General features: G+C 58.7%; 106 protein-coding genes, 4 tRNA genes and 3 pseudogenes (1 of these 113 running past the window's edge). 49 read left to right on the forward strand and 64 right to left on the reverse strand.

The genetic code is table 11. From position 1 onward, the window contains the following. Positions 1-199: 199 nt before the first annotated feature. From msrQ to E3W21_RS25365, 6 genes are all read right to left on the reverse strand, one after another. Positions 200-820 (reverse strand): protein-methionine-sulfoxide reductase heme-binding subunit MsrQ, encoded by a 621-nt coding sequence (gene msrQ, locus E3W21_RS25340; protein WP_134422249.1) that lies wholly within the window; start codon positions 818-820, stop codon positions 200-202. Continuing rightward, positions 820-1,833: a protein-methionine-sulfoxide reductase catalytic subunit MsrP gene (msrP, locus tag E3W21_RS25345; protein ID WP_134422250.1), complete on the reverse strand. Its 1,014-nt coding sequence runs from the start codon at positions 1,831-1,833 to the stop codon at positions 820-822. The genes msrQ and msrP overlap by 1 nt, the downstream gene beginning before the upstream one ends. A 63-nt stretch (positions 1,834-1,896) precedes the next feature. Next, positions 1,897-2,754: a CDP-diacylglycerol--serine O-phosphatidyltransferase gene (pssA, locus tag E3W21_RS25350; RefSeq protein ID WP_056746100.1), complete on the reverse strand. Its 858-nt coding sequence runs from the start codon at positions 2,752-2,754 to the stop codon at positions 1,897-1,899. Positions 2,755-2,898: 144 nt separating this feature from the next. Further along, a complete protein-coding gene (ilvC, locus tag E3W21_RS25355) occupies positions 2,899-3,915 on the reverse strand; it encodes a ketol-acid reductoisomerase (RefSeq protein ID WP_007948647.1) in 1,017 nt (338 codons plus the stop codon). 48 nt (positions 3,916-3,963) lie between these two features. Then, positions 3,964-4,455, reverse strand: a complete 492-nt coding sequence (ilvN, locus tag E3W21_RS25360; RefSeq protein ID WP_003176102.1) for an acetolactate synthase small subunit — start codon at positions 4,453-4,455, stop codon at positions 3,964-3,966. 2 nt (positions 4,456-4,457) lie between these two features. Next, positions 4,458-6,182, reverse strand: a complete 1,725-nt coding sequence (locus E3W21_RS25365) for an acetolactate synthase 3 large subunit (protein WP_134422251.1) — start codon at positions 6,180-6,182, stop codon at positions 4,458-4,460. 400 nt (positions 6,183-6,582) lie between these two features. Between E3W21_RS25365 and E3W21_RS25370 the strand changes: the two genes are divergently transcribed. Beyond that, positions 6,583-7,005: a DUF4124 domain-containing protein gene (locus E3W21_RS25370; protein ID WP_134422252.1), complete on the forward strand. Its 423-nt coding sequence runs from the start codon at positions 6,583-6,585 to the stop codon at positions 7,003-7,005. A gap of 105 nt (positions 7,006-7,110) precedes the next feature. Here E3W21_RS25370 and E3W21_RS25375 read toward each other — a convergent pair whose 3' ends face one another. From E3W21_RS25375 to mrcB, 3 genes are read right to left on the reverse strand one after another with little or no spacing between them, the layout of a single operon-like run. After that, positions 7,111-7,446, reverse strand: a complete 336-nt coding sequence (locus tag E3W21_RS25375; protein WP_033054374.1) for a YqcC family protein — start codon at positions 7,444-7,446, stop codon at positions 7,111-7,113. Beyond that, positions 7,446-8,180 (reverse strand): tetratricopeptide repeat protein, encoded by a 735-nt coding sequence (locus E3W21_RS25380; RefSeq protein ID WP_134422253.1) that lies wholly within the window; start codon positions 8,178-8,180, stop codon positions 7,446-7,448. Before E3W21_RS25380 ends, E3W21_RS25375 begins: the two co-directional genes overlap by 1 nt. 16 nt (positions 8,181-8,196) lie before the next feature. Beyond that, a complete protein-coding gene (mrcB, locus tag E3W21_RS25385) occupies positions 8,197-10,521 on the reverse strand; it encodes a penicillin-binding protein 1B (protein WP_134422254.1) in 2,325 nt (774 codons plus the stop codon). Positions 10,522-10,639: 118 nt separating this feature from the next. Between mrcB and E3W21_RS25390 the strand changes: the two genes are divergently transcribed. The 4 genes from E3W21_RS25390 to E3W21_RS25405 all read left to right on the forward strand — a co-directional run bounded on the left by E3W21_RS25390 (position 10,640) and on the right by E3W21_RS25405 (position 14,015). Beyond that, complete coding sequence (locus E3W21_RS25390) at positions 10,640-12,196, forward strand: bifunctional aminoglycoside phosphotransferase/ATP-binding protein (protein WP_134422255.1); 1,557 nt, start codon at positions 10,640-10,642, stop codon at positions 12,194-12,196. Positions 12,197-12,287: 91 nt separating this feature from the next. Then, a complete protein-coding gene (locus E3W21_RS25395) occupies positions 12,288-12,632 on the forward strand; it encodes a pentapeptide repeat-containing protein (RefSeq protein ID WP_008015079.1) in 345 nt (114 codons plus the stop codon). Positions 12,633-12,926: 294 nt separating this feature from the next. Further along, complete coding sequence (locus E3W21_RS25400; RefSeq protein WP_003228231.1) at positions 12,927-13,199, forward strand: TfoX/Sxy family protein; 273 nt, start codon at positions 12,927-12,929, stop codon at positions 13,197-13,199. Positions 13,200-13,214: 15 nt separating this feature from the next. Then, positions 13,215-14,015 (forward strand): Crp/Fnr family transcriptional regulator, encoded by an 801-nt coding sequence (locus tag E3W21_RS25405; protein WP_134422256.1) that lies wholly within the window; start codon positions 13,215-13,217, stop codon positions 14,013-14,015. Between the two features lie 233 nt (positions 14,016-14,248). Here the strand turns inward: E3W21_RS25405 and E3W21_RS25410 are convergent, their stop codons facing one another. The 4 genes from E3W21_RS25410 to E3W21_RS25425 are packed head-to-tail and all read right to left on the reverse strand — an operon-like array spanning position 14,249 to position 17,794. Next, a complete protein-coding gene (locus tag E3W21_RS25410; protein ID WP_134422257.1) occupies positions 14,249-15,100 on the reverse strand; it encodes a ChaN family lipoprotein in 852 nt (283 codons plus the stop codon). A gap of 20 nt (positions 15,101-15,120) precedes the next feature. Then, entirely contained in the window at positions 15,121-15,888 is a 768-nt protein-coding gene (locus E3W21_RS25415) for a heme ABC transporter ATP-binding protein (protein WP_134422258.1), read from the reverse strand. Further along, positions 15,888-16,871: an iron ABC transporter permease gene (locus E3W21_RS25420; RefSeq protein ID WP_178084153.1), complete on the reverse strand. Its 984-nt coding sequence runs from the start codon at positions 16,869-16,871 to the stop codon at positions 15,888-15,890. Before E3W21_RS25420 ends, E3W21_RS25415 begins: the two co-directional genes overlap by 1 nt. Before the next feature lie 50 nt (positions 16,872-16,921). Next, positions 16,922-17,794, reverse strand: a complete 873-nt coding sequence (locus tag E3W21_RS25425; RefSeq protein WP_134422260.1) for a hemin ABC transporter substrate-binding protein — start codon at positions 17,792-17,794, stop codon at positions 16,922-16,924. Positions 17,795-17,959: 165 nt separating this feature from the next. On the opposite strand from E3W21_RS25425, the gene E3W21_RS25430 reads away from it, so the two are divergent. Beyond that, positions 17,960-18,277 (forward strand): Rieske (2Fe-2S) protein, encoded by a 318-nt coding sequence (locus tag E3W21_RS25430; RefSeq protein WP_134422261.1) that lies wholly within the window; start codon positions 17,960-17,962, stop codon positions 18,275-18,277. On the opposite strand, the gene sfsA is transcribed toward E3W21_RS25430, so the two are convergent. Both sfsA and E3W21_RS25440 read right to left on the reverse strand, forming a co-directional pair. Further along, positions 18,274-18,987: a DNA/RNA nuclease SfsA gene (sfsA, locus tag E3W21_RS25435; RefSeq protein ID WP_134422262.1), complete on the reverse strand. Its 714-nt coding sequence runs from the start codon at positions 18,985-18,987 to the stop codon at positions 18,274-18,276. The genes E3W21_RS25430 and sfsA overlap by 4 nt on opposite strands. Continuing rightward, entirely contained in the window at positions 18,987-20,159 is a 1,173-nt protein-coding gene (locus E3W21_RS25440) for a pyridoxal phosphate-dependent aminotransferase (RefSeq protein WP_129441181.1), read from the reverse strand. Before E3W21_RS25440 ends, sfsA begins: the two co-directional genes overlap by 1 nt. 332 nt (positions 20,160-20,491) lie before the next feature. On the opposite strand from E3W21_RS25440, the gene dksA reads away from it, so the two are divergent. From dksA to E3W21_RS25525, 16 genes are all read left to right on the forward strand, one after another. Continuing rightward, a complete protein-coding gene (gene dksA, locus E3W21_RS25445) occupies positions 20,492-20,932 on the forward strand; it encodes an RNA polymerase-binding protein DksA (protein WP_134422264.1) in 441 nt (146 codons plus the stop codon). 201 nt (positions 20,933-21,133) lie between these two features. After that, positions 21,134-22,021 (forward strand): tRNA glutamyl-Q(34) synthetase GluQRS, encoded by an 888-nt coding sequence (gluQRS, locus tag E3W21_RS25450; protein WP_134422266.1) that lies wholly within the window; start codon positions 21,134-21,136, stop codon positions 22,019-22,021. Between the two features lie 77 nt (positions 22,022-22,098). Then, positions 22,099-22,275, forward strand: coding sequence for a hypothetical protein (locus tag E3W21_RS25455; RefSeq protein WP_003176118.1), 177 nt, complete (start codon positions 22,099-22,101; stop codon positions 22,273-22,275). After that, positions 22,259-25,213 carry a sensor histidine kinase gene (locus E3W21_RS25460; protein WP_162247459.1) on the forward strand — a complete coding sequence of 985 codons (2,955 nt, stop codon included), beginning with the start codon at positions 22,259-22,261 and terminating at the stop codon, positions 25,211-25,213. The genes E3W21_RS25455 and E3W21_RS25460 overlap by 17 nt, the downstream gene beginning before the upstream one ends. Positions 25,214-25,235: 22 nt before the next feature. After that, entirely contained in the window at positions 25,236-26,672 is a 1,437-nt protein-coding gene (locus tag E3W21_RS25465) for a sigma-54 dependent transcriptional regulator (RefSeq protein ID WP_129441175.1), read from the forward strand. A 912-nt stretch (positions 26,673-27,584) separates the two neighbouring features. Further along, positions 27,585-28,985, forward strand: a complete 1,401-nt coding sequence (locus E3W21_RS25475) for a polynucleotide adenylyltransferase PcnB (RefSeq protein ID WP_008153304.1) — start codon at positions 27,585-27,587, stop codon at positions 28,983-28,985. Positions 28,986-28,988: 3 nt separating this feature from the next. Beyond that, positions 28,989-29,474, forward strand: coding sequence for a 2-amino-4-hydroxy-6-hydroxymethyldihydropteridine diphosphokinase (gene folK / locus E3W21_RS25480; RefSeq protein WP_134422268.1), 486 nt, complete (start codon positions 28,989-28,991; stop codon positions 29,472-29,474). A gap of 380 nt (positions 29,475-29,854) precedes the next feature. Further along, positions 29,855-30,655, forward strand: a complete 801-nt coding sequence (gene panB / locus E3W21_RS25485; RefSeq protein ID WP_134422270.1) for a 3-methyl-2-oxobutanoate hydroxymethyltransferase — start codon at positions 29,855-29,857, stop codon at positions 30,653-30,655. Beyond that, positions 30,652-31,512, forward strand: a complete 861-nt coding sequence (gene panC / locus E3W21_RS25490; RefSeq protein ID WP_134422272.1) for a pantoate--beta-alanine ligase — start codon at positions 30,652-30,654, stop codon at positions 31,510-31,512. Before panB ends, panC begins: the two co-directional genes overlap by 4 nt. Before the next feature lie 129 nt (positions 31,513-31,641). After that, positions 31,642-32,022, forward strand: a complete 381-nt coding sequence (gene panD, locus E3W21_RS25495) for an aspartate 1-decarboxylase (protein WP_003228271.1) — start codon at positions 31,642-31,644, stop codon at positions 32,020-32,022. Between the two features lie 229 nt (positions 32,023-32,251). Then, the gene (gene pgi / locus E3W21_RS25500) at positions 32,252-33,916 is read left to right on the forward strand and encodes a glucose-6-phosphate isomerase (protein WP_134422274.1); all 1,665 of its coding nucleotides are present in this window, start codon (positions 32,252-32,254) and stop codon (positions 33,914-33,916) included. 174 nt (positions 33,917-34,090) lie between these two features. Then, positions 34,091-36,028 carry an acetate--CoA ligase gene (acs, locus tag E3W21_RS25505; protein WP_134422276.1) on the forward strand — a complete coding sequence of 646 codons (1,938 nt, stop codon included), beginning with the start codon at positions 34,091-34,093 and terminating at the stop codon, positions 36,026-36,028. Positions 36,029-36,093: 65 nt separating this feature from the next. Further along, the gene (locus E3W21_RS25510) at positions 36,094-36,966 is read left to right on the forward strand and encodes an oxygenase MpaB family protein (protein ID WP_134422278.1); all 873 of its coding nucleotides are present in this window, start codon (positions 36,094-36,096) and stop codon (positions 36,964-36,966) included. 173 nt (positions 36,967-37,139) lie between these two features. Beyond that, a complete protein-coding gene (locus E3W21_RS25515) occupies positions 37,140-38,156 on the forward strand; it encodes a class I SAM-dependent rRNA methyltransferase (protein ID WP_134422280.1) in 1,017 nt (338 codons plus the stop codon). A 105-nt stretch (positions 38,157-38,261) separates the two neighbouring features. Further along, positions 38,262-41,201 (forward strand): DUF748 domain-containing protein, encoded by a 2,940-nt coding sequence (locus E3W21_RS25520; protein WP_134422282.1) that lies wholly within the window; start codon positions 38,262-38,264, stop codon positions 41,199-41,201. Continuing rightward, the gene (locus E3W21_RS25525) at positions 41,201-41,497 is read left to right on the forward strand and encodes a DUF2845 domain-containing protein (RefSeq protein ID WP_129441159.1); all 297 of its coding nucleotides are present in this window, start codon (positions 41,201-41,203) and stop codon (positions 41,495-41,497) included. The genes E3W21_RS25520 and E3W21_RS25525 overlap by 1 nt, the downstream gene beginning before the upstream one ends. Positions 41,498-41,780: 283 nt before the next feature. Here E3W21_RS25525 and E3W21_RS25535 read toward each other — a convergent pair whose 3' ends face one another. Both E3W21_RS25535 and E3W21_RS25540 read right to left on the reverse strand, forming a co-directional pair. Next, positions 41,781-42,134 (reverse strand): BON domain-containing protein, encoded by a 354-nt coding sequence (locus E3W21_RS25535; RefSeq protein WP_129441155.1) that lies wholly within the window; start codon positions 42,132-42,134, stop codon positions 41,781-41,783. A 318-nt stretch (positions 42,135-42,452) separates the two neighbouring features. Then, positions 42,453-42,863, reverse strand: coding sequence for a pilin (locus E3W21_RS25540; protein ID WP_134422286.1), 411 nt, complete (start codon positions 42,861-42,863; stop codon positions 42,453-42,455). Between the two features lie 225 nt (positions 42,864-43,088). Here E3W21_RS25540 and pilB point away from each other — a divergent pair, with 225 nt between their 5' ends. The 5 genes from pilB to yacG are packed head-to-tail and all read left to right on the forward strand — an operon-like array spanning position 43,089 to position 47,700. Beyond that, a complete protein-coding gene (pilB, locus tag E3W21_RS25545; RefSeq protein ID WP_134422288.1) occupies positions 43,089-44,789 on the forward strand; it encodes a type IV-A pilus assembly ATPase PilB in 1,701 nt (566 codons plus the stop codon). A gap of 2 nt (positions 44,790-44,791) precedes the next feature. Further along, positions 44,792-46,009 (forward strand): type II secretion system F family protein, encoded by a 1,218-nt coding sequence (locus E3W21_RS25550; protein WP_134422290.1) that lies wholly within the window; start codon positions 44,792-44,794, stop codon positions 46,007-46,009. A gap of 1 nt (position 46,010) precedes the next feature. Continuing rightward, complete coding sequence (locus E3W21_RS25555) at positions 46,011-46,883, forward strand: A24 family peptidase (RefSeq protein WP_134422292.1); 873 nt, start codon at positions 46,011-46,013, stop codon at positions 46,881-46,883. Beyond that, positions 46,880-47,503: a dephospho-CoA kinase gene (gene coaE / locus E3W21_RS25560; protein WP_134422294.1), complete on the forward strand. Its 624-nt coding sequence runs from the start codon at positions 46,880-46,882 to the stop codon at positions 47,501-47,503. Before E3W21_RS25555 ends, coaE begins: the two co-directional genes overlap by 4 nt. Continuing rightward, on the forward strand, positions 47,500-47,700 hold the full coding sequence (gene yacG / locus E3W21_RS25565) for a DNA gyrase inhibitor YacG (RefSeq protein WP_134422296.1): 201 nt from the start codon (positions 47,500-47,502) through the stop codon (positions 47,698-47,700). Before coaE ends, yacG begins: the two co-directional genes overlap by 4 nt. A 3-nt stretch (positions 47,701-47,703) precedes the next feature. Here the strand turns inward: yacG and E3W21_RS25570 are convergent, their stop codons facing one another. From E3W21_RS25570 to E3W21_RS25580, 3 genes are all read right to left on the reverse strand, one after another. Further along, complete coding sequence (locus E3W21_RS25570; protein ID WP_033054332.1) at positions 47,704-47,919, reverse strand: hypothetical protein; 216 nt, start codon at positions 47,917-47,919, stop codon at positions 47,704-47,706. A gap of 63 nt (positions 47,920-47,982) precedes the next feature. Beyond that, positions 47,983-48,672 (reverse strand): energy-coupling factor ABC transporter permease, encoded by a 690-nt coding sequence (locus tag E3W21_RS25575; RefSeq protein ID WP_134422298.1) that lies wholly within the window; start codon positions 48,670-48,672, stop codon positions 47,983-47,985. Between the two features lie 76 nt (positions 48,673-48,748). After that, entirely contained in the window at positions 48,749-49,681 is a 933-nt protein-coding gene (locus E3W21_RS25580) for a LysR family transcriptional regulator (protein ID WP_134422300.1), read from the reverse strand. Positions 49,682-49,802: 121 nt separating this feature from the next. Here E3W21_RS25580 and E3W21_RS25585 point away from each other — a divergent pair, with 121 nt between their 5' ends. After that, positions 49,803-50,045, forward strand: a complete 243-nt coding sequence (locus tag E3W21_RS25585; protein ID WP_134422302.1) for a DUF2790 domain-containing protein — start codon at positions 49,803-49,805, stop codon at positions 50,043-50,045. Between the two features lie 18 nt (positions 50,046-50,063). On the opposite strand, the gene E3W21_RS25590 is transcribed toward E3W21_RS25585, so the two are convergent. The 6 genes and pseudogenes from E3W21_RS25590 to E3W21_RS25615 form a co-directional block, all read right to left on the reverse strand. Then, positions 50,064-50,723, reverse strand: coding sequence for a methyl-accepting chemotaxis protein (locus E3W21_RS25590; RefSeq protein ID WP_371927159.1), 660 nt, complete (start codon positions 50,721-50,723; stop codon positions 50,064-50,066). Continuing rightward, positions 50,708-51,976, reverse strand: a complete 1,269-nt coding sequence (locus tag E3W21_RS25595; RefSeq protein ID WP_134422306.1) for an OprD family porin — start codon at positions 51,974-51,976, stop codon at positions 50,708-50,710. The genes E3W21_RS25590 and E3W21_RS25595 overlap by 16 nt, the downstream gene beginning before the upstream one ends. Before the next feature lie 17 nt (positions 51,977-51,993). Continuing rightward, positions 51,994-53,214, reverse strand: coding sequence for a benzoate/H(+) symporter BenE family transporter (locus E3W21_RS25600; protein ID WP_134422308.1), 1,221 nt, complete (start codon positions 53,212-53,214; stop codon positions 51,994-51,996). Next, positions 53,211-54,578: an aromatic acid/H+ symport family MFS transporter gene (locus E3W21_RS25605; protein WP_134422310.1), complete on the reverse strand. Its 1,368-nt coding sequence runs from the start codon at positions 54,576-54,578 to the stop codon at positions 53,211-53,213. The genes E3W21_RS25600 and E3W21_RS25605 overlap by 4 nt, the downstream gene beginning before the upstream one ends. Before the next feature lie 298 nt (positions 54,579-54,876). Further along, positions 54,877-55,089, reverse strand: a pseudogene (locus E3W21_RS25610) (FAD/FMN-containing dehydrogenase); the annotation flags it as partial. Positions 55,090-55,130: 41 nt separating this feature from the next. Then, the gene (locus E3W21_RS25615) at positions 55,131-55,952 is read right to left on the reverse strand and encodes a carbon-nitrogen hydrolase family protein (protein ID WP_166793871.1); all 822 of its coding nucleotides are present in this window, start codon (positions 55,950-55,952) and stop codon (positions 55,131-55,133) included. A gap of 193 nt (positions 55,953-56,145) precedes the next feature. On the opposite strand from E3W21_RS25615, the gene E3W21_RS25620 reads away from it, so the two are divergent. Beyond that, positions 56,146-56,772: a DUF1780 domain-containing protein gene (locus E3W21_RS25620; protein ID WP_008154887.1), complete on the forward strand. Its 627-nt coding sequence runs from the start codon at positions 56,146-56,148 to the stop codon at positions 56,770-56,772. Between the two features lie 120 nt (positions 56,773-56,892). Here E3W21_RS25620 and E3W21_RS25625 read toward each other — a convergent pair whose 3' ends face one another. From E3W21_RS25625 to E3W21_RS25645, 5 genes are all read right to left on the reverse strand, one after another. Further along, positions 56,893-58,086, reverse strand: coding sequence for an MFS transporter (locus tag E3W21_RS25625; protein WP_256661653.1), 1,194 nt, complete (start codon positions 58,084-58,086; stop codon positions 56,893-56,895). Between the two features lie 113 nt (positions 58,087-58,199). Continuing rightward, positions 58,200-59,537 (reverse strand): aminotransferase class V-fold PLP-dependent enzyme, encoded by a 1,338-nt coding sequence (locus E3W21_RS25630; protein ID WP_256661654.1) that lies wholly within the window; start codon positions 59,535-59,537, stop codon positions 58,200-58,202. Positions 59,538-59,554: 17 nt separating this feature from the next. Continuing rightward, positions 59,555-60,451 (reverse strand): EamA family transporter, encoded by an 897-nt coding sequence (locus E3W21_RS25635; protein WP_134422314.1) that lies wholly within the window; start codon positions 60,449-60,451, stop codon positions 59,555-59,557. Between the two features lie 31 nt (positions 60,452-60,482). Then, the gene (locus tag E3W21_RS25640; RefSeq protein ID WP_256661655.1) at positions 60,483-61,178 is read right to left on the reverse strand and encodes a hypothetical protein; all 696 of its coding nucleotides are present in this window, start codon (positions 61,176-61,178) and stop codon (positions 60,483-60,485) included. A 9-nt stretch (positions 61,179-61,187) separates the two neighbouring features. Then, a complete protein-coding gene (locus E3W21_RS25645) occupies positions 61,188-62,447 on the reverse strand; it encodes an MFS transporter (protein WP_134422316.1) in 1,260 nt (419 codons plus the stop codon). A 154-nt stretch (positions 62,448-62,601) separates the two neighbouring features. Here E3W21_RS25645 and E3W21_RS25650 point away from each other — a divergent pair, with 154 nt between their 5' ends. The 5 genes and pseudogenes from E3W21_RS25650 to E3W21_RS25670 all read left to right on the forward strand — a co-directional run bounded on the left by E3W21_RS25650 (position 62,602) and on the right by E3W21_RS25670 (position 65,837). After that, complete coding sequence (locus E3W21_RS25650) at positions 62,602-63,057, forward strand: helix-turn-helix domain-containing protein (RefSeq protein ID WP_134422318.1); 456 nt, start codon at positions 62,602-62,604, stop codon at positions 63,055-63,057. 369 nt (positions 63,058-63,426) lie between these two features. Next, positions 63,427-63,516: pseudogene (locus E3W21_RS25655) on the forward strand (MOSC domain-containing protein); the annotation flags it as partial. Positions 63,517-63,585: 69 nt separating this feature from the next. Then, a complete protein-coding gene (locus tag E3W21_RS25660; protein ID WP_003185543.1) occupies positions 63,586-63,759 on the forward strand; it encodes a DUF3094 domain-containing protein in 174 nt (57 codons plus the stop codon). 60 nt (positions 63,760-63,819) lie between these two features. After that, positions 63,820-65,118, forward strand: a complete 1,299-nt coding sequence (locus E3W21_RS25665; protein ID WP_129441120.1) for an NAD(P)/FAD-dependent oxidoreductase — start codon at positions 63,820-63,822, stop codon at positions 65,116-65,118. A gap of 320 nt (positions 65,119-65,438) precedes the next feature. After that, positions 65,439-65,837: an EF-hand domain-containing protein gene (locus E3W21_RS25670; RefSeq protein ID WP_134422320.1), complete on the forward strand. Its 399-nt coding sequence runs from the start codon at positions 65,439-65,441 to the stop codon at positions 65,835-65,837. 62 nt (positions 65,838-65,899) lie between these two features. Here the strand turns inward: E3W21_RS25670 and E3W21_RS32445 are convergent, their stop codons facing one another. From E3W21_RS32445 to rluD, 9 genes and pseudogenes are all read right to left on the reverse strand, one after another. Further along, entirely contained in the window at positions 65,900-66,763 is an 864-nt protein-coding gene (locus E3W21_RS32445; protein ID WP_371927163.1) for a methyl-accepting chemotaxis protein, read from the reverse strand. After that, a pseudogene (locus tag E3W21_RS32450) lies at positions 66,755-67,525 on the reverse strand (MCP four helix bundle domain-containing protein); the annotation flags it as partial. The pseudogene E3W21_RS32450 and the gene E3W21_RS32445, both read right to left, overlap by 9 nt. A 167-nt stretch (positions 67,526-67,692) precedes the next feature. Next, positions 67,693-67,769, reverse strand: a tRNA-Pro gene (locus tag E3W21_RS25680). A 98-nt stretch (positions 67,770-67,867) separates the two neighbouring features. Next, positions 67,868-67,943: transfer RNA gene (locus E3W21_RS25685), tRNA-Lys, on the reverse strand. A 5-nt stretch (positions 67,944-67,948) separates the two neighbouring features. Continuing rightward, positions 67,949-68,025 (reverse strand) — tRNA-Pro (locus E3W21_RS25690). A 9-nt stretch (positions 68,026-68,034) separates the two neighbouring features. Continuing rightward, a tRNA-Asn gene (locus E3W21_RS25695) sits at positions 68,035-68,114 on the reverse strand. Between the two features lie 316 nt (positions 68,115-68,430). After that, positions 68,431-70,995 carry an ATP-dependent chaperone ClpB gene (clpB, locus tag E3W21_RS25700; RefSeq protein ID WP_095130594.1) on the reverse strand — a complete coding sequence of 855 codons (2,565 nt, stop codon included), beginning with the start codon at positions 70,993-70,995 and terminating at the stop codon, positions 68,431-68,433. 130 nt (positions 70,996-71,125) lie between these two features. Further along, positions 71,126-71,851, reverse strand: a complete 726-nt coding sequence (gene pgeF / locus E3W21_RS25705) for a peptidoglycan editing factor PgeF (protein ID WP_134422324.1) — start codon at positions 71,849-71,851, stop codon at positions 71,126-71,128. Beyond that, positions 71,848-72,810, reverse strand: a complete 963-nt coding sequence (gene rluD / locus E3W21_RS25710; RefSeq protein WP_046048807.1) for a 23S rRNA pseudouridine(1911/1915/1917) synthase RluD — start codon at positions 72,808-72,810, stop codon at positions 71,848-71,850. The genes pgeF and rluD overlap by 4 nt, the downstream gene beginning before the upstream one ends. 151 nt (positions 72,811-72,961) lie before the next feature. On the opposite strand from rluD, the gene E3W21_RS25715 reads away from it, so the two are divergent. The 4 genes from E3W21_RS25715 to E3W21_RS25730 all read left to right on the forward strand — a co-directional run bounded on the left by E3W21_RS25715 (position 72,962) and on the right by E3W21_RS25730 (position 77,262). Beyond that, positions 72,962-73,984: an outer membrane protein assembly factor BamD gene (locus tag E3W21_RS25715; RefSeq protein ID WP_129441114.1), complete on the forward strand. Its 1,023-nt coding sequence runs from the start codon at positions 72,962-72,964 to the stop codon at positions 73,982-73,984. Positions 73,985-74,106: 122 nt separating this feature from the next. Beyond that, complete coding sequence (locus E3W21_RS25720) at positions 74,107-74,340, forward strand: PP0621 family protein (protein WP_008037883.1); 234 nt, start codon at positions 74,107-74,109, stop codon at positions 74,338-74,340. Continuing rightward, entirely contained in the window at positions 74,330-75,919 is a 1,590-nt protein-coding gene (locus tag E3W21_RS25725; protein WP_134422326.1) for a PAS domain-containing sensor histidine kinase, read from the forward strand. Before E3W21_RS25720 ends, E3W21_RS25725 begins: the two co-directional genes overlap by 11 nt. Positions 75,920-75,921: 2 nt before the next feature. After that, a complete protein-coding gene (locus E3W21_RS25730) occupies positions 75,922-77,262 on the forward strand; it encodes a sigma-54 dependent transcriptional regulator (RefSeq protein WP_134422328.1) in 1,341 nt (446 codons plus the stop codon). A gap of 156 nt (positions 77,263-77,418) precedes the next feature. On the opposite strand, the gene thiO is transcribed toward E3W21_RS25730, so the two are convergent. Genes thiO through E3W21_RS25765 form a run of 7 tightly spaced genes read right to left on the reverse strand, consistent with a single transcriptional unit; the run spans position 77,419 to position 84,218 of the window. Next, entirely contained in the window at positions 77,419-78,519 is a 1,101-nt protein-coding gene (gene thiO / locus E3W21_RS25735; RefSeq protein WP_134422330.1) for a glycine oxidase ThiO, read from the reverse strand. 56 nt (positions 78,520-78,575) lie between these two features. After that, the gene (locus tag E3W21_RS25740) at positions 78,576-78,977 is read right to left on the reverse strand and encodes a type IV pilin protein (RefSeq protein WP_129441104.1); all 402 of its coding nucleotides are present in this window, start codon (positions 78,975-78,977) and stop codon (positions 78,576-78,578) included. 14 nt (positions 78,978-78,991) lie between these two features. Then, complete coding sequence (locus tag E3W21_RS25745) at positions 78,992-82,111, reverse strand: pilus assembly protein (protein WP_134422332.1); 3,120 nt, start codon at positions 82,109-82,111, stop codon at positions 78,992-78,994. Next, entirely contained in the window at positions 82,098-82,577 is a 480-nt protein-coding gene (locus E3W21_RS25750; protein ID WP_134422334.1) for a PilX N-terminal domain-containing pilus assembly protein, read from the reverse strand. Before E3W21_RS25750 ends, E3W21_RS25745 begins: the two co-directional genes overlap by 14 nt. Before the next feature lie 11 nt (positions 82,578-82,588). Further along, the gene (locus E3W21_RS25755; RefSeq protein ID WP_134422336.1) at positions 82,589-83,302 is read right to left on the reverse strand and encodes a PilW family protein; all 714 of its coding nucleotides are present in this window, start codon (positions 83,300-83,302) and stop codon (positions 82,589-82,591) included. Next, the gene (pilV, locus tag E3W21_RS25760; protein WP_134422338.1) at positions 83,299-83,748 is read right to left on the reverse strand and encodes a type IV pilus modification protein PilV; all 450 of its coding nucleotides are present in this window, start codon (positions 83,746-83,748) and stop codon (positions 83,299-83,301) included. The genes E3W21_RS25755 and pilV overlap by 4 nt, the downstream gene beginning before the upstream one ends. Next, positions 83,745-84,218, reverse strand: a complete 474-nt coding sequence (locus tag E3W21_RS25765) for a GspH/FimT family pseudopilin (protein ID WP_129441094.1) — start codon at positions 84,216-84,218, stop codon at positions 83,745-83,747. Before E3W21_RS25765 ends, pilV begins: the two co-directional genes overlap by 4 nt. 131 nt (positions 84,219-84,349) lie before the next feature. Between E3W21_RS25765 and E3W21_RS25770 the strand changes: the two genes are divergently transcribed. After that, positions 84,350-84,907, forward strand: coding sequence for a GspH/FimT family pseudopilin (locus tag E3W21_RS25770; protein WP_134422340.1), 558 nt, complete (start codon positions 84,350-84,352; stop codon positions 84,905-84,907). Here the strand turns inward: E3W21_RS25770 and ispH are convergent. The 6 genes from ispH to murJ all read right to left on the reverse strand — a co-directional run bounded on the left by ispH (position 84,876) and on the right by murJ (position 92,415). Beyond that, a complete protein-coding gene (ispH, locus tag E3W21_RS25775) occupies positions 84,876-85,823 on the reverse strand; it encodes a 4-hydroxy-3-methylbut-2-enyl diphosphate reductase (protein WP_033054296.1) in 948 nt (315 codons plus the stop codon). The genes E3W21_RS25770 and ispH overlap by 32 nt on opposite strands. A 191-nt stretch (positions 85,824-86,014) precedes the next feature. Further along, on the reverse strand, positions 86,015-86,452 hold the full coding sequence (fkpB, locus tag E3W21_RS25780; protein WP_178082707.1) for an FKBP-type peptidyl-prolyl cis-trans isomerase: 438 nt from the start codon (positions 86,450-86,452) through the stop codon (positions 86,015-86,017). Positions 86,453-86,459: 7 nt separating this feature from the next. Then, positions 86,460-86,972, reverse strand: coding sequence for a signal peptidase II (gene lspA, locus E3W21_RS25785; RefSeq protein ID WP_129441088.1), 513 nt, complete (start codon positions 86,970-86,972; stop codon positions 86,460-86,462). Then, positions 86,965-89,796 carry an isoleucine--tRNA ligase gene (gene ileS, locus E3W21_RS25790; protein ID WP_134422342.1) on the reverse strand — a complete coding sequence of 944 codons (2,832 nt, stop codon included), beginning with the start codon at positions 89,794-89,796 and terminating at the stop codon, positions 86,965-86,967. The genes lspA and ileS overlap by 8 nt, the downstream gene beginning before the upstream one ends. Continuing rightward, positions 89,797-90,747: a bifunctional riboflavin kinase/FAD synthetase gene (gene ribF / locus E3W21_RS25795; protein WP_008154932.1), complete on the reverse strand. Its 951-nt coding sequence runs from the start codon at positions 90,745-90,747 to the stop codon at positions 89,797-89,799. 129 nt (positions 90,748-90,876) lie between these two features. Beyond that, entirely contained in the window at positions 90,877-92,415 is a 1,539-nt protein-coding gene (murJ, locus tag E3W21_RS25800) for a murein biosynthesis integral membrane protein MurJ (RefSeq protein WP_129441084.1), read from the reverse strand. Positions 92,416-92,667: 252 nt separating this feature from the next. Between murJ and rpsT the strand changes: the two genes are divergently transcribed. Further along, positions 92,668-92,946, forward strand: coding sequence for a 30S ribosomal protein S20 (gene rpsT, locus E3W21_RS25810; protein ID WP_008154937.1), 279 nt, complete (start codon positions 92,668-92,670; stop codon positions 92,944-92,946). A 215-nt stretch (positions 92,947-93,161) separates the two neighbouring features. On the opposite strand, the gene E3W21_RS25815 is transcribed toward rpsT, so the two are convergent. The 5 genes from E3W21_RS25815 to rplU all read right to left on the reverse strand — a co-directional run bounded on the left by E3W21_RS25815 (position 93,162) and on the right by rplU (position 96,923). Continuing rightward, positions 93,162-93,626, reverse strand: coding sequence for a CreA family protein (locus tag E3W21_RS25815; protein ID WP_076029692.1), 465 nt, complete (start codon positions 93,624-93,626; stop codon positions 93,162-93,164). Positions 93,627-93,638: 12 nt separating this feature from the next. Further along, positions 93,639-94,757, reverse strand: a complete 1,119-nt coding sequence (gene proB, locus E3W21_RS25820) for a glutamate 5-kinase (RefSeq protein WP_129445113.1) — start codon at positions 94,755-94,757, stop codon at positions 93,639-93,641. A 123-nt stretch (positions 94,758-94,880) separates the two neighbouring features. Beyond that, complete coding sequence (gene cgtA / locus E3W21_RS25825; RefSeq protein WP_010467530.1) at positions 94,881-96,104, reverse strand: Obg family GTPase CgtA; 1,224 nt, start codon at positions 96,102-96,104, stop codon at positions 94,881-94,883. Between the two features lie 194 nt (positions 96,105-96,298). After that, positions 96,299-96,574 carry a 50S ribosomal protein L27 gene (rpmA, locus tag E3W21_RS25830; RefSeq protein ID WP_003215862.1) on the reverse strand — a complete coding sequence of 92 codons (276 nt, stop codon included), beginning with the start codon at positions 96,572-96,574 and terminating at the stop codon, positions 96,299-96,301. 34 nt (positions 96,575-96,608) lie between these two features. Beyond that, the gene (gene rplU, locus E3W21_RS25835; RefSeq protein ID WP_003176051.1) at positions 96,609-96,923 is read right to left on the reverse strand and encodes a 50S ribosomal protein L21; all 315 of its coding nucleotides are present in this window, start codon (positions 96,921-96,923) and stop codon (positions 96,609-96,611) included. Between the two features lie 240 nt (positions 96,924-97,163). Between rplU and E3W21_RS25840 the strand changes: the two genes are divergently transcribed. The 3 genes from E3W21_RS25840 (at position 97,164) to E3W21_RS25850 (ending at position 99,102) form a co-directional block, all read left to right on the forward strand. After that, entirely contained in the window at positions 97,164-98,132 is a 969-nt protein-coding gene (locus E3W21_RS25840; RefSeq protein ID WP_134422344.1) for a polyprenyl synthetase family protein, read from the forward strand. 165 nt (positions 98,133-98,297) lie between these two features. Continuing rightward, on the forward strand, positions 98,298-98,639 hold the full coding sequence (locus tag E3W21_RS25845; RefSeq protein ID WP_008154270.1) for a zinc ribbon domain-containing protein YjdM: 342 nt from the start codon (positions 98,298-98,300) through the stop codon (positions 98,637-98,639). A gap of 205 nt (positions 98,640-98,844) precedes the next feature. Continuing rightward, positions 98,845-99,102, forward strand: a complete 258-nt coding sequence (locus tag E3W21_RS25850; RefSeq protein WP_129441078.1) for a hypothetical protein — start codon at positions 98,845-98,847, stop codon at positions 99,100-99,102. Between the two features lie 109 nt (positions 99,103-99,211). On the opposite strand, the gene E3W21_RS25855 is transcribed toward E3W21_RS25850, so the two are convergent. The 3 genes from E3W21_RS25855 to E3W21_RS25865 all read right to left on the reverse strand — a co-directional run bounded on the left by E3W21_RS25855 (position 99,212) and on the right by E3W21_RS25865 (position 100,872). Continuing rightward, positions 99,212-99,829: an FKBP-type peptidyl-prolyl cis-trans isomerase gene (locus tag E3W21_RS25855; RefSeq protein WP_046048787.1), complete on the reverse strand. Its 618-nt coding sequence runs from the start codon at positions 99,827-99,829 to the stop codon at positions 99,212-99,214. 121 nt (positions 99,830-99,950) lie between these two features. After that, positions 99,951-100,250, reverse strand: coding sequence for a DUF6482 family protein (locus tag E3W21_RS25860; protein WP_033054285.1), 300 nt, complete (start codon positions 100,248-100,250; stop codon positions 99,951-99,953). 133 nt (positions 100,251-100,383) lie between these two features. After that, positions 100,384-100,872: a TIGR00645 family protein gene (locus tag E3W21_RS25865; protein ID WP_033054284.1), complete on the reverse strand. Its 489-nt coding sequence runs from the start codon at positions 100,870-100,872 to the stop codon at positions 100,384-100,386. A gap of 170 nt (positions 100,873-101,042) precedes the next feature. Between E3W21_RS25865 and E3W21_RS25870 the strand changes: the two genes are divergently transcribed. Continuing rightward, complete coding sequence (locus tag E3W21_RS25870; protein ID WP_134422346.1) at positions 101,043-102,872, forward strand: hypothetical protein; 1,830 nt, start codon at positions 101,043-101,045, stop codon at positions 102,870-102,872. A gap of 5 nt (positions 102,873-102,877) precedes the next feature. Here the strand turns inward: E3W21_RS25870 and E3W21_RS25875 are convergent, their stop codons facing one another. Together E3W21_RS25875 and E3W21_RS25880 are read right to left on the reverse strand one after the other, a co-directional pair. Next, positions 102,878-103,219 (reverse strand): hypothetical protein, encoded by a 342-nt coding sequence (locus E3W21_RS25875; RefSeq protein WP_129441074.1) that lies wholly within the window; start codon positions 103,217-103,219, stop codon positions 102,878-102,880. Between the two features lie 331 nt (positions 103,220-103,550). Next, a complete protein-coding gene (locus tag E3W21_RS25880) occupies positions 103,551-105,989 on the reverse strand; it encodes a Lon protease family protein (protein ID WP_129441072.1) in 2,439 nt (812 codons plus the stop codon). 276 nt (positions 105,990-106,265) lie between these two features. Here E3W21_RS25880 and E3W21_RS25885 point away from each other — a divergent pair, with 276 nt between their 5' ends. From E3W21_RS25885 to E3W21_RS25900, 4 genes are all read left to right on the forward strand, one after another. Next, positions 106,266-106,754 (forward strand): DUF3015 domain-containing protein, encoded by a 489-nt coding sequence (locus E3W21_RS25885; protein ID WP_129441070.1) that lies wholly within the window; start codon positions 106,266-106,268, stop codon positions 106,752-106,754. 220 nt (positions 106,755-106,974) lie between these two features. Continuing rightward, the gene (locus E3W21_RS25890) at positions 106,975-108,828 is read left to right on the forward strand and encodes a DUF4105 domain-containing protein (protein ID WP_134422348.1); all 1,854 of its coding nucleotides are present in this window, start codon (positions 106,975-106,977) and stop codon (positions 108,826-108,828) included. An 83-nt stretch (positions 108,829-108,911) separates the two neighbouring features. Continuing rightward, positions 108,912-109,268 (forward strand): hypothetical protein, encoded by a 357-nt coding sequence (locus tag E3W21_RS25895; protein ID WP_129441066.1) that lies wholly within the window; start codon positions 108,912-108,914, stop codon positions 109,266-109,268. A gap of 56 nt (positions 109,269-109,324) precedes the next feature. Continuing rightward, positions 109,325-109,819 carry a GreA/GreB family elongation factor gene (locus E3W21_RS25900; RefSeq protein ID WP_134422350.1) on the forward strand — a complete coding sequence of 165 codons (495 nt, stop codon included), beginning with the start codon at positions 109,325-109,327 and terminating at the stop codon, positions 109,817-109,819. Positions 109,820-110,031: 212 nt separating this feature from the next. Here E3W21_RS25900 and ettA read toward each other — a convergent pair whose 3' ends face one another. Continuing rightward, positions 110,032-111,696 (reverse strand): energy-dependent translational throttle protein EttA, encoded by a 1,665-nt coding sequence (ettA, locus tag E3W21_RS25905; protein WP_059402021.1) that lies wholly within the window; start codon positions 111,694-111,696, stop codon positions 110,032-110,034. Between the two features lie 285 nt (positions 111,697-111,981). On the opposite strand from ettA, the gene E3W21_RS25910 reads away from it, so the two are divergent. Further along, positions 111,982-113,585, forward strand: the 5' end (the start) of a protein-coding gene (locus tag E3W21_RS25910; RefSeq protein WP_134422352.1) for a bifunctional diguanylate cyclase/phosphodiesterase. Its footprint extends 2,254 nt past the window's final position; only the first 1,604 of its 3,858 coding nucleotides appear in the window; the start codon lies at positions 111,982-111,984; its stop codon lies off the right edge, out of view.

Consider the following 113,585-nt stretch of genomic DNA (forward strand, 5'->3'; position numbering starts at 1 on the left):
CACCGCTTTCGACCGAGAAGATCGAATCGTCAAAAGAGCCAAACAACGCCACTCTTTCAACTCCTTCTGGGCTTCGATGACCTGAAGCAACTCGCTGTCGAAAACTGCGTAACTCATTGTTCACCAAGGAGTTTTCCGTTTCGACTGCGCCGGAAGTGGGGCGAATTATAGACTTCCAGAATCTGCCGTCAACCCTTAATTACGCCTTTCTTGCAGAAGTTGACCTTTTAGCCATTAAACGGGGGATTCGGCGGGTTACAGGGGGTAGTCGCAACACTAATAGCAATGCACCTATAGAGGCGTAAACCGCCCACTCCTTAAGATCAGCGCGCACGATCCACAACATATGCAGCAATCCAAGCCCGAGAACCACATAGGCAAGACGATGTAATTTCTTCCAGCTAGAACCCAAACTCCGCTGACTATAGCGATTTGAGGTCACCGCCAAGGCCAATAAACAGAGAAACCCAAGCGTCCCGACAATAATGTACGGCCGTTTGCGCAACTCGACACCCAACTGCGACCAATCAAAGCCGAGGATGAACGCCGTATACCCACTCAAATGCAAAACCACATAAGCGAAGCACCACAACCCCAGTTGCCGCCGGACAGCAACCCACCCCGCCCAACCGGTAAGTCTCTGCAGAGGTGTCATGCTTAAAGTAATGAGTAGCAGGACGAGCGTCCCCAGCCCCAACCGGTCAACCAGCACCTTGCCCGGATCAGGCCCCAGCACATCCTCCCAGGCCTGATACAACCAAAGCAGCGGCAAGACCGCAACAGCTATAAAGACACCAATTCGCCAAAACGGAAATCGCATCAGTAGTTTTTCCGCAAATCGAGCCCTGTATATAGAGAGGCGACTTCATCCGAGTAGCCATTGAACATCTGCGTATCCCGCACATTGGGCTTGAACAATCCACTCGGCAAACGCCGCTCGCGCGCCTGAGTCCAACGTGGATGGTCGACCGCAGGATTCACGTTCGCATAAAAACCATACTCATCCGAGGCAATGCTCTGCCAGGTGGTTTTCGGCTGCTCACTAACCAGACTGATCCGCACGATGGATTTGACGCTCTTGAAGCCGTACTTCCACGGGACCACCAAACGCAGAGGCGCGCCGTTCTGATTCGGCAACTCCCGCCCGTACATACCCACGGCAAGAATCGCCAACGGGTTCATCGCCTCATCCAGGCGCAGCCCTTCCACATAAGGCCACTCAATCAAGGCAAAACCGGAACGTTGCCCGGGCATGCTCTTGGGATCTTCCAGGGTTTCGAAGCGAATGAATTTGGCTTTGGACGTTGGCTCAACTTCCTTGAGCAAGGCCGAGATGGGAAATCCGATCCATGGAATGACCATTGACCAGGCCTCTACACAGCGAAGACGATAGATGCGTTCCTCCAACTGATAAGGCTTCATGAAGTCTTCCAGTGCGTATCGTCCCGGCTTGCCCACCTCCCCGTCCACCACCACACTCCAAGGTTCGGTTTTCAACGCGCCGGCATTGGCGGCAGGATCACCTTTATCGGTGCCGAACTCATAGAAGTTGTTGTAATGGGTCGCGTCCTTGAATGGCGTGATCGCCTCATCCTTGACGCTGACCGCGCCCCACTTGGTAGAAGGAAGTTTTTCGGCAAACCAGGAAGGCGCCTTGCCAGGCTCAACATCCGCATAACGCGCAGCATCGGCAGCACTAACCCAACGCGGCAAGCCGCTAACAGCCAAACCGGCAACGGCGGCACCGAGAACATTGCGACGAGATAGATAGAAGGATTCAGGCGTGACGTCCGACTCATGGCAGTCAGACGTTTTGGGGATTTTGATCAGCATGACAACTCCGCAGCATTGGAGGACAGATGCACCCATAGACTGCGGAGTATGAGGGAAATTACATCACTCGGCGTTTTTGTGCCGACGAAGACGTAACAGATATTGAACCGGGCCAGAGGCTGCATAAGCGAGGAAAACCAGCAGCAGGATGCGCGGCGGATCACTGAACACTACGGCAAACACCAATACCACCGCGAGGATGGCCACGAAAGGTACACGCCCCTTCAAATCCAGCTCCTTGAAGCTGTTGTACTTGATGTTGCTGACCATCAGCATGCCGGCGGCAGCGACCATCAGTGCAACCAGGAAGGACATCTTCGAACCCTGAATGCCGTAATCACTGAACGCCCAGACAATGCCTGCGACCACACCAGCAGCAGCCGGACTGGCCAGACCAATGAAGTAGCGCTTGTCCGCAGTGCCGACCTGGGTATTGAAACGCGCCAGACGCAACGCTGCACCGGCTACATAAATGAAGGCAACCATCCAGCCGACCTTACCCATGTCGCCCAAGGCCCAACCGAATGCCAGCAATGCCGGCGCAACACCAAAGGCGACCATGTCGGACAGCGAGTCGTACTCGGCACCGAAGGCGCTCTGGGTATTGGTCATACGGGCAACGCGACCATCGAGGCCGTCGAGCACCATCGCGACAAAAATCGCGATCGCTGCAAAAGCAAAATACTTGCTCGCACCAATCGAATCACCGGCACTCAAGGCGCTCTGGGCGCTCATCGAGTTGATGATGGAATAAAACCCTGCGAACAGATTCGCAGTGGTAAACAGATTCGGCAGAAGATAGATACCACGATGCCGGACTTTACGACCTTCAGCGTCATGCCCTTCCTCGATGTGTTCATCGATGGGCAGCAGGCTTTCGGCGTCAGAAGCCTGGTTTGGCTCTTCGGGACGTTCGCTCATGGACATTACCTTGCAACGGGGTGGAAAGTTTGGACAGGTGTCTGGGACGACGGTTCGGCCGCAAACGATGCAGCTTTATACCAGAACCAGCCACCCAAACGAAAAAACGCGGCCTAGGCCGCGTTTTTCGTACAAGTGCGCGACTTAGTTTTTAGCTTTGTCGACGATCTTGTTGGCACCGATCCACGGCATCATGGAGCGCAGTTGCTCGCCGATGATTTCGATACCGTGAGCGGCGTTGTTACGACGCTTGGCGGTCATCGAAGGATAGCCGGTAGCGCCTTCGCTGATGAACATCTTGGCGTATTCGCCGTCCTGAATACGTTTCAGGGCGTTGCGCATGGCCTGACGGGATTCGGCGTTGATCACTTCCGGACCGGTCACGTACTCGCCGTATTCAGCGTTGTTGGAGATCGAGTAGTTCATGTTGGCGATACCGCCTTCGTACATGAGGTCAACGATCAGTTTCAGTTCGTGCAGGCATTCGAAGTAGGCCATTTCCGGCGCGTAGCCAGCTTCAACCAGGGTTTCGAAACCGGCTTTAACCAGCTCAACGGTACCGCCGCACAGAACGGCTTGTTCGCCGAACAGGTCGGTTTCAGTCTCGTCCTTGAAGGTGGTTTCGATGATGCCGGTACGACCGCCACCAACGCCAGCGGCGTAGGAAAGTGCAACGTTTTTGGCGTTGCCGGAAGCATCCTGATAGATAGCGATCAGGTCAGGGATACCGCCGCCTTTGACGAACTCGGAACGCACGGTGTGGCCCGGAGCTTTCGGCGCGATCATGATCACGTCGAGGTCGGCGCGCGGAACAACCTGGTTGTAGTGGATCGCGAAACCGTGGGAGAAGGCCAGGGTGGCGCCTTTCTTGATGTTCGGCTCGATTTCGTTCTTGTACAGAGCGGACTGGAACTCGTCCGGGGTCAGGATCATGACCAGGTCGGCAGCCGCAACAGCGGAAGCAACGTCGGTCACTTTCAGGCCGTGAGCTTCGGCTTTGGCAACAGTCGCCGAACCTTTACGCAGGCCAACAGTAACGTCAACGCCGGAGTCTTTCAGGTTGCACGCTTGAGCGTGGCCCTGGGAACCGTAACCGATGATGGCAACTTTCTTGCCCTGGATGATCGACAGGTCGCAGTCTTTTTCGTAATAAACTTTCATGAAATTCCCCTATATATCCAGGCCGTTCAGGCCATTCGCTAATTTGGTTTAGATGCTGAGTACTTTGTCGCCGCGGGCAATGCCGGTTACGCCGCTGCGGACGGTTTCCAGAATCGAGGCGGTGCCAATGGACTGAATGAAGCTGTCGAGCTTATCGCTTGTACCGGTCAATTGAACGGTATACACGCTAGCGCTGACGTCAACGATCTGCCCACGATAAATATCGGTAGTGCGTTTGATCTCGGCGCGCTGGGCGCCGGTGGCCTTGACCTTGACCAGCATCAGCTCGCGCTCGATGTGAGCACTCTCCGACAGGTCGACCAGTTTGACCACTTCGATCAACTTGTTCAGGTTCTTGGTGATCTGCTCGATAACTTCATCGTGGCCAACCGTGGTCAGCGTCAGACGCGACAGGGTCGGGTCTTCGGTCGGTGCCACGGTCAGGCTTTCGATGTTGTAGTTGCGCTGCGAGAACAGGCCGACTACACGAGACAGAGCACCCGGTTCGTTTTCCAGAAGCAAGGAAATAATGTGCCGCATGATTAAGTACGCTCCGTCTTGCTCAGCCACATATCGCGCATGGAGCCGTCTTTGATCTGCATCGGGTAGACGTGCTCGCTGGTGTCGACCGAAATATCGAGCACCACCAAGCGATCTTTCATGGCAAACGCTTCCTCCATCTTCGACTTCAAATCTTTCGAGTCGGTGATGCGCACGCCGACATGACCATAGGCCTCCGCCAACTTGACGAAGTCAGGCAGCGACTCCATGTAGGAATGCGAGTGACGGCTACCATAGCTCATGTCTTGCCACTGGCGAACCATACCCAGAACACCGTTGTTCAGGATGACGATTTTCACCGGCAAGCCATATTGCAGACAGGTGGACAGTTCCTGAATGTTCATCTGGATACTGCCCTCACCCGTCACGCAGACAACGTCGTCATCCGGGAAGCTCAGCTTGATGCCCATGGCCGCCGGAAAACCGAAGCCCATGGTGCCCAGGCCACCCGAGTTGATCCAGCGGTTCGGCTTGTTGAAGGTGTAGTACTGCGCCGCAAACATTTGGTGCTGGCCCACGTCGGAGGCCACAAAGGCATCGCCCTTGGTGACTTCGCACAGGGTTTCGATCACGGTCTGCGGCTTGATGACGCTGCCGTCGCCCTTGTCGTAAGGGAACAGGCCGCGGTCACCGCGCCACTCATCAACTTGCTTCCACCAACTGGCAACGGACTCCTTGTTCGGGGTCTCGCCGATTTCCTTGAGGATCGCGACCATTTCGGTCAGGACGCTCTCGACCGGACCGACGATAGGTACGTCTGCCTTGATGGTCTTGGAAATCGAAGCCGGGTCGATGTCGATGTGAATGATCTTGGCATTCGGGCAGAACTTCGCCGGACCGTTGATCACGCGATCATCGAAACGCGCGCCGACCGCGAGGATCACGTCGGCATGGTGCATCGCCAGGTTAGCGGTGTAGCTGCCGTGCATGCCGAGCATGCCAATGAACTGACGGTCGGTGCCAGGGTAGGCACCCAGGCCCATCAGGGTATTGGTTACTGGCAGGTTGAGCATCTTCGCCAATTCCGTCAGCGGCGCGGAGCCACCACCGAGAATCACGCCGCCGCCTGCGTACATCACTGGACGCTTGGCCGCCAAAAGCATTTCTGCCGCCTTGCGGATTTGCCCAGAGTGACCGCGAACGGCCGGGCTGTAGGAACGCAGCTTGGCTTTTTTCGGGAAGATGTATTCGAACTTCTCGGCCGGGTTGGTCATGTCTTTCGGGATATCGACAACGACGGGACCAGGACGACCGGATTGCGCGAGGTAGAACGCTTTCTTCATGACTTCCGGGATTTCCGACGCGTGTTTGATCATGAAGCTGTGCTTCACGATCGGCCGGGAGATACCGATCATATCGGTTTCCTGGAACGCATCGGTACCAACCATGTTGCTAGGCACCTGGCCGGAAATGACCACCATCGGAATGGAGTCCATGTAGGCCGTGGCAATACCGGTGATGGCGTTGGTTGCGCCCGGGCCGGAGGTCACCAGTACCACACCGGCTTTACCGGTGGCACGGGCATAGCCGTCAGCCATATGGGTCGCAGCCTGTTCGTGACGAACCAGGATGTGGGTCACTTCCGATTCTTTGAACAGGGCATCGTAGACATGAAGAAGAGCACCACCCGGGTACCCGTAGATATATTTGACGCCTTCGTCACGCAAAAAGCGGACGAGCATCTCACCGCCAGATAAAAGCTCCACGTTGTTCACCTCTAAAACGCCAGAATACCGCCCACATAAAAGAGGACGGGTCTTAATAGGTTTACTTCTCAGCAGAGCATGAGCGACGGTGGTCGCCGACTACGTCAGCACTGACTGAGCAAGTATTGGGATCGTCCCAAGTGTTGCGGGCCTTTCCCACCCAGCGCGAGGTAACGCGTTGCGGGTGTAACAGGTCGGCGCGGATGTGCGCCTCATGATCTGCTGAGCGGGCCTGCTTCTGGCAGTCCCTCTACAGCGGACTTTGGATTCTTCTGTTTCGTCCTCTCCAAGTCAAGTCGTCTATGTGCTTTATTGAACTAAGCACATGAGAAAGCAAGAAAAAACCGCTAAACAGCAACTGTGTTAGCTTCAATTGCGCAACCCAATACAAGGAAATGGCATGCGAACGTTTTTCCTGACCGCCAGCCTGCTGATTGGCATCAGCCCTTTGTGCATGGCCGCTCAGATCTACAAATGGGTCGACGCCCAGGGCGTTACCCACTTCGACGCCCAGCCGCCCCAAGGCCGGGAAGCCACCACCGTGGTCACGCCCTCCTCGCCTGCAAGCAACCAGCCCCCGTCGCCACGCAGCGGCACCATTGGTGATCAACAGGCTATCGACAATAAAGTTAAAAAGCAGGTGACCGAGCAGCAAGCCCAGCTAAAGGCATTCTGCGAACAGGCGCGGACGAACCTGGCTCAGCTTCAGAACAATCCGCGAATACGGGAGGATGTCGAAGGTGAGATGCGCCGCCTGACCGACCAGCAACGTCAGGAGCGCATTAGCGAAGCACAGAAACAGATTGCGGATAATTGCCAATAAACACCTGTAGGAGCTGTCGAGTGAAACGAGGCTGCGATCTTTTTAAAAGCAAAGTCAAAAGATCGCAGCCTCGTTTCACTCGACAGCTCCTACAACGGATCGGCGTTAGCGAGAGGCGGTGATCAGAAGATCAAACTCTTTGAGCAGCACCTGCAACTGCCGGTCCTTGCCCTGGACATTACGGGCAGCGAAGACCATTTCGGCCATCTCCTGAATTCCCGAAGCGTTTGGCAAGGGCAGATCCTGCTCGAGGATCACCTTCATCCGCGGAAGGAAGATCCATTGCAGCCACTGCTCGAAATCCAGCGTATCGACCGAGAATGGTTCGACACTGGAAAGCGCTTCGGCGGAGGGCGAGACCTCGTCCCACCAACCCTGAACCCGCAGCTCGCGCTCGATCAATAGCAACTGTTCGGCAATCTTCGGAAAGCGTGCATCCATCACAGCGATACCTTGGCCTTCTGACGGGCCAATGCTGCGCCAGCAGAATCACCCTGTTTCTCACGCGCCTGAGCGATCAATCCCCACAGGCTGGCCTGAAGTGCCGGACGACCGTTGGCGAAGGTCAGGCCACGACGAGCAAACTGCTCGGCTTGTGGCGCATCGCCTTGGGCCATACGCACCTGAGCCAGACGATAAAGCACTTGCGGCTCACGCGGCGCAACACGCTGGGCGCGCTCGAGGCTGGAGGAAGCACCGTTGAGATCACCGCTCGCCTGTTGCTGCTGAGCGGTGGTCAGCAAGGCCAGAACCGGACCGTCCAATTGCTCGTCGGCAGACAAGCCACCGGAGCTCGCCGAAGGAATCCCGCTCGGCGTCGACGGCATGCTGTAGCTGCCTTGATTGACCGGTGCCGACTGGACCGGCGAGGTATCGATCGGCCCCGGGGTGATCGGGCCTGGTGTGATCGGCGCAGTGCTGATCGGTGCCGACGTCACAGCGCCACCACCTGGCACCATCACGACGACGCCGGTATCACCTTGCGGGATTGCCTGAGTCTGGGCTTGCGCAGGACGTTTAGTCGTCGTCTGACGGAAACCGCCATTCGCCGAAATCCGTTCACTGTTCGAAACGGCGCTACCGGAATCCACAACCGGAATCGACCCGCGTTGTACGGAGGAGCAACCGCTGAGCAAAGCCACGGCGGTAACCGCTGGAATCAACCACTTGTTCACTTGAAACCCTCTTTGCTTAATTCATCCAGCCCTTGACCCAATCCATCACCGTTTCGCCGGAAACAGGGCTTTCGCCACCGCAAGCGGCACCGGGAGGCGGTTCGCTGCCGCGAATATACGGCATCTGCACCGCGCCTGGGCAGTTGGCATCAGAGCCTTGTCCGGTACGCGAATCGACCCAGGCCTGAACAATGTTGTCTGGCTGCGGCATGTCCAGCGGCAACGGATCGGCCTTGCGCATGAAACTGGTCCAGACCTGCAGCGCACCGGTGGCGCCGGTGAACGGAGTCTTGCCGTTGTCATCGCGACCCAGCCAGACCACGGCCAGCAGGTCCTGGCTGAAACCGGCAAACCAGCTGTCCCGCGAATCGTTACTGGTGCCGGTCTTACCGGCCAGGGTCAGGGTTTTCGGCAACACGTTGTAAACCGAACTACCGGTACCTTCACGCATGACCCGCTGCATGGCGCTCTGGATCAGGTAAATGGAGGCCGGATCAAAACGCTGCTGAATCTGGAACGGATAACGCTTGAGCGGTTCGCCTTCAGCGGTCAATACGCTACGGATCCCGCGCATCGGCGTATTGAAACCACCGTTGGCCAGGGTCTGGTACATCGTCGCCACTTCGATCGGGGTCATACCGCCAGCGCCCAGCAACATCGACGGGAACGCCGGGAACTCGCGACTCACACCGAGACGTGCCAAGGTCTTCAAGACATTCGGTACGCCCACCGCCAACCCGAGACGCGCGGTCGACAGGTTGTAGGAATGTGCCAGGCCCTGATACAGAAATACGGTGCCATGGGAACGGCGATCGTAGTTCTGCGGTTTCCAGACTTGACCGTCCGCGCCTTTGATCGAGAAGGAATCGTCCGACAGCCAACTGGTCAATGTGTACTGGCTCGGCTTCTCAAGGGCTGTCAGATAAACCGCCGGCTTGATCAAAGAGCCGATCGGTCGTACAGCATCCAGCGCACGGTTGAAGCCGGCAAAACTCGCCTGGCGGCTGCCGATCATGGCCTGGACTTCACCGGTTTCCGGGTTGGTCACGACCATGGCCGCTTCAACCTCATCGGAACCCTTGCGCCCGGAGAGTCTCTTGAAGGTGTCGTTGACCGACGCTTCGGCTTTCATTTGCAGGATCGGGTCGAAACTGGTGAAGATCCGCAAACCTTCCTCGGTCAAGTCTTCGTCGCGATAGTCTTCGCGCAGCTGACGCTTGACCAGATCGAGGAAGCCGGGGAACGAGCTGTCAGCCAGCTTGCCGCGAGTCGTCACACCCAGTGGCATTTTCTTCGCAGCAGCGACCTGATCGGCGGTGGCAACACCTTGTTGCTCAAGTACATCGAGCACGAGATTGCGCCGTTCAAGCGCCCGTTCAGGGTTGCGACGAGGGTTGTAATAGGACGGCCCCTTGACCATGCCCACCAGCATCGCGACTTGATGCAGCTTCAGTTCAGACAACGGCTGCCCGAAGAAAAACTGGCTTGCCAAGCCGAAACCGTGCACCGCGCGCTGGCCATCCTGACCGACGAACACCTCATTGAGGTAAGCCTCAAGAATGTCTCGTTTGTCGTAATGCAGCTCAAGCAACATCGCCATCATGGCTTCGGTGAGTTTACGGGTCAGGCTGCGTTCGCTGGTCAGGTAGAAGTTCTTGACCAGTTGTTGCGTCAGCGTACTGCCGCCCTGGGTCATCTTGCCGCCAGAGGTGTTGACATAGATGGCTCGGGCAATCGACTTGGGCGACACGCCCCAGTGGCTGTAGAAGTCCCGGTCTTCCACAGCGACCAAGGTTTCCAGCAGATAGGGCGGGACCTGATCGATCTTGATAAGAATGCGATCTTCGAGGTTTTTCGGGTAAATCCCGCCGATCAGCAGCGGCTCAAGGCGCACCACAGAAAGCTTCGAACCGTTGGTCGCCGAAAGTTCAGCCACGTAGTCGCCGGAGAACCGCACGCGCACAGGCTGGGGTTTCTCCAGACCTTCATAGAACTGGAAGCCACGGGTATTCAAGTCGACGGTGTTGCCACTGACCTCCGCCGCGCCGGGGCCATTGCTCACAGCTTCGCGTCGGTAGCCCAAGGCGTCGAGCTCGGTGAGGAAGTCTTCCTTGCTCAACTTTTGGCCGGTAAACAGCTCCAGCGGGCGCGCGTACACCTTGGCCGGAATGGTCCAGCGCTTGCCGGAGAACTTCTCCTGGACGATCGCGTCGAGGTAAACCGCGAACCCGGCCAGCACCACAAGGCCGACCAGACTGAGTTTAAGGGCCCAGCCCAGCCAGGGGCGCAGGCCCTTGGAAGGTGGTTTTTTGGGGGTGCGGGGGGATCGAGTACGAGTCATGGCGGCGGATTATACGCACTTTATTCATACTCAACAGGAGCCCTCCGAGGTTTGCGTCAGACGGACTTGCGGCCATAATGACGGCCGTGAATTTTCCCCAGACTCTGAAGGATCGCCTGTGAGCCAGTCCCTGATCGCTGCCCTGCAAAACCCGGCCCTCTACCCGCATCCCGTAGACGGGTTCCAGGTCATCGAAACCCATATTTCCTGGGTAATCCTCACCGGCCCCTTTGCTTATAAAGTGAAGAAGCCAGTGAATTTCGGCTTCCTCGACTTCACCAGCCTCGACGCCCGCGAGCATTTCTGCGCTGAAGAGCTACGCCTGAACCAGCGCCTGACCAACGATTTGTACCTCGAAGTGTTGCCGATCACCGGCAGCGCCGAAGCGCCACAATTGGGCGGCGATGGTCCGGTTGTCGATTACGCACTGAAGATGCGTCAATTCCCACAAAGCGGGTTACTCAGCACCCTACAAGCCAACGGCGAATTGACCACTGCGCACATCGATGAGATGGCCGCGCAGATCGCCCAATTCCACCTCAGTGCACCGAAAGTGCCTGCCGAACACGAAGCCGGCACGCCGGACAGCGTGATGGCGCCGGTACGCCAGAACTTCGAACAGATCCGCCCGTTCCTCAGCGACAAGGCCGATCTGCTGCAACTGGATGCGCTGCAAGCCTGGGCCGAAAGCAGCTTCGAACGCCTCAAGCCACTGTTCGCCCAGCGCAAGACCGAAGGTTTCATCCGCGAATGCCACGGTGACATCCACCTGGGCAACGTCACCGTGATCGACGGCAAGGTCGTGATCTTCGACTGCATCGAGTTCAACGAACCGTTCCGCTTCACCGACGTTTACGCCGACACCGGCTTCCTGGCGATGGACCTGGAAGACCGTGGCCTGAAGAGTCTGGCGCGCCGCTTCATCAGCCAGTACCTGGAACTGACCGGCGATTACCAGGGCCTTGAGTTGCTGAACTTCTATAAAGCCTATCGCGCACTGGTTCGCGCCAAGGTCAGCCTGTTCAGCATGCCGGCCGAGGCCGACCCGGTTCAGCGAGCCACCACCCTGCGTCAGTACCGCAATTACGCCAACCTGGCGGAAAGCTACAGCACCATTCCTTCGCGCTTCATGGCCATCACCCACGGTGTTTCTGCCGTCGGCAAGAGCCACGTGGCCATGCGTCTGGTGGAAGCGTTGGGCGCCATTCGCCTGCGTTCCGATGTAGAGCGCAAACGTCTGTTCGGCGAGCAAACCGTGCCAAACGACCCGCAGGCCGGCATCTATAGCGCCGACGCCAGCGCCGCCACTTACACCCACCTGCATGAAATTGCCGCAGTGATCCTGCGTGCTGGTTTCCCGGTGGTAGTCGATGCGACGTACCTCAAGCGCGACCAGCGTGACGGCGCAGCGAAAATCGCCGAAGCTACCGGCGCGCCATTCCTGATCCTCGATTGCAATGCGCCGCAAGCGGTGATCGAGAGCTGGCTGGCCCTGCGCCAGGCAGACAAAAAGGACCCGTCCGACGCCAACCTGGCGGTTATCGAAGCCCAGCAAGCCACTCGTGAGGCCCTGACGCCTGAAGAGATTCTTTGCAGCAAACGCGTTCAGACCAATGAAAGCGGAACCCTCGACACAGTCGTTGCACAGATTCGCCAGCGCCTGCCGGGCCTGTAAGAAACTATTTCAGCCGTGAAGCCTTCGCCGGCTTCACGGCTGCCAAATAGTGGCACTATACTGGCGTCATAAAACCAACAGGTGATGTGACATGAGCCAGCCGAAACTTCTCGACACCCCGCTTTATGCGTTGCTGCACAAAGACGACATCACAGGTTTCAACAACGAGCGCCCCAAAGACGGACCTATCGACATGGTCGGTGGCGATTTCCGGGGTCTGGACCTGCGTGAACTGAACGCCGACGGCGTCGACTTTACCGATGCCTACTTCCGCTCCGCCGACTTGCGCGGCATCGACTTTCGCAACGCCTCCCTGGAAGGCGCGAGCCTTGCTCATGCACAGATCTCCGGCGCCTACTTCCCGCCAGAACTGAGTGCTGACGAGATCCTGATGTCGATGAATTTCGGTACACGCCTGCGTTATCGCACCCGCTAATACCCGCATCGCCTCCCCGATATGACACGATCCCTGTGGGAGCGAGCTTGCTCGCGAAGGCGGTATGACATTCAACATTGATGTCGACTGACACTACGTCTTCGCGAGCAAGCTCGCTCCCACAGGGATTGCGTTGCCTGCCTCTACTGCACTCGCCGACATTTCCTCTCTCCAGACATCTGCCTCTTAGAAGCTTTTGCGTCGACACCGACCAAACAATCACGCTTTTCCTACTGATGGCTACACTCCTGAGAAGCTCGCCCACGCACCGTTCGGCCGTCGCAAGGAGGCTTGATGAATGATGAACTGCAGCACCTGAAGAATCTTGGCAAGACGTCGGCGCAGTGGCTGCATGCCGTGGGCATCCACAGCGCCTCGGACTTGCGTCGCCTGGGGGCGGTGGATGCTTATCGGGCCGTGCGCACGCGCGGGTTTCGGGCGTCCAAAGTGTTGTTGTATGCCATCGAAGGTGCCCTGATGGATGTGCACTGGAATGACATTCCCGCCGAGCGCAAGGACGCCTTGAACAAACAGCTGGAAGCTATCTCGTCACGTCACAAGAACTGAACGGACGCAGCAGCCATGTACCTACTTGGGGAACAACCGGCTTACGCCGACGCGCTGATCAACCGACTGCAACATATTCCCGTCCGGCTGCTGGAAGGTTTGATGCCCTGCGGACCGAGCCTGGAATTTTCAGCCGTCGATGATCTGGCCGTCCTGTTACCCGGCGATCAACTGTTTGTGCTGGAAAATGGCCTGCTGCATGGGTGCGTTGACGAGCGGGCATTGTTCTATCTGCACGAGGGAGATCTGATCGGCTTGCGCCAGGGCACAGAGCTGCCGCGTTGCCGCTTTCGCAGCGATAGCCCCTTGGCACTGACGCCGTATCTGCGCTCCGAGGTTTTTCAGCATATCTATGCCGACCCGGAGCGGTCGGAGTTGTTCCTTCAATACATGGCCGGTCAGTCCGCCCTGCTGTCCGACGCACTCGCCCGCCTGAAACAACCCGAGTTTCGAAGCATCAATGGTTTTCAGCGCGTGGCCAGTGGCGAAGTGTTGATCCATCAGGGCGAAGACGCGGATCACGTATTCGTCATCATCGATGGCCATGCCGAAGCCTTTGTCGACGGGCATAAAGTCGGCGATATACCCAAGGACGAGATTTTTGGCGCCATGGCGGTGTTCACTGGCGAGAAGCGTAACGCCAGCGTGATCACCAGCGAACCCAGCACTGTCATGCTGATCCCCAAGGACCAGTTTCTCAGCCTGACCCAAAGCAATCCGAAGATCGCCCACAGCCTGATCGAGAGCATGGCCCGACGCATTGATCTGCTGAACAAGCAGATCATTCAGTTGAGTTCGCTTAACCGCACAGGCTGAAGCCCAATGATTACGGGCGTTCCCATCGAACGGAAAGCGCATTTCAAATAATTGAGAAATCAGCGGTTGACTTGCTAATGAGAATCGCTATGATTATCACAACTGGTCGCGAGACTGGTCGATATTTGAAAAGCCCTTGGTTCGGACTCTCAGATATCTCCTCATCAGGCTAATCACGGTTATTTGACCCGGCTCTTGCCGGGTCTTTTTTTGCCTGGAGAAAAGTCGTTCGATCACTTGCCAAATTGCTTACGCATTTGCGCGCAGTAATCCTGGGGCGGCGTTGCAGGCGTGTACCAGACGTAATCAGCCATGGCCGGTGTGACCTCGCTGCCCTGCTCCGCCAGCATCAACACCACAGGCGCCTGGGGCTCTCCCAGATCAAGCACATGAATCGGCACGCCGACATCCTTGCGCGCATGGTAAGCGCCGGCAAACAGCAGTGAAGGCGTGGGTGCCGCCAGCAGGCGCTCGGCCATCCGTCGGTCACGTTGTTGCTGGACCGCCAGCATCGCCGGCATTTGCGATTTCGGCAGCAGACCACAGTGGGAGTCGCTGACTTGCGTCAGCAACTCGACTTTGACTGAAGCAGCGTTGGAGCGCGAACCGCTCAATGTCGGAGGATTGGCGTAAACGGCACGGACTTCAGGCGTGTCCAGATTGGCTGCCAGCAGCGGGTATGGCTGGGACAGCGTGAAGCGAACGATGGGCCCGTACAGATTCCAGTCCCAACCCGACTGCCACGCTAATGCACCGGGTAAATCCGTCGGTGGTGTCGAGGCGTGACGGACGTCATCGACGCGCAGCTGTTGATCCGGCGTGAGCATTTCCAGCAGCAGACTGCCTTGAGCTCGCCGTTCACCCAGCGACTTCAATAACCACAACTGCAGTTGATGGTGATCGCGATTGTCATGCTGCTCGCCCACGATCAGTCGTGAAGGCGACTCCAACCGCTCAACCAGCTCCTCTGCCGTCAGAGCCTGGCCGCTGCGCAAGTCCCGAATCTCGCCCACAACCGGTGGCGGAGTCGAAACATGCTGACAGGCACTCAGCAACAGCAAGGCCAGCATCAAAATCCCACGCATGTTTTCACTCCATAAAAAACTCAGCGGGCGATGATCAGCGGATGCCAACGCTCCGGGTGCTGCTGCACCAGCACTTCCAGCCCGAACACGGCCTTGAGTGGTTCCGGGCGCAACACCTGCTCCGGTGTATCGAGCGCCACAGGGCGTCCGCCTTCGAGCAGTAACAGGCGATCACAATAGCGCGCTGCCAGGTTCAGATCATGCAGGATCACCAGCACCGCTGCGCCACGATTGGCGAACTCCCGCACGGCTTGCAACGTGGTGTGCTGATGAAGCGGGTCGAGCATCGACGTTGGCTCATCAAGCAACAACGTTTGCCCCGCTTCGCCCGGCCAGAGCTGCGCCAGAACCCGCGCCAGATGCACCCGCTGGCGTTCGCCACCGGACAAGGCCAGATAGCTGCGGCCACTCAAATGCCCGGCATCGGCAGCGTGCAATGCGGCGGCAACGATCTCGTCATCGCGGACCCGACCGCTTTGATGGGGTAAGCGGCCCATGCCGACCACCTCTTCGACACGAAAGGCGAAGTCCAGGGTCGACACCTGCGGCAATACCGCCAAACGCTGCGCTCGCAACGTCCCCATCCAATCGCTCAGCTCGCGCTCGTCGAGCCAGACGCTGCCATGATGAGCCTGCAACTCGCCGCACAAGGCGCCGAGCAAGGTGCTTTTACCGGCGCCGTTAGGTCCCAGCACACCGAGGACTTCGCCTGGTTTGAGCTCAAGCGTGATGTCCGTCAGGACAATCTTTCGGCCCCTACGGATTTGCAGATTTTGCGTTCGCAACATCAGGCACGCCCTCTGAGCAATAAATACAGAAAGAACGGCGCGCCGATGAAAGCCGTGACGATCCCGATCGGCAATTCGGCCGGCGCCAGGGCCAGTCGGGCCACCAGATCGGCAAACAACAAAAGACTGGCCCCCGCCAATACTGACGCTGGCAACAGCACACGATGATCCGGACCGGCCAGCAGTCGAACCAGATGCGGCACCACCAGACCGACAAACCCGATCATCCCCGCCGCAGCCACCGCGGCACCGACACCCAGCGCCGTGCAGAACACCAACTCGCGCTTGAGCCGTTCGACGTCGATGCCCAGGTGACCCGCCTCAGACTCACCCAGCAACAACGCATTCAAGGCCTTGGCCCGGCGCGGCAGCCACAGCGCCACGCCGGCACTGATCAGCAGTAACGGCCAGAGCCGCGAATAGCTGGCGCCATTGAGGCTGCCCAGGTTCCAGAACGTCAGGGTGCGCAGCGTCGCGTCATCCGCCAGATAGGTGAACAGCCCCACGGCGGAGCCGGCCAGTGCAGTCAACGCAATACCCGCCAGCAGCATGGTCGCGACATTGGTCTGCCCGTTGCGTCGGCCCAGTCGATACACCAACGCCGTCACGCCGAGCCCACCGAGAAACGCGCACAGCGATAACAGATACGGCCCGAAGGATTCGGGCCGTCCGCCGAATACCGAGCCACCGACAATCGCAATTGCCGCGCCCAATGCCGCACCGCTGGAGACGCCGACCAGCCCCGGTTCGGCCAGAGGATTACGAAACAACCCCTGCATCGCCACACCGGACAGTGCCAATACGCCACCCACAGCCAAACCCAGCAAGGTTCGCGGCAAACGAATCTGCCCGAGGATCAGCTCGGCCTGTTCCAGCCCGTCGGGAGCGATCGGTACACCCACCAGCCGCAGGGCTGCACGCAAGGTGTCGAACAACGGCAAGCTCACCGGCCCAAGCGCCAACGACAGCCAGATAGCCACCACACACAGCAGGATCAGACCAATGAATAAAGCGCGTGGTTTAACCAGGATGGTCATTGGCCGGCCGAACCGGGGTAGAAAGCGCCAGACAGTTTTTTCAACGCCTCGGGTAGCCGCGGCCCCAAGCCCCCAACCAACAAGGTCGGATCAAGCTCCATGACTCGCCCGCCCTTGGCCGCGCGGGTCGAGGACAGGATGGGGTTCTCCTTGAACAACGCCGCACGTGCCGCATCGCCGGTCAGTGCACGATCGGCAAACACCAGCACCTCGGGATCCAGACTGACCAGGGATTCAACAGAAAAGGGTTTATAGCCGGTATGCGTGGCCAGATTGTGCCCACCGGCCCGTTGCAGCAACCAATCGGCGGCGGTGTCCTTGCCGGCGATGAGCGGTTTGCCGCCCGCGTGGCCAAGCAACAACAGCACGCCCGGCGATTTTTCCTTCAACTGCGCCCGAGTGACCCGGATCTTTTGTTGATCGAGTTGCTGTTGATACGTCTGAAACAATTGTGAGGCCTGATCTTCAGCGCCGAGTAACTTGCCCAAATGCTGCAAATTACCCTGCAAGGTCGGCAGGTCCGGCTGGGCCGAGAACAGTTCGACCTGCACGCCTGCACTGCGAACCTGCGAAAGTACCGGTGGCGGTCCCATTTCCTCGGTGCCGACCAGTATCTGCGGGCGTAAGCTCAAAATACCCTCCGCCGACAATTGCCGCTGATACCCGATGCTTGGCAATGCCTTGAGCGATTCCGGGTGCTGACTGGTGGTGTCGACACCCACCAGTTTCGATTCACCGCCCAGCGCGCTGATCCATTCCGATAAAGCACCACCGGCACTGACCCAACGTTGTGGCAACTCGGCCGCTGCGGCGTGGTGGCTGACGATGAGTCCGACACAGAGCGCAGCAACGCGGGTACTCAGGCGCATAAACAGCTTCCTTTAAGGGTTTTCCGGGCATCGAGATGACAGGCCACGTATCCTTGGCGCCTGGCATCTGTACCCGAAGGGCAAGGCGGCCATTTGATAATTGTTTGCATTTGAACGTCAAGCTCGGACATATCCAGTCACGAGCCGCAGGACTTGAGGATAGACATGAAGTTTCTTTGCGCAGGCGTTGAGCTGGCCGATGCCAGCAGTCGCGGTTTCGACATCGACGGCCAGAAGCTCTTTGCCGTGCGCCGTGGCGGCCAGGTTTACGCCTACATCAATCGCTGCCCGCACCGTGGCGTCGGACTGGAATGGAAGCCTGACCAGTTTCTCGACCCCAGCAACAGCCTCATCCAGTGCGCGACCCACGGCGCACTGTTTCTGATCGAAGACGGCGAATGCGTCGCCGGCCCTTGTGCCGGGCAGTCCCTGACCACAGTCGCCTGCCGCGAAGACGAGCAAGGGATCTGGGTCAGTCTTTAGCCGTTCAGCAACACATCCAGACGCCGATCGACCACCATTTCTTCGTGGGTCAAGTGCACGCCATAGGCCAGCACCTCAACCCCGCACGACACCGCCTCACGCAAGGCTGCGGCGTAGGCCGAATCGATTTCTTCTGCAGGACGCACAGCGTCGATGCCGGTGAGATTGACGCAATACAACTGCACCGCACGAATTCCGTCCCGGGCCAAATGCGCCAATTCGCGCAAATGCTTGGCCCCGCGCTGGGTCACCGCATCGGGAAACGCTGCCACTGAAGAACCCTCGAAGCCCAGGGTGACGCTTTTGACTTCCACATAAGCCGGCCCGCTCGGGTAATCGAGGCGAAAATCGATGCGACTGCTCTCCTGACCGTAGGCTACTTCACGTTTCAGTTCAGTAAAGCCGTTCAGTTCAGGGATGACGCCGGCTCGCAGTGCTTCTTCGATCAAGCCGTTGGCCCGCCCGGTATTCACACAAAACAAGCGCCCCTGCGGCGTTTCGCCGATTTCCCAGGTGCCGGGCAACTTGCGCTTGGGGTCGTTGGAACGGCTGAACCAGACCTGCCCGCCTTCGACCTGGCAATTGAGCATAGAGCCGGTGTTCGGGCAGTGAATGGTCAGCAACTCGCCGCTAACGGTTTCGATATCGGCGAGAAAACGCTTGTAACGACGAATCAAACGGCCTTCTTCGAGGGGAGGATGAAAACGCATCAGCCTTGCCAGCTCTTCAAGCCGCGCGCAATCCGCTCGACCGCTTCTTGTAGGCGCGGGAGACTTTGGGTGTAGGCAAACCGCACATGATGGCCGGCCTGATAACGACCGAAGTCCAGACCCGGAGTAATCGCCACGTGTTCGGTTTCCAGGAAATGTCGGCAGAACGCGAAGGCATCGCCGCCGAACTTGCTGATATCGGCATACAAGTAGAACGCGCCTTCAGGTTCAACGGCGATACCAAAGCCCAACTCTCGCAGGGCTGGCAGCAGGAAATCCCGACGACGGCCGAATTCGGCGCGACGCTCTTCCAGAATGCTGATCGTGGCCGGTTCGAAGCAGGCCAAAGCGGCGTGCTGAGCCATGCTCGGGGCGCTGATGTAGAGATTCTGGGCGAGTTTTTCCAGTTCACCGACCGCCGCTTCAGGCGCCACCAGCCAACCAAGTCGCCATCCCGTCATGCCGAAATACTTGGAAAAACTATTCAGCACAAAGGCACTGTCATCGACTTCCAGCACGCTGGCCGCATCAGTGCCGTAGGTCAGACCGTGATAGATCTCATCCACCACCAGATGACCGTGGCGCTCCTTGATCGCAGCCGACAGGCCTGCCAGCTCATCGCGGGTCAGGATCGTCCCGGTCGGATTGGCTGGCGACGCCACCAGGGCGCCGACGCTGTCGTGATCCCAATGGCGTGCAATCAGGTCCGGCGTCAGCTGATAGCGCACGTCCGGACCGACCGGCACCAGTTGCGCTGCGCCTTCCACCAACCGCAAAAAGTGCCGGTTGCACGGGTATCCCGGGTCCGCCAACAGCCAGTGCTTGCCCGGATCCACCAACAAGGCGCTGGCCAGCAGCAGCGCACCAGAACCGCCAGGCGTGATGAGGATTCGGTGCGGGTCGATGCTCAAACCGTAACGTTGCTGATAAAAGCCGGAAATGGCCTCACGCAACTCGGGAATGCCACGCGCGGCGGTGTAACGGGTCTTCCCCGCCGTCAGGGCGGCCTGGCCGGCCTGAATGATCGGCTCGGCGGTGGTGAAGTCGGGTTCGCCGATTTCCAGGTGGATCACGTCGTGGCCAGCGGCTTGCAGTTCATTGGCCCGCGCCAGCAGCGCCATGACATGGAAAGGTTCGATCGCGCGACTGCGGGCACTGTAGGACTGAGCCATTAGCTTTCCTTCAACGGGGAAAAAAACTGATTCTACCCAAGCGCAGGAACGAGCGAGAACCTAAAGCGGTCAGACCGTTATAACGCTGGTCTCAAACGACTCAAGCGTGTGTCCCAGGTTTGACTAAAATCAATAATTGATCAGGTCTCCAGCGCCACCAGACAAGGCTTTGCAATCATTTGCAAGCACAGCGGGCCACTACCTCGACATCCGGGAGTAGCGCGGTCCGATTTGATCTGGTAAGTTCGCCCGCTTGCAGCCGCAGGGCCGGCAGGTGTCGGTGATGGAGCAATCCTGCGCAATGGATTACAAGAGTAGAGGCGGTCCATTTCATGCCCACCCAAGCAAAGCAGCAAAACCAGTCGATCAGCGGCTTCGAACCCTACAAAGAAGTAAAGGGCGAGGAATACATGGGCAAGCCCATGCGCGCTCACTTCACCAAGATCCTGAATAGGTGGAAACAGGACTTGATGCAGGAAGTCGACCGTACGGTTGATCACATGAAAGACGAAGCGGCCAACTTCCCGGACCCGGCAGACCGTGCCAGCCAGGAAGAAGAATTCAGCCTCGAGCTGCGTGCCCGCGACCGCGAGCGCAAGTTGATCAAAAAGATCGACAAGACGCTGCAACTGATCGAAGACGAAGAATATGGCTGGTGCGAGTCCTGCGGCGTCGAAATCGGCGTCAAGCGACTGGAAGCCCGCCCTACCGCCGATATGTGCGTTGACTGCAAGACCCTGGCGGAAATCAAGGAAAAGCAAGTCGGCAAGTAATCTCGACTTGAACGAAAAACGGAGCGTGCGAACGCTCCGTTTTTGTTTCTGACATTCGCCTCGACACGAAACCTGTGGGAGCGGGCTTGCTCGCGAATGCGATCTGACATTCAAAATTGATGGTGTTTGACCCAACGCATTCGCGAGCAAGCCCGCTCCCACAGGGTTATTGGTGCAAGCCTGGAAAGTAACGTCGCCTTTATGACCGCCCCCACCTACATCGGGCGCTTCGCCCCCACGCCCAGTGGACATCTGCATTTCGGTTCGCTGGTCGCAGCGCTGGCCTCGTACCTCGACGCGCGCTCGGTGGGTGGCCACTGGCTGATGCGCATGGAAGATCTCGATCCGCCACGGGAAGAGCCCGGCGCTCAAGCAGCGATCCTTAAAGCCCTGGAAAGCTACGGTTTCGAGTGGGATGGTGAAATGGTCCGACAGAGTGACCGGCACGATGCCTACGCCGAAGTCCTCAATCGCCTGTTCAATCATGGCCTGGCCTACGCCTGCACCTGTTCACGCAAAACACTTGCGCCCTATCACGGGATTTATCCGGGGCTGTGCCGCAACGCCGGCCACGGCACCAAAGATGCGGCGATTCGCCTGCGCGTCCCCGAGCTGGAATACCACTTCATCGACCGGGTGCAAGGCGAATACCGCCAGCATCTGGGTCGGGAAGTTGGCGATTTTGTGATCCGTCGCCGCGACGGGCTCTACGCCTATCAACTGGCGGTAGTGCTGGACGACGCCTGGCAAGGCATTACCGATATCGTCCGCGGCGCCGACCTGCTCGACTCAACACCGCGCCAGCTCTACTTGCAAGAACTGCTCGGCCTGCCGCAACCGCGTTATCTGCATATCCCGCTGATTACCCAGCCCGATGGCAACAAGCTCGGCAAGTCCTATCGCTCGCCGCCGTTGACCGAAGATCAGGCAACCCCCTTGTTGCTGCGTGCGTTGCGCGCACTGGGGCACAATCCCGGTGCCGAACTGGCTTACGCCACCCCACGGGAAGTGTTGAACTGGGGCATCGCCCACTGGGATGCAGTGCTGATCCCGCGCACACTCAACCTGCCCGAAGCACAACTACAGTGATCACACTTGCAGTGGCGCGCCCATCCGTTACCATCGCCGCACGTTTTCGGGCACGCGCATAAAAAAGAGAGGCCGGGATGTACATCTATCGCTTGGTCCTGCTCCTGGTAGTGGGGATTTATCTGTTCTCCCCGGCCATCATGGATTGGTGGATCGACGCCACTGGCGCCTGGTATCGCCCTTATCTGCTCTGGCTGATTCTGATCGTCGTGACCTTCATCCTGCAGAGCCAAAAAGATGCCGATGAGCTTTAGCCTGACCCAGATGATCCTGATCAGCGCCGCATACCTGGCGGTGCTGTTCGGCGTAGCCTGGGTCAGCGAACGGGGCATGATCCCTCGGGCGATCATTCGCCACCCGCTGACGTACACCCTGTCGCTGGGCGTTTACGCCAGTGCGTGGGCGTTTTACGGCACGGTGGGCCTGGCCTATCAATACGGCTACGGATTTTTATCCAGCTATCTGGGCGTCTCCGGCGCGTTTCTGCTGGCGCCGGTGCTGTTGTATCCGATTCTGAAGATCACCCGCACTTATCAGCTGTCGTCGCTCGCCGATCTGTTCGCCTTCCGCTTCCGCAGCACCTGGGCCGGCGCACTGACCACGATCTTCATGCTGATCGGCGTGCTGCCGCTGCTGGCGTTGCAGATTCAGGCGGTGGCCGATTCCATCGGCATCCTCACCCGCGAGCCGGTGCAACATCGCGTAGCCCTGAGCTTCTGCGCACTGATTACGCTGTTCACCATCTTCTTCGGCTCCCGCCACATTGCCACCCGCGAGAAACACGAAGGCCTGGTGTTCGCGATTGCTTTCGAGTCGGTGATCAAACTGATCGCCATCGGTGGCGTTGGCCTCTATGCGCTGTATGGCGTGTTCGATGGCCCGCAACAACTGGAACTGTGGCTACTGCAAAACCAGACCGCCCTCGCCGCTTTGCACACGCCATTGCAGGAAGGCCCATGGCGCACGTTGCTGCTGGTGTTCTTCGCCTCGGCGATTGTGATGCCGCACATGTACCACATGACGTTTACCGAAAACCTCAACCCGCGCTCGCTGGTCAGTGCGAGCTGGGGCTTGCCGCTGTTCTTGCTGTTGATGAGCCTGGCGGTACCCCTGATTCTCTGGGCCGGACTGAAACTCGGCGCCACCACCAACCCGGAATATTTCACGCTGGGCATCGGCATCGCCGCCAATAACAAGGCCCTGGCGCTATTGGCCTATGTCGGTGGATTGTCGGCGGCCAGCGGGTTGATCATTGTCACCACCCTGGCGCTGTCCGGGATGGCGCTGAACCACTTGGTGCTACCGCTTTATCAGCCACCCGCCGAAGGCAATATCTACCGTTGGTTGAAGTGGACCCGCCGGGCGCTGATCGTCGCGATCATCATGGCCGGTTACGGTTTCTACCTGCTGCTGGGCGCGGAGCAGGATCTGGCGAATCTGGGCATTGTCGCCTTCGTCGCCACCCTGCAGTTCCTGCCGGGCGTGCTGTCGGTACTGTACTGGCCGACCGCCAACCGCCGTGGTTTCATCGCCGGTTTGCTCGCGGGGATTCTGGTGTGGCTGGTGACCATGCTGCTGCCGCTGGTCGGCAATCTGCAAGGCTTCTACATACCGCTGCTGAACATGATCTACGTGCTGGACGACACCAGTTGGCACATGGCGGCGATCGCCTCGCTGGCGGCCAACGTGCTGATGTTCACCCTGATCTCGCTGTTCACCAACGCCAGCAGCGAAGAGGCCAGCGCCGCCGAAGCCTGTGCCGTGGACAACGTGCGTCGGCCGCAACGCCGCGAACTGCACGCCGCGTCCCCCCAGGAATTCGCCACGCAGCTTGCAAAACCCTTGGGCGCCAAGGCCGCGCAGAAAGAAGTCGAACAGGCCCTGCGCGACCTCTATCTGCCATTCGACGAGCGCCGGCCTTATGCCTTGCGCCGTTTGCGCGACCGTATCGAAGCCAACCTCTCCGGCCTGATGGGGCCGAGTGTGGCTCAGGACATGGTCGAGACATTCCTGCCTTATAAGGCCGGCGGCGAAAACTACGTCACCGAAGACATCCACTTCATCGAAAGTCGTCTCGAGGATTACCACTCGCGCCTGACCGGGCTTGCCGCCGAACTCGATGCCCTGCGCCGCTACCACCGCCAGACCTTGCAGGAATTGCCGATGGGCGTCTGCTCGCTGGCCAAGGATCAGGAAATCCTCATGTGGAACAAAGCCATGGAGGAGCTGACCGGGATTGCCGCGCAGCGTGTGGTCGGTTCGCGGCTGAGTACTATTGCCGATCCTTGGAAAGAGCTGCTGCAAGGCTTCATCAATCTGCCGGACGAGCATTTGCACAAACAGCACCTGGCGCTCGACGGCCAAACCCGCTGGCTGAACCTGCACAAAGCAGCGATCGATGAACCGCTTGCGCCCGGCAACAGCGGCCTGGTGCTGCTGGTGGAAGACTTGACCGAAACCCAGATGCTCGAAGACAAACTGGTGCACTCCGAGCGCCTGGCCAGCATCGGTCGACTCGCGGCGGGCGTGGCCCATGAAATCGGCAACCCGATCACTGGCATCGCCTGTCTGGCGCAGAACCTGCGCGAAGAGCGCGAAGAAGACAGTGAACTGAAGGAAATCAGCGGGCAAATCCTGGAGCAAACCAAACGCGTGTCGCGCATCGTTCAGTCGCTGATGAGCTTCGCCCACGCAGGAAGTCATCAGCACAGCGACGAGCCCGTCTGTCTGGCGGAAGTGGCCCAGGATGCCATCGGTTTGCTGGCCCTGAACCGACGCAATTTCGAAGTGCAGTTCTACAACCTCTGCGATCCCGATCACTGGGTCGAAGGCGACCCCCAGCGGCTTGCACAAGTACTGATCAACCTGCTCTCAAACGCCCGCGACGCCTCGCCTCCGGGCAGTGCGGTGCGGGTCAAAAGCGAAGCCGGCGAACACACGGTCGATTTGATCGTGGAGGACGAAGGCAGCGGTATTCCGAAGAACATCATGGATAGATTGTTCGAACCTTTCTTCACCACCAAGGATCCTGGCGAAGGCACCGGTCTGGGCCTTGCACTGGTCTATTCCATCGTTGAAGAGCATTATGGACAAATCACCATCGACAGCCCGGCTGATGTTCAAAGCCAGCGCGGCACCCGTATCCGGGTGACCTTGCCGCGTCATGTCGAAGCGACGTCCGCTGTGAACTGAGACCGTCGAGAGTATCGAATCAATGCCGCACATTTTGATCGTCGAAGACGAAACAATTATCCGCTCCGCCTTGCGCCGCCTGCTGGAACGTAACCAGTACCAGGTCAGCGAAGCCGGTTCAGTGCAGGAAGCACAAGAACGCTTCACCATTCCCACGTTCGACCTGATCGTCAGCGACCTGCGTCTGCCGGGCGCGCCTGGCACCGAGTTGATCAAACTCGGCCAGGGCACTCCAGTGCTGATCATGACCAGCTACGCCAGCCTGCGTTCGGCGGTCGACTCGATGAAGATGGGCGCGGTGGATTACATCGCCAAGCCTTTCGATCATGACGAAATGCTTCAGGCCGTCGCGCGAATCCTGCGTGACCGGCAATCGGTGCAAGCCAGCGGTGAACCTGCCGTCGGCAAAGCCGGCAACGGCGCCGCGAAACCGGGTGTCAATAACAGCAACGGCGAAATCGGCATCATCGGCTCCTGCCCGCCTATGCAGGATCTGTACAGCAAGATCCGCAAAGTCGCGCCAACCGACTCCAATGTCCTGATCCAGGGCGAATCCGGCACCGGTAAAGAACTGGTGGCGCGCGCCCTGCATAATTTGTCCAAACGCGCCAAGGCGCCGATGATTTCGGTGAACTGCGCCGCCATTCCGGAAAGCCTGATCGAGTCCGAACTGTTCGGCCACGAAAAAGGCGCGTTCACTGGCGCCAGCGCCGGGCGTGCCGGCCTGGTAGAAGCGGCCGACGGCGGCACCTTGTTCCTCGACGAAATCGGCGAACTGCCACTGGAAGCCCAGGCCCGCCTGCTGCGCGTGCTGCAGGAAGGTGAAATTCGTCGCGTGGGTTCGGTGCAGTCCCAGAAAGTCGATGTGCGCCTGATCGCCGCGACTCACAGGGACCTGAAGAGCCTGGCGAAGATCGGCCAGTTCCGTGAAGACTTGTATTACCGCCTTCACGTGATCGCCCTGAAACTACCGGCCCTGCGCGAGCGCGGCGCCGACGTCAACGAAATTGCCACCGCGTTCCTGGCGCGGCAGAGTGCGCGGGTCAACCGCACCGATCTGAAGTTCGCCCCGGATGCCGAGCAAGCCATTCGTCATTACTCCTGGCCGGGTAACGTTCGAGAGCTGGAAAACGCAGTAGAACGTGCGGTCATCCTGTGCGAGAGCCCGGAGATTTCCGCCGAGCTGCTGGGGATCGACATCGAACTGAGCGATCTGGACGATGACGATTTCATTGGCCTGCCCCCACAACAGGGCAGCGCCGCCGGTAACAATAGCCATGAGCCGACCGAAGACCTGTCACTGGAAGACTACTTCCAGCACTTCGTTCTCGAGCATCAGGACCACATGACCGAAACCGAGTTGGCGCGCAAACTCGGTGTCAGTCGCAAATGCCTGTGGGAACGCCGTCAGCGCCTGGGCATCCCGCGGCGCAAGACCGGGGTCGCCAGCGAAAGCTGAATGTCACCTGTCTGATGCGTGGGTAACACGTGACTTCGTGAAGAAACTGTTACCTCAGATTTTTCACGTAACAGAAGCCGGGGCTTACGGTAACGAAGCCCCGGCTTTTTTTGGCCTCTGAAAACCTCACCAGCCAGCTTAACCCCTTGTTTTGCTGGGCTTCGCAAAAGTTGGCACGCACCCTGCTATATGTTTGGTACAAGAACAATAACAAGCAATGCACAAGACAATAAAAATAAGACGTATCGACTCACGCACAATAAAAACAAGACGGCGAGAGGCGCAGCTAACTGATTCTTTTGGAGAGGCGTTGTATTTGGGGCTTGCCCCACGACCAGGCCGAGAACAACAAAAAACTGTCACAAGACAGAGCCTGAACTGGTTGGATCGCAAGATCACTGCAACACAGCGACCAAAGCAATCCGTTTGCTCTTGGCTCCCGATTGGGAGGGTCATGAAGGAAAAACTTCATGGCGAGGGCACTCAACAAAAACAAGAAGCCCGAATCAAAAATAAAAATAGAGCACGCAACTACTTTCTTGGGGAGCTTCGGCTCCCCTTGTAGTTTCTGGCGTTTGGCCCTTGTAGCGGCAGTGCGTTCGACTTTGTAGCAGCTGTCGAGCAACGCGAGGCTGCGTTCGGTTTGGGCCGCATTCGGACGAAGCAGTCGCCAATACAAGCACCGGGTTTCTTCTGACACACCGCAATCTCTGGTTTTACGACTACTGCGTAGTCGAACGCAGCCTCGCAGGCTCGGCAGCTGCTACCACAGAGCCAATCCGCACCAACAAGCCCCCCCCTTCAAGCGCTTGCGCAGCTTCCTACACCATCCCCCGACTAAATGCTAGAATCCCCGCCCATCATGCGGTCATTCTTCGTTTTGGCCGAACATTCCTTCAAACAGTGCATCCCATGCTGAAGAAGCTGTTCCAGTCATTCCGTTCTCCCAAGCGTCATACGCAACACATTCGCAGTACGCCTGAAGTGCTCAACAGCGGCCAACATTCGCTGCAAAAGGCCCAATTCAGTCGCTACGCGGTGAACATCGTCGAACGCCTGCAGAACGCCGGTTACCAGGCTTATCTGGTCGGCGGCTGTGTGCGTGACATGCTGCTCGGCATCACGCCGAAAGATTTTGACGTCGCCACCAGTGCCACGCCTGAGCAGGTGCGGGCCGAATTCCGCAACGCGCGGATCATCGGTCGTCGCTTCAAGTTGGTACACATCCACTTTGGCCGCGAAATCATTGAAGTCGCGACCTTCCGCGCCAATCACCCGCAAAACGATGAAGAGGAAGACAGCAACCAGTCTTCCCGTAACGAAAGCGGGCGCATCCTGCGCGATAACGTCTACGGCACGCTGGAAGAAGATGCGCAACGCCGCGACTTCACCATCAACGCCTTGTATTACGATCCGGTCAGCGAGCGCATCCTCGATTACGCCAACGGCGTACACGACATCCGCAATCACCTGATCCGCCTGATCGGCGACCCGAAGCAACGCTACCAGGAAGATCCGGTACGGATGCTGCGAGCCGTGCGTTTCGCCGCCAAGCTGAATTTCGGCATCGAAAAACACAGCGCCGCGCCAATCCGTGAACTGGCGCCGATGCTGCGCGAGATTCCATCGGCCCGCCTGTTCGAAGAAGTGCTCAAGCTGTTCCTCTCCGGCCATGCCGCGGACACCTTCGAGATGCTGGTCGACCTGCAGCTGTTCGATCCGCTGTTCCCGGCCAGTGCCGAGGCCCTGGAATACAACCCGACCTATACCCACACGCTGATCAGTGAAGCGTTGATCAACACTGATCTGCGGATCAAACAGAACAAACCGGTAACCCCGGCGTTCCTGTTTGCGGCGCTGCTTTGGCCTGCCCTGCCGGCTCGTGTACTGCGCCTGCAAGAGCGCGGCATGCCACCAATTCCGGCGATGCAGGAAGCGGCTCATGAACTGATCGCCGAACAGTGCCAGCGCATCGCGATTCCGAAACGCTTCACCATGCCTATCCGCGAGATCTGGGACATGCAGGAGCGTCTGCCACGCCGCAGCGGCAAGCGCGCCGACCTGTTGCTGGACAACCCACGGTTCCGTGCCGGTTACGACTTCCTGCTGCTGCGCGAAAGCGCTGGCGAGCAGACTGATGGTCTGGGCGAATGGTGGACGGATTATCAGGACGCCAACGACAGCGAACGTCGCGACATGATCCGCGACCTCAGCGGCAAGGATGACGGCACCGGCGCTCCACGCAAACGTCGCCGCAGCGGTGGCGCCAAGCGCAAACGTACCGCCGGCGCACCGAGCGCCACGGGCGAGTAATCCATGGAACGCATCTACATCGGCATGGGTAGCAATCTGGCTGACCCCGCCGAACAATTGCGCAGCGCCGTCGACGCGCTGGCACAGTTGCCGCAGACCGAACTGATCGGGGTTTCCGGGTTTTATCAGAGCGACTCGCTGCTGCCCGGCCAACCGCGTTACACCAACGCGGTTGCCGCCCTCGACAGCACGCTCCCGCCGCTGGAGCTGCTGGATGCGCTGCAAGCCATCGAGAACGGGCAGGGCCGCGAGCGCCTTGAACGTTGGGGGCCGCGTACGCTGGATCTCGACATCGTACTGTTCGGCGATCGGCTGATCGATGAACCTCGCCTCAAGGTGCCTCACTACCATATGCAGGAACGGGCGTTCGTTCTGTATCCTCTGGCCGAACTGGCGCCTGCGGATTTGCGTCTGGCCGATGGTCGCACACTGAGCGAATTGCTCGCCGCCTGCCCGTTCGTCGGGCTGGAGCGTCTCCCCCAAAATTGACAAAAATCCCCTGTGGGAGCGGCGGTGCGACGATTCGACTTGCTCGCGAATGCGGTGTGTCATTCAACTTAAGTGTTTACTGACACACCGCATTCGCGAGCAAGCCCGCTCCCACATTGGTTTTTGTGTTGAACACAAAATCTGTTGCTGAATCGCATCAGTTACCCCGGTAACACCCCACGCGTAACAATGCGGTAACACACGCAATTGACTTCCCGAGTTCTCCTCACGACTATAGGCGTCCCGCTGCCGCCAACACGGCGTTGAAGGGCGCAATCCAGGCCTTAAAAGCACGACAACAGACCGTGCGCCTGTATTTAACGAAGAATCACGCGCGTTACTCGCAGTAGTTTCCACAGCGCCTGAATGAGGAACTTTTCATGCCAGCCATCACCCTGACCACTCTGCAAGGTCTCAAGCAAAAAGGTGAAAAAATCACCATGCTGACCTGCTATGACGCGACCTTCGCCCACGCCTGCAATGAGGCTGGTGTCGAAGTGCTGCTGGTGGGCGACTCCCTTGGCATGGTTTTGCAAGGTCACGACAGCACCCTGCCGGTCACCACCGCTGAAATGGCTTACCACGTGGCGTGCGTCAAACGTGGCAACACCGATGCGTTGATCCTCGCCGACCTGCCCTTCATGGCCTACGCCACCACCGAACAAGCCATGACCAACAGTGCCCTGTTGATGCAGGCGGGTGCGCACATGGTCAAGGTTGAAGGTGCGTTGTGGCTGGCGGACTCGATCCGTCTGCTGGCCGAGCGCGGTATCCCGGTGTGCGCGCACATGGGGCTGACACCGCAATCGGTGAATATCCTCGGCGGTTACAAAGTCCAGGGTCGCAACGAAAACCAGGCGCGGCAGATGCGTGCCGATGCGATCGCCCTGGAACAGGCTGGTGCGGCGATGTTGCTGCTCGAATGCGTTCCGAGTGAGCTCGCCGAAGAAATCACCCAAGCGGTGAAAATCCCGGTGATCGGCATTGGCGCCGGCAGTGCCACCGACGGCCAGGTGCTGGTTCTGCACGACATGCTCGGCCTGTCGATCACTGGCCGCGTGCCGAAGTTCGTGAAGAACTTCATGGCCGGGCAACAAAACATTCAAGCTGCGCTTGGTGCGTACGTCACTGAAGTCAAAGCGGCGACTTTCCCTGGTATCGAACACGGATTCTCTGCATGAACACCGTAAAAACCGTACGCGAATTGCGGGCCGCCGTGGCCCGTGCCCGCAGTGAAGGCAAGCGCATCGGCTTCGTGCCGACCATGGGCAACCTGCACAGCGGTCATGTGGCACTGGTGACCAAAGCCACCCAACGGGTGGATTTCGTGGTCGCGAGCATTTTCGTCAACCCGCTGCAGTTCGGCGCCGGCGAAGACCTCGACAAGTACCCGCGCACCCTCGCAGCCGATCAGGAGAAACTGCTCCAGGCCGGTTGCCACTTGCTGTTCGCGCCAACCGTTGAAGAAATGTACCCCGACGGCATAGTCGGCCAGACCCGCGTCAGCGTCCCCCAACTCTCCGAAGGCCTCTGCGGCGCCAGCCGTCCCGGGCATTTCGAAGGTGTGGCGACGGTGGTCACCAAGCTGTTCAACATGGTCCAGCCGGATCTGGCGATCTTCGGCCAGAAAGACTTCCAGCAACTGGCGGTGATCCGCGCCCTGGTGCATGACCTGAACATGCCGATCCAGATTATCGGCGAACCGACGGTACGTGCAGCCGATGGCTTGGCGCTCTCGTCGCGCAATGGTTTCCTCAGCGAAGAACAGCGGGCCGTTGCGCCGGTTGTGTATCGCGGTTTGAGCCAGATTGCCGACGCGATCAAACAGGGCGAACGGGATTTCCCGGCCGTAATCAGCGCGCAGATCAAGCAGCTTGAAGCGGCGGGTTGGCGTCCTGACTATCTGGAGATTCGTCATGCCCAGACCTTGCGTCCGGCAACTGCGCAAGATCGGGATCTGGTGATTCTGGTGGCGGCGTTCCTGGGCACTACGCGGTTGATCGATAACCTGCATCTGAATCTCGACGCTGCGGTTTAAACGGCAAGATCAAAGAATAAACAACAAGATCAAAAACTGAACGGCTAGATCAAAAGATCGCAGCCTACGGCAGCTCCTACGCGCCTGTGGGCGCTGCCCGCCGTTCGATTCCGACCTGGGGAAACACTCATGCACGCCATCATGCTCAAGGCCAAGCTGCATCGCGCCGAAGTCACCCACGCTGTACTCGATTACGAAGGTTCTTGCGCCATCGACGGCGAATGGCTGGACCTGTCCGGCATCCGAGAGTACGAACAGATCCAGATCTACAACGTCGACAATGGTGAACGCTTCACCACCTACGCGATTCGTGGCGAAGAAGGTTCGCGCATGATCTCGGTCAACGGTGCAGCCGCACACAAGGCCAAGGTCGGTGACCGAGTGATCATTTGCGCATACGCCCACTACAGCGAAGCCGAGCTGCTCAATTTCAAGCCACGCATGCTCTACATGGCGCCGGGTAATGAACTGAGCCATACCAGCAATGCCATTCCGGTTCAGGTCGCCTGATCCAGTCTTAGCCCCTCCCCCTTCCGTTTGTCGGACCGTTCCCTGCTCGATGTATAAAAAAGTACCGGGAACGGGTCAGACAAAGTCAAGACAGATCGCAGCGCGAGGTTTACTGTATTCGCCCTGTGTCATGAAATCGTGTCGACGCAGTTGACCGGACGCCCACCCACAGCGCTCCGGTATTTTTAGTGTTCAAAAGGCCGTTCAAGTAAAAAGGAAACCCGCAGCGATGGCGTATTACCGCACCCCTCAAGACGTTACCGCTCTGCCCGCCTGGCAAGCGTTGAATGACCACCGCCAAGCCATGCAGGATTTCAGCATGCGCGAAGCCTTTAATGCCGATCCGCAGCGCTTTACCCAATTCACCCTCAGCAGCTGCGGCCTGTTTCTCGACTACTCGAAGAACCTGATCAACGCCCAGACCCGCGATCTGCTGGTGGGCCTAGCCAACGAAGTCGACCTCCAGGGCGCGATCAAAGCGCTGTTCGAAGGCGAAATCGTCAACTCCTCCGAAGGCCGTCCGGCCTTGCACACCGCGCTACGCCGTCCGGTCGGCGACAAGCTGAAGGTCAACGGCGTCAACGTGATGCCGGAAGTGCACAAGGTCCTGAACCAGATCACCGACCTCGTGGGCCGTATCCACGACGGTTTGTGGCGCGGTTACTCCGAGAAGCCGATCACTGACGTGGTGAACATCGGCATCGGGGGCTCGTTCCTCGGCCCGGAGCTGGTCTCCGAAGCGCTGCTGTCCTACGCCCAGAAGGGCGTGCGTTGCCATTATCTGGCGAACATCGACGGCAGTGAGTTCCACGAACTGACCATGAAACTGCGCGCCGAAACCACGCTGTTCATCGTTTCGTCAAAATCCTTCAACACCCTCGAAACCCTGAAGAATGCCCAGGCCGCACGCGCCTGGTACCTGGCTCAGGGTGGTTCGGAAGCCGAGCTGTACCGTCACTTCATCGCCGTCTCCAGCAACAATGCAGCGGCGGTGGCATTCGGGATCCGCGAAGAAAACATCTTCCCGATGTGGGACTGGGTTGGCGGCCGTTACTCGCTGTGGTCGGCCATCGGTTTGCCAATCGCGTTGGCCATCGGCATGTCGAACTTCAAGGAACTGCTGTCCGGTGCCTACACCATGGACCAGCATTTCCAGAGCGCGCCTTTCGAACAGAACATGCCGGTGCTGCTGGCCCTGCTCGGCGTGTGGTACGGAAATTTCTGGGGCGCGCAGAGCCACGCGATCCTGCCGTACGACCACTACCTGCGTAACATCACCAAGCATTTGCAACAGCTGGACATGGAATCCAACGGCAAGAGCGTGCGCCAGGACGGCACTCCGGTGTCCACCGACACGGGCCCGGTGATCTGGGGCGGCGTCGGCTGCAATGGTCAGCATGCGTATCACCAGTTGCTGCACCAGGGCACTCAATTGATCCCGGCCGACTTCATCGTGCCGATCGTCAGCTTCAACCCGGTGTCCGACCACCACCAGTGGCTGTACGCCAACTGCCTGTCGCAAAGCCAGGCGCTGATGCTGGGCAAGACCCTTGCCGAGGCCGAAACCGAGTTGCGCGACAAGGGCATGAGCGAAGAAGAGGTGCACAAAATCGCACCGCAAAAGGTGATCCCGGGCAACCGTCCGAGCAACACCTTGGTGGTTGAGCGCATCAGCCCGCGTCGTCTCGGCGCATTGGTGGCGATGTACGAACACAAAGTCTTCGTGCAAAGCGTGATCTGGGGCATCAACGCCTTCGACCAGTGGGGCGTGGAGCTGGGTAAAGAGCTGGGCAAAGGCGTCTACAACCGCCTGGTCGGCAGCGAAGAAACCCCGGCTGACGATGCTTCAACCCAAGGCCTGATCAACTACTTCCGCGGTCGTCACCGCGGCTAACCCTGTGGGAGCGGGCTTGCTCGCGAAGACGGTTTGTCATTCAGCATTTATGTCGACTGACCCACCGCCTTCGCGAGCAAGCCCGCTCCCACATTGGTTTTGTGTCTGGCTTGAACCCTTTCGCTACTCGGCGCATCTTTATTACTTGTCGAAAAACAAGAATAAGGAACCGTCATGTTCGATATCAGCACGTTCCCCCAAGCCGATGCCGTCCGCCGGGCTGCACAATTAAGTCAAGACGACTACACGCGCCTGTACCGCCAATCCATCGAACACCCCAGCACCTTCTGGGCCGAACAGGCCACACGCTTTCTCGACTGGAGTAAGCCGTGGGATACCGTCCAGCGCTATAACCTGAAAACCGGTGAGGCGAGCTGGTTCGCCGGCGGAAAGTTGAATGTCAGTTACAACTGCATCGACCGTCACCTGGAAAAGCGCGGCGATCAAATTGCGATCATCTGGGAAGGCGACGACCCTGCCGAATCCGCGCAGATCACCTACAAAAAACTTCATCACAACGTCTGTCGCCTGGCCAATGTGCTCAAAAGCCGTGGCGTGAAGAAAGGCGACCGCGTGTGCATCTACATGCCGATGATCCCCGAAGCCGCCTACGCCATGCTCGCCTGCACGCGCATTGGAGCGGTGCATTCGGTGGTGTTCGGTGGTTTCTCTCCGGACTCTGTGCGTGACCGGATTCTCGATGCCGACTGCCGCACCGTGATCACCGCCGATGAAGGCGTGCGCGGTGGAAAATTCGTGCCGCTCAAGCAGAAAGTCGACAAGGCGCTGCAAAGTTGCCCGAACGTCAGCACCGTCATCGTGGTCGAGCGCACTCAGGGCGAAGTGGACTGGGTCGAGGGCCGGGACATCTGGTATCACCAGGCGCTGCGCGACGTCAGTGACGATTGCCCGCCTGAACCGATGGACGCCGAAGACCCGCTGTTTATCCTCTACACCTCTGGCAGCACCGGCAAACCCAAAGGCGTGCTGCACACCACCGGCGGCTATCTGCTGCAAGCGGCGATGACCTTCAAGTACGTGCTCGACTACCGTGACGACGAAGTCTTCTGGTGCACCGCCGATGTCGGCTGGGTCACCGGCCACAGCTACATCGTCTACGGTCCGTTGGCCAACGGCGCGACCACGCTGATCTTCGAAGGCGTGCCGAGCTACCCGAGCAGCTCACGCTTCTGGCAGGTGATCGACAAGCACCATGTGAACATTTTCTATACCGCCCCGACCGCCCTGCGCTCCCTGATGCGTGAAGGCCCCGAACCGTTGAAGGAAACTTCCCGCGCGAGCCTCAGATTACTCGGCAGTGTCGGTGAGCCCATCAACCCGGAAGCGTGGGAGTGGTACTTCAATGCTGTCGGCGAACAGCGTTGTCCGATCGTCGATACCTGGTGGCAGACCGAAACTGGCGGCATCATGCTCAGCCCTCTGGTCAGCGCTCAACGGATCAAACCCGGCTGCGCCACGCAACCGATGTTCGGCGTGCAACCGGTGTTGCTCGATGAAGCGGGCAAGGAAATCAAAGGCGCCGGCAGCGGCGTGCTGGCGATCAAGTCCAGTTGGCCGGCGCAGATCCGCAGCGTCTACGGCGACCCGCAACGAATGGTCGATACCTACTTCAAGCCCTACCCCGGTTACTACTTCACCGGCGACGGCGCCCGGCGCGATGAGGATGGCGATTACTGGATCACTGGGCGCATCGACGACGTGATCAACGTCTCCGGACACCGCATCGGCACCGCGGAAGTGGAAAGCGCGCTCGTGCTGCACGACAGCATCGCCGAAGCGGCGGTGGTCGGTTACCCCCACGACATCAAGGGTCAGGGCATCTACGCCTTCGTCACCCCCATGAACGGCACCGAGCCCAGTGACGAACTGAAGAAAGAACTGCTGGCTCACGTCAGCGAGGAAATCGGCAGCTTCGCCAAACCGGACCTGATCCAGTGGGCGCCGGCCTTGCCGAAAACCCGTTCGGGCAAGATCATGCGGCGCATTCTGCGCAAGATCGCCTGCAACGAACTGGACAGCCTGGGCGACACCTCGACCCTGGCTGACCCGAGCGTGGTCCAGGAGTTGGTCGATAAACGCCTGAACCAATAATCGCTTGTTTCAAAAGCCTGCGCGGCCGTTAATGGCCGCGCCTCCTTTTCCGCCACTGAGTCGCCATGGAATTCATTCGAACCCGCATCGAAACCCAGATCATGAGCCTGACCGGTCTGTCTCTGGGCAAGCTCGACCTGGAAAACCCCAAGGGTGATCCCGGCCTGTTCGGGCCCGATTCGGTGAGCTGGCAAGTGCATGGCGACTTCAGCAGCATGCTGATCGGTGGCATCAGCGCCTTGATGCTGCAAGCTCTACATCCACTGGCCCTGGCCGGGGTCTGGGACCATTCGAATTTTCGCGAGGACATGATCGGCCGACTGCGCCGCACCGGGCAGTTCATTTCCGGCACCACCTTCGGTTCGCGAAAGGACGCCGACTGGCTGATCGAGAAAGTCCGCACCATCCACCTGCAAGTGACCGGCACGGCACCGGATGGCCGGCCCTACGCCGCCAGTGATCCCGATCTGTTGACCTGGGTGCACGTGGCCGAAGTCAGCAACTTCCTCGCAGCCCATTTGCGTTACCGCAATCCGGACCTGTCCCTGGCTGATCAGGATCGTTACTACGCGGAAATCGCGCTGGTTGCCGAACGGCTCGGCGCCCGTGACGTGCCACGTTCACGGCAGGAAATTGCTGATTACCTTGAGCGCATTCGTCCACAACTGCTGTGCGACGAGCGCAGTCGAGAGGTGTTACGGCTGTTGCTGAACGCCCCGTCCCCCAGCCGTTTGGCCAGACCTTTCGGCGGTTTGATGATGAAGGCCGGGATCGACCTGCTGCCGGACTGGGCCAGTGACATGCTGGGCGTCAGCCAGAGCCCGCTGCAACGCAAGCTGATCCGCGCCGGCGTCAACCGCAGCAATCCGATGCTGCGTTGGGCGGTGCGTAACGGCTCGGTGCACCGGGCCAAACGACGGATGGGGTTGCTCAGCTAGAAACAGCTGAAAAGCTTCGTCGGAACGCCGCCCGGAGCAAGCCCGCTCCCACATTGGTCTGATGAACGACACAAATCCCCTGTGGGAGCGAGCTTGCTCGCGAAGGCAGCACCGCGGTCCCGCGCCAAGCTGTTAAACTCCCGCGCCAAATTCCCTCCTGCAAGGCGCCCAGCATGTCTTCCTTGAATCAGGCGCTGCGCGCCGCCCTCGATCGTCGTCAGGACCTGCTGGCCGAACTGCATCAGCAAGGCACCGATTGCTATCGCTTGTTCCACGGCAGCCAGGAAGGCGCCGGCGGCCTGACGATCGACCGCTACGGCCCGCAATTGCTGGTGCAAAGCTTTCACCAGTCGCTGGAGCGAGACGCGCTGCTGCAACTGCACGACACCATCAATCAGCACCTGGGCCTCGAAACGCTGCTGGTCTACAACGATCGCTCCCGTGGCAATTCGCGCATCGACCGTGAAGACACCGTCTACCGCGCCGACGAAGCTGCCCTGCAAGACTTGATCGGTCACGAATGGGGCCTGAATTACCGGGTTCGCGGCCGCCACGCCGGCCAGGATCCGCTGCTGTTCCTCGACCTGCGCAACACGCGCGGCTGGGTCAAGCAGCACAGCAAAAACAAAAGTGTGCTGAACCTGTTCGCCTACACCTGTGGCGTCGGCCTGAGTGCTGCGGCCGGTGGCGCGAGCGAAGTCTGCAACCTCGACTTCGCTGAAGGCAACCTGGCCGTCGGCCGTGAGAACGGCCTGCTCAATCCGCAGTTGCCGACCATGGACTTCATCCAGTCCGACTACTTCCCGGCAATCCGCCAATTGGCCGGCCTACCGATCAGCCAGCGCCGCGGGCAAAAACTGCCGAGCTTTCAGCGTCTGGAACAGCGTCAGTACGACCTGGTGCTGCTGGACCCGCCGGCCTGGGCCAAGAGCGCTTTCGGCACCGTCGACTTGCTGCGCGACTATCAGAGCCTGCTGAAGCCGGCACTACTGACCACCGCCGACAATGGCGTGCTGATCTGCTGCAACAACCTGGCAAAAGTCAGCATGGACGACTGGCGCGAGCAAGTTTTGCGCTGTGCAGAGAAAGCCGGCCGGCCGGTGCGCGAGTGGACAGTGATGAAACCGGGCGGCGATTTTCCGTCAATGGATGAGCAGCCGCCGCTGAAAACCCTGATTCTGCAGCTCTGAGATTCGTCCGAAAAATCAGATAAATCCTATAAAGCATGATCACTTCGGAACCGGAAACGCGTGCCATACTCCAACGCACTCCGATTCAGACAGATGAAGCCACACATGCCCAAAGGATTGATTCGCGCTATTGGCGCTCTGTTGACCGCTCTAGCCCTCTACAGCCTGCTGGGGTTTCTGATTTTGCCGGGCATCGCGTTACGGGTGGCCAATCAACAATTGGCCAGTTACGCAACGACGCCCGCCACGATTTCGCGGATCGAACTCAACCCGTTCAGCCTTGAAGTCACCCTTTGGGGACTGATCATCGGCGAGCCGGGCAAGGAACAGGTCGGCTTCGAGCGACTATATGCCAACTTGCAGATCGACAGCCTCTGGACCAAGGCGCTGCACCTGTCCGATATCGAAATCGACAAACCCAAGACCGAAATCCTCTTCGGCAAGGACGGTAAGCTCAATCTGCTTGGCCTGTTCAAAATCCCCGCCAGTGAACCGACCCCGGCCGACCCGAACGCCAAACCGTTCCCGTTGCGCATCGAGCGGATCAAACTGGCCGACGGCTATGTGCACTTCCAGGATGCACGGCCCAGCGAGCCGATCGAATTCCTCTACGACAAACTCGACTTCGAGCTGAAGAACCTCAGCACCCTGCCAGAAGATAACGCCGACATGACCCTGGTGGCCGTCGGCCCTGCCGGTGGACAGATCGACTGGACCGGCAATTTCAGCCTGATCCCGATTGCCTCCGAAGGTAAGTTGAAAGTCACCGATGGCAACATGAAAGTCTGGTGGCCATACGTGCGCGATTCGGTGCCGCTGGATCTGGAAAACGGCACCCTGAACCTGAGCACCGATTACAAGCTGAACCTGTCCAAAGAAACCGAATTACTACTGAGCAACGTCGCCGTCAGCGTCGCGCCTTTCAACATCAAGGCACCGGACGGTCGGCCGCTGGCGAAGCTTGGGCGGCTGGACATCAGCGAAACCACCGTAGACCTGGCCAAGCAGCAAGTGGTCGTCGGCAAGATCCGCAGCCAGAAACTGGAAACCTGGGCCGCCCTTGAAGCCGACGGGCAACTCGATTGGCAGAAACTGTTCGCCAGCCAACCGTCCAAAGCAGCCACCAAAGCCAAAGCCGAACTGGCCACCACCCCGGCAACTGCCGATTCACCGAAACCCGGACCGGCGCCACCGAGCAAACCATGGCAGGTGCTGCTCAAAGACGTGCAACTGCGCGATTACCAGGTGCATCTGGCTGATCGCAAGGCGCAACCCGCCGTGGCGCTGGACGTCGGCCCGCTGAACCTGGACCTGCAGAATTTCGACAGCCTCAATGGCTCGCCTTTTAACCTCAAGCTCGATACGGGCGTGGGCAAGCAAGGCAAGATCACGGCAGACGGTATCGTCAATCTCGCCCCGGTCAGCGCCAAGTTAAAAGTACAAACCAAGGACATCGACCTGCGCGTCGCCCAGTCCTACATCACCCCGTTCATTCGCCTGGAACTGCGCAGCGGCATGCTCGGCAGTGATCTGGCGGTCGATCTGAAAAGCACCGAGCCGCTGGCATTCAGCGTCACAGGCAAAGCTCAGGTCGATCAACTGCATACCCTCGACACCCTCAAAACCCGCGACTTCCTCAAGTGGCAGCAGTTGGTGCTCGAAGGCCTGAATTATCAGCACGGCGATAGCCTGTCGATCGACAAGGTCAAACTGTTCCAGCCTTATGCGCGCTTCATGATCAACGATGACCGCACCACTAACATCGATGATCTGCTGATTCCGCAACCGCCCGACTCCGGCGCCAAAACGGCTGCTGCCAAACCTGCCGGCAAGGAAAAACCGCTGGGCATCCACATTGGCGGCATTGCCATCAATGACGGTTCGGCGAACTTCGCCGACTTCAGCCTGACCCCGAACTTCGCCACCGCCGTGCAACAACTCAACGGCCAGATCGGCACCATCGACAGCCGTCAGGCGAAACCAGCCAGTGTCGATATCAAAGGCAAGGTCGACCGCTATGCACCGGTCACCATCAAGGGCTCGGTCAACCCGTTCGACCCGATGGCCAGCCTCGACATCGCCACCAGCTTCAAACGTGTTGAACTGACCACGCTGACGCCCTACTCCGGCAAGTTCGCCGGCTACCGCATCCGCAAGGGCCGACTCAATCTCGACCTGCATTACCTGATCACCAAGGGCCAGCTCAAGGCCGAAAACAAAGTGGTGGTCGAGCAGCTGCAACTGGGTGAGAAAGTCGACAGTCCGGACGCCGTGAGCCTGCCGCTGAAACTGGCGATCGCGTTGCTCAAGGACGTCGACGGCAAGATTTCCATTGAACTGCCGGTGACCGGCGACCTGAACAACCCACAGTTCAGCATCATGCCGATTGTCTGGCAGACCTTGCGCAACCTGATCGTCAAAGCTGCTGCGGCGCCATTCAAAATGATTGGCGGGCTGGTCAGTGGCGGCGGCTCGGAAGATCTGGGCACTGTCTCGTTTGCGCCGGGTTCAAGCGACCTGAGCAAGGATGCCGAGGGTTCGTTGGTCAAACTGTCCCAGGCCCTCAAGGAACGTCCGGCCTTGCGCCTGGAAATCGAAGGCACGGCTGCCGCAAGCAGCGATGGCCCACTGATCGCCGAGCAACGTCTGGAACGTGAATACCAATACAACTACTACAAAATGCTCCAGCGCCGCGGTGACAAAGTGCCGGCTCAGGCCTCGCTGGTGCAAGTACCGGACAACGAGAAGGGTTCGCTGCTGGAAGGAATTTACCGCACGCGCCTGAAGACGCAGCCGCCCGCCGAGTGGAAGGATCTTGGCAAGGAAGAACGCACGGTAAAAATGCGCGAAGGCGTGATCAAGTTCTGGAGTTCCAGCGACGTGCTGTTGCGTCAGTTGGGTCAGGAACGCGCCAGCAGCATCAAGGACTATCTGGTCGACAAGGGTCAGCTGGCCGATGACCGCGTGTACTTCATCGACGCTAACCTTGGCGAAGCGCAAAGTGACGGCCGAGTGGTGACGCCGTTGCATCTGGATGCCGAGTGATGGGCGCGAAATGGCTGATGTACCTGGCACTGGCAATGGCTGCCAGTCAGGCCTCGGCAGCCGATACCCTACGCTGCGGCAGTCAATTGGTCAGTGTCGGGGACAGGTCCAGCGAAGTACTGCAGAAATGCGGTGAACCGGTCAGCCGTGATCTGTTGGGCTACAAGCGCAGCGCTAACCGGCGGGAAGAGTTTCAAGTCGAGGAATGGACCTACGGGCCCAACGGCGGGATGTATCAGTACCTGCGTTTTGAAGGTAATCGCTTGAAGCAGATCACCAGCAAGCGTGGTAACTGAACTCACCACGATCTTATGTGGGCGCAATTTAATGTGGGAGCGGGCTTGCTCGCGAATGCGGTTGATCATTCAACATTTATGTTGGCTGACACGACGCGTTCGCGAGCAAGCCCGCTCCCACAGTTGTTTTGCGTTGCCCCAAATAGAACAGGCCCCGACACGAATGCCGGGGCCTGTAATGGCCACATCCTTATGGCCTTTCGCATGAACTCTCCAGAAGCGGCTGACGTATTGCTCGGCCCGCCTGCCGCGCCTTCTCCCAGTCCAGGCGAGAAGTCTTGCCTTACTCGGCTTTCAGGCCGTCAGCGGAGACCGCTTTGACGCCTTTGATTTTCTTGGCGATGGCCACTGCGGTGGTTTTCTGAGCGTCGGTCACCGCAACGGTGGACGACAGGGACACAACGCCTTTGTTGGTTTCGACTTTAATGTCGGTACCAGGAATGCCTTTTTCAGTCACCAGGTCTGCTTTGACTTTGGTAGTGATCCAGGTATCGGAAGTGGATTCTTTAGCCTTAGTCATTTCACCCGCCGCCAGAGTCATCGGGGCTTGGGTGGTGGTGGTCTGTGCAAATGCAGCGTTGGCCATGGTCAGGGTCAGCGCGGTAGCAGTAGCGGCAGCGATAGCGAACTTCTTCATACGAGTAACTCCTGTTTTTCATAAGGTCTGCTGCGTGTCTTGTCAGCAGGGTTACTGGAGATATTGCGAACGCTGTGCCAACTTTCAGCCAAGCAATAAACCGTTATAAATCAGTAGCTTATAAAAACAGAGGGTTTTCGAAATCATGCAAAATGCATGACTGCGAGATTCTCTACATGCAAGTTGCGGGTTTTTTCGCAGGCCTAAGGCCATGAAATGTCGGGATTTTCTTGATTATTTGAATCGACCCCTCAAATGACGAACAAAAAAATGGCCCGCGTTGTGAATCGCGGGGCATGGGACAGGCTTGGAATTGGATCAGACGCCAGGGCAACCGTTAGGCGCGTACTCTTTGAGTACTGTCGAGGCGCAAGTCCAGCCACCGTCAAGCGTGCGCGAAAGCGTGATGGTCTTGCCGGCCACCAGGCCGTTTGCATTGAGGATCGTGCAGCCAATACTGCCAACACCGGTAGCGACGGTGCCCGCCACCGCAATCGTGCAATTACCTGTGGTCGCGTTAACGCCCATCAGAGCGAGGGTGGGGGCGTTACCTTGATTGATAATGTCTTCGTAAGAGACCTTCAGTGCCGATATTTCAGCAAGACCTGCAGTTACTTTCGCCCGCGATTGATACTTCGAATATTGCGGTAGCGCAACCGTCGCCAGGATCCCGATTATCGCCACCACGATCAACAGCTCGATAAGCGTAAAACCTTTCTGAGTATTCATAGACAAGCTCCATGCATGAGTCGAAATCTCATGATCTGAATTAGCCGCAGCACAGCCCATGCCAAGCCCTTCACCCCGTGTTGGCGGGGCGTGCGAGCGACACAAACCCCTTTCCCACCCCCAGAATCCGCACTATCTGACACTTTTTGTCACCTGAACGTCGCTGGTTTGGTTCCTCCGCTTGACTAGGCTATAAGTCATGAACTGTCTGCGCTTGGAATCCCAATGAATGACATCGCCCTTAGCGGTCTGACCAAGCAATTGGTCCTGGCCGAACTGCTCACTGACAAAAGCGCGCAACAGGCGTATCAGCAAGCCCAACGTGATAAAACCCCGCTAGTCACCTATTTGGTGCAGAACAAGCTGGTGAAAAGCCGCCTGGTCGCCGAGATCGCGTCGGAACACTTCGGCATGACCTTGCTCGACCTCAACTGCCTGGACAAGGAAACCCAACCCAAGGGCCTGGTCAGCGAGAAACTGATCCGCCAGCACCACGCCCTGCCCCTCTGGCGACGCGGCAACAAACTGTTCGTGGGCGTGTCCGACCCGACCAATCACCAGGCCATCAATGACATCCAGTTCAGCACCGGGCTCAATACCGAAGCCATTCTGGTTGAAGACGACAAGCTCACCGATGCCATCGAAAAATTCTTCGACAGCCCTAGCACCGGCCTGGAAGACATGGCCGATGTCGACCTTGATGGTGTGGACATCGAGTCGATCGATGACAACAAACAGGATTCCATTGGCGGACAAGACGCCGACGACGCACCCGTGGTGCGCTTCGTCCACAAGATGTTGCTCGACGCGATCAAGAGCGGCTCTTCCGACCTGCATTTCGAGCCCTACGAAAAAACCTACCGCGTGCGGATGCGCACCGACGGCATGCTGCGTGAAGTCGCCAAGCCGCCGATTCAACTGGCCAACCGCATCGCCTCGAGACTGAAAGTCATGGCCAGTCTCGACATCTCGGAACGGCGTCGGCCCCAGGACGGGCGGATCAAGATGCGCCTGTCCAAGAGCAAATCCATAGACTTCCGGGTCAACACCCTGCCGACCCTATGGGGCGAGAAAGTGGTGATCCGGATCCTCGACCCGTCCAGCGCACAAATGGGCATCGATGCCCTCGGCTATGAGCCGGACCAGAAAGACCTGTACATGGCCGCCCTCAAGCAGCCACAGGGGATGATTCTGGTGACAGGCCCCACCGGGTCGGGCAAGACCGTGTCGCTCTACACCGGTCTGAATATCCTCAATACCGTGGACATCAACATTTCCACCGCCGAAGACCCGGTGGAGATCAACATGGAAGGCATCAACCAAGTCAACGTCAATCCCAAACAGGGACTGGGCTTTGCCCAGGCGCTGCGCTCGTTCCTGCGCCAGGACCCGGACGTAATCATGGTTGGCGAGATTCGTGACCTCGAAACCGCAGAAATAGCCATCAAGGCCGCCCAGACCGGGCACCTGGTGCTGTCGACCCTGCACACCAACAGCGCCGCCGAAACCCTGACACGCCTGCACAACATGGGCATCCAGGGGTTCAACATTGCTACCTCGGTCAGCCTGATCATCGCCCAGCGCCTGGCGCGCAAGCTATGCAGCCATTGCAAGAAACCCATCGAGATTCCCCGGGAGGCGCTGCTCAAGGAAGGCTTCCCCGAGGAACGGATCGGCTCATTCACGATCTATGAGCCAGTCGGTTGCGATCACTGCAACAACGGTTACAAAGGGCGAGTAGGGATTTATGAAGTGGTGAAGAATACCCCGGACCTGCAACGGCTGATCATGGCCGAAGGCAACTCACTGGAAATCGACATCCAGATGCGTAAAGACGGCTTCAACGACCTGCGGACGTCGGGCCTGCTCAAGGCCATGCAAGGCATCACCAGCCTTGAAGAAATCAACCGGGTCACCAAGGACTGAATATGGCGGTCAAAGCAGCAAAAATCAGCGTCTACGCCTGGGAAGGTACAGACCGCAAAGGCACCAAAGCGACGGGAGAGTTGAGCGGTCAGAACCCGGCGTTGATCAAGGCCCAGTTGCGCAAGCAGGGCATCAACCCCGGCAAGGTGCGCAAGAAGTCCACCTCGATTTTCAACCTGGGCAAGCGCATCAAGGCCCAGGACATTGCTCTGTTCACCCGGCAGATGGCGACCATGATGAAAGCCGGCGTACCGCTGTTGCAGTCCTTCGACATCATCGGTGAAGGCTTCGATAACCCGGCCATGCGCACACTGATCGACGAGGTAAAACAGGAAGTCGCGGCGGGTAACAGCTTCGCCGCTTCCCTGCGCAAAAAGCCTCAGTATTTCGATGAGCTGTACTGCAACCTGGTAGATGCCGGCGAGCAGGCCGGTGCCCTCGATACCCTGCTGGATAGAGTGGCGACCTATAAGGAAAAGAGCGAAAGCCTCAAGGCCAAGATCAAGAAAGCCATGACCTACCCGCTGGCGGTGGTGTTCATTGCGATCATTGTGTCCGCAATTCTGCTGATCAAAGTGGTGCCGCAGTTCGAATCGGTATTCAAAGGGTTTGGCGCCGAATTGCCGGCTTTCACCGTGATGGTCATTGGCTTGTCGGCGTTCATGCAGACGTGGTGGTGGATGTTGCTCGGCGTACTGATCGCGGTGATCTTTGGCGTGCGCCATGCTTTTAAAACGTCTCAGGGCTTTCGGGACTGGATGGACACCTGGTTGCTGAAACTGCCGTTGATTGGCACGTTGATGTACAAGTCTGCGGTGGCCCGTTACGCCCGCACCCTATCGACCACCTTCGCTGCCGGAGTGCCGCTGGTGGAAGCTCTGGATTCGGTGGCCGGCGCGACCGGCAATATCGTGTTCAAACGTGCGGTGCTGCGCATCAAGCAGGACGTATCCACCGGCATGCAGCTGAATTTTTCCATGCGCACCTCCGGCATCTTTCCCAACATGGCGATTCAGATGACCGCCATTGGCGAAGAGTCCGGCGCGCTGGACGACATGCTCGATAAAGTCGCGAGCTTCTACGAGGACGAAGTGGACAATATGGTTGATAACCTCACCAGCCTGATGGAGCCGTTCATCATGGTGGTGCTGGGTGTTATCGTCGGTGGTCTGGTGGTTGCGATGTACCTGCCCATCTTCCAACTTGGCTCAGCGATCTGACATGCCCTTTAACGACATTCTGACCCTCTACCCGTTGACCTTCGTAATCTCAGCCATGTTGGTCGGCCTGCTGATTGGCAGCTTTCTCAACGTGGTGGTCTGGCGCCTGCCAAAAATGCTTGACCGCGAATGGCGTGAGGAGGCTCGTGAAGTGTTGGGCTTGCCAGGCGAAACACCGCTATCGACCTTCAACCTGATGCTGCCCCATTCCCAGTGCCCACATTGCGGCCATCGAATCCGCGCCTGGGAAAATATTCCGGTGCTCAGTTATCTGTTTTTACGGGGTCGATGCTCGAACTGCACGGCAGCCATCAGCAAACGCTACCCACTGACCGAACTGGCTTGCGGTCTGCTCTCGGCGTTCATCGCCTGGCATTTCGGTTTCGGCTGGCAGGCCTGCATGGCGCTGCTCCTAAGCTGGGGGTTGCTGACGATGAGCCTGATCGACGCCGAGCACCAACTGCTGCCGGATGTGCTGGTGCTGCCGCTGATATGGCTGGGGCTGATCGTCAACAGCTTCGGACTTTTCGTGTCCTTGCATGATGCATTGTGGGGCGCGGTGGCCGGCTATATGGCGTTGTGGTCGGTGTTCTGGCTGTTCAAGCTGATCACCGGCAAGGAAGGCATGGGCCACGGTGATTTCAAGCTGTTAGCGATGTTCGGCGCCTGGGGTGGCTGGCAGATCTTGCCACTGACCATCCTGTTATCGTCGATGGTGGGCGCCGTTGTCGGCGTGATTTTGCTGCGTTTGCGCAACGCGAAAACCTCCACGCCGATCCCCTTCGGACCCTTTCTGGCAATTGCCGGCTGGATTGCCTTGCTCTGGGGTGGTCAAATAACCGACTTCTATTGGCAGTTTGTCGGTTTGAAATGAATACCCCTGTGGAAAAACCCTGGATTCTCGGCCTGACCGGCGGCATCGGCAGCGGCAAAAGCGCGGCTGCCCGGCACTTCATCGACCTGGGCGTGCACGTGGTGGACGCCGATCACGCAGCGCGCTGGGTGGTGGAACCGGGGCGCCCGGCGCTGGCCAGGATCGCCGAACACTTCGGCCCCGGCGTATTGCAAGCCGACGGGCAGCTGGATCGCGTGGCGTTGCGTAAACTGATCTTCGAAGTGCCAGACGAACGCCGCTGGCTCGAAGCGCTACTGCATCCGTTGATCGCCAAGGAAATCGCCGATCATCTGGCCAAGGCACAATCGCCTTACGCGATTCTGGTTTCGCCGCTGCTGATCGAGTCCGGGCAGTACGCCATGACCCAACGGGTTCTGGTGATCGATGCCCCGGAACAACTACAGATCGAGCGCACCCTGCAGCGTGACCAGACCAGCGAGCAACAGGTCCAGGCGATCCTCAAGGCCCAGTCCAGCCGACAGGACCGCGTGAGCCACGCCAACGATGTGGTGGTCAACGACCGCGACCTCGCCTGGCTGCACAGCGAGGTTGAACGCCTGCATCACTTTTACCTTACTTTGCGTGGAGGCCAGTCATGAGCCAAACCCCAACCGTCGAATGCCCAACCTGTGGCGCCCCTGTTGAATGGAGCCCAGAAAGCACCTTCCGGCCGTTTTGTTCGGACCGTTGCAAACTGATCGACCTGGGCGCCTGGGCTTCGGAAGAACACAAGATTCCGGTCAGCCCGGATGCCGAAGACGAACTGTTCAGCGAAGACTTCGACCCGCGTCACTGATCTTCAAGGCCGCATGAAACCGTAGTCCTGGCTGTCATCGAGGTTTTCCGCAAGAAAGCGCAACTCATCGGCCAGGTCTTCGGCGCTGCGCACTGCCTTGCTCTGTTGCACCACTGCACTGAGCAAGGCGCGCAGGCTCAACCCCGGATCAAACCCCACTTCCTGCGCCCCATCCAGACTCTGACGCAACTCCTGCCTTGCCCATTCGTAGACACTCATTTCGATGCTCCTGAAGGTTTCCCCGAGCATGGAAGCATCAGCGATTTATGCCTTTGATGTGGATCAAGATTTGGGATCGTCGTCTTTCCAGGGGGCCGAAAGGTAGCGCGTGCGATTGAACGTCTCCAGCCACTCGGGGCAAAACACCACCAGCGCACTGACCACCATGCCGTTGATGAACGCTTCCGGGAAAATCAGCAGCCACAGATAACCGACAAAATCTTCCAGCCAATACGGCATGGCGAAACGTTCGTCGAACCACAGCAACCACAGCGCCAGCAGCAGACACAGCAACGCCGACAGCGCCGCTGCAAAAAACCCGGACACGAAGATATACACAAAGGGATTACGTGGCTGCGCTCGCTCCACCAGGATGGCGCAGCACTCGGTGACCAGCACCGGCAGCAGAATCAGCAGCGCGCCGTTGACCCCCATCGCCGCCAGATCTTGCCGCCCGAGCAGCACTAGTCCCGCTTGCGCGACCAACCCGCCGACAATCGCCAGCGGCCAGTCGAGCAACAGGGTCACGGCGGTCATGCCGATAAAGTGGTAGGACACGCCGGTGTCGAAGTCTTGTCGCACCAGCCAGAGCATGAACAGCGCGAACACCGTGCCAAACAACAGATGTTGGCGGTGACTGTCGCTGAACAGTTCGACCCACGATGCTCGCGCAACGGCCCAGATCAGCACCGGTACATAGATCAACCACCCTACCGTAAGGGTTTCAGGTGACAGTAACTCGGCGCCGATCATGGCTGGGCACACTCCCTTGTCTTGCCGAAAGAGAATAGGCCCTCAGTCTACACCGCCCCTCGTACGCCCTTCGACTTCAGGCCCAATGCCGTGGATCGCTCATGACCGCCTCGTGTTCAGCGAATAGCTTGGGCAATTCGGCTTTGAGAAAGTCCACCCAGGTACGGACCTTGGCATCGAGAAATCGCCGCGACGGGTACAACGCATACACATTGCGCTCACGGGGGCGCCAGGCCGGCAGCAAGCGCAACAAGGTGCCATCGCTCAAGGGGCGCGTCGCGGTGTAGAACGGAATCAGGCTGATCCCCATACCGGCCTCCGACGCCTTGACCATCGACTCGGCGACGTTGCACTGAAAGGTTTGGGCCGGGCTGACGGCATGCTCGCCCTCTTCGTCCTGGAACACCCATTCATCGCTGTACAACGGGTCGAGCATGCGCAGGCACCGATGATCGTTCAGCGCCATTGGTGTGTGCGGCACGCCATGCCGTTGCAGGTATTGCGGGGAGGCGCAGGGCACGCTGTAAATCTGCCCGATGGCCTGGGCGACCAATTGCGAATCGGCCAGTTCATGGGCAATCGAAATCACCACATCGTGCCCTTCCTCCAGCGGATCGGGATTGCGCTGTGACAGCGTCAGCTCGAACACCACATCAGGGTAAAGCTCGCTGTAACGGGCGATCAATGGCGTGATCAGCACACCCAGGCCATTCATGCTGTGAACCCGCAGCCGTCCACTCGGTTTGAGATGGGCGCCGCGGGCCTCTGCCGTTGCCACCTCCATTTCTTCGAGTATTTGCCGACTGCGCACCAGGAAGCGCTCACCGGCCTCGGTCAAGCTCAATCGCCGCGTGGTGCGTTGCAGCAAGCGTGCTTGCACATGCTGCTCCAGATCAGCCACCAGCCGCGACACTTGCGCGGTCGACAGGTCCAGCGCATCGGCGGCGGCGGTAAAACTTGCGCAGTCCACCACGCGGACGAACACCCGCAAGTTATTGAGCAGATCCATAAGCCCTCCAGGGGCGGTGACTGTTACGTTTCATGTAAGACTGCATCAGGCGCTGGCCCCTTTATCGGTCGTGGGCAAAGACTAGAATTCAGGTATCGGAATCAACACGGAGCACGGAAAAATGAAAACCCTGATCAGCCTGTTTCTGACCGTTGTCGCCACCTCGGCCATGGCCGCCGGCAACGAGCCCGCCGCTACCTCGTACAACCCGGCACAGCCGCTGGACATCGCCAAGGTCGTTTCAGTGTCGGACACCGCGACCGCCTGCGGGGTTGTGCCTGCGACCATGGAGTATGTCGATCATCAAGGCCAGACCCATCGCGTGACGTACGAGGTCATGGGTGATTGCACGAGCAACCTGTAATCACTGGCACCGCACGACTCACACGATCATTCGTTTCGCCTGCAAGGCCAGATCATGCAGGCCGGCCAGGCGCGCCATGATGCGTTCGACCACCTCGACCCTGGCAACCGCACCACTTTGCAGTTCGCCCATCGACTGCAGGGCCACTCCGGCCTTTTCCAGGCCCAGACGTGTAGAGCCGGACAACTGCTGAAGACCTTGGCGTGCCTGTTCAGCGGACTGTTCCAGCCCCGTAGCGATTTGCCGGATCTGCGCACTGGAGTCCGCCGCCTGACGCGAGAGATTGCGCACCTCATCGGCCACCACCGCAAACCCTCGGCCATGGCTGCCCGCCCTCGCCGCCTCAATGGCTGCGTTCAACGCCAACAGGTTGGTCTGACGAGAAATGTCCTGGATGCTGCCGACAATCGCGCCGATGCGCATCGACTGACTGCCGAGCTCGTCGAACACTTGATCCAGGCGCTGCATGGAGAGGTTCAGATCTTCCAGCACACTGGCCGAAGCCTGCATGCTCAGCGCACTCGCCTTCACCCGTTCACCTGCCGTACGCGCCAGTTGATTGGCAAAGCGCATGTCTTCCTCGGTTTGCAGCACGGACTCGGTCAATTGCTCCAGCGTGACCTGCAAGCCGATTTTGTGCGGTGGCTGTTCTTTTTCAGGGTTCATAGCAGCGTCCATGTGTAGCTGAGGATCAGGCGGTTTTCGTCGATATCACTGCGGTAGTTGGAACGGGCCATCGCGTTGCGCACGCGGATCCCTAGGCCTTTGAGGCTGCCGCTCTGCAGCACATAGCCGAGATCGAGGTCACGCTCGCGGTCCTTGCCTTCAAACCCCTTGCCGGTATCGACATTGTTGCCGGTGATGTAGCGCACGGTGCTGGTCAGCCCCGGCACGCCGAGGGCCGCGAAATCGTAGTCGTAACGCGCCTGCCAGGAGCGCTCATCGGTGAAGGCGAACTCGTAGGTCGGCACCTCGTTACCCAGTGGGCTGATGTTGGCAAACACTCGGGGGAAGGCGCTGTCGCCAAACATGCCCTGATAGCCGACATAGAATGTGTGACCGCCGCGCTTGGCCGACAGCAAGGAGAAGAACGCCTGGTTGTCGATGTTACCCAACAGCTTTTTGCCGTCTTCGCGCGAATCGTAATACCCGAGGTTGGCGCCCAGTATCCAGTTACCAAGTGGCTCGCTGTGCTTGAGGCCGAGAAAACGCTGGTTGTAGATATCTTCCAGTTGCCCGAACCAGGCGCTGACCGAACTGCGTTTATCGTTGAAAACGTAATCGGCGCCGGCAAAGTTGAAGCCATCACTGCTGACCTGACGCTGCGGTACATGACCGAGCATGGCTTGCATCTTTTCGTCGCCAGCCTCGTTGCGCAGGCTGGTGGAACTCAAGTGGCCACCTTGCAAGGTCAGGCCATTGATCTCGTTTGAGGTGATGCTCGCACCCTGATAGCTGGGCGGCAGCAAACGGATATCGCTGAAGGCCAGCACCGGCAGGTTGGGTTGCAGTTCGCCCACCTTCAGTTCGGTTTTGGAGAAACGCACCTTCAACGCGCCTTCCAGTCGGCTGTAATCATTCGCCGCGCGCCCATCACCCTGCACCGGCAGCAAACCGGTATTGACCCGGTCCGGGCTGCTGTCGAGTTTGAGGCCGAGCAGGCCAATGACATCCACACCAAAACCGACCGGGCCCTGGGTATAACCGGATTTGACGTTGAGGATGAAGCCCTGCGCCCACTCTTCGGCCTTCGATTGTTGGTTGGCCCCGACGATGTCGGAAAAGTCCCGGCTGAAGTAGTAATTGCGTGCTTGCAAGGTGGCGGTGGTGTCTTCGATGAAGCCACTCTCGGCCGCCATCGCACCGGCGGAGAAACTCGAGACGACAGCCATGGACAACACTGAACCGGTTGCTGGAAGAATCTGTTTCATCGTTTTTTCTCTTATTTTTATTGATCGACAGGTTGAAGTGCTTCAGCCGCAGCGGATTCGCGGCGGGGAACGGGACGACGGGCGTTTAACAACACGTGGGTGACCATGCCGAAAATCAGCCCCCAAAAGGCGGCGGACAAACCCAACAACGACATGCCCGACGCGGTGGTCAGAAAAGTCACCAACGCGGCTTCGCGATCACCCGGCACGGCCATTGCGCCGGCCAAGGCCCCGGCAATCGCGGCGAACAGCGCCAGCCCGGCCAGGGCTGCGATCAGTTCTTTGGGGAACGCCGAAAACAGTGAAACCAGGGTCGCGCCGAAAATACCCAGCACCAGGTAACACAGCCCGCCCACAACCCCGGCCACATAGCGTTTGCCGGGATCTTCATGGGCCTCGCGCCCGGTACAAATCGCCGCGGTGATGGCTGCCAGATTCAGCCCATGGCAACCGAACGGTGCCAACAACGCCGTGCCCACCGCACTGCTGGCGATGATCGGGCCGGCCGGTGTTGCGTAACCGCTGGCGCGCAGCACCGCCATGCCGGGAACGAACTGGCCGGTCAGCGCCACCATCACCAGCGGCAAGGCGATATTCAGCGTCGCGCTCAGGCTGAAGGCGGGCGTGATCCACACCGGCGTGGCCAACCCGATCACCAACGCCTCGCTGTGCAAATCACCGGCGAGAAAAGCCATCGAGCAGCCCACCAGCAGCACCATCAACACCGCATACCGCGGCATCAGCCGTTTGCAGATCAGGTACGTGACGAACATCGCCAGCACCAGCAGCGGCTTGCCCTGCAACGAGACGAATAACCCGGTGCCGAAGCTGAACAGAATCCCCGCCAGCATCGCTGCCGCAATGGCCGCGGGAAGTTTGCTGATGATCCGGTCAAACGCCCCCGACACCCCGACCAGAAAAACAATCAGGCTGCTGACCAGATAGGCACCCACCGCTTCCGGCATGGAGATTCCCGGCAACAGCGCCACCAGCAACGCTGACCCCGGCGCCGACCACGCGATGATCACCGGGACGCGGTAACGCAGGCTCAGACCGATGCCAAGTACGGCGCTGCCGATGGAAATCGCCCAGATCCATGACGACAGCACCTCCCGCGAGAGGTGCGCGGTCTCGGCGGCCTGAAAGATGATCACCAAAGGGCCTGCATAGGAAATCACCGTGGCGATAAACCCGGCGACTGCCGCAGACAGGGAAAAGTCCCGGACGAACGCTCTCATGAAACGTCGCCCACAGCCCCGTCGGGCGAACCGTGGCGCAGGCCCGACAGCGCTTGTTTAGCACTGCGCCGACTGCTGATGGCGAATACGGTCATGGCAATCGCGGCCACCGCGCCGGGCAAGGCAAAGGCCATGAAGTTAAGTTGCAGCGGCAGGCTGATCCCGAGTAGCGCACCGCCCAGCAGCGGTCCGACGATGGCACCGTTGCGCCCGATGCCCGACGCCCAACCCAAACCGGTGGAGCGAATGGTCATGGAGTAGAACTGCGCGGCGCAGGCGTACAACAGAATCTGTGAGCCGATGGTGGTGGCGCCGGCGATGGCGATCAGCAAGTACAACAGCGGCATCGGGCTGTTGAAACCCAGCAAGGTGATCGACACCGCAGCCACGGCGAAGAACACCGCCAACACCCGCGGCAGGTTGAGCTTGTCTCCCAGCACACCGCCGCCGACCGCGCCGAAAATGGCACCGAAGTTGAGCACCAGCAGGAACGACAGACTCGAGCCCAGGCTGTAACCGGCGTTGGCCATCAATTTTGGCAGCCACGAACTCAAGGCGTAGACCATCAGCAAGCAGCAGAAAAACGCCAGCCACAACATCAGCGTGCGCAGCGCACGACCTTCGCGAAACAGTTGCAACACCGGGGTGCCAGTGCCCTTCACTTCGCTCATGTGCAGTTGATCGCTGGTTTGCGAGACATACGCCGGGGCAATCCGCTGCAGGATGTTGCGCGCCTCTTCATTGCGCCCCTGGCGCAGCATGAAACCCACCGACTCGGGCAGGAAGTACATGATCAACGGCAACAACAGCAACGGCAGCACCGCCACGTAAAACACTGATTGCCAGCCAAAACTCGGGATCAGCACGATACCGAGCCCCGCCGAAAGCATGCCACCCACCGAGTAGCCGCTGAACATGATCGCCACCAGCGTGCTGCGGATTTTCTTCGGCGCGTACTCGTTCATCAGCGCCACGACGTTGGGCATCACCCCGCCAATGCCAAGCCCGGCAATGAATCGGCAGAGGCCAAATTCGGTGGGGTTGCGGGCAAAACCATTGAGTACGGTAAAACCGCTGAAGAGCATCACGCAGATCGTGATGGCTTTTTTGCGGCCGATCTTGTCCGACAGCGGGCCGAAGAACAGCGCGCCGAACATCATCCCGAACAGTGCATAACTGCCCAGTGCGCCGGCTTGCAGAGGACTGAGCCCCCACTCTTTCATCAGCATCGGCAGCACCACGCCGTAGATCACCAAATCGTAACCGTCGAAAATGATGATCAGGGCACACCAGAACAGCACCATCCAGTGAAAGCGGTTGAATCGTGCGTTGTCGATAACCTCATGTACGTCGATCTTGCGCATGGCATTTATCTCTTGTTGTTATTTTTAGAGCGTCGGTAAAGCGGCTTACGTCCGTACAGCCGAGGGTAGAGGCGACAGGCACGGGGCAATATCCGCTTTGCGCAGATCGCTATCCGTTTTGTGCAATGCCCTGAACCGGGCGTGGGATGAGGATTGTCGCGGGCATGGCGCGCCGCAGATCCGGCAGATCGGAACCTCTCCGATGAACTGCCTTCATTGCGATCACATTTGAACGCTAAGCGCGGGCTGATGGATGACTCAGATGTCAGCGTCTGCGGTCACAGGCACTCTGCACCAATCAGGGCAGGGCCTTCTCCAGCGCCTCACGCAATTGCGCAGCCGTGGCGTATTCGTGCTGAGCCACCAATTGACCGTCCTTGAGCTGCAGCCACAGCACTTTATCCACAGGCCCGGGATAGCGCGGCGCCACGCGACCATCACGGTCAAGCATCACTCGATAGGCATAATCGCGCATGGCCGGTACAGCGAACATTTTCGCGATCAGTCGAGGCCGCCCCCTTCGCATACCCCGTCGCCGTGACCTGGAGCGCGCTACCGATATACAGGTCCTGAGAGCGTGTAACGTCGAGCCTCTTTTAAAAGATCGCTGCACATGACATTACCTTGAGCTTCTCCCTTGGGGCCGATAGACAGTTGGGTCAATTCAAGGCTGGTTTCTTGCCGGGATTGAACGAGCTTGTTTCCGGCGGCATCTATGATCTGACTTTCTCCACAAAAGCGAGCGTCCATTTGCAGCCCCGATTCGACGCCTGTTCTATTGCAGGAAACGAGCGGCAGGCCGTTCTCCATCGCGCGGACTCGCATGATATCGCCGGTCCATGGGCCGCCATAGTTGACCGGGCAGCAATAGAGTTTCGCGCCGTCCAGAGCGAGCAATCGAGCGGCCTCAGGAAGCCATAGATCAAAACAGATCAGAACCCCAAAGCGAATCTTGCCATCATCAAAGCATTGCCAGCGGTCACCTTCCTCGAAGAGTTTCTTCTCCAGGTCTGTGATATGGCACTTGCGTTGTTTACCCAGCCACTTGCCTCGACTCACCACAATGGCTGTGTTGTAAAGATTCTCACCATCGCGTTCGACCATGCCGGCAACTAATGTCGCCTGCTTCTGCGCTGACAAGTCTTGCAAAAAACCGGCAAACGCTCCCGTTTGAGCACAATCGGCAAAAGGCAAAAGCTCTTCTTTTGAATCGAAGAGATAACCCGTCGTACACATTTCAGGCAGCACGAGTAGATCAAAATCAGCATCCTTGAGGCCGTCAGCAATTGTTTGGCAATTGAACTCAGGCCTTTTGAATGCCACAGGAAACTGAAAGTATCCCGTGATGATTTGGGTTGCTCCTGTTGTTTTCATAAAACCTCCAGAACTGTCCTCCCGGAGAAGATACAGAAAAGGACAAACCGGACACTGGCGGGGAAACATCAGGCAACAATGATCAAAGAAGCGCCGCAAGCGCCCGGACGCCGATGAAGCCCGCTGGACCATAACGACCTCGTGTCGATGCAAAGCTTTCAGCTTGTCGCATTTGAACGCTAAGCTTGGGCTTATGGATGACTCAGATTATTTACGCCTGCTGACCATCGCGGCCGAGCAAGCCAACGCGTTCCTGTCCAATGCCCGCAAATGGGAGCGTGAGCGTTGGGTCTGTCAGCGCCTGCTGCAAGGCCTGAACATTCCCTATCGCGCCGACGAATTCGCCCCGGCCGGGGAGCCACCGGACGTGCTGTTTCGTGACGCCAGTTTCGAAGTGTTTTTCGTACTCGATGAAGGTCGGCGCCTCAACGATGAATGGCGCGATGAGCTGCAACGCCGGCGCAGCGCGTTTTCTCTGAGTTCGCTGGTGCGCCGCGAGGCCAAGCCCCGGCGCATTCCGGCGAATGAATTCTTGCTGAGACTGGCGCCGACCTTGCGCAAAAAAGCGCACAACTACAAAGAACGCGGCATGGACCTGGGCGAACTTGACATCATCGCCTTCGCCAGCCTCAAGCGCGAAGTGCTGGACCTCAACAGCCATTTCCCGCCGCCGACCGAATACCTGCGCCAGGGCTGGCGCTCGTTGTCGCTGGTCGGTCCGACCTTCGCCCGTGTGCTGTTTGCGCACCCGGACGCACCGGATTTCCTGCGCAGCAACCTGGGTCGCAGCATTGTTTTCGATGTCGGGATCAGCCTGTGAGTCCATTGCAGGAACTGATTGCCGAAGTGCCGCAAACGGGTCGCGTTTGCAGACGATCTTCCAGGCGCGGGATGCCTTTACTGACTGCCGAAGCTGTTAAGTGAAATGCAGGGCGACTTTTCAGGCACCCACTGCTTCGACGCGCGTATGCCCTCGGGCAAAGCGGGTCGCCGATGTCTGCAACAACAGAACGACGGTCAATGTGACCAGCAGGAACGGAAGCAGCCAGGCGTTCTCGATCATTGCCAATTGCAGGCTGAGGATCAACAGCAGCACCGGCGTGGCCAGGGCATTCGCCCGGCTGACATACAAGCCCACAGCGGCCTCGCTGTAGCGGCAGGCGATGGCGACACGGATATGCACCCGCGCGCCGCCGAAAGCCATACCGAGAATCAACAGGCTCAGTGCTTTCAGTATCAGTGTGTCTGGCATCAGCAACCACATTGACGTGGAAATCACCGCCAGCGCAATCAGGGCTGACAGATAAGCCAACAGGTTACGACCGGTATTGGCAATGATGACCAGCACCCCGATCAGCGCCATGCCCATGCCGAACACCGCATCGAGCACACCCAGTTCAAACAGCGCCCAGCCGTGGCTCGACACATAGACGGGCAACATAAAGTTGAACGCCCCGAGGATTGGCCAGATAAGTACCATCGGCACAAACAGCGCTAGCGGAAGCTTGGCTGAAGCCGCTACTTCGCCAGCCTCCTGCGCCGCCACCGGTAGACTGTCACGCGTGTAGCAAATGGCTGCGACCAACAAGAAGCCGGCGCACAGCAAAATGGAGAACCCAACACCGGTCAGAATCGGCATCAAGCCCGCCGCCAGCAAAGGGCCGATCATCAGGGCCGCCTGGCTGGTGGCGGTGGTTGCCCCGCTGATCCGGCGTACCATCGTTTCGTCCATGCCACGTTGAATCTGGGTGAACCACATATCCAGGCTGGCTTCGAGCAGCATGATCATCAGCCAGACAAACAGATTGATGATCAGCAGGCCGATGGTAAAGTCTCTGGATGCTCCCGAAACCAGGCTGAGGCCGGTCAGACACATCAGAAACCAGCTGCTCATCTGGCGGCCGTTCATTCGGCTCGACAGGCGCTTGATCATTACTGGCGTGACAAAGGCCGGTATAAACGAGCAGAAAATCGCCAGCGCCAACGGCAGGTAATCGCCTTCGTTCTGATTGAGTATGGTCCACGTCAACGAGACCAGCAGCGCGCCGGAAAACAGTCGATAAACCGTCGAGCAGACCAGGAACATAGTCAGCTCTTTTGAAGTGCTTTTCATGACGACTTGTTTTTCATTCATGTAATCGATCCTTGCCCTTGAGTACGCGGCCATTCTTCAATTGAATTCCTGACGCCAGCGACTGCGCCACAGTTGTGCAAGTGCATGAGGCTGGCGTCGATCCGGGCTGGGTGTCAGGCTAGAGTGCGCATCACCCTGAGGGTCTTGTCGATGTCTTCCGGCGTGTTGATGATCCCGGCGGAGAACCGTACTGTCGAATGGCGGTAGGGTGTGGCACTGGCGATGATCTTCTGCGCCTTTAGCCTGGCCACCACATCTTTGGGGGCCCAGCCTTTTACATCACAGCAGACGATTCCGGCGGAGAACTGCGCAGACTGGGGCGTATGCAGGTGCACATTGGGCAGCTTCGACAATCCTTCCTTCAGCTGTCCATTGAGTTCAGCGACGCGGTCAGCAATGCGCTTGCGGCCGATCTGCTTGACGAACTCGAACGCTTCGATCACGCCCCATTGGTTTTCGAACGCCAGGAAGCCTCCGGGACTGACCCAGGCACCCTGTGTGTCTCCCTGAGGGTCGCGCTGTTGGCGCCAGGCATTAGCGGGCTCGGCTGCCATGATGGTGGGAATGGTCGGCGTGATCTGCGCCCACTGACCTTCACGGGCCCAGACCAGGCCCGTACCGTGCGGACCAAGGATCCACTTGTGCGTCCCTGCGCTGAAAAAGTCGCAACCCAGGCTGGCGACCTGGGCCTCGGAACAGCCGAAGCCGTGCACACCGTCGATCACATAGATGATTCTGTCTGCCTCGGAGCGATCCTGATTGACTCGCGCCACGAGTGCACCTATCTCCTGCACCGGTAAACGCACCCCGCTCCAGGTCATTGCCAGGATCCGGGTCGAGGGCCTGATGGCTGCTTCAATGCGGGCGACGATTGCGTCAACACTGACATCCTCGGGCCGTTCGTAAAGGTCAATTCTTCTCAGGCTCCCGCCCCATTTGACGACAGCCAGGCGCATGGCCTCATCGTGGGTGTACCACTCGTGGTTGGTCGTCAGGATTTCCTGGTCGGGTGTCAGTTTGAGACCGTTGTAGACCATCGCCAGGCCCTGCGTGGTACTGGTCGTCAGTGCGATGTCCTCGGCCCGTCCGCCGGTATAGTCTGCTGCTGTTGCGCAGACCTTGCGCCAGACCATCTCCTCGGGTCTGGCGAACATATTGTCTTCCAGGTAGGTGTAGGGGTTTTCATCGAATGCCTGCCGGTGGCGGGCCATCGCATCGCGCACGGGCTTCGGGTTGGAGGCAAGAAAGAAGTTGGAAATGTGCACAAACTCCGGAGACAGTTTGAACTGCGCACGCACGGATGCCCAGTCGTTGGGGTCCAGTGTCGCTACAGAGTCATCCTGAACAGGCACATTGCCCACCTGTGCGCCAGCCACGCCTGCGATCATGCAGCCTCCGATCAGAGTCGCTCCAACAGCCGCACCCATGAAATCACGTCTTCCCAGACTCATACCAACTCCCTGTCGATTCATATTGAAGTACGCGCAGGATGCGCGAACACAGCATTGAAAATACGCTGCCCATAGAGGCCTACGGCCAGGCCGAGCACAATCAGAACCACCGCCAGTACTTTGCTCAGCGGCACACTTTCGTTGAATACGAAAACAGAACCGAGCATGCCGAAGATCGGCACCAGCAACGACAGTGGTGCTACCGTCGAGACCGGGTAGGTCTTGAGCAGCGAGTTCCATATCCAGTAGGCGAACAGGGTATTGGGGTAGACCTGAAACAGAATCGACAGCACGGCGGTCGTGTCTACCTGATTGACGAACGTGGTATAGCCGGCGCTGCCATTAACCGCGTAATCGAGGGCGAACAACGGGATCGGCGCGAAGGCGCTGGACCAGACCAGAAAACCAAAGACATCCTTGGTGCTGGCCTTCTTGTTGATGATATTGGCGACGCTCCATGAGGCCGCGCCAACCAGCACCAGAAGCACGCCTGGCAGGCTGACCGAGCCATCGCTGATCATGATGATGCACAGGAGCCCGGCGAGTGCGATCAGCATGCCCAGCAGCTGAAAGCGTGTCAGTGCTTCCTTGAACACCCACCCGCCCAGCAGGATCGTGAAGAACGCGCTGAACTGCAGCACCAGCGAGGCGATCCCTGCCGAGAGTCCGGCCTTGATGCCCAGGTTTACCACGCCCCACAGACCAATGCCGAACACCAGTCCGTAACCGATGATGTAGCGCCACGGCACATCGGGCTTGCGGATGAAGAAGATCGCCGGTAACGCACAGAGACTGAAGCGGATGCCCGCCAGGATGAACGGATCTACGGTTGCCAGCCCCAGTTTGATCACCGAGAAATTGACACCCCAGATTGCCGTGATCAGTACAGCCAACACTACGTGTAGTGGTTTCATTGATGAGTTGCCTTAATGATGTTGGGCTTTGTCACGCTACGGACGTCAGGTTTTCGGCGAGGCTCACTCGGGAAAACAGCGCTTGCATCCAGGCCTGGGTCTGTTGCGGTTCTGCAGTCTTGACGATGCCTGCCAGGGGTGCCTCGAAGGCCGAATAAGTCACGTGCTCCGGCAGCAGCGCGCCCGGTTGCAGTTCGTTCCATTGCACGACGAATGGGCTTGCCCGCAGTTCGTCTGCGCCGTCCAGGCCGTAATAGATCCGCTCTCGGTGGGTGTGCCCGGGGAATACAAACCAGCCGAAGCCCAGGTTTGGCTGCCGCTCAGTCAGATGCGCGATATCCAGCTCGCCCTCAACGTGGATGCGCAACTCCAGCGACGGCATGTGGATGCCGGTGGCCAGCTCATAGGTCGCTACCACATCTGCGCCTCCAACCCGGTTACCCACCTCAAGGAACACCGGTTCGTCACCATCCATGATTGCTTCCAGATGGAACGCGCCATTGCGGATCTGCACCGCTTCCAGCGCGGCGCCGACCCATGCTTGCATCTGCGCGGAGGTCTCCAAGTGCCAGGAGCCGAGAGGATGGCCGCGCTCCATGTAGTCCAGACATGTTCCTACGTATTGGCTGGAAAGCATGGTGAGGATCCGGCCGTTCAGTACCAGGCCGTCGAAATGGCGGATGGGGCCACTGATATATTCTTCGACCTGAAAATCTTCGATACACAAGGACAGATCCTATCGGGAGGTCAGTTCCAGATACAACCAATACAGCAGGGCTATCCCACTGATGGCAGCACCCAACAGGCAAACGGCCACCCAGCCAAAGTGAGCATAAGTGTAAGTGGCAGCTATTGCGCCCAAACCGCTACCCACTGAGTAGAAACACATATACGCGCCCACCAGACGGCTTTGCGCATCGGGCCGCGCCGCGAAGATCAGGCTCTGATTGGTCACATGCACCGCTTGCACGGCAAAGTCCAGCAGTACTACGCCCACCACCATGGCCAGTAATGAACTTTCAACAAACGCGGTTGGCAGCCAGGACAAGGTCAATAGCGCCAGAGCAACGCCTGTCGTGCGATTGCCGAGCCCTTGGTCGGCCAGTCGCCCGGCCCGCGCTGCGGCCAGCGCGCCAGCCACTCCGGCCAGACCGAACAGGCCAATCTGGGTATGTGACAGCGACAGCGGGGGCGCGCTTAGCGGCAGTACCATTGCGGTCCACAACACACTGAATGCGGCGAATATGAGCAGGGCAAAGGTGCCTCTAACGCGCAGCGTGTGTTCTGTCAGATACAACTGGAAGACCGAACGCAGTAACTGCCAGTAGCTGCCTTTGGCTGGCGGCGTTGTCGACGCCGGCATGGTTCGGTACAGCACCAACGCCATGCCAACCATCAAGGCTGCCGACATGAAGTAGACGCCTCGCCATCCGGCCAGGTCAGCCATCGCGCCAGAGACGAAGCGGGCGAGCAGAATGCCCAGCACTACGCCACTGGTCACCGTTCCGATGGCTTGGCCTCGCTGGTCCGGGCTCGCCAGTGTGGCAGCGTAGGCGACCACCACTTGAACCACGACGGCCATCAGACCGACCAGCACCATCGCGCCGAGCAGCATGCCCCAACCTTGGGCCAGTCCTACTGCGCACAAGGCTACGGCCGACATCAGCATCTGCGCCAGGATGAGTTTCTTGCGGTTCAGCAGATCGCCCAGAGGGACTATGAAAAGCAGCCCCACCGCGTATCCGGCCTGAGTAGCAGTGACCACCACTCCGATAGTGCTGGGCGGAACCGACAGGCTGGCGGCCATGGACTCAAGCAGCGGTTGTGCGAAATAGACATTGGCCACGGCCATAGCGCAGGTGATAGCGAAGAGAAGTGTCTGGTAATGGCTGAGGGTGGTGGCTGCACGCCCCTGAGGTAGCAGGGTAGTGGCTCCGCCTGCTGATTTTTCGGCTTCGAAGTCCATTTTCAAAGGTTTTTGGGGGTTCAGCGTCATCACTCCATCCTTGGAAGTATGTGGTTTTGAAAGAAAACCGGTGCGTTGATTTTTTAGCAAACCTGGTTCTAAAATACAACTAGATATTTCAAAGTATTTTCGTCTGACGTTAGAACTTTTTCATAAACAATCTGCCCCGGAAGGTTGGAGAGTCATGGCCAGACAAAAGCTACTGGCACAGAGCGAATGCCCTGTGGCCCGGACTCTCGAAGCTATCGGAGATCGCTGGGTGTTGATGATCATTCGCGACGCTTTCGATGACGTTCGCCGCTTCAGTGAATTCCAGAAGCGTCTCGGCCTTGCCAAAAACATCCTTACGGTCAAACTCAAAATGTTGGTCGAGTTGGGCGTATTCGAAGTCCAACCGGCGTCCGACGGCAGTGCCTACAAGGAGTATGTTTTAACCGAGATGGGGCGCTCCGTGTTTCCCATAGTGGTCAGCATGCGCCAGTGGGGTGAGCGCTTCCTCTACAGCAAGGGCGAGAGTTATTCGGTGCTGCTGGACAGCGACCTGTCGGAGCCGGTCGAGACCATCAGGGTCCGTTCCAGAGCGGGCAAGGTATTGACCCCTGCAGATTGCCACCGGCGCGTGGTTGAGCGCGATGCTTGATAGTCGCGGCTCTGCCGACAACTCAGGCTGGCATCCTGTTTCTTAAGGAAAGCGTCATGGGCATCGAAATCCTCTCTCTGCCGCCAGGACGGTCGCCCCCGGGTTCAGGCGACGCCTTGGGAGGCGGGTAATTCTCATTGGGTTTATCCGCTAGAGATCGTCGACACCGAACCCGATCATTGCGTGTTCGCATTCAAAAACAGGCTATGCACAGCAGATCGAGCGGTCTGGCTCGACGCTGTACGAGTAGAAATGGTGCTGCGCCAATACCCGGGACGTTTGACCGGCTCGGCCCCATCTCGAAAAAAAAATTTATGCGTGTTTGGGTCGATTTGGAGAAATAATCAGGACTTCTGCTTGGGGTAACTAATGTTACAAAGTGGAATCATTCGCCTCGACGATACGGTGAGCGTCGAGCCCATTCCTGCCAGCGGCTATGCTCCGTTCAATGTGGGCTAACGTGTTACAACCGCAGCCTCCTTGTAGCTTCTACACATTTAGCAACGTCTACCCCTGACGAGGCCCAATATGACCAGCCGCCTGAACCCCGACGACCAAAAGCATGTCGAAGAGTACCTGCAACTGTCCCAGCACCGAGTCGAGCGCCGGCCTTTCCGGCCGTGGATGCTCCTGGTGGTGGTGTTGGCAGTGACCATTGGTTTAGGCCTGTTGAGCCGACTTATCAGTTACCTGACGCTATGAGCAGCATCGCGCTCGCTCGGGTAATTGCACCGATTTCTTTTAGCCTTGCGAGATATCCCCATGACTCATCGTATTGTCATCGTTGGCGGCGGCGCCGGCGGTCTGGAGTTGGCTACCCGTCTGGGTAAGACTCTGGGCAAGCGCGGCACGGCCAGTGTGATGTTGGTCGACGCGAACCTGACCCACATCTGGAAACCGCTGTTGCACGAAGTGGCGGCCGGGTCGCTGAACTCTTCCGAAGACGAACTCAACTATGTTGCCCAGGCGAAATGGAACCACTTCGAGTTCCAGTTGGGGCGCATGAGCGGGCTTGATCGCGCGGCGAAAAAAATCCAGCTGGCCGCCACCTACGACGAAGCCGGCATTGAACTGGTCCCGGCGCGCGAAGTGGGTTACGACTCGCTGGTGATCGCGGTCGGCAGCACCACCAACGATTTCGGCACCCAGGGCGCGGCGCAACACTGCCTGTTCCTCGACACCCGCAAACAGGCCGAGCGTTTCCACCAGCAATTGCTCAACCACTACCTGCGCGCCCATGCCGGGCAAACCGACAAGGTCGAGCAGATCAGCGTCGCCATCGTCGGCGCCGGTGCCACCGGGGTTGAACTGGCCGCCGAATTGCACAACGCCGCGCATGAATTGGCCGCCTATGGTCTTGACCGGATCAAACCGGAAAACATGCACATCACCCTGATCGAAGCCGGGCCACGGGTGCTGCCGGCCCTGCCGGAACGTATCGGCGGGCCTGTGCATAAAACCCTGGAGAAACTCGGGGTCAACGTCATGACCAATGCCGCCGTCAGTGAAGTGACAGCCGACAGCCTGATTACCGCCGATGGCAAAGTCATCAACGCCAGCCTGAAAGTCTGGGCCGCCGGGATTCGCGCACCGGGTTTTCTCAAGGACATCGATGGCCTGGAGACCAACCGGATCAATCAGCTGCAAGTACTGCCGACCCTGCAAACCACCCGCGACGAGAACATCTTCGCCTTCGGTGACTGCGCGGCCTGCCCGCAACCGGGCACCGATCGCAATGTACCGCCGCGCGCCCAGGCTGCGCATCAGCAAGCTTCGTTGCTGGCCAAATCGCTGAAACTGCGGATCGAAGGCAAGCCTCTGCCTGCGTACAAATACACCGACTACGGCTCGCTGATCTCGCTGTCGCGTTTTTCGGCTGTGGGTAACTTGATGGGCAACCTCACCGGCAGCGTGATGCTTGAAGGCTGGCTGGCGCGGATGTTTTACGTGTCGCTGTATCGCATGCACCAGATGGCGCTGTATGGCGCGTTTCGTACGGCGATGTTGATGTTGGGGAGCAAGATCGGGCGCGGGACTGAGCCGCGGTTGAAGCTGCACTAACTCGGTCTAGTGTGGGAGCGGGCTTGCTCGCGAAGAGGGCGTGTCAGTCGACGTAAATGTTGCCTGACTCACCGCTTTCGCGAGCAAGCCCGCTCCCACATTTTGTTCTGCATCGACTCTTAGATCTGTGTCTCACTGTATCTCCCCCCGCCGTTTCACCCCTTCGCTTACAAACTCCCCCCTTGCGCGACACAGTAGCGATACACCACGCCCGCTAAATGGCCACACCCAAGCAAGGCTCCCCGCCAGCTACGGTTATCGCCGCACTTACGTGGCGTCCTTTATCGAACGGTTGTGTCGTGCAACCCAGGAGTATTGAAATGTCCCGTACCACCAAAAACACTATCGGTTTGCTCGGCGCTGTTTTGGCCGGTGGCATGATGTTGTCCGGCTCTGTGTTCGCCTCGCAACCTCTGACTCAGGGCTACCTGCTGGCCTCGGCCGAACAGGTTGTGAAAACCCCTGAAGGTAAATGTGGCGAAGGCAAGTGTGGCGATGCTTCGATGGCAAAAACCGACACGGATGGCGATGGCAAGGTCTCCCGTGCCGAATTCCAGAAAGTCGCGCCGAAGTCCAATTTCGACAAGATCGACACCAACCATGACGGCTTCATCGACGAGCAAGAGGCTTACGACAACGTGAAAGCCAACTTCGAAGCCAATGGCAAGAAAATGCCAAAAGGTTTGTTCGAGCACCTGAAAGACCAAGACGGCGCCTAAGTTTCCGAGAACCAAGCCGCGCTTTTCCGTCGAGAAGCGCGGCTTTCTTGTGTCTGGAACATTTAAAGCTGGAAGCGCCGCACCATGCCCTGCAAGGCATTGGCCAGCTGAGACAGCTCATGGCTGGACGCGCTGGTCTGATCCGCCCCGGCAGCAGATCGCACCGAAAGGTCACGAATATTCACAAGGTTACGGTCGACTTCACGTGCCACCTGCGCCTGTTCTTCGGCAGCGCTGGCGATCACCAGATTGCGCTCGTGGATCTGATGGACCGACGCGGTGATGGTCTGCAACGCTTCGCCCGCTCGCTCGGCCAGGGCCAATGTGCTGGCCGCACGGGTTGAGCTGGCCTGCATGGAATCCAGCGCCTGAGTTGAGCCGTTGCGCATGCCCTGAACCATTTGCTCGATTTCCTGAGTCGATTGCTGCGTGCGATACGCCAGCGCGCGGACTTCATCGGCAACCACTGCGAAACCGCGACCGCTTTCCCCGGCGCGCGCCGCTTCAATGGCAGCGTTGAGCGCCAGCAAGTTGGTTTGCTCGGCAATCGCACGAATCACATCCAGCACCTTGCCGATGTCCTGAGACTGGTTGGCCAGGGACTGCACCAATCCGCCCGTGATCTGCACATCGCTGGCCAGGGCGCCGATGGCGGTGACTGTTTCGCTGACCCGCTCCTGGCCCGCGTGCGCGGACTCACTGGATTGGCGCGTGGCATCGGAGGTAGACACCGCGTTGCGAGCGACCTCCTCCACCGCGGTGGTCATTTCAGTGACAGCCGTCGCCGCTTGTTCGATCTCGTTGTTCTGCTGTTGCAGGTTCTGCGTGCTGTCGAGCGTGACCGCATTCAACTCGTCAGCCGCTGTCGCCAATTGCGCCGCCGAGCCGCTGATACCTTGCAAGGTTTCACGCAGGTTGCGCTGCATGGTCGCCAACGCCTTGAGCAAGCGACTCACTTCATCGTTGCCATGGGTTTCGATAGGGCGAGTCAGGTCGCCTCGTGCCACGTTTTCCGCGGCATGCAATGCTTCGCTCAACGGTTTGACGATGCTGCGGGTCAGCAGCATGGCCAGGCCGACGGTGGCCAACGCCGCCAATGCGATGAACAGGCTGACGATCATCCGCGAAGTTTCGTAATGCGCTGCGGATTTCTGGCTCTCGGCGGCGACTTGTTTGGCGAACAGATCCGCCAGGTCTGTAAGCTGTTTGCCGGATCCATCGACCACGGTTTTCATGTCGATCAGCAGCAGTTTGGTCAGTTCGTCACGGCGACCCTGTTCGGCCAGGGAGAACGATTGAGCAATGCCGGAGCGATAAGCCGCGAAGGTGGTTTTGAACTGGTCATACAAGGCCTTGCCTTCTGCGGTGTTGACCAACTGATCATAAGCCGCAATCTTCTGGCTCAACTCTTTGTCGCGAGTGTCCATCTGGCCACGGTAGACAGGAATGTTCTTCGGATCCTGATCCAGGGCCATGCGCAGGGAAATGGTACGAATGCGCAGCATGATTTCGCGGATCTCGTCACCACCGCGAATGCTCGGCAGCCATTGTTTCTCCACCGCCACCTCGCTGTCGCGAATGCTCGACATCTGCCCCAGGGCAAAAATCCCGAGCAAAGCGACCAATACGGCTATCAGGGCGAACCCCAAGGCTGCCCGAGGAGCGATATTTAACTGACGAAGCACCATAACGAACGCCCTTTTCTTGTAGTGGCTTGGATAAGGGGCGTTGTTTCGGCAGTACCCCGTCGCCTCGTTATCGGCACGTTGTACGATGACTGAAGTGTTATTTCTCGAAGACAAAAAATCGAAGACAAAAAAAATCCCCGTATCTTTCGATACGAGGATTTTTAGTATGGTCGGGGTAAGGGGATTCGAACTCCTGACATCCTGCTCCCAAAGCAGGCGCGCTACCGGACTGCGCTATACCCCGGNTAATAAAAAGGCGACCTTTAAAAAGTCGCCTTCTTCGATCAGTGCTTTTGGCCTCTGATCTTAAGATCTGATCCCAGCGTTAACTGGTTTCAAAAATGGTGGGTCGTGTGGGATTCGAACCTACGACCAATTGGTTAAAAGCCAACTGCTCTACCAACTGAGCTAACGACCCAAAAATGGTCGGGGTAAGGGGATTCGAACTCCTGACATCCTGCTCCCAAAGCAGGCGCGCTACCGGACTGCGCTATACCCCGGCTTGAAATTGGCTCCGTGACCAGGACTCGAACCTGGGACCCANNNNATGATTAACAGTCATTTGCTCTACCGACTGAGCTATCACGGAACTACATATTTCAATTACTACTGATATTTCAATTTACAACTGTGAAGCTTGCTTCACCTCTTCGACCCGTTCGCATCGCTGCGTTCGTGTGTCTGAGGCGCGCTATTCTACAATCTTAAGCACCTCTGTCAACCCCCTAAATTGCTTTCAAGTTAATGATTTGCAACTTATTTCAGATTCCTGCTTGGGGAGCAGAAACCCTTCAGGGCGACTTACTGCGGGGCGCACTTTACAAGCCTTTTCCTTTCAGTTCAACAGCCTGGCGAAAAAAAGGCCTCGCAATGCGAGGCCTCCTCTCTTTTACTGCCGCCAGGGATCAGACGAAGACGATTTCGTCATTTTCCACGACACCCTTGGCGGTATCGCCCGGCATGAAACGACCGGACAGAATCAGCTGCGCCAGCGGGTTCTCGATCCAGCGCTGAATTGCTCGTTTGAGCGGCCGAGCGCCGTAAACCGGGTCGTAACCCACCGCGATCAGCTTATCCATGGCCTCAGGGCTGAGATCAAGCTTCAGCTCGCGCTCGGTCAGGCGACTGCGCAGGCGACCCAACTGGATCTCGGTAATGCCCGCGATCTGATCCCGAGCCAACGGCTCGAAGATCACCACTTCATCGACCCGGTTGATGAACTCCGGCCGGAAGTGCGTGGAAATCGCATCCATCACCGCCGCACGCTGCGCCTCACGATCACCGACCAGTTCCTGGATCTGCACCGAGCCCAGGTTGGAGGTCATGACAATCACGGTATTTTTGAAATCCACCGTGCGGCCATGACTGTCGGTCAGTCGGCCATCTTCCAGCACTTGCAGCAAGATGTTGAAAACGTCCGGGTGGGCCTTCTCGACCTCGTCCAGGAGGATCACCGAATAAGGCTTGCGACGCACTGCCTCGGTCAGGTAACCGCCCTCTTCATAGCCTACGTAGCCTGGTGGCGCGCCGATCAGGCGAGCCACGGAATGTTTTTCCATGAATTCGGACATGTCGATCCGCACCATCGCCTCTTCCGTATCAAAGAGGAACTCGGCCAGCGCCTTGCACAGCTCGGTTTTACCGACACCGGTAGGGCCGAGGAACATGAACGAGCCGCTCGGGCGATTAGGATCGGACAAACCGGCGCGGGACCGCCGCACGGCGTTGGAAACGGCAATCACCGCTTCGTCCTGGCCGATCACACGTTGGTGCAACAGGCTTTCCATCTTCATCAGCTTGTCGCGCTCGCCTTCGAGCATTTTCGACACCGGAATGCCGGTCCACTTGGACACGACTTCAGCGATCTCTTCTTCAGTCACCTTGCTGCGCAGCAACTGGTTTTCAGTTTTGCCGTGCTGGTCGACCATTTGCAGGCTGCGCTCCAGGTCCGGGATGATCCCGTACTGCAACTCGGCCATGCGGTTCAAGTCGCCTTTGCGGCGGGCAGCTTCCAGTTCCTGACGGGACTGTTCGATTTTCTGCTGGATCTGCGCAGAACCCTGAACTTCGGCTTTTTCCGCGTTCCAGATCTCCTCCAGGTCCGAGTATTCACGCTCGAGGCGAACAATTTCTTCCTGGAGTTTTTCCAGACGTTTTATCGCGGCTTCGTCGCTTTCTTTCTTCAGCGCCTGGGATTCCACCTTCAGCTGAATCAGACGACGTTCCAGACGATCGAGCACTTCGGGCTTGGAGTCGATCTCCATGCGGATGCGGCTGGCGGCTTCGTCGATCAGGTCGATGGCTTTGTCCGGCAGCTGACGGTCAGTGATGTAGCGATGACTGAGCTTGGCCGCAGCGATGATCGCACCGTCGGTGATCGCCACTTTGTGGTGAACCTCGTAACGCTCTTTCAGGCCACGCAGAATCGCGATGGTGTCTTCTTCGCTCGGCTCGTCCACCAGCACTTTCTGGAAGCGCCGTTCGAGGGCCGCATCCTTCTCTATATATTGGCGGTACTCGTTGAGCGTGGTCGCGCCGACGCAGTGCAACTCACCACGAGCCAGGGCGGGTTTGAGCATGTTGCCCGCGTCCATCGAGCCTTCGCCTTTACCGGCGCCGACCATGGTGTGCAGTTCGTCGATGAACAGAATGATCTGTCCTTCCTGCTTCGACAGTTCGTTGAGCAGGGATTTGAGGCGCTCTTCGAACTCGCCACGGTACTTGGCACCGGCAATCAGCGACCCCATGTCCAGGGACAGCAGACGCTTGCCTTTCAATCCATCCGGCACTTCGCCGTTGATGATGCGCTGGGCCAGGCCCTCGGCGATGGCAGTTTTACCCACGCCAGGCTCACCGATCAGCACCGGGTTGTTCTTGGTGCGGCGTTGCAGGACCTGAATGGTCCGGCGAATTTCGTCGTCACGGCCGATCACCGGATCGAGCTTGCCTTCTTCGGCACGCTTGGTCAGGTCGACGGTGTATTTATCCAGCGCCTGACGCGACTCTTCGTGGTTGGCGTCATTGACAGCCTCACCACCGCGCAGGTTGTTGATCGCGTTTTCCAGGGCTTTCTTGCTGACGCCCTGGCCGAGCAACAATTTGCCGAGCTTGCTGTTCTCGTCCATGGCGGCGAGCAACACCAGCTCGCTGGAGATGAACTGGTCACCCTTCTGCTGGGCCAGACGATCGGCCTGATTGAGCAGGCGCGCCAAATCCTGCGACATGTTGACGTCGCCGGTCGGGTTCTGGATTTTTGGTAGTTGGTCGAGCTCTTTGGTCAGCTCTTTACGCAGGCTGTTGACGTCAAAGCCAACCTGCATCAACAGGGGTTTGATCGAACCACCCTGCTGTTCAAGCATGGCTTGCATCAAGTGCGCCGGTTCAATGCCCGGATGATCGAGGCCGACGGCCAGGGATTGGGCGTCGGACAAGGCTAACTGCAACTTGCTGGTTAAACGGTCTATACGCATGGGTCACCTTCCTTTTGAGCAGGCCGGACCTATAAAACATCCTGAATGAAGAAACCTGCCAGATACCGTTATAGATGCGGTCGATTCTGGGAGTTTCAAGCGTCGTACAGTTGATGTAGATCAGAGAAGTTTAACGTTCGAGCCAGATAAGAGAGGCAAACCGACCAGTGCGTGGGCTGCGGCGGTAAGAAAAGAAGCGTGGATCGTTCACGGTGCAGAAACCGCCACCATAAACAGCGGTGACACCGCGAGCGGCCAGGCGCAAACGCGCCAGCTCGTAGATGTCAGCCATGAATTTGCCAGCATTGGCACTCGGCACAAAGGCTTTGGCGGCTTCGGGCAATTGCTCGACGAAGGTTTCGCGCACTTCAGGGCCGACTTCAAAGGCTTGCGGGCCTATGGCCGGGCCGAGCCAGACCAGCACTTCTTCTGGTGGCACGGCCAGCGTGTCTAGAGTCGCTTCCAGCACACCCGCCGCCAACCCGCGCCAACCGGCATGGGCCGCCGCGACGCGAGTGCCTGCACGGTCGCAAAACAATGCAGGCAGGCAATCCGCGGTCATCGCCGTACAGGCAATACCGGGCGTTGCCGTCCAGCTGGCATCGGCAGTGGCCGTAAGGCTTGGGTCTGCGTGGGCCACGGCAATGCCGTGAACCTGCTTTAACCAGGCCGGTTGAATAGAGAAATGATCGGTGAGGCGACGGCGGTTTTCGGCAACAGCTTCGGGGCTGTCATCGACGTGATCGCCGAGGTTGAGGCTGTCGAACGGCGCCAGACTGACGCCGCCCGCACGGGTGGTAACGCAGGCTTTCACCCCGGCAGGCGCAGGCCAGTCGGGTATCAGCCAGTCACTCATCCGATGAACGCCTCACGATCTTGCTTGAGCAGCGTCAGCAACCAGACGAAATCGTCCGGCAGTGGCGATTCCCAGCTCATGCGTTTACCGGTGGTCGGGTGATCCAGCTCCAGGAACCGCGCATGCAGCGCCTGACGCGGGAACGCCTTCAACGATTCGATCATGGTCACACTGGCTGCCGGCGGAATGCGGAAACGACCGCCGTAGGCAGGATCTCCGACCAACGGGAAGTTGATGTGAGCCATATGCACACGAATCTGGTGCGTACGACCGGTTTCCAGCTTCACCCGCACGTGAGTGTGGGAACGGAAACGCTCGAGCACGCGGTAATGACTGACGGCTTGCTTGCCACCTTCCATCACGGCCATGCGCTGGCGTTGCTGACCATGACGACCGATCGGCGCGTTGATCTTGCCGCCGGCAGTCACCACACCGATCACGATGCACTCGTAGATCCGGCTTACGCTGCGGCTCTGCAATTGCGTGACAAGCTGTGTTTGCGCCTGAATGGTCTTGGCCACCACCATCAGACCGGTGGTGTCCTTGTCCAGACGATGCACGATACCGGCGCGGGGTACATTGATGATGTCCGGCACGTGGTGCAGCAAGGCGTTGAGCAAGGTGCCATCAGCGTGACCGGCGGCAGGATGCACCACCAGACCCGCGGGTTTGTTGATCACCAGGATGTCGTCATCTTCATAGACGATGTCCAGCTCGATGTCTTGAGCGATCCATTCGCCCTGAGCTTCCTGCTCGGCAGTGAGTTCAAGAATGGCACCACCATGAACGATGTCTCGCGGGCGGATAACCGCCCCATCCACAGTCAGGCGGCCGTCTTTGATCCAGGCGGAAAGGCGCGAGCGCGAGTGCTCAGCGAATAATTGTGCGGCGACTTGATCGAGGCGTTGGCCGCCCAATTCGGACGGCACCTCTGCGCGAAGTTCAATTTTATCGGACATGCTCAGACTAGGCGTCGGCACAGCCTTTGGTTTCGGCTGCGCGCTTGTGGTTAAATACGGCGTCTTTTGCCCCGAGGCTATTCAACGGGGCGCTCATCATAACAGGACGGCCCCGCCCAAGACAGCGGCCGTCATAGGGACGCAAGCCGCCATGCAAGTGAAACACCTGCTGCTGATCGCCATCCTCGCATTGACCGCTGCTTGCTCATCGAAGGAAGTCGTAGACGAAAACCTGAGCGAAGTCGAGCTGTACCAGCAGGCTCAGCACGATCTGGACAACAATAGCTACACCGCCGCCACAGCCAAGCTGAAGGCGCTGGAGTCGCGTTATCCGTTCGGTCGCTACGCCGATCAGGCTCAACTCGAGCTCATCTACGCCAACTACAAGAACACCGAGCCTGAAGCTGCGAAGTCCGCCGCCGAGCGCTTCATTCGCCTGCACCCGCAGCACCCGAACGTGGATTACGCGTATTACCTCAAGGGTCTGACTTCTTTCGACCAGGACGTCGGCTTGTTGTCGCGCTTCCTGCCGTTGGACATGACCAAGCGTGACCCGGGCGCCGCTCGCGACTCCTACAACGAGTTCGCCCAGCTGACCAGCCGCTTTCCCAACAGCCGCTACTCGCCGGACGCCAAGCAGCGCATGATCTACCTGCGCAACCTGCTGGCGGCCTACGAGATTCACGTTGCCAACTACTACCTGACGCGTCAGGCCTATGTCGCCGCCGCGAACCGTGGTCGCTACGTGGTGGAAAACTTCCAGGAAACCCCTTCGGTCGGTGACGGCCTGGCGGTGATGACAGAGGCCTACCAGCGTCTGCACCTGGACGAACTCGCCAACACCAGCCTCGAAACCCTGAAACTCAACTACCCGAAACACCCAAGCCTGGTGGACGGTCAGTTTGTGCCATCGGTGGCCGAAGCCGACAACCGGTCGTGGTTGAGCAAGGCGACCCTGGGCTTGATCGAATCCCGTCCACCGCTGCCGCCGGGCGAAACCCGCGCCAACCAGGACGTGCAGAAGCAATTCCAGGACGCCAAGGACGCGATTCCGAACGATCTCAAGCCTAAAGATGAAAATGGCGACGTGATCGAAGAAGAGCAACACGAGTCCGAAGCCAATAACAGCGACCGCTCGTGGTTCAGCTACATGACCTTCGGCGTGTTTGACTGACACATCGGGTTGTACAAAAAGGAGCCTTTCGAGGCTCCTTTTTTATGGGCTCGATTATTACGCTGTGCGCTGGTCATGTCCTTGGCTAAACTGGCTCATCAATCGTCGAATAGCAGCTCATCATGCTTCGTTTACTGTTCTGGATCGCCCTGATTGCCGCTGCGGTATGGTTCTGGCGCAAGTTCAAGGGCCAGGCTTCCGTGCCCAAGTCCCCTGCCGAGCTGGAAGCGGCGCCCATGGTCCGCTGCGCCCATTGCGGCGTACACCTGCCACGCGACCGCGCGCTGAGCCTTCAACAACAGTGGTATTGCAGCCAGGCTCATCTTGAGCAAGGCCCGGGCTCCAGTGATCGCTGAGACCTCCAGTCCCGGCAGCAAACAGGCCCAGCGACTGCTGCGCCTCTATCACCTTTACCGCTTGAGCATCGGCATCACCCTGGTGCTGTTGATCTCCAGCAACATGGACAACCAGCTGCTGACGTTCAGCAACGACGACATGCTGCGCAGTGGCAGCTGGTTTTACCTGGTGCTGAATATCCTGCTGGTGGTATTCCTCGGGAACACTCGGCGCCCGGCGCAACTGTTCAGCCTGGCGCTGACCGACGTCCTGCTGCTGTGCGGTCTGTTCTACGCCGCCGGCGGTGTGGCCAGCGCCATCGGCAACTTGCTGATCGTATCGGTAGCCATCAGTAACACCTTGTTGCGAGGGCGCATCGGCCTGCTGATTGCCGCGGTTGGCGCGCTCGGCATCGTCGGGCTGAGCTTCCTCCTGAGTTTCAGCCATCCCGCCACCCCCAACGATTACCTGCAAGTCAGCACGCTCGGCGCCTTGTGTTTTGCTGCGGCATTGCTGGTGCAAGGGCTGATCCGACGCCTGGAGGTCAGCGAAACCCTCGCCGAACAACGGGCCAGCGAAGTCGTCGGCCTCGAAGCCCTCAACGCACTGATCCTGCAACGCATGCGTACCGGCATCCTGGTACTCGACGACAAGCGGCGGGTTCAACTGGCCAACCACAGCGCCTTGAACCTGTTGGGCAGGGAAAATCTTGCAGGCCAACTGATCGACGACTACTTACCCGGCCTGGTCGAACGCCTGCAACTGTGGCTCAACAATCCGACGCTACGCCCCCAGAGCCTGAAAGTCGCCAGTAGTGGTCTGGAGCTGCAACCGAGCTTCATTGCCCTGGACCAAAGTCCACACCACCAGACCCTGGTCTTTCTCGAAGACCTCGCGCAAATCGCTCAACAAGCCCAGCAATTGAAACTCGCCGCCCTCGGTCGCCTGACCGCCGGTATCGCGCATGAAATCCGCAATCCACTGGGCGCCGTTAGTCATGCCGCGCAGCTATTGCAAGAATCAGAGGAACTGAACCGCGCGGATCGACGTCTGACACAGATTATTCAAGACCACTCTCAGCGAATGAATCGGGTAATCGAAAACGTCCTGCAACTGTCCCGCCACCAGCAAACCGTAGCGCAACGGCTTGATCTGAAGCCGTGGCTGGAGCAATACGTCAACGAAACCCGCGAGGGGGCTGCCGAGCATCAGCAGATTCATCTGCGCATCGGCTCAGGAGACTTCAAAACCCTGATGGACCCAGACCAACTGACCCAGATTCTCGACAATCTGTTGCGTAACGCCTGGCGCCATAGCGCCTTGAATCACGACCTGGCACAGGTCTGGCTCGAGTTGTTTGTTGACCCGGACAGCCAGCTGCCGGTCCTCGAGATCCTGGACGATGGCCCCGGCGTGGCACCGGAGCATCACGTGCACTTGTTCGAACCGTTCTTCACCACCAGCCCCCAAGGCACCGGCCTGGGGCTTTATCTGTCCCGTGAGCTGTGCGAAAGCAACCAGGCCCGCCTAGACTTCAAACCACGCCAAGGCGGCGGCTGCTTTCGCATCACTTTTGCTCACGGACGGAAACAAAGTTGAACATGAGCCCACGGCAAAAAGTCCTGATCGTCGACGACGAACCGGATATCCGCGAACTCCTGGAAATCACCCTGGGCCGGATGAAACTCGACACCTTCAGTGCCCGCAACCTCGGCGAAGCCCAGGCCCTGCTCTCGCGAGAGACCTTCGACCTGTGCCTCACCGACATGCGCTTGCCGGACGGCACCGGCCTTGAGCTGGTGCAACACATCCAGCAACGCCACCCAAACGTACCCGTGGCAATGATCACCGCTTATGGCAGCCTGGAAACGGCGATCAACGCCCTCAAGGCCGGCGCCTTCGACTTCCTGACCAAACCGGTGGACCTCACTCGCCTGCGGGAACTGGTCAGCAGCGCGCTTCGGTTGCCTGCGCCGGGCGGCACCGGCGTCGCCATCGATCGCCGGCTGCTGGGCGATTCACCGCCCATGCGCGCCTTGCGCAAACACATCGACAAACTAGCCCGCAGCCAAGCGCCGGTGTACATCAGCGGCGAATCCGGCAGCGGCAAGGAGTTGGTCGCGCGACTGATCCATGAACAAGGGCCGCGCGCCAGCCAACCGTTTATCCCGGTCAATTGCGGGGCGATTCCGTCAGAATTGATGGAGAGCGAATTTTTCGGGCATCGCAAAGGCAGCTTCAGCGGTGCCATCGAAGACAAACCCGGACTGTTCCAGGCGGCCCATAGCGGTACCCTGTTCCTCGACGAAGTGGCTGATTTGCCGCTGGCGATGCAGGTCAAGCTGCTACGGGCGATACAGGAAAAAGCCGTTCGCGGTGTCGGGGAACAGCAGGAAACCGTGGTCGATGTGCGTATTCTTTGCGCCACCCACAAAGACCTCGACGCCGAAGTCGCCGCCGAACGTTTTCGCCAGGATTTGTACTACCGGTTGAACGTGATCGAACTAAGGGTGCCGCCCTTGCGCGAACGCCGGGACGACATCGAATCCCTCGCCAGCCACGTGCTCAAACGTTTGGCCATCAACACTGGCCAACCCGCCGCAAAACTCCACCCCCAAGCCCTCGACGCGCTGAAAAGCTATCGCTTCCCCGGCAATGTGCGGGAACTGGAGAACGTGCTCGAACGGGCTCATACGTTGTGCGAAAACAAGCAAATCGAAGCCAGCGACCTGCGACTGGCCGAAGGCAACTGCAACCCCGAAGGCGGTGTGCCGGACCTGACGCAGATCGACAACCTGGAAGACTACCTGGAAAACGTCGAACGCAACCTTATCCTCCAGGCCCTGGAAGAAACCCGCTGGAACCGCACGGCGGCGGCTCAGCGGTTGAATCTATCATTCCGGTCGATGCGTTACAGGCTCAAGAAACTTGGATTGGATTGAGGGACCCATCGTCGGAACGCCGCCCGGAGCAAGCTCGCTCCCACAGGGTTCAGTGGTGTGCACATAATCTACACACCTCAGATCAACTGTGGGAGCGAGCTTGCTCCGGGCGGCGTTCCGACGATGGCGATCGGGCAAGCAATCAATATCTAACGGTTAAATACGTCCAGCCGGTGCATACGGCGCCGGATCAATGATCGGCTCACGCCCCAGCATCACATCCGCAAACAACTGACATGACGCTGGCGCCAGTACCAAGCCATTACGGTAATGCCCGCAATTAAGCCAAAGCCCTTCGAACCCTGGCACCCGACCGATGTAGGGAATGCCTTCCGGCGAGCCCGGTCGCAACCCGGCCCAGTGCCCCACGACCTCGGCATCCGCCAGTGCAGGAATCAACTCCACCGCCGATGCCTTCAGGCTCTCCAGGGCAGATTCGGTCGGCGTCTTGTCGAAGCCTTGATGCTCCAGCGTACTGCCAATCAGAATGTGCCCATCGCGCCGAGGAATCGCATAACGCCCCTTGGCCAGAACCATGCTCGGCAGGAAATCCGCTGCGCATTTGTAGAGAATCATCTGCCCTTTCACCGGTTCGACCGGCAGGTTCAGGCCCAGGCTCTTGAGTAAATCACCGCTCCAGGCGCCCGCAGTCAGAACCACCTGATCGCCATGAATCGCGCCCGCCGAGGTCTGCACCCCGACCACCGTAGCGCCTTCACGGATAAACCCGCTGACTTCACACTGCTCATGAATCGTTACGTTCGGCAGCGCCAGCAACGCAGCCTTGAGGGACTTCACCAGCCGCGGATTACGCACATTGGCCACATCGGCCATGTAGATCGCCCGGGCGAAACCGCTCCCCAACACCGGCACCGCGTCGTGAGCCGCCGAGATATCCACAGCCCGCAACGGACGGTTTTCACGCTCGGCCCAGGCCAGCGCCTCGGCCTCGTCATCCAGGTCCAGCCAGTACAGCCCGGTGGTATGCACCTCGGGATCGACACCGGTGGCGGCAAACAGTCGCTCACCCAGCTGTGGATAAAAATCCTGGGACCAATGCGCCAACGCGGTGACCGCCGGGCTGTAGCGCCACGGGTAGAGCGGCGAGACGATGCCGCCGCCGGCCCAGGACGACTCCTGACCGACGTTCGAGCGATCCAGCAGCACAACGCTTTGCACTTCGGACGCGAGATTGAACGCTGTCAGCAGGCCAATTACCCCGCCGCCGACAATCACCACTTGCTGTTGCCTGGTCATGTTCTGATCCAACCGTTAAATAGACAGAGGGCACAAAAGGCGCCCGAAAAAGGAACTCAGCGCCCCCAGCAATCTTTGGCAACCAACCCGGCCGTGGCGTTGACCATGCTTCTGACGCCAGTGTTGGTGATGGTGAAATCACCGCACTTGTCAGTTTCCATGGCTTTGCCAGCCTTGCGAACTGCCGTCAGCAGGAAGGTCTGATCAGTCAGGGTCTGGGTAATGGTGTAAAAGTCATTGCCAGCACTCAGGCCAGCAACGCCGGTGTAGACATTGCTCTTCGAATAAAAACGCTCGAGGATCTGTGCCTGCTCGGAGAGCAGCCCGGCCACCTCCGTTCGACGGCCTTTTTTTACGTACTCGGTGAGGCTCGGGTAGCCAATGGTGATAACGATCCCGATGATCGCTATCACGATCATGATTTCGATCAGGGTAAAACCTCGGTTGGATCTGCGCATGCCTCAACTCTCACTTACTGAATTTGTCGCCACATGATGCGACGGTTACCGCCACCGCCGGGTTTCTCCACCAGGGAGCTGATGCCACCGCTGGAGTCGTTCACAATCTTGCCGGCCGCATTGTTGACGATCGCGTTCAGTGTCGGAATACCACCGGTGAAAATCACCCCGCTGGATATCGAATCCTTGCTGTCGACCAGCCCATCGCCATTGCTGTCGAGCACTGCGTAATTGAGCATCTTACCGCTGAATGCATCCAGTTCGACCAGTTTGCCGGTACCGAAACTGGCGCACGGGTCGGTGGTGTCCACGCTGGCCGTGGTGAATACGATCCGGCCGGCCACCAGACTGGCCTGATTGATCACCCGCTCACCGGTTAGCACGTTGTTGTACACCAGCGGCAGGTACCAGCCTTTTTTCGCCGGATAGGTCACGTCGTTCTGGCTGGTGGTGATGAATTGCCCACTGCTACCCGAGAACACGCCAGTCACCGACTGCGCCTGCAAGCTGGACGTTGTGATTTGCCCTGAGCCACCTTCCGCATCCCACACGGCATAGAACGCCTGAAGGTCTTTGTTGGTCTTGTCGGCCGTCTCGTTGAATTTACCGGTGCCGAAAAACACTTCCTTCCCTCCCAACGAATTATCCGCCAGCAATGGTTGCGCGGTAATCGGCTGGGTGATGCCACCGGCGGTGGTGAACAGCGGTTTTCGGGAAAACGCCAGATCCCACGACTCCGGGGCGGTGGCGCTCAAATCAAACTTCCACAGCCTCCCCTTCAAATCGCCGCCATAAGCGGCCTGTACCACATTCTGCGAGTTGACCCGAAGTTTTACCGACGACAGGCCGTTGGTCGTCTCCGCGCCGTCCACCACGATTTTCTTGATCAGCGTGCCGTCGCGAATGTCGACCACGTACAACGCTGCCACCCCGGAGTTGCTGCCATAACCGTTGGAGATGAATGCCGCCCATCGACCGTCGGACAAGCGTGCCACTTCCGGTCGTGCGTAGGCATAACCCAGATCATTGAAAACGTTCGCCGTATTTGCTGTGGCCGGAGCGCTGATCTCCCACAACGCCTTCGTTACATTACCGGCCGATGCGTCGAACAGTTGCAGCGCATAGAAGGTTCGCCCCCCCGCCCCTGTCCCGCCCAACGCAAGGGTTTTCCAGGCATTGTTGAGTTGGGCATCGAACACACCCACCTGGCCGTCCACCAGAAACTTGTGGCTCACCCCGTTTATGTAAGTCGGGTCGGCGATGTAGCGCAGTGACGGCAACACACTGGACGGCATAAAAGCGTAACGCCGTGTGCCGTTTGACGTGTTGATGACGTTTACAAAGCCATCGTTGGCGTTCACCACGAGGTTGGCGTTCATGCTTGCCGCTTTGGTTGCCAGATAGGTGCTGTAAGTGGTGTCGCCTGACAGATCGGACGCGGTTTTATCCGTGGGCGATGCCAGGGCCAACGGCGAATTGATGATGTCGCCAAGCAGCACGCTGCGCACCTTCAGGCCGGCCTTATTGGTGCCCTTGCTCCACTCCACCAGATCGCTGCCAGTGATGCCGGTGGGCAAACCCTGGTTGAGGGAAGTTTGCTGGGCTGACGTAAAACTGGCGTAGGCCAGCGTCACGGCCGCATTGGTCAGGGTGTTCCAGGATTGATAGGTCGGCGCCGTGGCACCGGGCACGATGGCGGTATCAGTGGTCCATAACACCGAGGCGGTGTTGACCGCGCCAGCGGAGGTAAATCCGTAGGACTTGATCGTGCCGCGCCAATCCTTGGGATCGTAACTGGTCTGGAAATAACTCGAACCGCTGGCCAGAATGGTACCGCTGGCAACGCCCCCCCCGCCGGAGCCGCCCTTGGAGGTGATGTCGCTCAGCGCCGACGACAGTGCACTGTTGAGTCCTGCACTGTCGGTCGCCTGGTAATACTTGCCCTGCCCGTAAGTCGCCGCGTCCGACAACATCTGGTTCGCGATGGCGAACCCCACGGTGTAGGTGTTCATGTTCTGTTTGGGAAAATCCACTGCGTCCCAGTTTTTGCCCGCAGCATCAGTGCCGGTCGTGCGCATGTCGATGTCGAAGGCGAACTTGGCGATGTCATCTAGGTACAGGGTGTCGCCCTCATCGTCGCCGGAGAGGTTGGCGCCATCGTTATTGCTGACACCGTCCCAGTTCGGTAACTGGCTGCCACCCAGCGGATCGCCGGTGGGAAAGGTTCGGTCGTAGGTCGGCAGACCATCGGTAATCACCACCCCGTAATTTTTCTGGCAGCGGTACTGAATCGGACTGGTATAGGTGGTGGGCGTCGAATTGTTGTATGGCGCCATGCCACGGAAATAGCGGGTGATTTCGTAATAGGCTTCTGCCAGCGGTGTATTGGCTTCCGCGCTCAGTTCATTGGTCGCGTCGATCAGTGCGTTGTAGTTGGTATTGGCCTGAGCCTGGGTCACTGCGCCGCTGACCGCCGACATATCACTGACCGAACGGGCAATATAACCGCCGTCATTCTTGTGGTTGCCGACCGCCAGATTGAACGTCGACAGGCCGATGCGCAGATCGCGGTTGCCGGCCACCAACATCGTGGAAACGTTGCGCGCCACGTTCATCCGGTAATCATTGGGGATCGAGCCATCAGTGAAATCCCGATCTGATTTGTTGGCCAGACTGATCAGAAAGGACAAGTAATTTGCCGTATACCGCGTGTCCTCCCCCCCTACCGGATCGGGAAGCTTCAGACAGAGTGAATCCAGACCGAGGAAACTGTTGTTATAAAAACCGTACCATCCTTTCGAACAGGTTCCCCGAGTCAAACTCGACAAGGAAATATTGCTATCGGTCATGTCAAGTTCCCGCCCTCTCAAGCAAGAACCATTCGAGAGGCAAATAGTCACCGGAGTGCTCGCGATTGTCGGGTCGAAGCCTGCCGCCCAGATAATGTTGTTCATACTCCCCGAGTCATCGAGTAACAGCATCACATTGGGGGTCACGGCGGCGGCGTTCAACAGCGGCGAATCCGAGGGCGTGAAGGCGTAAGTCGGCGCTGCCAGATAAAGGCTCAACACCGCGCCGCAGAACAACTGCAACAACCGATGGCGCCAACCTGTGCGCGCCTCAATATTTCGCATAGATACTCTCCACCACACTGCGCGAATTGCCCGCGATGCCCACGGCGGTCACCCGGTACAGCGTTGTCGAGGTATTGCTCGGCACATTCACGGCGGTCAGGGTGGTGCCGATGTTCTGCACCCCGTAAAAACCGCTGCCGGAGGCGATCCAGGTCACCCCCGAAGTGGAATTGAAACCGGCACCGGTGATTGTCGACGACTCGGCCGGTGGCGCGCATTGGGTAGTGCCGCTGCAGACCGGCAATGAAAAGGTATCCAGTTGCACCGCGCTTTCACCCACGCGCAACGCCGATTCAGCGCCCTGGAACGACTGATTTCGCAAGGTCACACTGGCGGCCATTTTTTCCTGCAGGGTGGCGTTTTGCATCGATGAAAGGCCGATCAGTGTCAGCAACAGAAGAAACACCAGGCTGACCAGCAACGCCATGCCCCGCTGGGCGTGAGGGGTCACGGGAGAAATACTCATCGGCCCTCCCCTCATGGCAAGCGGTTGCGCAGAGCGGCAACCACGTTGAAGGTTTGATTGTGTACCCGGTTGTTCGGGTCTGTGAGGGTCAATGTCAGGCGAACACTGCGAATGCGCGCCGAATCAGAGGGGTTGCTGCTGTAACTGGAGGCGGCCACATCAGTAGCGGAACTGGCGAGGCCGAAGCTCACGTTGAAGGCACTGACGTTGTTCACCAGCACCGCCTGAGCCGGCGTGCCGGTGCCGACACCCATCAGCAGTTGATTGTTGCTGAAGCTGTAGATCAAGCGCCGGATCGGAAACGCCAGCTCTCCCGACCCCGGAACCCGGACGCCGGTGTAGGCCGTTGCATTGTTCCGACAATCGGAAACCACGGTCCAGGTCGGTACCCCGCCACTGCCGCCGACATCCGCTGTCACCAGGGTCAGTTTGAGGTTGGCGTTATCCCAACTGATGGGCGTTGTCTGGATGGCATTGAAGTCACCCGCCGAGCTTGAATCGGTGACCGCCCCCAGACATCCGAACATGCCGACCATGCGGATTTCTTGAATCATCTTGCTCAGCACGAAACGCGCATCTTCCTGCATGGCGCCAGCGGTGTTCTGGCTGACATAGGTGTTCTTGGCCGCGATGAAAATCTGCGCCACGCCCAGGACCACGACCAAACTCAATGCCAGGGCGATCAGTAACTCGATCAGGCCGAAACCTCTGTTGGTCTGATTCATGGCGTCGACACCGGATCGACGGTGGCACGACTGGTCAGGACGAAACTGCGCCGCGAATTGGCGATGTTCGCAGCCCGCGAGTCATCCCAGGTGATAGTGATGGTGTACACCCGCTGATTGAGCGTAACGCTTCCGGTGGCAGTGGCGCCGCCGAAATCGACAATGTTGGTGGTGAAGTCGTATAGGTCCTGTTCCCGGGCGACGCTCAGGTTGCCTGAGGTCGGTGGCGTGACGGTGTAGTCGGCACCGGAGTTGGCGCGAATGCGGTCCATCATGTCGTAGGCGATAAAACTCGCCTGGCTGGTCATCCGCGCGCTGTCCGTGTACTTCAGCGCATTGAGCTGAATCGCCGCCGCCCCCAACAACCCAACACCCAGAATCAACAACGCGACCAAGACTTCGATCAGCGTCATGCCCTCCTGTGCACGCTTGCTCCATCCCCTCATCCGCAATTTCCACCCAATAGAATACGTCCGTTCAAACACACATTCAGCGTTCTGCTTTGCGTCCCCAGTACATAACTGATCACTACCGCCGTGGACGGTGCCGACAACCCGCCCAGATTGTTGAAATCAATGGCGGTCACTCCTGAGGGTAGCGTCAGAGTCGCTCCGCTGCTCATCGCTGGAACAACCCGCAATACATTGGCCGGATTGCCAATACCTTCATAGACCGCCAGGTCCCCGGTCCAGACACTGCCACCCGCCGTCGGACGAACCCGGGTGGTGATCCCCCGATCGATCGCCTCGAGCCGGGCGAAATTCAGACCCCGTTGCAGATCGCCGATTTCGGTGTCGGCCTTGGTGATTTGCACCGATCGGGTAAACGCCGGTACGGCCAGAGTGATCAGGACCAGAAACACCGCGAGCGCGATCAGCAACTCGATCAGCGTGAAACCTTTTGTACGATGATCCATCGGTGCCCTCCGTTGCCGTCGGCTATACCTGCTTCTACACGCTAGAGCATTCGACCGACAGGTGTTCGGTTGTTTTGCCATTACTCGCGCAGGGACCGCGCGGGCCGCAGCACTCCAGGGAGGGAGATGACATGCATCAGCGAGGTTTCAGCCTGATCGAACTGCTCATGGGACTGACAATTGTCGGGATTGTTCTGCTATTGGTCAGTCCGGCATTTGCAGCACTGACTGAATCGAACCATCGCGAGCAGGTGGCAGAGTCGCTTATCAGCGGTATACGCAACGCCAGAACCGTTGCCATCACACGCAACCAGAGTGTCGTGATTCACGCCATCAACAGCGACTGGAGTCAGGGCTGGCGGATCATTCTGGATATCAGTGGCAAAGGGGCGGAGGACAACAGCAATCCGCTGCTGGTTGAGCGCGCGAGTGGCACTCGGGTGCCGATTGTCGGCAATTGGCCGGTCAGGCGATACATACGCTTCAACAGTATTGGCGAGCCACAGATGCCCGGACGGGCCTTTCAAGCGGGGACACTGCACATTTGCGCAGCTCGCGAACCGGTCACTCAGCTCCAGGTGGTGCTGGCCGCGACCGGCCGCGTCAGCCTGCGCAGCCATAAGGCTGAGCAGGCGCTGTGCCCAGGGGGCAAAAGCGTTAAAGCAGGGAGCGGACGCGCAACTCTTTAGGCATGGAGAAGGTGATGTTCTCCTCGCGACCGGCCAGCTCATCGGCGCCGGTAGCGCCCCACGCCTGCAACTGCTGGATCACGCCACGCACCAGGACTTCCGGTGCGGAGGCGCCAGCGGTGATGCCGATTCGCTCGACACCGTCGAACCAGCTCTTTTGCAGGTCTTCGGCACCGTCGATCAGGTAGGCAGGGGTGGCCATGCGCTCGGCCAGTTCACGCAAGCGATTGGAGTTGGAGCTGTTCGGGCTGCCGACCACCAAGACCACGTCGCATTCGTCGGCGAGTTGCTTGACCGCGTCCTGACGGTTTTGCGTGGCATAGCAGATATCGTCCTTGCGCGGGCCACCGATCGCCGGGAAGCGTGTACGCAGTGCGTCGATGACGCGGCTGGTATCGTCCATGGACAGGGTGGTCTGGGTCACGAACGCCAGTTTTTCAGGGTTGTTCACCTGCAAGGCGGCGACGTCTTTCTCGTCTTCGACCAGATAGATCGCGCCACCATTGCTGCCATCGTACTGGCCCATGGTGCCTTCGACTTCCGGATGACCGGCGTGGCCGATGAGTATGCATTCACGGCCGTCGCGGCTGTAGCGTGCAACTTCGATGTGTACCTTGGTCACCAGAGGACAGGTGGCGTCGAACACCTTCAGGCCACGACCGGCGGCTTCGGTACGCACGGCCTGGGAAACGCCGTGGGCACTGAAGATCACGATGACGTCGTCCGGCACCTGATCCAGTTCTTCGACGAAGATCGCCCCGCGAGCACGCAGGTCTTCGACGACGAATTTGTTGTGGACCACTTCGTGGCGCACGTAGATCGGCGGCCCGAAGACTTCCAGGGCGCGGTTGACGATTTCGATCGCCCGGTCCACACCGGCGCAGAAGCCACGGGGGTTGGCTAGTTTGATTTGCATGCGGTGCCTCGTGTCTTGCGCGCAAGAAATAGTAATGCCTGCCTGTTGATCGAACACAAGGTCCGAGAACAGTGAAATCTATGTGGGAGCGAGCTTGCTCGCGATGGCGGAGTATCAGTCGACATCAATGTTGAATGTCAGGTCCTCATCGCGAGCAAGCTCGCTCCAACATTTTGACCGTTTCCGGTCAGTTACAACGATTTGACGTTGATGATCTCGACGTCAAAGGTCAATGTCTTGCCGGCCAACGGGTGGTTGAAGTCGATGGTCACTTGCTCGTCATCGAATGCCTTCACCACGCCGGGCAACTCAGTATTGGCCGCATCGTTGAAGATCACCAGCAAGCCAGGCGACAGTTCCATGTCCTTGAACTGAGAGCGCGGGATGATCTGTACGTTCTGCGGGTTGGGTTGGCCAAAAGCGTTTTCCGGCTGAATCGTCAGCGTACGCTTGTCGCCAGCCTTGAAGCCGAACAGCGCTGCTTCGAACCCTGGTAACAGGTTGCCGTCACCGACCTTGAAGGTCGCCGGGGCTTTGTCGAAGGTGCTGTCGACGGTGTCGCCGTTCTCCAGGCGCAGTGCAAAGTGCAAGGTGACTTCCGTGTTCTGGCGGATGCGTTGCTCAGCCAATACCTGTTCAGTCATGAACGGCTTCTCCGGTTTTTTTGCTTTTGAACATGTCCAGCGCAAGCATTACGGCACCGACAGTGATTGCACTGTCGGCAAAGTTGAACGCCGGGAAATACCAGCGGTTCTGCCAATGCACCAGAATGAAATCGATCACATGGCCCAAGGCAATGCGGTCATACAGATTCCCCAGCGCGCCACCCAGCACCAGCGCCAAAGCAACGGCCAGCCAGGTTTCGTTGCGTCCCAGACGCTTGAGCCACACCACCAGCACCGCACTGACCACGACCGCGATCAGGGCAAACAGCCAGCGCTGCCAGCCGGAGCTGTCGGCCAGGAAGCTGAACGCTGCGCCCGTGTTGTAGGCCAAGGTCCAGCTGAACAAATCGGGGATCACCACGATTTGCTGGAACATCTCGAGCTTGCCTTCGAAGTAGAACTTGCTGGCCTGGTCGATGACCAGGACCAGCAAACTCAACCAGAGCCAGCTCAGCCGTCCGAAACGGCCAGCCGCATTAGGCATAGTGACGAACCTCGCCAGCGCCGCTGATGTTATCGACGCAACGACCGCAGATTTCCGGATGCTCCGGGTTCACGCCGACGTCTTCACGGCAGTGCCAGCAACGGGCGCACTTGGCGTGGCTCGACTTGAGCACTTGCAGTTTCAAACCGGTGACTTCGGTGACCACGGCATCGGCCGGCGCCTGAACGAATGGTGCAACAGTAGCAGTCGAGGTGATCAATACGAAGCGCAGTTCGTTGCTCAGCTTGGCCAGGTCGGCGCTCAGCGCCTCTTCGGCGAACAGCGTCACTTCGGCTTGCAGGTTGCCACCGACGGCCTTGGCTGCGCGCTGGATTTCCATTTCCTTGTTGACCGCGACCTTCACCGCCATGATCCGCTCCCAGTAGGCGCGGTCCAGTTCGACGTTTTCCGGCAGCTCGGTCAGGCCTTCGTACCATGTGTTGAGCATTACCGATTCGTTACGCTCGCCCGGCAGGTATTCCCACAGTTCGTCAGCGGTGAATGCCAGGATCGGCGCGATCCAGCGCACCAGCGCTTCGGAGATGTGGTACAGCGCGGTTTGCGCCGAACGGCGGGCCTTGCTGTTGGCGCCAGTGGTGTACTGACGGTCCTTGATGATGTCGAGGTAGAAACCGCCCAACTCCTGCACGCAGAAGTTGTGGATCTTGGAATAGACATTCCAGAAGCGGTATTCACCGTAGTGCTCTTGCAGCTCACGTTGCAGCAGCAGGGTGCGGTCCACGGCCCAACGGTCCAGCGCCAGCATTTCTTCGGCCGGCAGGATGTCGGTGGCCGGGTTGAAGCCGGTCAGGTTGGAGAGCAGGAAGCGCGCGGTGTTACGGATACGCCGGTAAGCGTCCGCACTGCGTTGCAGGATCTGCTCGGAAACCGCCATTTCACCCGAGTAATCGGTGGAAGCAACCCACAGACGCATGATGTCGGCGCCCAGGGTGTCGTTGACCTTTTGCGGCGCGATCACGTTGCCCAAAGATTTGGACATCTTGCGACCGGACTCATCGACGGTGAAGCCGTGGGTCAGCAGCTCGCGGTACGGCGCGTGGTTGTCGATGGCGCAACCGGTCAGCAACGACGAGTGGAACCAGCCACGGTGTTGGTCCGAACCTTCCAGGTACAGGTCGGCACGTGGACCGGTTTCGTGGCCCATCGGGTGCGAACCGCGCAGAACGTGCCAGTGCGTGGTGCCCGAATCGAACCAGACATCGAGGGTGTCGCTGATCTTGTCGTATTGCGGCGCTTCGTCACCGAGCAACTCGGCCGCGTCCATCTTGAACCAGGCCTCGATGCCTTCGACTTCGACGCGCTTGGCGACTTCTTCCATCAATTCGGCTGTGCGCGGGTGCAGCTCGCCGCTTTCCTTGTTCAGGAAGAACGGGATCGGCACGCCCCAGTTGCGCTGACGGGAGATGCACCAGTCCGGACGGTTGGCGATCATCGAGTGCAGGCGCGCCTGGCCCCAGGCCGGGACGAACTTGGTGTCTTCGATGGCTTTGATCGCCCGCTTGCGCAGGGTTTCGCCGGTCACAGGTTCTTTGTCCATGCCGATGAACCATTGCGCGGTGGCACGGTAGATCAGCGGGGTTTTGTGACGCCAGCAATGCATGTAGCTGTGTTCGATGATGCTGGTGTGCAGCAGCGCACCGACTTCGGTCAACTTGTCGACGATGGCCGGGTTGGCCTTCCAGATGAACTGGCCGCCAAAGAACTCCAGCGACGGTACGTAAACGCCGTTGCTTTGTACCGGATTGATGATGTGATCGTTGACCATGCCGTACTTCTTGCAGGTCACGAAGTCGTCCACGCCATAGGCTGGCGAGGAGTGAACCACACCCGTGCCAGCGCCCAGTTCAACGTACTCGGCCAGGTAAACCGGCGACAGACGGTCGTAGAACGGGTGACGGAAGTTGATCAGTTCCAGCTCTTTACCGGTGGTGGTCGCAACGACCGAGCCTTCCAGGCTGTAACGGGCCAGGCACGACTCGACCAGCTCTTCAGCCAGCACCAGCAGTTTGTCGCCGACGTCGACCAGGGAGTAGTTGAATTCAGGGTGAACGTTCAACGCCTGGTTGGCCGGGATGGTCCACGGGGTGGTGGTCCAGATCACGATCGAAGCGGGTTTGCCCAGCGACGGCAGACCGAAAGCGGCAGCCAGCTTGGCTTCGTCGGCAATCGGGAACGCGACGTCGATGGTCGAAGACTTTTTGTTCTCGTATTCGACTTCCGCTTCAGCCAGGGCCGAACCGCAGTCGAAGCACCAGTTCACAGGCTTCAGGCCCTTGAACACGAAACCGCCCTTGACGATTTCAGCCAGGGCGCGGATTTCACCGGCCTCGTTTTTGAAATCCATGGTCTTGTACGGGTTGGCAAAGTCGCCCAACACGCCCAGACGGATGAATTCGGACTTCTGGCCTTCGATCTGCTCGGTGGCGTAGGCACGGCACAGTTCGCGGGTTTTGTCCGCGCCCAGGTTTTTACCGTGGGTCACTTCGACTTTGTGCTCGATCGGCAGACCGTGGCAGTCCCAGCCCGGAACATAAGGCGCGTCGAAACCCGACAGGGTTTTCGAGCGGATGATCATGTCCTTGAGAATCTTGTTCAGCGCATGACCGATGTGAATCGTGCCGTTGGCGTACGGAGGACCGTCGTGAAGTACGAACTTCGGACGATCCTTGCCAATCTCGCGCAACTTACCGTACAGGCCAATGCTGTCCCAGCGCTGCAGAATCTGCGGTTCGCGCTGAGGCAGGCCGGCCTTCATTGGGAAGGCGGTGTCCGGAAGGTTTAGCGTGGCTTTATAGTCGGTCATTTAAGGCTCTTCATTAGCGATTGGCGCTAGGTGCGACAGGGCACGGGCGGCGGCAACATCCGCATTGATCGCCGTCTTAAGCGCCTCCAGAGAGGCGAAACGCTGCTCTTCACGCAGCTTGTGGTGGAAAACCACCGTCAAACGCCGGTCATACAGATCGCCGGCAAAATCTAAAAGATGCACTTCGAGGTGGGCTTTGCCATCACCTTGAACGGTTGGCCGCACGCCAATGTTGGCGACGCCTGGCCAGGTCTTGCCGTCGATGTCGACGTTGACCAGGTAAACCCCGGTCAGCGGCACGCGACGACGCTTGAGTTGTATGTTGGCCGTGGGCGTACCCAACTGGCGCGCCAGCTTCTGGCCATGCAGGACCCGCCCGGCAATCCGGAACGGACGACCGAGCAGTCGCTCGGCCAGGGCAAAATCGGCAGCGGCCAGGGCATTGCGGACCTGGGTGCTGCTGACACGAATACCGTCCAGCTCCACAGTCTGCGCCGCTTCCACGGTAAAACCCTGAAGGACGCCAGCCTGTTGCAGGAAATCGAAATCCCCTACCCGGTCACAGCCGAAACGGAAGTCGTCACCGACCTCAAGATGTTGTACACCGAGGCCGTCCACCAGAATGGTGTCGACGAATTCGGCGGCGCTGAGCTTGCTCAGGCGCTGGTTGAAGGCCAGGCACAGGACCCGGTCGACACCTTCCTCGGCCAGCAGCTGCAGTTTGTCCCGCAGCCGGGCCAGACGGGCCGGCGCCGTGTCCGGGGCGAAGAACTCTCGCGGCTGCGGCTCAAAAATCACCACGCAGCTGGGCACGCCCAACTCGAGCGCACGCTCACGGAGCCTCGCCAGGATAGCCTGGTGGCCACGGTGAACACCGTCAAAGTTGCCAATAGTGGCGACACAGCCCCGATGCTGGGGGCGCAAGTTGTGGAGGCCTCGAACCAGCTGCATAACGCGCTTCTTGCTCATAAAGTGGTCGATTATAACCACACCCGGCGGCCGACGACAGGCAACACCGTAACCCAAAGTGATCGAGCCGACAAAACCGTCGACTCGCCCGTGTTTATCGAGGTCGTGACCTCAGCTCAGCGTTTTGCGATTGAAGTCTCGCAAACGGAAGCCCATCAACAGCAACATGCCGAAATAAGCGACCACTCCGGCAACGACCAATGAGCCCAGACGCAGGAACCGCTCCAGCATATGCCCTTGATCCCAGGCTGGCATGAAATGCATTCCGACCAGTAACACAGCAGACATCACCAACACCGCAATCACTAGCTTGAAGCCGAATTTCGCCCAACCCGGTTGCGGCTCATACATCTGCTGCTTGCGCAGCTGATAGAACAGCAGGCCGGCGTTAATGCACGCGCCGATGCTGATGGCCAGCGCGAGACCGGCGTGGGCCAGCGGGCCGATCAACACCAGGTTGAACAACTGGGTAACGATCAGGGTGAAAATTGCGATTTTGACCGGCGTGCGGATGTTTTGTTGCGCATAAAAGCCCGGCGCCAGCACTTTGATCACGATAATCCCAAGCAAACCGACCGAATAAGCGATCAGCGCCCGCTGGGTCATGGAGGCGTCAAACGCGCTGAACTGACCGTACTGGAATAAAGAAACCGTCAGCGGCTCGGCGAGAATCCCCAGCGCCAGGGAGCACGGCAACACCAGCATGAAGCACAGGCGCAGACCCCAGTCGAGGATTCGCGAGTATTCCTGGCGATCCTTGCTGGCGTAGGTCTTGGCCAGGGTCGGCAGAAGAATCGTACCCAGCGCCACACCCAGCACACCGGACGGTAATTCCATCAAACGGTCGGCGTAGTACATCCATGACACGGAACCGGCGACCAGGAACGAGGCGAAAATGGTATTGATGATCAGCGAAATCTGGCTCACGGACACACCGAGAATCGCCGGCAACATTTGTTTCATGACCCGCCAGACGCCGCTGTCACGCAGGTTCAGTCGTGGCAACACCAGCAGGCCGATCTTTTTCAGGTGCGGCAGCTGATAGAGCAATTGCGCCAGACCACCCACCAGTACTGCCCAACCCAGCGCCATGACCGGCGGATCGAAGTACGGCGTCAGGAACACCGAAAAGATGATCATGCTGACGTTGAGCAGGGTCGGCACGAAGGCCGGCACCGAAAAGCGGTTATAGGTATTGAGGATCGCCCCGGCCAATGAAGACAGGGAGATCAGCAATATATAAGGAAAGGTCACGCGCAACAGACTGGCCGTCAGCTCGAATTTTTCCGGCGTATCGGTGAAACCCGGCGCGGTCGCCCAGATGACCCACGGCGCAGCGATCATGCCCAAAGCGGTGACCAACGCCAGTACCAGCGTCAGCAGGCCCGAGACGTAGGCAATGAAGGTTCGCGTCGCCTCCTCGCCCTTCTGGCTTTTATATTCAGCAAGAATTGGCACGAATGCTTGGGAAAAAGCCCCCTCGGCGAAGATCCGCCGCAGCAGATTGGGCAGTTTGAAGGCGATAAAGAAGGCGTCAGTCGCCATCCCGGCTCCAAATGTGCGCGCAATGAGAGTGTCACGAACGAACCCCAGAATCCGGGAAAGCATCGTGATAGAGCTGACGGCGGCCAACGATTTGAGCAGATTCATTGAAAGAGTTTGTGCCTGTCGATAAACAGCAGGCGAACAAAGCGCCTACTTATGCGATACTCCGCGCCGCAGCAGCACAGAGCCAAAGCTCGCGAGTTTACAGGTCAAGCGCCGGAAATAAATATCCCGCCTCTTTATACCTACCACTTAGCGGAACGTCTCAACCGCCCTTGACAAGACATCAACTCATCGGCATGATTCGCGGCCTATTTTGTTTGCTATTTCCTAAAAAGTCTTTCGAGGAGCTCGACGGTGGCCAACACACCTTCCGCCAAAAAACGTGCAAAACAGGCTGAGAAGCGTCGCAGCCACAACGCCAGCCTGCGTTCCATGGTTCGTACCTACATCAAGAATGTAGTTAAGGCCATCGACGCAAAAGACGCTGAAAAAGCTCAAGCTGCTTACGTTCTGGCCGTGCCAGTTATCGACCGTATGGCCGATAAAGGCATCATCCACAAGAACAAGGCTGCTCGTCATAAGAGCCGCCTGAACGGTCACGTCAAGGCTCTGAACCTTGCTGTTGCCGCATAAGCGATAAGCTTGTTAAAAAACCGACCTCAGGGTCGGTTTTTTATTGCCTGCGATTTGGCCGCTATAACGCAAAAAAAATGTGGGAGCGGCGGTGCGACGATTCGACTTGCTCGCGAAGAGGCCATAACATTCAACATCATCGTTGACTGTTACACCGCCTTCGCGAGCAAGTAGAATCGTCGCACCGCCGCTCCCACATTTCGATTTGCGTCAGATTACTGGGCGCTCGCCCACGGCAGGATAGGGATGGCGGTGACCGCATTCTGCGGACTACCCTCGATCACACGATCGCTATAGACCAGATACACCAGCGTATTGCGCTTCTTGTCGAGGAATCGCACCACCTGCATGGTCTTGAACACCAGCGAAGTGCGCTCCTTGAACACCTCGTCACCATCCTTCAACTCGCCCTTGAAGCTGATCGGCCCGACCTGACGACAAGCGATAGACGCTTCCGCGCGATCTTCAGCCAACCCCAAACCACCCTTCACGCCACCCGTCTTGGCTCGCGAGAGGTAGCAGGTCACGCCCTCAACCTTTGGATCATCAAACGCCTCAACGACGATGCGGTCGTTCGGGCCGACAAACTTGAACACCGTCGACACCTGACCAATCTCCTCGGCCGAGGCCAGCAGCGGCATCGCCAACAGCAGACCCAACAATCCTTTTGCCACGCGCATTCAGGTATTCCTTCAGACCAGGATCAGGTTATCGCGGTGAACCAGTTCCGGCTCCGCCATGTAACCCAACAGACCGACAATCGCCTCAGACGACTGACCGATGATTTTTTGTGCTTCCAGCGCGCTGTAGTTGGCCAGGCCCCGGGCGATTTCACGACCGTCCGGCGCCACGCAAACCACCATCTCGCCACGACGGAAGCTGCCCTGGACCAGTTTGACCCCCACAGGCAGCAAACTTTTGTTGCCTTTGGACAGCGCCGTCACCGCACCGGCATCCAGCACGAGCGTGCCGCGGGTTTGCAGATGCCCGGCCAGCCATTGCTTGCGCGCCGCCAACAGGCCGCGCTCAGGCGACAGCAAGGTGCCGATGCGCTCGCCCGCCTTGAGGCGATCCAGCACGCGTTCAATACGCCCGCCAACGATGATCGTATGCGCACCGGAACGAGCCGCCAGCCGCGCAGCACGCAATTTGGTCTGCATGCCGCCACGACCCAGCGCACCACCGGTACCGCCCGCCACCGCATCCAGCGCCGGATCATCAGCGCGCGCCTCATAAATCAGATTAGCGTTGGGATTGTTGCGTGGATCGGCGTCGAACATGCCATCGCGATCTGTGAGAATCACCAACAAATCAGCCTCGACCAGGTTGGCCACCAGCGCCGCGAGCGTGTCGTTGTCGCCGAAACGTATTTCATCAGTAACCACGGTGTCGTTCTCGTTGATCACCGGAATTACCTTCAGCTCAACCAGCGCGCGCAAGGTGCTGCGGGCATTCAGGTAGCGCTTGCGGTCGGACAAGTCGTCGTGGGTCAGGAGAATCTGCGCGGTATGCCGGCCATGCTCGGCAAAGCTCGACTCCCAGGCTTGCACCAACCCCATCTGACCGATGGCGGCAGCGGCCTGCAACTCGTGCATCGCACTGGGTCGTACGGTCCAGCCCAAGCGACTCATGCCAGCCGCCACCGCCCCGGAGGACACCAGCACCAGCTCGACGCCAGCCTCATGCAAAGCCACCATCTGCTCGACCCAAACACTCATTGCCGCGCGATCCAGGCCCTTACCGTCCGCCGTCAGCAAAGCGCTGCCGATCTTCACGACCCAACGCTGCGCACCTGTCACCTTGCTCCGCATCATCTTCAACCTTAGCTTGAGGACAGCGCGACCCAGCGCCGTCCGTAACGTTATTCGTGACTACCGATTTCCAGATACTAAAACGCCGCTCGATTGAGCGGCGCTTAAGTTTACTGCAACGAATCAGTCACGCACGTAAATGATTTCCGGACCGTCTTCGTCATCCACATCTTCTTCGTCCCAATCATCGTCACCGATGTCGTGGACCGACTTCACGCCGCTACGGCGCAGGGCACGCTGGTCATCCAGGGCCTGCAGCTGAGCACGGGCTTCGTCTTCGATGCGCTGATCGAGTTCGGCCAATTCTTCTTTGTAAACCGGGTCGTTAGCCAGGCGATCGGCACGATCTTCCATGTAACGCATGATGTCGTGGCAAAGACGCTCGGTGCCCAGCTTGGAGATGGCCGAGATCACGTAGACCGGACCGGTCCATTCCAGGCGATCAACGATCTCCTTGACGCGAGCATCGTGCTCTTCTTCGAGGATCTGGTCGCACTTGTTCAGCACCAACCAACGATCACGCTCAGCCAGGGACGGGCTGAACTTGGTCAGCTCGCTGACGATCACTTCCGCAGCATCCGGGGCGCTGGCGTCATCGAGCGGCGCCATGTCCACGAGGTGCAGCAGCAAACGCGTACGCGACAAGTGCTTGAGGAAGCGAATCCCCAGGCCTGCGCCATCGGAAGCACCTTCGATCAGACCCGGAATGTCCGCAACCACGAAGCTTTTCCAGCGATCAACACTGACCACACCCAGGTTCGGCACCAGCGTGGTGAACGGGTAGTCGGCGACTTTCGGCTTGGCGGCCGACACCGAACGAATGAAGGTACTTTTGCCAGCGTTCGGCAAGCCCAGCAGACCGACGTCAGCCAATACCTTCATTTCCAGCTTCAGATCACGCGCCTCACCCGGCTTGCCCGGAGTGGTCTGACGCGGAGCACGGTTGGTACTGGATTTGAAACGAGTGTTACCCAGACCATGCCAGCCGCCGTGAGCCACCAGCAGTTTCTGGCCAGCCTTGGTCAGGTCGCCGATCACTTCCTGAGTAGCGGAGTCGATAACGGTCGTACCGACCGGAACACGCAGCACCAGCTCCTCACCTTTCTTGCCGGTGCAGTCAGTGCTGCCGCCGTTGGAACCACGCTCGGCATCAAAGTGCCGGGTGTAACGGTAGTCCACCAGGGTGTTGAGGTTTTCGTCGGCGATCATGTAGACCGAGCCGCCATCACCACCGTCACCGCCGTTCGGGCCGCCGTTTTCAATGAATTTTTCGCGACGGAAGCTCATGCAACCGTTGCCGCCGTCGCCGGCCTTTACTCGAATCGATACTTCATCAACAAACTTCATAACAAAACGCCTCTCGTCATACGGACGAGCCGAAAAACACTAAGACATAAGACTCTTGCAAAAATGAGCGCAGCGACCTCAATCAACGACCGCAAATCCAGCGCTGGAGCCCATCACAAACAGCTTTGCAAGAGACTCACCCCACAAACGAAAAAGCCCCGTCGCGAGACAGGGCTTTTCCAGCAACTACGTAATTATGCCGCGACGACTTCAGTCTTCGGGACAATGCTCACGTAACGGCGGTTGAAAGCGCCTTTTACTTCAAACTTGATCACGCCGTCGATTTTAGCGAACAGAGTGTGATCTTTACCCATGCCAACACCGTAACCGGCGTGGAATTGGGTGCCGCGCTGACGCACGATGATGTTGCCCGGAATGATAACCTGGCCGCCATACATCTTCACGCCAAGGCGTTTGGCTTCTGAGTCGCGACCGTTACGGGTACTACCACCAGCTTTTTTGTGTGCCATGAGTCAATTCTCCTAGTGAGGAATTAGGCTGAAATTAAGCCTGAATACCGGTGATTTTGATCTCGGTGTACCACTGGCGGTGGCCCATACGCTTCATGTGGTGCTTACGACGACGGAACTTGATGATGCGGACTTTATCGTGACGACCTTGGGAGATCACTTCAGCCACAACGGTAGCGCCAGCAACAACTGGAGCGCCGATGTTCACGTCATCGCCATTGGCGACCAACAGAACGCGATCAAAAGTAACGGATTCGCCGGTAGCGATTTCCAGTTTTTCGATCTTCAGGTATTCACCTGGGGCGACCTTGTATTGCTTGCCACCAGTAACAATTACTGCGTACGACATGGTATTTCTCCGATAATCCTGCTCACCCAGCTCTTTATAAGAAGAGGTATTGGCTGGCATGGCTGCATTGGGCTGGAAGGCCTGTTTGCAATTGCGTAAGGCAGGTGCTGCCCAGGAAGTTCAGGGTGCGCGATTGTACGCAAGCTGCCGGGGCGATGCAAGAGGCCGTCCATCGTACCTTGACACCCGCCGACGTGGGTCCTAGCATGCCGCGCAACCCTTCTGGAGCAACTGTCGCTGATGCAACCCCAAGCTTTCTACCGCGCGGTGGCGGACGATTTTCGCGCCGTCGACGGCATCATCAAGAAGCAGCTGACTTCCCGAGTGCCGCTGGTATCGAAAATCGGCGATTACATTACCTCGGCTGGCGGTAAACGCCTGCGCCCTCTATTGGTTTTGCTGTGTGGCAAGGCTCTGGGTCGCGAAGGCGATGACCTGCGCCTGCTGGCCGCGACCATCGAGTTCCTGCACACCGCGACCCTGCTGCATGACGACGTGGTCGACATGTCCGGCATGCGCCGTGGCCGCTCGACCGCCAACGCCATGTGGGGCAACGCGCCAAGCGTGCTGGTGGGCGACTTCCTGTATTCGCGGTCCTTCGAAATGATGGTCGAACTGGGCTCCATGCCGGTGATGAAAATCCTTTCGCAAGCCACGCGCATCATCGCCGAAGGCGAAGTGTTGCAGCTGTCCAAGGTCCGTGACGCCAGCACCACCGAAGAAACCTACATGGAAGTCATCCGCGGCAAGACCGCGATGCTCTTCGAAGCGTCGACCCACAGTGCTGCAGCGCTCTGCGAAGCGACATCGGAACAGACAGAAGCCCTGCGTACGTTTGGTGATCACCTGGGTGTGGCTTTCCAACTGGTCGACGACTTGCTGGACTACAAAGGCGACGCCGAAACCCTGGGCAAGAACGTCGGTGACGATCTGGCTGAAGGCAAACCGACCCTGCCGCTGATCTACACCATGCGCGAAGGCACGCCGGAGCAGGCTGCACTGGTGCGCAAGGCAATCCAGAAAGGCGGCATCGAAGACCTGGAAAGCATCCGCGAAGCCGTGGAAGCCTCAGGTTCGCTGGATTACACCGCGCAACTGGCCCGTGACTACGTGGCCCGTGCGATCAAGTGCCTCGACGCGCTGCCTGCCAGCGAATACCGCGATGCTCTGGTCGAGTTGAGCGAATTTGCGGTCGCCCGCACGCACTGATATTCAAAGCAAGATCAAAAGATCGCAGCCTTCGGCAGCTCCTACAGGAGTACACAAAACACTGTAGGAGTTGCCGAAGGCTGCGATCTTTTGCTGTGCGCCCCTCCTCCGATAAAACCCTATACAATGTGCGACTTTTAGCGCCCCCCAATCCAAGGAGCTTTAGTGAGCACGTTGCCACCCTGCCCAAAATGCAATTCCGAGTACACCTACGAAGACGGCGCCCAACTGATCTGCCCTGAGTGCGCCCACGAGTGGTCCGCCAGCGGCGAAGCCGAAGCAGTGTCCGATGACACCGTGAAAAAGGATTCGGTCGGCAACGTCCTGCAGGACGGCGACACCATCACTGTGATCAAGGACCTCAAGGTCAAAGGCACCTCGCTAGTGGTCAAGGTCGGCACCAAGGTCAAGAATATCCGCCTGTGCGATGGTGATCACGACATCGACTGCAAGATCGACGGCATCGGCCCTATGAAGCTCAAATCCGAGTTCGTCAGAAAAGTCTGAGCCTGCTGTATTCCATCCCGCGTCCTGCGTGGGATGGTGCTTCACCCTCCCCCGCTTCGCCCAACAAACCCTCGCAATAGCCAAACGCCAGCCGTTTTGACCTACGCAACCTTTACCCTTAAAAAAACACAAACCGCCAATAGGTCCTTGCTATTTGATGAATAAGAATTATTCTCATTGAAACCAATCATTGGAGATGAGACCCATGACTTATTTGATCGATGCCTGGCTGGACCGCCCACACCCTTACCTCAGGATCCTGCATCGGGAAACCGGGGAAGTCTGTGCAGTGCTTGAAGAAGAAGCCTTGAACGAGCTGCAGGATCAGGGGGATCTGGACGTCAATGGCTTGAGCTCCAGCGAGCCGGTGGTGCTCAAGGAACTGGTGCGCAATCTGTTTCTGTTCTGCTATGCCCGGGCGTTGCGCCCGACAAGCGAACTGCACCACAAGCTTGAAATATGAAGATCGTCGCAAAAAACTGTGGGAGCGAGCTCGCGATGACTGACTAGCATTCAACATCTCTGTCGACTGTTATGCCGCTATCGCGAGCAAGCTCGCTCCCACATTGGGATTACAGAACGTCGAGCAGTTCGACGTCGAATACCAGTACGCTGTGCGGCGGAATGCTGCCAACGCCTTGAGCGCCGTAAGCCAGTTCGCTCGGCACGTACAGACGCCATTTGCTGCCGGCGTTCATCAGTTGCAGGGCTTCGGTCCAGCCAGCGATCACGCCGCCAACCGGGAATTCTGCAGGCTGACCACGATCGTAGGAGCTGTCGAACACAGTGCCGTCGATCAGAGTGCCATGGTAGTGAGTGCGCACTTGATCTTCACGGGTTGGCTTGGCGCCTTCACCTTGAGTCAGCACTTCGAATTGCAGGCCGGAAGCCAGGGTGGTGATGCCGTCACGCTTGGCGTTTTCAGCCAGGAATGCCAGGCCTTCGCCAGCAGCGGCTTCAGCTTTGGCAGCTGCTTCAGCTTGCATGATTTCGCGAATGACCTTGAAGCTCGCGGACATTTCTTCCTGACCCACACGGCTTTCCTTGCCGGCGAAAGCGTCGGTCAGGCCTGCCAGGATCGCGTCCAGGCTAACGCCCGGTGGCGGGTTGTCGCGCAGTTGATCGCCCAGCTGACGGCCAATACCGTAGCTGACGCGGGTTTCGTCGGTGGACAGATTTACTTCGGACATGACACTGCTCCGCTGTGCGGACGGCCCTGGAACTAGCCGTGCGTGCACAGCGCGTCCCGGAGCGCCCGGAACCAAAAGGGCCAGCAGACTAGCACAGATGTCATTGCGTTGATGAGAGCCGTCAGTGCTGCCACGCAATCGGTACCTTCAGGCTTCCCTCGGAGCTAGCACCGAGTCCACACATCTCGTCATGAACCGAAACGTGCACAAGGTTGAACGGCAAGCTGGGAAAGGCATGAAGTACTTCGCGGGCATGCTCGACCGAACGCAGGTGAAACATCTGGCCGTGGGCATCACTCAATGGATACGCCGCGCCATGCATCCGCGCTTCCAACAGGTAGATCCCGCCTTCCATCGAGATCAGGTTGAGTTCATCAACCTTCCCGGCGATGGCATAAGCATTCAACTCTTTCAGGTCCATAAACGCACCTCACGCAGTGGCGAGCCAAGATCCTTACAGGCATAGGCCTCGGCGCATCAAAGTACAAGCCACAAACGACACCGCCCGTCTGTTTCGCAACAGACGGGCGGTTTGGTATAGCAATAAAAAGCGATCAGTGCTTGGTCAGCTTATCCAGATAACCCATGGCAAACGCCGAAATCACGAAGGTCATGTGGATGATCACGTACCACTTCAAATGCTCGGGATCGACGTTCTTGGCGTCCATGAAAATCCGCAGCAGGTGGATGGACGAAATGGCCACTATGGAAGCGGCCACCTTCATCTTCAATGAAGAGGAATCCATGGTGCCCAGCCAGTTGAGCTTTTCCTTGTCGTCGTCGATGTCCAGTTGGGAAACGAAGTTCTCGTAACCGGAAATCATCACCATCACCAGCAAACCGCCTACCAGCGCCATGTCGATCAGCGAGAGCAGCACCAGAATCAGATCCGACTCGGCCATCGAGAACACGTTAGGGATGACGTGGAAGACTTCCTGGAAGAATTTCAGCGCCAGGGCCAACAGCCCGAGGGACAGACCGAAGTAGATCGGCGCCAGCAGCCAGCGGCTGGCGTACATTGCATTTTCGATAAAGCGTTCCATTAAATCTCACACAAGGCCTGGAAATGGCCGCGAGTATACCAGCCACCTGTCTATACCCAGAAGCAGCCAGAAACCGTTGGGAAATCCGCAACCTGCGCGTGTGTGACAAGGTTTTTCTGCTAGTGTCCAAAGCATTGACAGCTCAGCGACATCGGACAGGAAGACGGGAAATGGATGTGCGATTGCCTTTAACGAGCGCCGGAATTTGCCTGGCTTTGCTGATGAGCGCCTGCTCACCCAGCGATGAGAAGCGCCAGGTCAGCCTCGAGGAAAAAACTGCGCAGTTCGAGAAGTCTCTGGATGCGATTCAGGACCCAAAACTCAAGGAAGCCGTGGCTGAACTCGGCGGCTCACTGTTGTTGCTCGAGCGTGCGCAACTCAAGCTCGACAGCAAACCGGTGGAAACAGAATATGGCGAAGACGCCCTCGCCGTCCTCAAGCACTATCCGACGCCCCAAGCCTTGGTCGACACCTACATCAACGGCCTGTTCGTGCTGCACAAAGATTCCAGTTCCGACTACCTGACCGATCTGCAACCGGTGTTCCCCTTCAACTTCAACGTTCCGGTCGCGTTTCTCTTTCCCCATAGTCTTGAATGGCAATCGGTGACTTTGAGCAACAAACGCGTCATCCCGTTTCAGCCGGAATGGTCAGAAACCGATCCGGGCATTCAGCTCAGTCCGTCGAGCTCCAACCTGACCAACCCCGATGATTTGACGGTGACCTACCCCTTCATCGACGGCCTGGACGTGGACAAAAAGAACCAGCCACAACCGGTGAGTCTGCAAGGCAAGGTGGAAGTCATCGCGCCGCGCCGGCTCTACAGTTTCGACCTGACGAAAAAGGACGTTGGCCAGACTCGCACCAACGACAACCTCAGCGTCAACCTGCTGAACCTTGCAAACAACTACGCCGAAATCGAATTCAACAACAGCGCGCCACTGGCCCCCGAGGTCAGCGAAACACCGCTGAACCCGCTGATCGTCCAGGCCAAGGACAGCAGCGGGCAATTTCTCTCGCGCTCAGGCTCGATCAACGAAACCGCCGCACAAATAGCCTTCTATCAAAAGCAACTGGCGAAAATGCAACAGCAGAAAGCCTGGAGCGAGAGCTTCGAGAAACAGATCGATGAAGAGCAGCGCGCCTTTGAGAAGCAACAGAGCCACCATTATTCCAAGGTGTACTTCAACGGGCCGATCGAAACGCTTGAGGTCAGCGTACTGGACTATTCAACCGCCACGGTGACCCGCAAGGACCTGAAACTGCCGGTACTTCGCTTCGACCCACACACCACGCAAAAGACCATCCAGCCACTGACGCTACCAGTGGTGGTGTACGACGACCAGGCCACGATCTGGCTCAAGGGCGCCACACTTGGCGAGGAACAACTGAAAAAAAGCATCCGCATCAGCCAGTCGGTCGAAGACCCCAGCGCCGCGCGCATCGAGTTCGATCACCCCAAAAGCTTCAATGATGAGCTGCTCGGCACCTCCTTCACCCCCGGCGAAAGCCCGGTCAGCTTCTTTACCGAGGACGGTAACGGCAAGCGCGATGAGCCGATCGAATTGCCGCCAGAGGCTTACCAGGTCGATCCCCTGCGCGGCACCATCACCTACGACTTGAACCTGTTTCCAGAAACCCCGGCTTACGCGGTGGGCTCCATGCCTCTGTTTCTCGCCATCGTCGAAAAGAAAACCATCGACGCCCACCAGTTGCCCAAAGGGCTGGTGCTCAAGGGCAATGCGCTGGTGGTTGATCTAAAGCAGTTTCCCGCCCAGGACTGGCGTTTCTTCGCCAAGGACGACAGCGGCAATTATCTGAAGGAGATTCTTTCGGTCAGCCACGATGCGAGCGCAGAAGGCCCGGCATTATTGGGGGTGCATTATTTCTACGGGCAGCCTGCCCGTCTGGAAACCTATCAACGAACCGATCTCTCCACCGTGCAATATGGCTTCGAGGTCAAACTCGACAAGGCGGACACGTCCAACCTTGCTCAATAGCCTGTTCAGTGCTCGGGCCGAAACTCGAAACCTCCAGGGTTACGGCAGCGGCCACCATTGATTTCCCGCAGCTGAGCTTGCAGGTGCAGGCACCAGATTTGCGGATCATCGGCCAGCTCATAGCCGTGCAGGGTGAGACTTTCAACAATGGTGTCGAGGATCGACTCAGCCACAAAGGGGCCATGAAACGGGCCCTGGGCTTTGATGGCAGAAGGTTGTTCACCTTCCATTCCGGCGGCGAAGAGTAAGGTCCACATGCCCGTATCCCCCGCCAATGGGCGGATGGCACACTCGATACGGGTCACAAGGCCCAGGCATTGACGGGTGAGGCAGAGGTTGCGCGACATGGCGGCGACCCTCGGTAGATCCGGTATTCAGCCCCCACGGGAGGACTGTCTCGATCCAGTGATTACTGTCGATATCCTTGACCTGAGAATAGAGGAAAAGTCTGACTAGCACGTCAAGTGAGACCGAAAGGCGCCGAATGGTCATTGTGTGAATATTGACGCCAGACTGATGGCACTTTTCATGATTCACCCAAGTCAAAAGTGGGAGCGAGCTTGCTCGCGATAGCGCACTGTCAGCCAACAGAGATGTTGAATGTCAGTGCCTCATCGTCGGAACGCCGCCCGGAGCGAGCTTGCTCCCACAGGGGATTGAGGTGACCTCAGGTTTGTATCAAGCCGGTTTGGCCTCAACCAGTGCTTCCTGCGCAGCTTCTTTCTCGGCTTCCTTGAGGTCTTCTTCGCTGATCATTTCTGCGATGACCCGCAAGCGTTCCACCACTCGCGCGTTAACACTGCCTTCAGGGAACTGGCCATCGGCGTCCGGCGCACCGGCCGGCTCGCCGACCAACAGGCTCAAGGCTTCATCAGCCTGGCGCACGGCGTAGACGTGGAACTGCCCCGCGCGCACCGCCGTCAGCACTTTTTCGTCGAGCATCAGCGTGGCAACGTTGGCGTGGGGAATGATTGCTCCCTGTTCACCGGTCAACCCGCGGGCTTCGCAGAGCCGGAAGAAGCCTTCGATCTTCTCGTTGACCCCACCCACCGCCTGCACTTCACCGAACTGGTTGATCGAACCGGTGATCGCAAAACACTGCTTGAGCGGGGTTTTCGACAGTGCCGAAATCAAGGTGCAAGCCTCGCCCAGCGATGCACTATCACCATCGACGTAACCGTAGGACTGCTCCAGGGCGATACTCGCGGAAATCGCCAGCGGGAATTCCTGGGCGTATCGGCTGCCCAGATACCCGGTGAGGATCATCACGCCCTTGGAGTGAATCGGCTGGCCGAGGTTGACCTCACGCTCGATATCGACGATGCCGCTGCCACCCGGGTAGACCGTGGCGGAGATCCGCGCCGGTATACCGAAGGCCGAGTCACCGACCTCCAGCACTGTCAGCCCGTTGCACTTGCCGACCGCCGCACCTGCGGTGTCGATCAGGATGATCCCGGCCAGCATGTCATCGAGAATCCGCGCCGAAACGCGCCCGGTCCGCGTGGCCTTGGCCTTGAGCGCACGTTCGATGTGCCCGGCGTCGGTCATTTCGTCACTGGCCAGTTGGCGAATGAAATCCGCCTCGCTGACCAGTTGGAACAGATCACCGATCCGCGCCGACAAACGCCCCTGGTGCTCAGCCAGGCGAGCACTGTAAGTCGCCAGACGCGCCACCGCATCGGCGGTCAGCGGCGCCATGCCTTCTTCGGAGGTGCGGGTTTTGAGTAACTGGGCGAACTGTTCCAGGCTTTCGTCGACCATCGGGATGTCTTCGTCGAAGTCCACCAGGACGCGGAACATCTCCTGGAAGTCCGGATCGAGGTCCTGCAGCGTGTAGTAGAGCTGTCGGGCGCCAATGATGACGACTTTGACCTGCAGCGGAATGTGTTGCGGTGTCAGGGTCACGGTGGCGAAACGGCCCATCTCGCCCAGCGGCGATTCCATTTTCAGTTTGCGCGATTGCAGCGCGCGTTTGAGCGCATCCCACACGAATGGCTCGCTGAGCATTTTTTCCGCTTCAAGAATCAAGAAGCCGCCGTTGGCGCGGTGCAGCGCACCCGGACGCAACTGTCGATACGTGGTGTAGAGCGCGCCCTGATCGGTGGTGTACTCGATGCGACCGAACAGGTTTTCGTAAGTCGGGTGCGGCTCAAAGACCACTGGCGCACCGCCGCTGAACGGATGACCGACCACCAGGCTCGGCGCGTATTGCTCTTCCAGCAGCTTGCGGGCGATGGCGTCCGTCTTGCTGTCGTCTACCAGTTGCTCGACCACGGTTTTGAGCAGATACACCTGAATCGCTTGCAGGTAACCGCAAACGCCGGCGTTTTCCGCGTACTTTTCCGACAGCGGCGCGAGCAAGGGTTGCAAGGCCAGGGTGATGGTTTCTTCGTTGAGCTGGCGCAGTAGATTGCTCGACTCACGCTTCCACTGCGGCAGGCTGGCGAGCTCTTCGTTCAGCCGCTCTTCCAGCCATGAAATGTCGTCGTGAAAACGCTCGCGATCGGCTTCCGGCAACTGGGCAAATTCGGCCTCGTCCACGGCCTTGCCTTCGCTCATCGGCGTGAACGCGATATTGGTGCTGTCGCGGTACAGCGCAACGTCCTTCTCCAGCGCCAGGCGCTCGATCACATCCAGCGCCTTGTCGTAACGCTGGTTGAAGGCGCGGTCGATGGCGCTTTTCTTCTGCTGGTAGGACGGGTGCTCGAACACGGCCGGAAAAGTCGCCAGCAGGTTGTCGATCAAGCCGTTGATGTCATCGATAAAGGCACCGGCGGTGCCCGACGGCAACTCCAGTGCGCGAGGCTCGCGAGGGTCATCGAAATTGTTGACGTAGACCCAGTCCGCCGGGGTCTGCAGGCGTTTGCCTTCGGCTTTCAGGTAGCGTTTGACGAACGAAAACCGGCCGGTGCCGGGCTCGCCCATGACGAATACGTTGTAACCGGGGCGTGGCATTGCCACACCGAATTGCAAGGCTTCGACCGCACGTTCCTGGCCAAGCACTCCGCGGAAGGGCTCCAAATCATTGGTGGTAGAGAAGCTGAACTGTTCAGCGGAAAACGGACGGGTCAGCGCTTCGGGCGCTAGACGCAAGCTGGCAGCAACAGGATCAGGCATCGGGCTTCCTTACATCAGGCGGGGCAGATAGCGGCATTCTGGCGCTGCCCATACCTCACTTGCAAGGCGCGCCTCTAGCCAAAGCATAGACAAAGCGGCATCCCCAAGCGGGACGGGGCCAAATCAATGTTTTCAATGAATGTTTTGCAAAAAATCACGGAACCCCGGGATCGTGCCTAAACTCCAAACTGCGCGGCTGGATTAATAACTGGCCCACTGGCGCCGGATTGGGCCAGACCCCTTGTCCATTGGTATGCACATAAAGAGAACAAAGCTATGAAACGGATTCTTCTCGGTACTCTCTTCACCGCTGTATCCCTCAATGCCATGGCTCAGGCGCCAGGCGGCCCGGATTGCGGTTGGGGCAACATGCTGTTCGAAGGTCAGCGTGGCACCCCGGCTCACTTCCTGGCATCCACCACCAACGGCACTTCCGGCAACGCAACCTTCGGTATGACCTCCGGTACCAACGGTTGCGCGACTAATGCGTCGCTGACCTATGGCGGCAAATCCTGGATTGCCATGAATGGCATGATGAACGAGCTGTCTGAAGACATGGCCAAGGGTCAGGGCGAAGCGCTGACCACTTACGCCGTGGTACTGGGCGTGGCGCCGGAAGACCGTGCGCATTTCGCCGCCGTCACTCATGAGCACTTCCAGCAGATATTCAGCAAGGCTGACGTGACCGCTGACGACGTGCATACCAACACCCTGGCCGTTCTGAAGAGCGATCCGCGTCTGGCCAAATACGCCACTCAAGCTTAAGCTCGACCCGCCCGCTCCTTTCGGGGAGCGGGCTTTATTTTTTGGACCTGCCCCTCTTTGGGTAATGTCATTCAACTGTAGGAGCTGTCGAGTGAAACGAGGCTGCGATCTTTGCTTTTAAAGATCAAAGGATCGCAGCCTCGTTTCACTCGACAGCTCCTACAGACAAATGGCATCAACCGCGCTGGGTCTTTGTTTCTTTCGACTTAAGTTGCCCACTATGCTCAAACGCCTTGCCTGGCTGGCGCTCTGTGTCTGCGCCCCGCTGTCTGCCACGCCCAAAATCGACAATCAACGTTTGCAGCAATTGGCCAATGACCCCTTCTGGATTTCCCTGGGTCACTACGAAACCGCCAAACTCGGCGGCTGGCGCAGCTATGTCAGCGACAAGAAATTCTTCCTCGCCGCCGACGGCAATGAACATCCTGACCGCGAGCTGGCGGCGACCGTGCAAGCGCTCTACGCCCCGGCCAGTGCTGGCGAAAAACATGCGCAATGCGTCTACCCGGCCCGCACCCGCTGGCTCAAGGCACAGCTCAACCTGACCGATCTGCCGACGCTTCCCTGCACTGAATTCAAGCAATGGTTCAAGGATGTTTCGCCCCACAGTGCGGTGATGATTTTCCCGGCAGCGTATCTGAACAGTCCGTCATCGATGTTCGGCCACACATTGCTGCGCATCGACCAGGCCAATGTACAGAGCGATCAAACCGCCCTGCTCAGCTATGCGATCAATTTCGGCGCATACATCGAAGGCTCGGACAACAGCATCCTGTATGCCTGGAAAGGCTTGATGGGCGGCTATCCTGGTCTGTTTGCCCTGGTGCCTTATCAGGAAAAACTTTCGGAGTACCGCAGTCTCGAGAACCGTGATCTGTGGGAGTACCGCCTTAATCTGACCCAGGCAGAAACCGAGCGCATGGTCGAGCACGTCTGGGAGCTCAAGCAGATCCAGTTCGACTATTTCTTCTTCGACGAAAACTGCTCCTATCGTCTGCTGGAACTGCTGCAAGTCGCCCGCCCGAGCCTGCGATTGACCGAACAGTTCCCGCTGACCGCGATTCCTACGGACACCGTCAAAGCGGTAAAAGAAGCCGGACTGGTGGAATCCATTCAGTATCGACCGTCTCGCGAACGTGAACTGTTGAGCCGCGCCGAGCCGTTGACCAATGAAGAACAGGAGTGGGTGCTGAAAGTCAGCGCCGACCAGAAGCAGTTACAGGAACCGGCGTTCAAGGCTCAACCCGAGGATCGTCAGGCGTTGATCATCGACGCCGCCTATCGCCTGGAGCGCTACCGCGCCAACGGCCAGGAACGCGATCCGCAACGGGCGCAGCGCAGTTTCGAATTGCTGCGGGCGATCAACCAGAATCCGGCACCGGAACTGGACATCCCGCAACCCGGCCTGCCTGAGGATGGCCATGAATCGCGCACCTGGCAGGCCGGCATCGGCACTCGGGGCGACAAGGCCTTTGGCGAGTATGGCTTGCGCATGGCTTATCACGACCTCAACGACAACGCCGAGAGCTTCCCCCTCGGCGCGCAGATTGAAATCCTGCAAATGAAACTGCGCCAGTACGAAGGCAATCACTGGCAGTTGCAGCAATTGGACCTGGCGACCATCCGTTCCCTGACCCCGCGCAATGAATTGCTGCAACCACTCTCGTGGCAAGTCACCGGCGGCCTGGAGCGTGTGCCGGGCAAGCATGACGACGAAACCCTGGTCAGCCACGTCAATGGCGGTGGCGGCGGGACTTGGCAACTGGGCGACGACATGCTCGGCTTTGCTTTGGGCACCGTGCGCGTTGAGCACAACAACGACTTTGCCGGTTTCATCGCGCCGGCGGCAGGTTTCAACAGCGGCGTGCTGTGGAAAAACCCGCTGGGCAACTTCAGCCTGGAGGCCAAGGGCGACTTCTTCACCAATGGCGAAGTGCGCCGTAGCGTGAGTCTGAATCAACAGTGGGAATTGTCTCGTAACCTGGGTTTACGCCTGAGTGCCCAGCGCGAATTCAGCCACCTGGCTTCGCCCGAGAATGAAGTGATGCTTGAAGTGAAGTGGTATCACTATTGATCTTTTGATCTTTCTTTCACATCCCGCTCACGAATCCACTCCTAGACTTCTCCTATAGGCCGTTGACGGTCTGGGAGTCTGAGATGTGGCGTTGCGTGGGCGTGGCGGGGTTGCTGATGTTGATCGCGGGTTGCCAGACGACCCACGAGGATTTGATCGCCAAGGGTTATCCACCGGCATTCGCCGATGGCTTCGATGACGGTTGCAGCAGTGGCCGGCAAGCGGCGGGGGCAATCACCGGAGAGTTTCGTAAAAACGTTCCGCGTTACCTCAAGGACAAGCAGTACGCCGAGGGCTGGAGCGATGGCTTCCGTCAGTGTCAGGCGATGCGCGAAAGCGAGGATCGTGAGGATTATCGCAGCCACCATTGGGACGAGCGCGAAAAGGCCTGGCAGCAGCAGAAGGATCAGGACGCCGCTCGTGCTTTTCGCTCGCAATAAGTCGCCCGCAGACATCTGCCGAAACTAAAAGCCTGCGACCATGGCGGGAGAAAACCATGAGTCGCGCCTTCGTCAATGAAGATAACGCCGCCGCGCAAGCCGATCAGCCCGTCGAACGGCAAGTCAGTGCGCAGCCCAATTACGTCACCCCAGCCGGACTCGCCCAACTTCAGGCGAAACTTGCCGACGTGCAAAACCTGCTCAATGAACAGAGTGCCAAAGGTGAACTGGCCGACAAACAGCGCCAGGCCGACCTTGAGCGTGACTGGCGGTATTTCAATCAACGACTGCAAAGCGCTCAGTTAGTCGTCCCGGCCTCTTCGTCTGACAAAGCACAGATTGGCGCCTGGGTGACGTTTGCCGATGAACAGGGCAACGAGCAGCGTGTGCAGTTGGTCGGCGAGGATCAGGCGGATGCTGCCAGTGGGTTGATCAACTGGGGTTCGCCTTTGGGTCGGGCGTTACTCGGGGCGCAGGTCGGGGATGAAGTGCTGTGGAAGCGGCCGGCGGGGGATTTGGTGATTGAGGTTTTGGGCATAGAAATTGGGTGAGCTTGAAGGCGCCATCGTCGAAACGCCGCCCGGAGCAAGCTCGCTCCCACAGTAGATCTCCATTGGATTGAAGATTTTCGGCCTACATAAATCCATGTGGGAGCGAGCTTGCTCCAGGCGGCGTTCCGACGATGGCCGCGCTGTGGCCTATCTGAAACCCCATAAAAAAACGGAGCCCGAAGGCTCCGTTCTTTCATGCAACCAACCTGAAATCAGGCCAGTTTCTTGTGCCGTACACGATGCGGCTGAGTCGCGGCTTCGCCCAGGCGTTTGCGGCGATCGGCTTCGTACTCGGTGTAGTTACCTTCGAAGAACACCGCTTGCGAGTCGTCTTCGTACGCCAGGATGTGAGTAGCGACGCGGTCAAGGAACCACCGATCGTGAGAGATCACAATGGCAGCGCCCGGGAAGTCCAGCAGGGCTTCTTCCAGGGAACGCAGGGTTTCAACGTCGAGGTCGTTGGACGGTTCGTCGAGCAGCAGGACGTTGCCGCCCTCTTTCAGGGTCAGGGCCAGGTGCAAGCGACCGCGCTCACCACCGGACAGGTCCTTGACGAACTTCTGCTGATCGCCGCCCTTGAAGTTGAAGCGACCGACGTAGGTACGCGACGGAATCTCGTAGTTGCCGATACGGATCTGATCCGAGCCGTCGGAGATTTGCTGGAACACAGTCTTGCTGCCGTCCAGGTCTTCGCGGCTCTGATCGACGCACGCCAGTTGCACGGTTTCGCCGACTTCGATGCTGCCCGAATCCGGTGTTTCCTTGCCCATCAGCATGCGGAACAGGGTCGATTTACCGGCACCGTTACCGCCGATCACGCCAACGATGGCGCCTTTAGGCATGGAGAACGACAGGTTGTCGATCAGCACGCGATCGCCATAACCCTTGGAAACGTTCTTGAATTCGATGACCTTGTCGCCCAGGCGTGGACCGGCCGGGATGTAGATCTCGTTGGTTTCGCTGCGCTTCTGGAATTCCTGCGATTGCATTTCTTCGAAGCGTTGCAGACGAGCCTTGGATTTGGACTGGCGGGCCTTGGCGCCTTTGCGCACCCACTCCAGTTCTTCCTTCATGGCTTTTTCGTGGGCCGACTGCTGCTTGGATTCGGCAGCCAGACGATCGGACTTGGCTTCGAGCCAACCCGAATAGTTGCCCTCGTACGGGATACCGGCGCCACGGTCAAGCTCGAGGATCCAGCCGGCAACGTTGTCCAGGAAGTAACGGTCGTGCGTGATCGCGACCACGGTGCCCGGGAAATCGTGCAGGAAGTGCTCCAGCCAGGCGACGGAATCGGCGTCCAGGTGGTTGGTTGGTTCGTCGAGCAGCAGCATGTCGGGTGCGGACAGCAGCAGGCGGCACAGGGCCACACGACGCTTCTCACCACCGGACAGGAATTCGACCTTGGCATCCCAGGCCGGCAGACGCAGCGCATCGGCGGCGACTTCCAGTTGGCGATCCAGGTTGTGGCCGTCACTGGCTTGCAGGATGGCTTCGAGCTTGGCTTGTTCAGCGGCCAGTTTGTCGAAGTCGGCATCTTCATCAGCGTAAGCCGCGTAGACCTCGTCCAGGCGAGCCTGGGCGTTCTTGATCACGCTGACCGCTTCCTCAACCACTTCACGCACGGTCTTGGTCGGGTCCAGGATCGGTTCTTGCGGCAGGTAGCCGATGTTCAGGTCCGGCATCGGACGGGCTTCGCCGTCGAACTCGGTGTCGACGCCCGCCATGATTTTCAACAGCGTGGATTTACCCGAACCGTTAAGGCCGAGTACGCCAATCTTGGCGCCCGGGAAGAACGACAGCGAAATGTTTTTCAGGATTTCCCGCTTCGGCGGAACAACTTTACCCAGCCGATGCATGGTGAATACGTATTGAGCCATGGAGAACCTAGGGTCAGTGAACGATGAATGATTGGGGCGCGGGCGATGCCCGGCCAGGCCGTGCGCGTCGTCCGATTGATGGGTATCAATGCGTGCGCGCTGAAAAAGCCAAATTCTAGGAGCTGGAACGCTCCCGCGTAACCGGCAAAGCTACCTGATTGACGGAAGGCAGTCCAGCCGAGCGGGACTGGCACTTTGCCACAACTCAGGGCATGCTAGCCGCCCTCCGGGCGTCCGGCTTATAGTGCACGTCGCGCCAGTCCAGCCAAACCGCAGGATTACAGTTTGTCTAATGTCTCCCCACCTTCTTCCGTGAGCGCACTCAATCCTGCGACCGGCTCACCCCTGCGTGGCTCCTTGAAGGGCGCGCTGGCGGCGCTCGTTCTGTTGCTGCTCGCGCTGCTGTTCTGGCAGTTGCTGGATCAGCTTCGCGAAACCCAGAAAAACCAGCGTCAGTACACCATCGACTACACCGCTGATCTGGCCTCGCAAGTCAGCCTGAACATGGCGCTCAACGCCCAGATCGCCCTCAACCTGCTACCGATCGTCGAACAACCGCAAAGCGCCGACGAACAGCAGGCGCTGTTGCGCAAACTGCAAAAATCCTTGCCCGACCTGCGCAGCCTCGCGTTACTCAGCCCCTCCGGCAAAGTCCTCAACGACAGTGCCGACGACAGCGACGACAGCGACGACGCCGAGTACCTGAGCGAACTGGTCCGGCGCAGTCACGCCCAGGCCCATTATTTCAGCAATGCCAATGACGGTTCGGTGGTGCATCTGCTGCTGCATCAAGCCAGCGGTAGCACCCGCGGCTACTGGGTTCTGCGCCTGACGCCGACATTTTTCTCGTCGCTGACCAAACCAAACGAAGCGGGTATCCGCCCGCTGTGGCTGGTAGAAAACCGCTTCAATCACCAAGTCATCAGTCGCGAAGAGTCACTACCCTTGGCCAAGTCGGGTGAACTGACCGAGGACGATGTTGCCAACAGCGTGTTGACAGTGCCCCTGAGCAACAGCGACTGGCAACTGCGCGGGTTGTTCGACCGGCAACGGGTGATCGAACAGCTGCTGCCGGCGTTCATCGGCAAATGCCTTCTGGGCCTGGCGTTCTCGCTCCTGCCGTTCATCGCCCTGTTGAACATGCGCCGCCGCCAACGCCAGGTGCACGAAGGCCGTCGACGCTACCAGGATATTTTCGAAGGCACCGGCGTTGCCTTGTGTGTACTCGACGTGTCCGGGCTCAAAAGCTTCTTCGACAAGGCTCAGCTGCACAGCAGCGAACACCTGAAGGCCTGGCTCGAGACTCCGGAACAACGCCAGCACCTGCTGCAGGAACTGCGCATCACTGAAGTCAACCTGGTCGCCCTGCAACTGCTCAACGTCAACACGTGCGATCAAGCCTGGAAACTGCTGATCGACGGTAACCCGCAGGACGGCACCGCCATCGGCACTCAAGTGCTCGACGCGGTGCTCAACCAGCAGAAACAGCTTGAACTGGAAATCAAACTGCAAGACGCCAATGGCCGCGACCAGCACTTGTGGCTGGTCCTGCGTCTGCCGGAAGACCAGGACGACTATAAAGCGGTGATCCTGAGCATCACCGACATCACGAGCCGCAAGCTCGTCGAACTGTCGCTGTTGGAGCGCGAAGGATTCTGGTCCGACGTGGTACGCACCGTGCCGGATCATCTGTACGTGCAGGACGTGATCAGCCAGCGAATGATTTTCAGCAACCACCACCTGGGCCAGACGCTCGGTTACAACCGCACCGAACTGCACCAGATGGGCGAGTATTTCTGGGAAATTCTGCTGCACCCCGAAGATGCGGACTTCTACCACCGCTCGCGCCAAACCCAGCGCCAGGCCGGTTACAGACAATTGATGCAATG

It is taken from the genome of Pseudomonas sp. F01002 (assembly GCF_004402115.1).
Classification (GTDB): domain Bacteria; phylum Pseudomonadota; class Gammaproteobacteria; order Pseudomonadales; family Pseudomonadaceae; genus Aquipseudomonas; species Aquipseudomonas frigoris.

Excerpts from the sequence above, each read along its gene's own strand:
- sfsA (WP_134422262.1), bottom strand. The coding sequence starts at position 18,987 with ATGCGTTTTCATCCTCCCCTCGAAGAAGGCCGTTTGATTCGTCGTTAC.
- cgtA (WP_010467530.1), bottom strand. The coding sequence starts at position 96,104 with ATGAAGTTTGTTGATGAAGTATCGATTCGAGTAAAGGCCGGCGACGGC.
- E3W21_RS25455 (WP_003176118.1), top strand. The coding sequence starts at position 22,099 with ATGTACATCTATCGCTTGGTCCTGCTCCTGGTAGTGGGGATTTATCTG.
- E3W21_RS25585 (WP_134422302.1), top strand. The coding sequence starts at position 49,803 with ATGAAAACCCTGATCAGCCTGTTTCTGACCGTTGTCGCCACCTCGGCC.
- E3W21_RS25570 (WP_033054332.1), bottom strand. The coding sequence starts at position 47,919 with ATGAGTGTCTACGAATGGGCAAGGCAGGAGTTGCGTCAGAGTCTGGAT.
- msrP (WP_134422250.1), bottom strand. The coding sequence starts at position 1,833 with ATGCTGATCAAAATCCCCAAAACGTCTGACTGCCATGAGTCGGACGTC.
- E3W21_RS25525 (WP_129441159.1), top strand. The coding sequence starts at position 41,201 with ATGGGCGCGAAATGGCTGATGTACCTGGCACTGGCAATGGCTGCCAGT.
- E3W21_RS25465 (WP_129441175.1), top strand. The coding sequence starts at position 25,236 with ATGCCGCACATTTTGATCGTCGAAGACGAAACAATTATCCGCTCCGCC.
- E3W21_RS25745 (WP_134422332.1), bottom strand. The coding sequence starts at position 82,111 with ATGCGAAATATTGAGGCGCGCACAGGTTGGCGCCATCGGTTGTTGCAG.
- pilV (WP_134422338.1), bottom strand. The coding sequence starts at position 83,748 with ATGAGGGGATGGAGCAAGCGTGCACAGGAGGGCATGACGCTGATCGAA.
- E3W21_RS25720 (WP_008037883.1), top strand. The coding sequence starts at position 74,107 with ATGCTTCGTTTACTGTTCTGGATCGCCCTGATTGCCGCTGCGGTATGG.
- yacG (WP_134422296.1), top strand. The coding sequence starts at position 47,500 with ATGAGCCAAACCCCAACCGTCGAATGCCCAACCTGTGGCGCCCCTGTT.
- E3W21_RS25415 (WP_134422258.1), bottom strand. The coding sequence starts at position 15,888 with ATGTTGCGAACGCAAAATCTGCAAATCCGTAGGGGCCGAAAGATTGTC.
- E3W21_RS25740 (WP_129441104.1), bottom strand. The coding sequence starts at position 78,977 with ATGCGCAGATCCAACCGAGGTTTTACCCTGATCGAAATCATGATCGTG.
- rplU (WP_003176051.1), bottom strand. The coding sequence starts at position 96,923 with ATGTCGTACGCAGTAATTGTTACTGGTGGCAAGCAATACAAGGTCGCC.
- pgeF (WP_134422324.1), bottom strand. The coding sequence starts at position 71,851 with ATGAGTGACTGGCTGATACCCGACTGGCCTGCGCCTGCCGGGGTGAAA.
- panC (WP_134422272.1), top strand. The coding sequence starts at position 30,652 with ATGAACACCGTAAAAACCGTACGCGAATTGCGGGCCGCCGTGGCCCGT.
- E3W21_RS25405 (WP_134422256.1), top strand. The coding sequence starts at position 13,215 with ATGTACCTACTTGGGGAACAACCGGCTTACGCCGACGCGCTGATCAAC.
- ispH (WP_033054296.1), bottom strand. The coding sequence starts at position 85,823 with ATGCAAATCAAACTAGCCAACCCCCGTGGCTTCTGCGCCGGTGTGGAC.
- E3W21_RS25815 (WP_076029692.1), bottom strand. The coding sequence starts at position 93,626 with ATGCGCGTGGCAAAAGGATTGTTGGGTCTGCTGTTGGCGATGCCGCTG.
- E3W21_RS25755 (WP_134422336.1), bottom strand. The coding sequence starts at position 83,302 with ATGAATCAGACCAACAGAGGTTTCGGCCTGATCGAGTTACTGATCGCC.
- E3W21_RS25550 (WP_134422290.1), top strand. The coding sequence starts at position 44,792 with ATGGCGGTCAAAGCAGCAAAAATCAGCGTCTACGCCTGGGAAGGTACA.
- E3W21_RS25575 (WP_134422298.1), bottom strand. The coding sequence starts at position 48,672 with ATGATCGGCGCCGAGTTACTGTCACCTGAAACCCTTACGGTAGGGTGG.
- murJ (WP_129441084.1), bottom strand. The coding sequence starts at position 92,415 with ATGAATCTGCTCAAATCGTTGGCCGCCGTCAGCTCTATCACGATGCTT.
- E3W21_RS25890 (WP_134422348.1), top strand. The coding sequence starts at position 106,975 with ATGCTCAAACGCCTTGCCTGGCTGGCGCTCTGTGTCTGCGCCCCGCTG.
- E3W21_RS25590 (WP_371927159.1), bottom strand. The coding sequence starts at position 50,723 with ATGGACGCTGCTATGAACCCTGAAAAAGAACAGCCACCGCACAAAATC.
- E3W21_RS25460 (WP_162247459.1), top strand. The coding sequence starts at position 22,259 with ATGCCGATGAGCTTTAGCCTGACCCAGATGATCCTGATCAGCGCCGCA.
- E3W21_RS25645 (WP_134422316.1), bottom strand. The coding sequence starts at position 62,447 with ATGACGCTGAACCCCCAAAAACCTTTGAAAATGGACTTCGAAGCCGAA.
- E3W21_RS25425 (WP_134422260.1), bottom strand. The coding sequence starts at position 17,794 with ATGCGCCTGAGTACCCGCGTTGCTGCGCTCTGTGTCGGACTCATCGTC.
- E3W21_RS25875 (WP_129441074.1), bottom strand. The coding sequence starts at position 103,219 with ATGTCGCGCAACCTCTGCCTCACCCGTCAATGCCTGGGCCTTGTGACC.
- ettA (WP_059402021.1), bottom strand. The coding sequence starts at position 111,696 with ATGGCTCAATACGTATTCACCATGCATCGGCTGGGTAAAGTTGTTCCG.
- E3W21_RS25580 (WP_134422300.1), bottom strand. The coding sequence starts at position 49,681 with ATGGATCTGCTCAATAACTTGCGGGTGTTCGTCCGCGTGGTGGACTGC.
- E3W21_RS25620 (WP_008154887.1), top strand. The coding sequence starts at position 56,146 with ATGGATGACTCAGATTATTTACGCCTGCTGACCATCGCGGCCGAGCAA.
- E3W21_RS25440 (WP_129441181.1), bottom strand. The coding sequence starts at position 20,159 with ATGGCTCAGTCCTACAGTGCCCGCAGTCGCGCGATCGAACCTTTCCAT.
- thiO (WP_134422330.1), bottom strand. The coding sequence starts at position 78,519 with ATGACCAGGCAACAGCAAGTGGTGATTGTCGGCGGCGGGGTAATTGGC.
- coaE (WP_134422294.1), top strand. The coding sequence starts at position 46,880 with ATGAATACCCCTGTGGAAAAACCCTGGATTCTCGGCCTGACCGGCGGC.
- E3W21_RS25770 (WP_134422340.1), top strand. The coding sequence starts at position 84,350 with ATGCATCAGCGAGGTTTCAGCCTGATCGAACTGCTCATGGGACTGACA.
- proB (WP_129445113.1), bottom strand. The coding sequence starts at position 94,757 with ATGCGGAGCAAGGTGACAGGTGCGCAGCGTTGGGTCGTGAAGATCGGC.
- dksA (WP_134422264.1), top strand. The coding sequence starts at position 20,492 with ATGCCCACCCAAGCAAAGCAGCAAAACCAGTCGATCAGCGGCTTCGAA.
- ileS (WP_134422342.1), bottom strand. The coding sequence starts at position 89,796 with ATGACCGACTATAAAGCCACGCTAAACCTTCCGGACACCGCCTTCCCA.
- rluD (WP_046048807.1), bottom strand. The coding sequence starts at position 72,810 with ATGTCCGATAAAATTGAACTTCGCGCAGAGGTGCCGTCCGAATTGGGC.
- E3W21_RS25750 (WP_134422334.1), bottom strand. The coding sequence starts at position 82,577 with ATGAGTATTTCTCCCGTGACCCCTCACGCCCAGCGGGGCATGGCGTTG.
- E3W21_RS25400 (WP_003228231.1), top strand. The coding sequence starts at position 12,927 with ATGAATGATGAACTGCAGCACCTGAAGAATCTTGGCAAGACGTCGGCG.
- E3W21_RS25595 (WP_134422306.1), bottom strand. The coding sequence starts at position 51,976 with ATGAAACAGATTCTTCCAGCAACCGGTTCAGTGTTGTCCATGGCTGTC.
- E3W21_RS25865 (WP_033054284.1), bottom strand. The coding sequence starts at position 100,872 with ATGGAACGCTTTATCGAAAATGCAATGTACGCCAGCCGCTGGCTGCTG.
- rpmA (WP_003215862.1), bottom strand. The coding sequence starts at position 96,574 with ATGGCACACAAAAAAGCTGGTGGTAGTACCCGTAACGGTCGCGACTCA.
- E3W21_RS25520 (WP_134422282.1), top strand. The coding sequence starts at position 38,262 with ATGCCCAAAGGATTGATTCGCGCTATTGGCGCTCTGTTGACCGCTCTA.
- E3W21_RS25535 (WP_129441155.1), bottom strand. The coding sequence starts at position 42,134 with ATGAAGAAGTTCGCTATCGCTGCCGCTACTGCTACCGCGCTGACCCTG.
- E3W21_RS25665 (WP_129441120.1), top strand. The coding sequence starts at position 63,820 with ATGACTCATCGTATTGTCATCGTTGGCGGCGGCGCCGGCGGTCTGGAG.
- E3W21_RS25540 (WP_134422286.1), bottom strand. The coding sequence starts at position 42,863 with ATGAATACTCAGAAAGGTTTTACGCTTATCGAGCTGTTGATCGTGGTG.
- E3W21_RS25375 (WP_033054374.1), bottom strand. The coding sequence starts at position 7,446 with ATGGATGCACGCTTTCCGAAGATTGCCGAACAGTTGCTATTGATCGAG.
- panD (WP_003228271.1), top strand. The coding sequence starts at position 31,642 with ATGCACGCCATCATGCTCAAGGCCAAGCTGCATCGCGCCGAAGTCACC.
- E3W21_RS25510 (WP_134422278.1), top strand. The coding sequence starts at position 36,094 with ATGGAATTCATTCGAACCCGCATCGAAACCCAGATCATGAGCCTGACC.
- E3W21_RS25885 (WP_129441070.1), top strand. The coding sequence starts at position 106,266 with ATGAAACGGATTCTTCTCGGTACTCTCTTCACCGCTGTATCCCTCAAT.
- E3W21_RS25605 (WP_134422310.1), bottom strand. The coding sequence starts at position 54,578 with ATGCGCAAGATCGACGTACATGAGGTTATCGACAACGCACGATTCAAC.
- acs (WP_134422276.1), top strand. The coding sequence starts at position 34,091 with ATGTTCGATATCAGCACGTTCCCCCAAGCCGATGCCGTCCGCCGGGCT.
- E3W21_RS25895 (WP_129441066.1), top strand. The coding sequence starts at position 108,912 with ATGTGGCGTTGCGTGGGCGTGGCGGGGTTGCTGATGTTGATCGCGGGT.
- E3W21_RS25880 (WP_129441072.1), bottom strand. The coding sequence starts at position 105,989 with ATGCCTGATCCTGTTGCTGCCAGCTTGCGTCTAGCGCCCGAAGCGCTG.
- E3W21_RS25410 (WP_134422257.1), bottom strand. The coding sequence starts at position 15,100 with ATGCGTGGGATTTTGATGCTGGCCTTGCTGTTGCTGAGTGCCTGTCAG.
- E3W21_RS25900 (WP_134422350.1), top strand. The coding sequence starts at position 109,325 with ATGAGTCGCGCCTTCGTCAATGAAGATAACGCCGCCGCGCAAGCCGAT.
- mrcB (WP_134422254.1), bottom strand. The coding sequence starts at position 10,521 with ATGACTCGTACTCGATCCCCCCGCACCCCCAAAAAACCACCTTCCAAG.
- E3W21_RS25730 (WP_134422328.1), top strand. The coding sequence starts at position 75,922 with ATGAGCCCACGGCAAAAAGTCCTGATCGTCGACGACGAACCGGATATC.
- clpB (WP_095130594.1), bottom strand. The coding sequence starts at position 70,995 with ATGCGTATAGACCGTTTAACCAGCAAGTTGCAGTTAGCCTTGTCCGAC.
- gluQRS (WP_134422266.1), top strand. The coding sequence starts at position 21,134 with ATGACCGCCCCCACCTACATCGGGCGCTTCGCCCCCACGCCCAGTGGA.
- msrQ (WP_134422249.1), bottom strand. The coding sequence starts at position 820 with ATGCGATTTCCGTTTTGGCGAATTGGTGTCTTTATAGCTGTTGCGGTC.
- E3W21_RS25475 (WP_008153304.1), top strand. The coding sequence starts at position 27,585 with ATGCTGAAGAAGCTGTTCCAGTCATTCCGTTCTCCCAAGCGTCATACG.
- E3W21_RS25515 (WP_134422280.1), top strand. The coding sequence starts at position 37,140 with ATGTCTTCCTTGAATCAGGCGCTGCGCGCCGCCCTCGATCGTCGTCAG.
- E3W21_RS25660 (WP_003185543.1), top strand. The coding sequence starts at position 63,586 with ATGACCAGCCGCCTGAACCCCGACGACCAAAAGCATGTCGAAGAGTAC.
- lspA (WP_129441088.1), bottom strand. The coding sequence starts at position 86,972 with ATGCCTAATGCGGCTGGCCGTTTCGGACGGCTGAGCTGGCTCTGGTTG.
- E3W21_RS25650 (WP_134422318.1), top strand. The coding sequence starts at position 62,602 with ATGGCCAGACAAAAGCTACTGGCACAGAGCGAATGCCCTGTGGCCCGG.
- E3W21_RS25630 (WP_256661654.1), bottom strand. The coding sequence starts at position 59,537 with ATGAGTCTGGGAAGACGTGATTTCATGGGTGCGGCTGTTGGAGCGACT.
- E3W21_RS25715 (WP_129441114.1), top strand. The coding sequence starts at position 72,962 with ATGCAAGTGAAACACCTGCTGCTGATCGCCATCCTCGCATTGACCGCT.
- E3W21_RS25555 (WP_134422292.1), top strand. The coding sequence starts at position 46,011 with ATGCCCTTTAACGACATTCTGACCCTCTACCCGTTGACCTTCGTAATC.
- E3W21_RS25370 (WP_134422252.1), top strand. The coding sequence starts at position 6,583 with ATGCGAACGTTTTTCCTGACCGCCAGCCTGCTGATTGGCATCAGCCCT.
- E3W21_RS25840 (WP_134422344.1), top strand. The coding sequence starts at position 97,164 with ATGCAACCCCAAGCTTTCTACCGCGCGGTGGCGGACGATTTTCGCGCC.
- E3W21_RS25670 (WP_134422320.1), top strand. The coding sequence starts at position 65,439 with ATGTCCCGTACCACCAAAAACACTATCGGTTTGCTCGGCGCTGTTTTG.
- E3W21_RS32445 (WP_371927163.1), bottom strand. The coding sequence starts at position 66,763 with ATGCAGCGCAACCTGCGTGAAACCTTGCAAGGTATCAGCGGCTCGGCG.
- E3W21_RS25855 (WP_046048787.1), bottom strand. The coding sequence starts at position 99,829 with ATGTCCGAAGTAAATCTGTCCACCGACGAAACCCGCGTCAGCTACGGT.
- pgi (WP_134422274.1), top strand. The coding sequence starts at position 32,252 with ATGGCGTATTACCGCACCCCTCAAGACGTTACCGCTCTGCCCGCCTGG.
- ribF (WP_008154932.1), bottom strand. The coding sequence starts at position 90,747 with ATGCAGCTGGTTCGAGGCCTCCACAACTTGCGCCCCCAGCATCGGGGC.
- E3W21_RS25625 (WP_256661653.1), bottom strand. The coding sequence starts at position 58,086 with ATGAATGAAAAACAAGTCGTCATGAAAAGCACTTCAAAAGAGCTGACT.
- ilvN (WP_003176102.1), bottom strand. The coding sequence starts at position 4,455 with ATGCGGCACATTATTTCCTTGCTTCTGGAAAACGAACCGGGTGCTCTG.
- ilvC (WP_007948647.1), bottom strand. The coding sequence starts at position 3,915 with ATGAAAGTTTATTACGAAAAAGACTGCGACCTGTCGATCATCCAGGGC.
- E3W21_RS25870 (WP_134422346.1), top strand. The coding sequence starts at position 101,043 with ATGGATGTGCGATTGCCTTTAACGAGCGCCGGAATTTGCCTGGCTTTG.
- pilB (WP_134422288.1), top strand. The coding sequence starts at position 43,089 with ATGAATGACATCGCCCTTAGCGGTCTGACCAAGCAATTGGTCCTGGCC.
- E3W21_RS25395 (WP_008015079.1), top strand. The coding sequence starts at position 12,288 with ATGAGCCAGCCGAAACTTCTCGACACCCCGCTTTATGCGTTGCTGCAC.
- pssA (WP_056746100.1), bottom strand. The coding sequence starts at position 2,754 with ATGAGCGAACGTCCCGAAGAGCCAAACCAGGCTTCTGACGCCGAAAGC.
- E3W21_RS25600 (WP_134422308.1), bottom strand. The coding sequence starts at position 53,214 with ATGAGAGCGTTCGTCCGGGACTTTTCCCTGTCTGCGGCAGTCGCCGGG.
- E3W21_RS25860 (WP_033054285.1), bottom strand. The coding sequence starts at position 100,250 with ATGGACCTGAAAGAGTTGAATGCTTATGCCATCGCCGGGAAGGTTGAT.
- E3W21_RS25765 (WP_129441094.1), bottom strand. The coding sequence starts at position 84,218 with ATGGATCATCGTACAAAAGGTTTCACGCTGATCGAGTTGCTGATCGCG.
- folK (WP_134422268.1), top strand. The coding sequence starts at position 28,989 with ATGGAACGCATCTACATCGGCATGGGTAGCAATCTGGCTGACCCCGCC.
- E3W21_RS25850 (WP_129441078.1), top strand. The coding sequence starts at position 98,845 with ATGACTTATTTGATCGATGCCTGGCTGGACCGCCCACACCCTTACCTC.
- E3W21_RS25635 (WP_134422314.1), bottom strand. The coding sequence starts at position 60,451 with ATGAAACCACTACACGTAGTGTTGGCTGTACTGATCACGGCAATCTGG.
- panB (WP_134422270.1), top strand. The coding sequence starts at position 29,855 with ATGCCAGCCATCACCCTGACCACTCTGCAAGGTCTCAAGCAAAAAGGT.
- E3W21_RS25430 (WP_134422261.1), top strand. The coding sequence starts at position 17,960 with ATGAAGTTTCTTTGCGCAGGCGTTGAGCTGGCCGATGCCAGCAGTCGC.
- E3W21_RS25615 (WP_166793871.1), bottom strand. The coding sequence starts at position 55,952 with ATGAAAACAACAGGAGCAACCCAAATCATCACGGGATACTTTCAGTTT.